The sequence below is a fragment of the Gordonia sp. NPDC003424 genome (assembly GCF_053588655.1).
Genome location: NZ_JBSFQJ010000003.1, coordinates 1 through 115,343 on the forward strand (window position 1 = coordinate 1; position 115,343 = coordinate 115,343).

The window sequence follows — 115,343 nt, forward strand, 5'->3', positions numbered from 1 at the left end:
GCACCCCCGAAGGGGCCTTTCCGTTCGACTTGCATGTGTTAAGCACGCCGCCAGCGTTCGTCCTGAGCCAGGATCAAACTCTCCATGAAAACTTACTGAAACTTTGAAGTTTCAACACAATCAGGAAAGCAAAACCTGACAAAAAAACAATCCAAAAAACTGGCAAAAAACTCGAGACACCAACCGCTTGGGCCGGCGTCTCTAAACTCAATGCCATATAAATATGGCACCAAACAATCCACCAATACACTATCGAGTTCTCAAAGAACACACACCCACCGATACCTCCTCAATTAAGAGGCGTTCATCAGCAAGCTGTTCTGTAGAAGTTGTTGCGACCTTGTCCGGCGCAACTCTTCCAGGCTACCAGACCCGATTCCCGTTCGCAACTCGCGTTGTTTCTCGTGATTCGGATGTGGTGACCGCAGTCCCGCTCGAGACTCAAGGTCTCAGGCAGTTCGCTTCACCCTGGTTCCTGTCGGCCCCCGGGCTTGCTCTCTGCGGTGCGACGATTAAGTTACACAGGCGCGAACAACGCGTCAAATCGCCTGGTCAGAGCGCTACTTCGGCTCCCGCAAAGCTCTTCTTGCCGCGGCGCACCACCAGCCATCGGCCGTGCAGCAGGTCGGCGTCCGCCGGCTGCCATTCCGGATCGCTGATTTTCATGTTGTTGACGTACGCGCCGCCGTCGCCGATCGCCCGACGTGCGGCCTTGTTGCTCTCCGACAGACCGGTGTCGACAAGGAGCTGCACCATCGTCGGTCGCGCCTCCGTGTAGTGCGCCACCGTCGTCTCGCCGACGGCCGCGGCCAGCGTCTGCTCGTCGAGGCCGGCTAGCTCGGCACGACCGAAGAGGGCCTGGCTGGCGAGTTCGGCAGCGGCGGTGTGGTCGGCGCCGTGGATGAGCGTGGTCATCTCGGCTGCCAGCCGCTTCTGCGCAACCCGCAGGTGCGGGGTCTCCTCGGTGGCCCGCTCGAGTTCGGCGATCTCGTCGCGCCCGAGGAAGGTGAACCACCGCAGGTAGCGCACGACGTCGGCGTCGGCGGTGTTCACGAAGTACTGGTACCAGGCGTACGGGCTGGTCAGGGTGGGATCGAGCCAGAGGCTTCCGCCACCGGTGGACTTGCCGAACTTCTTGCCGTCCGACGATGTCACCAGCGGAACGGTCATCGCGTGCAGTGTCGTGCCGTCCACGCGTCGTGCCAGGTCGACGCCGCCGACGATGTTGCCCCACTGATCCGAGCCACCGATCTGCAGCACGCAGCCATAGCGGCGATTGAGCTGCACGAAGTCGTTGGACTGCAGCAGCAGATAGCTGAACTCGGTGTAGCTGATGCCGTCGGACTCGAGACGTCGTCGAACGGTCTCTCGCGCCAGCATCACGTTCACCGAGAAGTGTTTGCCGATGTCGCGCAGGAATTCGATGGCCGAGAGGCCACGCGTCCACTCCATGTTGTCGACCATCACGGCACCGTTGGCCGAGTCGTCGATGGTGACGAACCGTCGGAGCTGGTCGATGATGCCGTCGGCCCACTCGGCGACGGTGTCCACCGAGTTCATCGTCCGCTCACCGACCTCGCGCGGGTCCCCGATCAGCCCGGTGGCACCGCCGGCGAGCACGACCGGCCGGTGCCCGGCCAGCTGGAACCGGCGCAAGGTCAGCAGCGGGACGAGGTGTCCGGCATGCAGGCTCGAGGCGGTCGGATCGAAGCCGGCGTAGAGGGTGATCGGCCCGCGACCGAGCTCGGCGCGGAGTTCGTCGAGGTCGGTGGACTGGGCGATGAGCCCGCGCCACTCGAGTTCGGCGAGGATGTCGGTGCCCGCGGTATCAGACGTCTCGGTGCTCACGATCCGATCTTGTCATCCCCGGTTCCGCCGGTGAGCTTCGCATGCTCGGCGTCGTCGACGGATCGGGCCTCGTCGGCGAGCATGACCGGGATGCCGTCCTCGTCGATGCGGTAGGCAACCCGCAGACGCGGGTTGTAGAGCTCGTCGCCCGCGTCGAGCAACGGTCCGTGATCCTGCGGGCAGACCAGCCGCTCCCGGGTGATCGGATCGATGGCTTCGGCCCGTGATGTCACGTCGTCTCCTTGTCGCGCTGCGGCCCGGTGGCCCCACCGGTGTCTGTTGCCACAGTAGTGCTCAGGCCGGGTATCGCTCAGGCCGGCTCAACCATTCGACAGCCTGGGCGGAATCTCGGAGCCCACATCCCAATTCACTTCTGCCGCAGCTGTTCTCGTAAACCGTCGGTAACGCCCGTCGGCATCGAGGAACCACACCCGGGGCCCGGGCCGCGGCAGACCGCGCCGTTTGAGGGGTCCCACCAGCGGCCGGCAGGAGTCGGAGACCGGGATCTCGTCGACGACCCAGACGAGATTCGGCCGAAGCTCGGCCGGTAGCAGACCGAGTCCGATGCGTAGCGCCGACACGGTCAGCGATTCGGCGCGGCCGCCGGTACTGCGGACGGTGACCGCGGCGACCGCGACCTGATGGCCGGGCTCGCCGACGGCGTATGCGACCACCTGGTCGATGCCCTTGACCTGCGACAACGCGTACTCGATCGGAGCTGTGTACACCGGACCGGCCGCGCTGCGGACCACGGTGTCGAGGGATCCGAAGAACCAGAGGTCACCCACATGGTCACGTCGGAACAGGTGGCGCGTCACCTCCCACCGGTCGTGGGGCGCGAAGACGTCGCGCAGCACCGTGGCCGGCGTCTCCGACCGATGCCGGGCCTTGGTCAGCAGGATTCCGACCTCGTCGACGCCGACCTTGCGGACGAATCCCGACTCGTCGACGATCAGGCGATCGTTGTCGATGTCGTAGCCGGCGACCTCCACGGCGTTTGTCTCCGGTAGCGACCGGCCCATCGAACCGATCCGGTCGCCGGCGACGTTGGCGAGAATGGCCGACCCGTCGGCGGTCGCGAAGAACTCGAGCACCCGCGCTCGCGGGAAGGCCTCCTGGACCTCTTTCCAGAGTCCGGCCGGCATCCCGGAGCCCATGAACAACCGGATCGGGTTGTACTGACTGATGCTGAAGGCCTCGTCACGGACCACCTCGCGCATCATCGTCCAGGTGTAGGAGACGACGGTGACGCCGTACCGGTGCACCTCGGTGGCGAAGGTGGCCGCGTCGATCCGATCGGACAAGGCGATCCGGGAACGGCCGACAACGGTGGCACCCAAGGTCGTGAGCAGGCCCGATGCGTGATGCAGCGGGGGCAGGCAGTAAACGGTGTCGCGGCTGGTGAGGCCGGCGGCCGATGCGGCACCGAACGCCGACATCGCGAATCGGTGATTGGTGATCGGCCACGGCGCCAGGTTGGTGCCGGAGACCGTGAACAGGATGAACGCGAGGTCACCCGCCAGTCCTGGATCGCGGCGATACCACGACGGGAACTCAACCGCGTCGGGGTCGATCTGTTCCATGTCGACGACGGAGGCGCCGTCGGCCGAGTCGATGGCCCGGGACTGCCCGCTACCACCGCCGAGCACCAGCACCCGGTCGGAGTGTTTGGCCGCGACATCGAGATGCGTGGGATCGGCGATCACCACCGACGCGTCGGACAGCCGCAGCATCTCGGCGATGTCGCCGTCGGGACCCATCAGTACGCCGACTGCGCCGAGCCGCGACAACGCAGCAACGGCCACCAGCGCGCTGGGGCGCGTGTCCATGATGACACCGACGTGTACGCCGGGGCGGATTCCGCACTCGATGAGTCCGGCGACGACGTTGTCGATACGCGTGTTCACCTGTGCGTGCGTCAGGACGCGGTTCTCGAACAGGAACAATTCGCTGTTCGGCGCGCGTTTGCTGTTCTCCGACATCAGCTTGCCCAGCGACACGCGTGTACCGGACTGCATCTGGCCGAGCCGGAACAGCCGCGGGACCGTCCGGAACGATTCCTGGGCGACCGCCCGCGACGTGAGTTGCAGGGAGTTCGCGGCGCCGAGGATCTCGCGCGAGACCCCGGCTCCGGCGTCGGCGACCGAGCCGAGGCCATGGGTGATGCGCGAGGACAGACTCACCCCGGTGCCGTTCGGGGCGTGCGCCTCCTGCATCTTCTCGATGCCGGCGGGACGATCGCCACGTCCTTCCTGCCACAGCACCCATTCGGCGGTGGTGGGCCAGGTCTGCGCACCCGACGTGCTCCCGACGACGAGCCCGAAGTGACCCACCGGCACGCGGGATTCGTAGGTGTCGGCCGAAGGCGCGGCGCGCATGATGCCGCGCACCGCCACAGGCTGTCCGATGTCGTCGGCCTCACCGATGAAAGCCAGTACGGGACAAGTGATCTCGGCGAGCGAGACGAGGTCGCCGTTGATCACGAAGCCGCCCGACATCATGCGGTTGTGTACGACGAACTGGCGCAGCAGTTCGGCGACGGCTGGCCCGGACCACGCGACCCAGCCTTCCGCCTCGATGAACCGGCGCTGGTCCTCCCGCGGGAGCAGGGCGTCGCGGTCGTGCAGTTTGCGCAGGAAGTCGATACGGCTGCGGGCGGTCTTGACCGGGTCGACGAGTTGGAAACCCGCCCGCGCCATCCACCCGGGCACCCAGAGACGGTTGAACACCTTGTCGGCGAGCAGTTCGGCGCTCGGCACCACCAGGCCTGCGGGGAGACCGAGGGGCAGCGCGGCGAGAACGTCGACGGGGCTGCCGAAGGTGACCAGGCTGGCGATGCCCTTCGAGTGCCGGTAGGCCGCGGTCTGGTAGGCGAACATGCCGCCTTGGGAGTAGCCGCCGAGGTGGACGTCCCTGCCGGTCTGCTCGATGATCAGGTCGATCGCCCGGCTGATGGCGACGACGTGATCGGCCAGATCCCGTTCCATGCCGCCCTCTTCGGTATCCGGGGATCCGAAGTCGATGACCCAGGGCGTGATGCCGTGCCGGTGCAGCGCCGACACGGCGCCGTTGTGTTCGGTCACGTCGTAGACGTTCGCCGACACCATCATCGGCGGGACGAGGACGATTTGTGGGCCGTCGACGGGGCTGTCCGGGAAATACCGCCGCAAACGGAACATCTTCTCGTTCTCGACGATGGTGAACGCCGCGGGTTTGGTACCGGTGTCGAAGCCGCCGAACCGCAGGACCTCGAGCCCGTTCTGCGCGGTCGCGACTACTCGCTCGACCGCTCCGCCGATATCGGGCAGGCCTGGGAGACCGACCATGACGTGCTGAACCCTCCGCTCGATCCGATTGGCACTTCGCCCCCCCGCGATGGAGACACTGTACCGATTCCACGCCCGCCGGAGCGGTGGAGTGGGTCACATGTTCATGACCAGTGTGCCCGGCGCTGCGTGACCTCCTCGCGGAGTACCTCCAGCTGACGCTCGACCTGGACCGAGGCGGTACCACCATGGGCGTTGCGCGACTCGATCGATCCGCGCACGCTGAGCACCTCCCGCACCTCGGGGGTGAGGTTCGGGTTGATCCGGGCCAGGGTCTCGTCGTCGAGGTCGGCCAGACCGATCCCCCGCTCCTCGGCCGCACGCACGCTCGCGCCGGCCACCTCGTGCGCGACACGGAACGGAACCCCCTGCCGGACAAGCCATTCGGCGATGTCGGTGGCGAGGGTGAAGCCGGCCGGGGCGAGTTCGGCCATCCGGTCCTCGTGGAACTCGAGGGTGCCGACGAGTCCGGTCACCGCCGGCAGCAGCATCTCGAGTTGCGCCACCGAGTCGAAGACGGGTTCCTTGTCCTCCTGCAGGTCACGGTTGTAGGCCAGCGGTTGCGCCTTGAGGGTGGCCAGCAGTCCGGTGAGGTTGCCGATGAGCCGCCCGGATTTGCCTCGCGCCAATTCGGCCACGTCGGGGTTCTTCTTCTGCGGCATGATCGAGCTGCCCGTCGACCACGCGTCGGCCAGTGTGACGTACCCGAACTCCGGGGTGCTCCAGAGGATGATCTCCTCGGACAGGCGTGACAGATCGACGCCGATCATCGCCAGCACGAAGGCACCCTCGGCGGCGAAGTCGCGCGCGGAGGTCGCATCGATCGAGTTCTCGGCGGGCCGATCGAAACCGAGGTCGGCGGCGATCGCGGCCGGATCGAGGCCGAGCGAGGACCCGGCCAGCGCGCCGGAACCGTACGGCGACACCGCGGTTCGGCGATCCGCGTCAGCGAGCCGATCGATGTCGCGGATCAGCGGCTGCGCATGGGCGAGCAGGTGGTGGGCCAGCAGGACGGGCTGGGCCGCCTGCAGATGGGTCTTGCCCGGCATCACCGCGTCGGGGTGGGCCTGCGCCTGGGCGATCAGGGCGTCGACGACGTCGAGCACCCCGGCCGCCACCCGTCGCATGGCGGCGCGCAACCACATCCGGAACAAGGTCGCGACCTGGTCGTTGCGCGAGCGCCCGGCACGCAGCCGGCCGCCGAGCTCGGGGCCGACACGCTCGATCAGGCCGCGTTCGAGTGCCCCGTGCACGTCCTCGTCGGTCTCGGCCGGGCCGAACGACCCGTCGGCGACGTCGGCGGCCAGGCGGGCCAGTCCGTCGAGCATCGCGGTGAGGTCGTCGTCGGTGAGCAGGCCGGCGCGGTTGAGGACCCGCGCGTGCGCCATCGACGCCTCGATGTCGTAGGGCGCGAGTACCCAGTCGAAGTGGGTGGACTTGCTCAGCGCCGCCATGGCGGCGGCCGGGCCGCTGGCGAACCGGCCGCCCCACAGGGAGCCTTCGTTGGTGCCTTGTGAGGTCACAGGTCGAGATCTCGCTTCGCCGCGATCTTGGACGACAGGCCGTGCAGTTCGACGAATCCACGGGCCATCGACTGGTCGAAGCTGTCTCCCTCGTCGTAGGTGGCGAGATTGAAGTCGTAGAGCGATTCGGCACTGCGCCGGCCGTTGACGGAGATGTGGCCGCCGTGCAGCACGAGCCGGATGTCGCCGCTGACGTGCTCCTGGGTGGAGGCGACGAAGGCGTCGAGGGACCGCTTGAGCGGGGAGAACCAGAGGCCGTCGTAGACCTGCTCGGCCCACGTCTGGTCGGTGTGCCGTTTGAAGCGGCCCAGTTCGCGCTCGAGGGTCACGTGCTCGAGTTCTTCGTGCGCGGCGATCAGCACCATGGCGCCCGGGGCCTCGTACACCTCGCGGCTCTTGATACCCACGAGCCGGTCCTCGACCACGTCGAGCCGGCCGACGCCCTGTGCGCCCGCGCGGCGGTTGAGTTCCTGGATCGCTTCGAGCACGCTGACCGGGCGTCCGTCGATGGCGATCGGGCGGCCCTTGTCGAAGGAGATGATCACCTCGTCGGGCGAGTTCCAGTTGATCGTCGGGTCCTCGGTGTAGGAGTAGACGTCCTTGGTCGGCGCGTTCCACAGATCCTCGAGGAAGCCGGTCTCCACCGCGCGGCCCCACACGTTCTGGTCGATGGAGAACGGCGACTTCTTGGTCACGTTGATCGGGATGTCGTTCTCCTCGGCGAACGCGATGGCCTTCTCCCGGGTCCAGGCGTAGTCGCGGACCGGCGCGATCACCTCGAGATCGGGTGCGAGAGAGGCGAATCCGACCTCGAAGCGCACCTGGTCGTTACCCTTGCCGGTGCAGCCGTGGGCGACGACGGTACCGCCGTGGTCGCGGGCCGCGGTCACCAGGTGCTTGGCGATCAGCGGTCGCGACAGCGCCGACACCAGCGGGTAGCGGTCCATGTAGAGCGCGTTCGAGGTGATGGCCGGGAGGCAGTACTCGTCGGCGAACTCGTCGCGGGCGTCGACGACGACGGACTCCACGGCGCCGCACTCGAGGGCGCGCTGGCGCACCACATCCATGTCCTCGCCGCCCTGGCCGAGGTCGAGCGCCACGGCGACGACCTCCTTGCCGGTCTCCTTGCCTATCCAGCTGATCGCGACCGAGGTGTCGAGTCCGCCCGAGTACGCGAGTACGACGCGTTCCGCCATGTCTGTTCTTCTCCTGTGTGTTGCCGGCCGCGCAGGCCGGACTTGTGACGATTGTGTCGTGTTGAGTGGGGTTTGGGGCCGCGTTTACACGAGGCCCTCGATTCGTCGGGAGAGCTCGGCGCCGTCGGCGGGCTCGCGTGCGACGACGAAGATGGTGTCGTCGCCGGCGATGGTGCCGACCACATCCGGCAGGTTGGCCCGATCGATCGCGCTGGCGAGGTAGTGCGCCGCGCCGGGTGGGGTGCGCAGCACCGCCAGGTTGCCGCTGCTGTCCGAGGAGACCAGCAGCTCCGACAGCAACCGGGCGAGGCGGTCGGTGCCGCCGAACACGCCGCGCACCGGGGACCCGTCTTCCGGCACGACGTAGACGCCGGCACCGCCGTCGGCCGCCCGCAGCTTGACCGCCCCGAGTTCGTCGAGGTCCCTCGACAGCGTGGCCTGGGTCGCGTCGATCCCCTGGGCGGCCAGCAGGTGCTGCAACTCCGATTGACTGCGCACCTGATGGGCCGAGAGCAGTTCGATGATGCGGGCGTGGCGGCCGGCCTTGGTGGCGGCCAGCCGGGTTTCCGGGTGTTCGGGCGAGGTGGTCATGGCTGCCTCAGGAGCCAGACGAGCAGGGCCTTCTGCGCATGGAGTCGGTTCTCGGCCTCCTGGATGACCACGCTGGCCGGACCGTCGATGACCGAATCGGTGATCTCCTCGTTGCGATGTGCCGGAAGGCAGTGCAGCACAATTGCTTCCGGATCGGCCAGGGCAAGGAGTGCGTCATTGATCTGGTAGGGCCGGAACGGGGCGTGGCGATCCTTGCCGTCGCTCTCCTGCCCCATCGACACCCACGTGTCGGTGACCAGGACGTCGGCGTTCGTCGCCGCCGCGACCGGGTCCGACACGATGCGCAGCGAGCCGGCGGTGAGTTCCGCGCGTTTCTCGGCTGCCGCCACGACTGCCGGTTCGGGTTCGAAACCGCTTGGCGCACTGATGGTGACGTGCATGCCGGCGGTGACACCACCGAGCGCCAGGGAGTGCGCCATGTTGTTCGCCCCGTCACCGAGGTAGGTCAGGGACAACCCCGTGGTGCGTCCCTTGCGTTCGATGATCGTCTGCAGATCGGCGAGCACCTGGCAGGGATGGAAGGAATCGGACAGTGCATTGACGATAGGGATCGTCGCGGTCGACGCCATGGCCTCGAGCCGCTCCTGCCCGTAGGTGCGCCACACGACGGCGTCGACGAAGCGCGAGAGCACACGGCCGGTGTCCTCGATGGTCTCGTCACGGCCGAGTTGCGTGTGGACACCGTCGACCACGACGGCGTGCCCGCCCATCTGCGCGATGCCCATCTCGAAGGAAAACCGTGTGCGGGTGGAGTTCTTGTCGAAGATGACCCCGACGCCGCGGGGCCCCTCGAGCGGCCGATGCATGAACGGGGCGGACTTGACCTCGGCGGCCAGCGCCAGGACCTCGGCCTGCTCGTCGGGCGTGAGGTCGTCGTCGCGCAGGAAGTGGCGGGTCATGCGTCGGCCTCCTGGGTGGCGATTGCGGTGTCGAGGATGCCGGGCAGTGCGCTGACGAATCCGCCGGCCTGTTCCTCGGTGAGGATCAGCGGTGGCGCCAGACGCACCACGTCCGGTGCCGGTGCGTTGATCAGGAATCCCGAATCACGTGCCGCGGCTTCGGCTTTGGCCGCGATCGGACTGTTGAGCACGATACCGAGCAACAGCCCCGAGCCGCGGACGTGGGAGATCTGTGGATGATTCAGGTCCTCGATACCGGTGGTGATCGACTTGCCCAGCGCGGCAACGTGATCGACGAGGCCGTCGTCGTCGATGACGCGCAGGACGGCGAGTGCCGCCGCGGCGCAGGTCGGGTTGCCGCCGAAGGTGGTGCCGTGCTGGCCGGGCAGGAACAGGTCGGCGGCCGGGCCGGTCGCGATGCAGGCCCCGATCGGCAGTCCGCCGGCCAGCCCTTTGGCCAAGGTCATCACGTCGGGTACCACCCCGGCCTGCTGATGCGCGAAAAATGTTCCGGTGCGGGCGATCCCGGTCTGCACCTCGTCGAAGATCAGGAGCGCGCCGCGGTCGGCGGTGATCCGGCGGGCGGCGGCGAGGTATCCCTCGGGTGGCACCACGACGCCGCTCTCGCCGAGGATGGGTTCGAGGATGACGGCGGCGGTGTTCTCGGTGACCGCCTTCTCGAGCGCCTCGGCGTCGCCGTAGGGCACGAAGGTCACCCCCGGCGGCATCGGTTCGAACGGTTCACGTTTGGCCGGCTGACCGGTCATCGCGAGCGATCCCATGGTGCGTCCGTGGAATGCACGCTCGGCGGCGATGATCTCGGGCCGGCCGGTGCGGCGGGCCAGCTTGAAGGCGGCTTCGTTGGCCTCGGCGCCGGAGTTGCAGAAGAACACCCGGCCCGGATGTCCGAACTTGTCGAGGAGATTCTCCGCGAGTTCGACGCCGGGTGGGCTGATGTACAGGTTGGAGACGTGCCCGAGGGTCTGGAGTTGGGTGGACACGGCCTCGACGATCGCCGGATGCGCGTGGCCGAGCGCGTTGACGGCGATGCCGCCGAGCAGGTCGAGGTACTGCTTGCCGTCGGCGTCGGTGACCATCGCACCGTTGCCCTCGACGAGAGCGAGGGCCGGCGTGCCGTAGTTGTTCATCATGGCGGCCGACCACCGTTGCTGTAATGGCTGAGTCATGCTGTGACACTTTCTTCAGTCGTGGACGACGGTGGTACCGGTCGAGGCGCTGGTCAAGAGTTGGGCGAGCACGGAGTGCGGGATGCGGCCGTCGATCACGTCGGCCTGTGCGACGCCGCCGGTGACCGCGCGCAGGCAGGCCTCCATCTTGGGGACCATGCCGGCGTCGAGTGAACCGAGCAGGTCGGTCAACTCGGTGGTGCCGATCCGCGGCACCAGTGAGGTCTTGTCGGGCCAGTCGGTGTAGAGACCTTCGACGTCGGTGAGCATGACGAGTCGGGTGGCGCCGAGCGCTTCGGCCAGCGCCCCGGCGGCGGTGTCGGCATTGATGTTGTGCACCACGCCATCTCGATCGGGTGCGATCGTGGAGACGACGGGGATGCGGCCGGCACCGACGAGGTCGAGGACCGCGGACGTGTTGACCGACGTGATGTCGCCGACGAGGCCGATGTCGGTGGCGACGCCGTCGACGAGCACGGTGCGCCGCGTCGCGGTGAACAGATGGGCGTCCTCGCCGGTGATGCCGACCGCATACGGTCCGTGGACATTGATCAGTCCGACGAGTTCGCGGCCGACCTGACCGAAGAGCACCATGCGCGCGACGTCCATCACCTCGGGGGTGGTGACGCGGAAACCGCCGCGGAACTCCCCCTGCAGGCCAAGCTTTTTCAGCATCGCCGAGATCTGCGGGCCGCCGCCGTGCACGACGACCGGGCGGATGCCGCACGCTCGCAGGAACACCATGTCCGCGGCGAATGCGCGTTTGAGGTCGTCGTCGACCATCGCGTTGCCGCCGTACTTGACGACGATCGTCGCACCGTGCAGCGCCTGCAGCGCGGGCAGGGATTCCGCGAGGACGGCTGCCTTCTCCAGTGCGCCAAGCGCTTCGTCTCCCCCGCTGATTGAGTTGTCTTCCCCGCTGATTGAGCTTGTCGAAATCATGACGAGTACGCCGAGTTCTCTTCGACATACGCGTGCGAGAGATCCGTGGTGCGGATGCTCGCCGACGCGTCACCCAGGCCGAGGTCGATGTCGACGGCGATGTCGGCCCCGGACAGGTCCACGTCGCGGGCACCGGGTGCTCCGCATCCGTCGACGCAGACCGGGCTTCCGTTGAACGAGACGGAGATCCGATCGGGGTCGACGGTCACCGGGGCGATCCCGACGGCGGCGAGCACGCGTCCCCAGTTGGGATCGGAACCGAACAGTGCGGTCTTGACCAGCGAGTCACGCGCCACCACCCGCGCCACGGTCACCGCGTCGTCCTCGGTGCGGGCGCCGGAGACGGTGATCACCACGCGCTTGGTCACACCTTCGGCGTCGGCCATGAGCTGCGCGGCGAGGTCGTCGCACACCGCGAAGACGGCGGCGTCGAGGTCGGCCTGTTCGACCGGGATCTGGCTCGCACCCGAACTCAGCAGGAGCACGGTGTCGTTGGTGGAACTCGATCCGTCGACGTCGAGCCGGTCGAACGTGGTGGCGGTGGCCTTTCGCAGCGCCGCGTCTAGTTGCTCGGCGCTCGCCCGCGCGTCGGTGGTGAGCACGACGAGCATGGTGGCCAGCGACGGCGCCAGCATGCCGGCGCCCTTGGCCATCCCGCCGACGTTCCAGCCCTGGGGATGGTGCAGCGCAGCCTGTTTCGGCACGGTGTCGGTGGTCATGATCGCGTACGCAGCGTCGGTGCCGCCGGAGAGGCCACCGCCCATCTCGTGCACGATCTCGGTCACACCGGCGAGCAGGACATCCATCGGCAGCCGGTCACCGATCAGCCCGGTGGAGCAGACCGCCACCTCGACGGCGCCGGTCTCGGTGCCCCAGTTACTGAGCTCGTCGGCGACCTTCTCCGCGGTGGCGTGGGTGTCCTGGAAACCGCCCGGCCCGGTGCATGCATTGGCGCCGCCGGAGTTGAGGATCACCGCGCGCAGCCGCCCGGTGGTGAGCACCTGCTGAGTCCACAGCACCGGGGCCGCCTTGACCTGATTGCGGGTGAACACGCCGGCGGCGGAGTAGTCGGGGCCCTCGTTGAACACCAGCGCGAGGTCCTCCTTGCCGGAGGCCTTGATGCCCGCCGCGATACCGGCCGCCCGGAAGCCGAGCGGTGCGGTGACACCCTGTTCCCGGAGGAGGCGGGGCGCGTCGAGCGGGGCGCCCGGGGTGATCCGGTCGTCGCCCGCCGAGTCCTGCGAAGTCGTCGGATCCTGTGACCTCGTCACGGTGCCACCCCCACGGTGCTCAGTCCTTCCGCCTCGTCCCAGCCGAGGGCCAGGTTCATCGATTGCACGGCGGCTCCGCCGGTGCCCTTGGTGAGATTGTCGATCGCCCCGACCGCGACCATGGTGCCGGCCCGCTCGTCGACGGTGACGGCGATCTGCACGGCGTTGCTGCCCATCACCGAGCCGGTGGTCGGCAACGTTCCCTCGGGTAGCAGATGCACGAAAGTCTCATCGCCGTAAGCCTTTTCATAGGCGGCACGGATCTCGGCGGATGTCGCGGTGGTGCGGGCGGTACAGGTGGCGAGGATGCCGCGCGACATCGGCGCCAGCACTGGGGTGAACGACACGGCCACCGGCGCGCCCGCCGCTGCCGACAGCGCCTGGGAGATCTCCGGGGTGTGCCGGTGGACGCCGCCGACACCGTACGCGCGGGCCGATCCGATGACCTCGGATGCCAGCAGGTCGACCTTGGGCGCCCGCCCGGCACCCGACGTGCCGCTGACCGCGACCACGGTCACGTGCGGCTCGATGAGTCCGGCGGCCATGGCCGGCCGCAGCGACAGGATCGAGACGGTCGGATAGCAGCCGGGCACCGCGATCCGGCTGGCGTCACGCAGGACGTCGCGGTTTCCCGGCAGTTCGGGCAGGCCGTACGGCCAGGTGCCGGCGTGTTCGCTGCCGTAGTAGTCGACCCAGTCCCGGGCATCCTGCAGCCGGTGGTCGGCGCCGCAGTCGATGATGAGCGTGGCCGGCGGCAGGGCGTCGGCGATCGCGCCCGACGTGCCGTGCGGCAGACCGAGGAAGACCACGTCGTGGCCGGCAAGGGTCTCCGGGGTGGTGTCGTCGAGGACCCGGTCCGCCAGCGGCAGCAGGTGCGGATGCAGGGAGCCGAGTGTGCTGCCCGCATTGCCGCCGGCGGTCAACGCGCCGATCTCGAGCTCGCCCGATCGCAGGCGTGGGTGGCCGCACAGGAGTCGCAGAATCTCTCCACCCGCGTAGCCGCTCGCGCCGGCCACCGCCACTCTGATCGTCATGCAATCATTATGCATGGCGATGCAAATAGATTCATCGGCCGGGTGACCGTCCGGCCCGTCAGCGCAGCCGCGCTCCGGTGACCGCGCCGGCCTGCGCCACCGCAGCCATCTTCGCCTCGTTGGCCTCGTCCTCGGTCAACGTCCGATCACCGGCCCGGAACCGCAGGGCGAACGTGAGCGATTTGCTCCCCTCGCCGACCTGCGCGCCGGTGAACACGTCGAAGAGCTCGATCGACTCGAGAAGGTCTCCGGCTCCCGCACGCAGCGCCGCGGCGACGTCGGCAGCGGGCACCGACTCGGCGACCACCACCGCGACGTCCTGCAGCACCGCGGGGAACACCGACACACGCGGCGCCGGAAGATGCTCGGTCAACGGCAGCGCGTCGATCTCGATTTCCACCGCGCACAGACGCTTCGGCAGCCCCGCCCGCTCGAGCACCGCCGGGTGCAACTCGCCCGCATAGCCGACGGTCACCCCGTCGACCGTGACCTCGGCGCAGCGACCCGGATGCCACGGCCGATGCTCGGCTGCGCTGAGCGTGACCTCCACACCGGCCGCACGACCGATGCTGCGGGCCGCCTCGAACGCGTCGAGATGGTCGGCGGCGCGGCCCGGGCCCCAGGGGCCGGCCGGGTCGTAGAGACCGGTGAGCACCACCGCGACATGCAGCGGTTGCCGCGGCAGCGACGCGTCGAGCGCGGCGATCTCCTCGGCGGTGGGCCGCCGGGTGACGTCGAGGGCGCCCATCGCGGTGACGTTGTCGCCCGCGAACTCCACCTGTCCGATGGTGTACAGCGACAGATCCCGTTGTCCGCGAGCGATATTGCGTGACGCCATCTCGAAGAGCCCGGGCAGCAACGTGGTGTTGAGTTCGGGGCGGTCGGCGTCGAGCGGGTTGAGGACCTTCACCGTGCGGCGCCGTGGGTCGTCGGACGGCAGGTCCCACTGGTCGAAGACCCCGGCCGGCATGAACGGGTACGGCAGTACCTCGACGAATCCGTCGAGCGCCAGCGTCCGGCCGATGCTGCGGCGACGACGCTGGGCGGCGGTCAGTCCGGTGCCCGCGGGCGCGCTGGGCACGACGGCGGGGATGCCCTCGAGACCTTCGAGGCGCAGGACCTCTTCGACGAGATCGGCGCGCTGCTGGAGGTCGGGTCGCCACGACGGCGGTGTCACGGCCAGCGGGTCGGTGCCGCTCACCGCGCAGCCGACCTCTGCGAGCCGGGCCGCGGTGGTGCCGGCGGGATAGCCGATGCCCGCGGTGCGGTCGGGTTCGTCGGCGGCGATCTCGATGACCGGGGTCGGCGGAGTGACGACGCGGGCCTCGCTGAGTGGCGACGCGATGGTGCCGCCGGCGATCTCCACGATCAGCTGCGCCGCGCGATCCGACGCGACGGCGGTGATCTCGGGGTCGACGATCCGCTCGAATCGCTTGCTCGCCTCCGACGTCAACCGGTGGCGTTTCCCGGTGCGGAAGACGCGGACCTGGTTGAACGTCGCGGACTCGAGCAAGACCGTGGTGGTGTCGTCACCGACCTCGGTCGCGCCGCCGCCCATGACACCGGCGAGTGCGATCGGGCCGCTGTCGTCGGCGATCACGACGTCCTCGGGGTCGAGGATTCGGTCGGCGCCGTCGAGGGTGGTGAGCTTCTCCCCCGATTTCGCCGAGCGCACGACGACGGTGCCCGACAGTTTGTCGGCGTCGAAGGCGTGCAGCGGTTGGCCGAGTTCGATCATGACGTAGTTGGTGATGTCGACGATCGCCGAGATCGGACGGATACCGGCCACCATGAGGCGCTTCTGCATCCACCAGGGTGACACCGCGGCGGCATCCACCCCGGTGATCACGCGGGCGGTGTACCGGGTGGCCTGCGAGTCGTCGTCGATCGCGACCGGCCACGGATCGCCTGTTGCCGCCTCGGCGGGCTCGGTGGGCACGGCGGTCGCCAGGCCCGGGTCGACGAACGGTACCCCGAAGCTGCCGGCCAGCTCCCGCCCGAGACCGCGCACGGAGAAGGCGTATCCGCGGTCGGGGGTGACGTTGACGTCGATGGCGGCGTCGTCGAGGCCCAGGGCGTCGCGGGCGTCGGCACCGGGTTCGGCGGTCCCGGGCGCGAGCACGAGGATGCCGCTGTGGTCGTGGCCGATGCCGAGTTCGGACACCGAGCAGATCATGCCGTCGGAGACGCGGCCGTAGGTCTTGCGAGACGCGATCTCGAACGGGCCGGGCAGCACGACCCCGGGCAGCGCGGCGACGATGAGGTCGCCCTCAGCGAAGTTCCGTGCGCCGCACACGATCCCGCGCGGTTCCGCCTCACCGACGTCGACCGTGCAGAACCGGATCGGCTTCTTGAACTCGGTGAGTTCCTCGATGGTGGCGACCCGCCCGATGACGAGCGGCCCGGTGATCGTGGGGAACGGTTCGATGTCCTCGATCTCGAAGCCGACCCGGACGAATCCCGCGTCGATCTCCTCAGTGGTCGCCGACCACTGCGGATCTCCACCGCGGAGCACCTCGGTGTACCAGGACTGTGGGGCACGCACGTCAACCAACTACTTTCATCGGATCGGGTTCGCGGGGCTTGGGAGTGGTTCCTGCGGTCAGACCGCCGGGCCGAAGGGCAGCGTGAATCGGATGTCGCCCTCGACCATGTCGCGCATGTCGGAGATGTCGTTACGGAACATGAGGGTGCGCTCGAGACCCATGCCGAACGCGAAGCCCGAGTACTCGTCGGGGTCGATTCCGCTGGCGCGCAACACATTCGGGTTCACCATGCCGCAGCCGCCCCATTCCACCCAGCCGGGTCCGCCCTTCTTGCCGGGGAACCAGACGTCGACCTCGGCGGACGGTTCGGTGAAGGGGAAGTAGCTCGCGCGCATGCGGGTGGTGGTCTCGGGACCGAAGAGCGCGCGGGCGAACACCTCCAGCGTGCCGCGCAGATTGGCCAGGGTCAGGCCCTTGTCGACGGCAATACCCTCGATCTGGTGGAACACCGGGGTGTGGGTGGCGTCGAGTTCGTCGGTGCGGAAGGTGCGGCCCGGGCAGGCGACGTAGATCGGCAGATCGCGCGACAGCATCGAGCGCACCTGGACCGGCGAGGTGTGGGTGCGCAGCACCTGCCGCGAGCCCTCGGGTGCGATATAGAAGGTGTCCTGCATGGAGCGCGCCGGGTGGTCGGGCAGGAAGTTGAGCGCGTCGAAGTTGTGGTGCTCGGTCTCGACCTCGGGACCCTCGGCGATCTCCCAGCCCATGCCGACGAAGACGTCGGCGACCTGCTCGGCGATCACCGTGATGGGATGCCGGGCGCCGATGCGACGACGACCGCTCGGCAGGGTGACGTCGACGGCCTCGGCGACCAGCACGGCCGCATCCCGCTCGGCGTGCAATGTCGTGGTGCGTAGTTCGAGGGCGGCGCTGACCCGACCCCGGACCTCGTTGACGAGCTTGCCCGCGGCCGAACGCTGATCCTTCGGCAGGCTCCCGAGCGCGCGGCGTGCCAGCGCGACCGCTGAGCGGTCACCGAGGTGGGCGGTCTTGGCGACGGCGAGCGCGTCGAGGTCGGGGGCTGCGTCGAAGGCCGCGATGGCAGCCGCGGCGGCGGCGTCGAGTTCCGATGGTTCGGGGAACGTGGGCGGCGTCGCGGGGGCGTCATCGGCTGAGTTGGCCATCCTCGGCGGTCTCCTCGGTCAGGTCGGCGGTCAATCCAGCCGCACGGACACGGTGGACACTCGACGTATCAGGGTAGTCGACCTGCCTGACGTGCCCGATTGCGCCTCGGTTGGGCGCCGTGCGGCATGCATCGCAACCCCTGAGGGGTCCTCGCGTGCACTGTGCACGCGCGACCCGGCCACGCGTGTGGCCGGTGTCAGGTCGATTGCGTCAACCGGCGATTCCGCGAGAGCTCCTCGGATGGTCGAGCTACCCGGGCCGCTGCGCCAACGCACTCTGATACAGACAAATCGAAGCTGCCGCACCAAGATTCAGACTCTCCGCGCGCCCGTGGATGGGGATCGACACACGATGGTCGGCAGCGGCGAGGACATCGCCGGACAGGCCGTGGGCCTCGTTGCCGAACAGCCAGGCAGTCGGCCGGGCCAGGAGGTCGCCCGCGGCGTCCAGCGTGACCTCGCCGTCGGCGGCGGTGGCCAGGACCGTGACGCCGGCAGATCTCAGGGCGCCGAGTCCATCGTCGATCGAGCGTTCCCGAACGAGTGGGAGGTGGAAAACACTGCCGGCACTCGAGCGCACACATTTCCCGTTGTGCGGGTCCACCGAATCACCCAGCAGTAGAACGGCATCGGCGCCCATGGCATCGGCGGTGCGGATGAGGGTCCCGGCGTTTCCGGGTTCCCGCGGTTCGACGGCGACGGCGAGCAGACGCGGACCTGCCGCCAGCACCGCGTCCAACGAGGCGTCCAACAGCGAACAGATCGCGAAAATCCCCGGCGCCGTGGTGGTTTCGGAGAGCTTGTCGGCGGCGCGATCCGACAGCCCGACGAGGTCGACCCCTGCGCTGACCGCACGGCCGACCACATCGGCATGCCGTTCGGCATCCGACTCGCGCACCAGCACGACCTGCGCATGATCCGTGTCGAGCGCGGCGACAACCGAATTGGCACCTTCGACGAGAAAGCGCCCCTCGGCACGGCGCACCGATGCCCGATGCAGCTTCGCATACGACACGACCCGCGAGGAACGTTCGGTCAGAACGTCCACCGCGGGTCGTCTCGCAGGTCGGGTCGTCGTCAGGCCGCGGGGGCGTTGACGTCGGCCGGCAGAGCCTTGCGGGCCACCTCGACCAGGCCGGTGAAGGCCTCGGGGTCGGTGACGGCGATGTCGGCGAGCACCTTGCGGTCCACCTCGACACCAGCGGCCTTGAGGCCCTGGATGAAGCGGTTGTAGGTGATGTCGTTGGCGCGGGCCGCGGCGTTGATACGCGCGATCCACAGCTTGCGGAACTCACCCTTGCGGGCGCGACGGTCCCGGTAGGCGTAGGTCATCGAGTGGAGCTGCTGCTCCTTGGCCTTGCGGTACAGACGCGAACGCTGTCCGCGGTACCCCTTGGAGGCCTCCAGCGTCGAACGACGCTTCTTCTGGGCGTTGACAGCCCTTTTCACGCGTGCCATGTTTCAGTCCTTCTTCGTCAGATGTCGGGTGCTCGTCAGCGGTTGAGCAGTCGCTTGATGCGCGGGGCGTCGTTCTCGCTGACCACGGTGACGCCGTCGAGACGACGGGTCCGGCGCGACGACTTGTGCTCCAACAGGTGGCGGCGGTTGGCCTTCTGGCGAACGATCTTGCCGCTGCCGGTCACCTTGAATCGCTTCGCGGTGCCCTTGTGGGTCTTGCTCTTCGGCATGTTTTTCCTTCATTCGAGCGAGCGTGACCCACCCGCCGTTCACGGGTATGTCTCGCACGCTGGTGGTCGGTGCAATGCCAGTGGGTTTACTGGCTGGTCTCTTCGGTCTGCGCGGGCGCCTTGGGACCACGGTCGCGGCTCTGCTGAGCCTTCTGTCGCGTCTTCGCACCCTTGTGCGGCGCGAGCACCATGGTCATGTTGCGGCCGTCCTGCTTTGCCGAGGTCTCGATGAAGCCGTAGTCGGCGACGTCGTTGCCCAGACGCTGCAGCAGCCGGTAACCGAGTTCCGGGCGCGACTGCTCGCGGCCGCGGAACATGATGGTGACCTTCACCTTCGACCCGGCCTCGAGGAACCGGATGACGTGACCCTTCTTGGTCTCGTAATCGTGGTCGTCGATCTTCGGGCGGAGCTTCTGCTCCTTGATGACGGTCATCTGCTGGTTGCGACGCGATTCGCGCTGCTTCTGGGCGGCTTCGTACTTGAACTTGCCGTAGTCCATGATCTTGCACACGGGTGGCCGCGCGTCGGGCGCGACCTCGACCAGGTCGAGATCGGCCTCGTAGGCCAGGCGAAGCGCATCTTCAACACGCACGATGCCCACCTGCTCCGAGTTCGGTCCGACGAGTCGGACCTCAGGGACGCGGATGCGCTCGTTGATGCGGGTCTCAGTGCTGATGGGGCCTCCTTGATCAATTCTTCTGTTCGGACCGCCGGATGTGTCGCGGGCGGCGAGCAGAGTGCCCTCAGCAGAAGAGCCCCGGGACGATGATGCGTCCACAGGGCTCCGATACCGACCGGCTCACCGACACACGTGTCGACCGACGAAATCGCAACCGGCCGACACAGCATGTGCCGGTGATGCGACCGTCGGTGTGAACCGGACCGTACAACTACGATCACCGTTGGATGATCGCGTCGCGACGGTGGGAGCGGAACTCCACTTGCTACCCCGGCGCAAACCGGGGCGGTCGTGCTATGGAAGTCTAACAGCCATGACCGAGAACTCCTATTCGTCACCTGCGCAGATGCCCTCTGGGAGCGCCGGAGCCGGGGACGACGGAGCAGCCGGCGGCCAACAGACCGACGATGACAACGTGCGCGACCTGGCCGATATTCCGGCGATCGAGATCGTCACCAAGGCGATCGTCATGCTGATGAGCGCCGCCGCGGAGAAGCTCGGCCTGGCCGAGGACGCACCACCGGAATCGGTCGATCTGGATGAGGCCCGCCGTCTCATCACCTCGCTCGCCGGCCTGGTCACGGCGTCGAACGAATACCTCGGCATTCACGCGGCGCCGATCCGGGACGGCCTCAAGAGCCTGCAGCTGGCGTTCCGCGAGGCGAGCGCTCATCCGGATGCGCCCGGCGAGGGACCGGGCGAGAAGTACACGGGTCCGGTACGGGGGTAATCGCCCCCGCGGCGACGTACCGTGGACACGTGAGCACCGACAACCCTGCAGATCCGACACCGGACGTCATCGAAGGGGAGATCGTCGGCGATTCGACGCCTCCCCCGCCACCGGGCTACACGCCGCCCCTGCCCGACCCCGACTACACCGACTCCGGCGTACCGACCTTCGACTTCGTGCGGGACAAGATCGAGAACCGGATCGCGACATCGATCGGTTCGCAGGAACTCGCCGAGGAGAGCCCCGAAGGTCAGCGGGTCGACGAGATGATGCGTAAGCGCGACGAGGCGGCGAAGAAAAAGCTCGACGAGATCCGGAAGTCGATGGGCAAGTAGGGACGGCACTCGATCTACGTGTCAGCGAACCTGCCGAGCAGTTCGACGGGCACGATCCGTACGGGGAACGGACGGACGGCGTCGTAGGGCTCTGCGTCGACGACCGACGTGATCTCCTCGTACCGGCCATCGTCGTCGCGTTCGAAGACCGTCAGCCGGGGCTCGTGCGGATCGATGATCCAGTAACTCGGAACTCCGAGCCGTTCGTAGACCGCCTTCTTGGTGTTCAGGTCCATGAGTGCGGTGCTGGGTGACAGGACTTCGACGGCCAGCACCGGCGGCTTGGGCAGATCCTTCGCGGTGAAATCCACATACCGGCCGACGAGCACATCGGGCTGCAGCTCCACATCCTCGCCGGAATGGACGGCGTACGGGGCAGCCATCACCTCCAACTGTTCCGGGCACGCCGCCAAGAGCTGCGCCGTCAGCCTGACGACGATGGCCTGGTGTCGAGTGCCGGGCGCCGGACTCACGACAAGCATCCCGTCGATGAGTTCGTATCGACGGCCGTCATCGGGCATCGACTCCAGATCACGCACGGTCAACGGACCTGATCCGGGCGCCGGAAAGCCGGTCGCTGTCATACCAGTAATGGTGCACCCCCGATGCGATCAGTAGCCACAGGAAAGCACCCCCCACCGACAGGATTCACCCCGCCGACGCGACCGCCTGATCGACGTCGAGGATGTCCGCGAGGAACTTGCCGGTGTGACTCGCGGGCTCGAGTGCGATGTCCTCGGGCGTGCCCTCGACGACCACCGTTCCCCCGCCGGTACCCCCCTCGGGACCCATGTCGACGATCCAGTCGGCCGTCTTGATGACGTCGAGGTTGTGCTCGATGACGATCACGGTGTTGCCCTTGTCGACCAACCCGTTGATGACACCGAGCAGCTTCTTGATGTCCTCGAAGTGCAGGCCGGTCGTCGGCTCGTCGAGGATGTAGACCGTCCGCCCGGTCGACCGCTTCTGCAGTTCGGCGGCCAGCTTCACTCGCTGGGCCTCGCCGCCGGACAACGTGGGCGCGGGCTGACCGAGCCGCACGTAGCCGAGTCCGACGTCCACGAGGGTCTTCAGGTAGCGGTGGATGGAGGTGACCGGCTCGAAGAAGTCGGCGGCCTCCTCGATCGGCATGTCGAGGACCTCCGAGATGGTCTTGCCCTTGTAGTGCACTTCCAGGGTCTCCCGGTTGTACCGGGCGCCGTGGCAGACCTCGCACGGCACGTAGACGTCCGGCAGGAAGTTCATCTCGATCTTGATCGTGCCCTCGCCCGTGCACGCCTCGCAGCGGCCACCCTTGACGTTGAACGAGAACCGGCCGGGCTGATAGCCGCGGACCTTCGCCTCGGTGGTCGCCGCGAACAGGGTGCGGATCTTGTCGAACACGCCGGTGTAGGTGGCCGGGTTGGACCGCGGTGTCCGGCCGATCGGCGATTGGTCGACCTGCACGAGCTTGTCGAGGTTGTCGAGCCCCTTCACCCGAGTGTGCCGCCCCGGCACCTGCCGTGCGCCGTTGAGCTTGTTGGCGAGCACGGTGGCGAGGATGTCGTTGACCAGCGTCGACTTTCCCGACCCGGACACGCCGGTGACCGCGGTCAGCACACCGAGCGGGAACGACACGTCGATGCCCTGCAGGTTGTGTTCACGCGCGCCGACGACGGTCAGCAACTTCTTGCGGGAGATCGGCCGGCGGATGGCCGGGATCGGCAACTCGTCGCGCCCCGACAGGTATGCACCCGTCAGCGACTTCCGGTTCTTCAGCAGATCCTTGTAGCTGCCGCTGTGCACCACCTGGCCGCCGTGCTCACCGGCGCGCGGCCCGATGTCGACGATCCAGTCCGCCGAGCGGATGGTGTCCTCGTCGTGCTCGACGACGATCAGCGTGTTACCGAGGTCGCGCAGGCGCGTGAGGGTCTCGATGAGACGACGGTTGTCGCGCTGGTGCAGCCCGATCGACGGCTCGTCGAGGACATAGAGCACGCCCGCGAGCCCGGAACCGATCTGGGTCGCGAGACGGATCCGCTGCGCCTCGCCACCGGACAGGGAGCCGGCGGCCCGCGACAGCGACAGGTACTCGAGCCCGACGTCGAGCAGGAACCGGATACGCGCCTGCACCTCCTTGAGCACACGACCGGCGATGGCCCGCTGCCGGTCGTCGAGCTCGAGTCCGTCGAGGTAATCGGCGCATTCGGCCACCGACAACGCGCAGACGTCGGCGATGGACATCGCGCCGACGGTCGGATGGTCGAGGGTGACCGACAGGATCTCCGGCCGCAACCGCGCACCGTGGCAGGCCGGGCACGGCACGTCGCGCATGTAGCCCTCGTACCGCTCCTTCATCTGCTCGGACTCGGTCTGGTCCATCCGTCGGGCCAGGAACGACAGCACACCCTCGAACTCGGTGTAGTACGACCGGGTCCGTCCGTAGCGGTTGCGGAACTTCACGTGCACCTGGTGGTCGCTGCCGTTGAGGATCGCGTTGCGCGCCTTGGCCGGCAACTTGCGCCAAGGGGTGTCGACGTCGAATCCCATCTGGTCGGCGAGACCGCCCATGAGCCGCAGGAAGTAATCGGCGTTGTGGCCGCCCGACCAGGGCGCGATGGCCCCCTCGGACAACGAGAGGTCCGGGTCGGGGACGACGAGGTCCTCGTCGACCTCCTTGCGGACGCCGAGCCCGTCGCAGTCGGGGCAGGCCCCGTACGGCGAGTTGAAGGAGAACGACCGCGGTTCGAGGTCGTCGATCGCGATGGGATGCCCGTTGGGGCAGGCCATCCGCTCGGAGAACCGGCGCTCCCGGTTCGGGTCGTCCTCCTCGAGGTCGACGAAATCGAGGACGACGATGCCGTCGGCGAGACGCAGTGCTGTCTCGATCGAGTCGGTCAGCCGCTGCTTGGCGGCGGCCTTCACCGAGAGCCGGTCGACGACGACCTCGATGTCGTGCTTCTCCTGCTTCTTCAGCTTCGGCGGATCGGTCAGCTGGTACACGACGCCGTCGATCCGGGCACGCGAATAGCCCTGGGTCTGCAGCTCGCCGAACAGGTCGACGAACTCCCCCTTACGGGTGCGCACCACCGGCGCGAGCACCTGGAAGCGAATCCCCTGCTCCATGTCGAGGACCTGGTCGACGATCTGCTGCGGTGTCTGTTTGGCGATCAACTCCCCGCACTCGGGGCAGTGCGCCTTGCCGGCCCGGGCGTAGAGCAGACGCAGGTAGTCGTAGACCTCGGTGATGGTGCCGACCGTCGACCGCGGGTTGCGGTTGGTGGATTTCTGGTCGATCGACACCGCCGGCGACAATCCCTCGATGAAGTCGACGTCGGGCTTGTCCATCTGACCGAGGAACTGACGGGCGTACGCCGACAACGACTCGACGTAGCGGCGCTGCCCCTCGGCGAAGATCGTGTCGAACGCCAGCGACGACTTACCCGATCCCGACAGCCCGGTGAACACGATGAGACTGTCCCTCGGCAGATCCACATCGATGCCCCGCAGATTGTGTTCGCGGGCGCCGCGGACGATCAGACGATCAACCACTTGAGTCCTCATTCGTTACTGACTAGGTGTGCTGCTTGGCGGGCCGTTGGGTGGAGCTGCTGGGCGGGATTCGGTACCCGGCACCGCTGCCCCACTGGGCGGACCGCACCCGCGATCACCCTACTGTCGGCCACCGACAAGACCAGTCATCAACGATACCCGCGCCCGATCCAGTGCGACCGAGGCAACCGGCGGTGCCGAACCCGATAGCGTGAACACATGACCTCCTCGGATGTTTCCATCAGCGACACCTACACCGGCGATCTCTCGGAATCCCCGCAGCCGCAGCGCCGCACGCTCGATTCGGCGAGCATCGTGAAAGTCTCCGTCGGCCCGATGGACAACAACGTCTACGTGATCACGTCGACGGCGACCGGCGATCAGCTGATCATCGACGCGGCCAACGACGCCGATCGCATCCTCGACGTCGTGCGGTCGATCCCCGGTACCCCACGGCTCATCTTCACCACCCACCAGCACTTCGATCATTGGCAGGCGCTCGAACAGGTGGCGCGCGAGCTCGGGGTGCCCACCGCCGCCGGACGGCTCGACGCCGGGGAACTGCCGGTCGCACCCGACCGCCTGGTGGACGACGGCGACACCGTCGAGGTGGGTGATCTCACCTTCGACGCGATTCACCTCGTGGGCCATACGCCGGGCTCGATCGCGCTGGCGTTGACCGACGGCGACGTCGTGCACCTGTTCACCGGCGACTGTCTGTTCCCGGGCGGTGTCGGCAAGACGTGGCACGAGGGTGACTTCGAGACACTGCTCGGCGACGTCGAGACGAAGCTGTTTGCGCGGTACCCGGATTCGACCGTCGTCTATCCGGGCCACGGGAAGGACACGACGCTGGGCACCGAACGGCCGTCCCTGTCGGAGTGGCACGACCGCGGCTGGTGATCGCATCGAACGGCCGTGACCGCATCTGCGCTCGGCCTCGCTGACCGGTAGCCTCGATAAGGTTCACCTCCAGACAACGGGGGTGTTGCATCCGAGCCACGTACGAGGAGGCCGTCAGTGTTGATCCGCCGAATTGCCCGACCCATGCTCGCCAGTGTTTTCGTCTATGCGGGTATCGACTCGCTCCGCAATCCGCAGAAGCGGGCCGAGATGGCGGCCCCCTTCATCGACAAATCGGTGGAGGTCCTCCCCGATTCCGTGACCGACAAGGTTCCGACCGACGCGGTGACGCTGGTCCGGGTCAACGGCGCCGTCCAGGTCGGCGCCGGAGTCCTGCTGGCCACCGGCAAGTTCCCCCGAATCGCCTCGCTGGGTCTGGCAAGCTCCGTCGTCCCGACGACCATCGCCGGGCACGCCTTCTGGAATGAGACCGATCCGGTCAAGCGGTCGATGCAGCGCACCCAGTTCCTCAAGAACACCAGCCTTCTCGGCGGTCTGTTGATCGCCGCCGTCGACACCGAGGGGAAGCCATCCCTCGCGTGGCGTGGCAAGCGCAAGGCCGCCGCGGCGACCGAGGCGATCTCGTCGGCACTGCCGCTCGGCTCGACGGATTCCGCGTGGGACTCGATCCGCGAGAAGTCGCTCGACAGTGCGCACACTCTGGGTGCGTTGTCGGCGGATGCCGCCGACAGCATCCGCCACCGCGCGCCCGAACTCGCGGAGACCGCCCGGGAACGCTCGGTCGACGTGGCCGAGGTCGTCCGGCAGCGTGCCCCCGAACTCGCCGAAGCCGCCCGCGACCGGTCGGCAGACATCGCCGAAGTCGTCCGCCACCGCGCACCCGAAATCGCCGAAGCCGCCCGGGAACGGTCCGCGGACATCGCCGAGATCATCCGGCAACGCGCGCCGGAGCTCGCCGACGAGGTGACCGCACTCGCGGCGACCGCCAAGGAGAAGGCGGCCGAGGGCGCCGAAGAAGGGCGTCGGCGCTGGCGGAAGGCGCTCTCATAGTTTCGATCCACCACGTCGACAAGCGTGCGTCGGGTCGCGGATCCGACGCACGCGGTACCTCCGCCTTCCCGCCGCACGACTATCCGTGGACCTTGCCGGGCGTGCCCTTGCCCGACACGACGGCGCTCCCCGATGACCTGGCCGGCCGCCGGCTGGTGGTCGGCGTCGGTTCGAACACGTCGCCCGCCGTTCTGCGGTCCAAACTGTCCGGGCTCGGCGAGACCATCTCACCACCGCTGATCCGCGTCCGAGTGCGGGGCATCGCCGTCGGACACTCGGCTCACGTCTCGGCGCGCGGATACATCCCCGCCGCGCCCTACCGGTCACCCGGCGCGGTCCTCGACACCGTGGCCGCCCTGTTGACCGACGACGAGGTGGCCGCACTCGATCGCACCGAACCCAATTACCGACGCATGACACTGACTCCCGAGCATTACCCGATTGACGCAACTCCCGTTGTCGGACAGCCATTCTCGCTGTACGCGTCCAACCACGGGGTCCTCGTGGACCCGAACTCGGGCGGGCCTCTGCCGCTCGGCACGCAGGCGCGGGTCATCTCGTGGCTCGGCGACCGGCTCACCGACGACTCACTGAGTGGCCCGGCGGCCGAGGTGTGCCGACGGCTCGGCGAGCCCGCAGTGGCCGCGCGGCTCACCGCGGCATTCAGGACTTCCGGGCTGAGCGCCGACGCCGACCTGGTGGCCACACCTCATGAGGTGGGTGTCGGTCGATGAGTTCCACCCACATGGATTCCGCCCACGCGGAGCCGACCGACACCGAGGACGCCCGGATCGCCGAGGAGCAGGCCCACCTCGATCACGTGTACGCGCGGCTCGACCGCATGCGCGCCAATACCGAGCGGCGCCTGGCATCGACGCTGCGGGAGAGCGGCGGAACGCCGCAAGCGCGGTCCGAACGCGAGTCCTATGAGCGCATGTACACCGACGACCTCACCAAATTCGATGCAGCCGAACACAATCTGTATTTCGGTCGGCTTGATCTCGAGGACGGCGAGACCCGACGGATCGGTCGTATCGGCATCCTGGACGACGACGCCACCGACAGCACGCTGCTACTCGACTGGCGCGCTCCGCTGTCCCGGCCGTTCTACCTGGCCACGCCGGCCTCGCCCGAGGACGTGGACCGGCGACGGCACATCCGGACGCGCAGTCGCCGCGTTCGCGCGGTGAACGACGAGTACCTCACGCTCGGCGAGGCGTCGCCCGACGACGTCGGGCACGGCGACGTCGTCAACGAGAACGCGCTGGTGGCAGCGTTGAACGCCGCACGCACCGGCGAGATGACCGACATCGTCGAAACCATTCAGCGCGAACAGGATCTGATCATCCGCTCCACGCACCGGGGCGTCACGGTGATCCAGGGCGGGCCGGGCACCGGCAAGACCGCGGTCGCGTTGCACCGCGCCGCCTACCTGCTCTACACGCACCGAGACATCCTGTCTCGCAGCGGAATCCTGATCATCGGGCCCAACGACGACTTCCTCACCTACATCGGCCAGGTGCTGCCGTCGCTCGGTGAGTCCGGGGTGTTGCTGTCGACGGTCGGGGACCTGTTCCCCGGCGTGCACGCCACCGCGAGCGAGGCACGCGACGTCGCCGCGGTCAAGGGCGACCTGCGCATGGCGGATGTGTGCAAGCGTGCGATGCGGGCGAAGGAGTCGTTGCCGACCAGACCGGTGCCGGTCGATTTCGACACGTACCAGGTGACGATCGATTCCGAGTTGATCAAGACGGCCCGCGCGAAGGCCCGCAGTTCGCGCCGGGCACACAATCTCGCGCAGCAGATCTTTCTGCGCGCGGCGTTGGACGGGCTCGCCCATGCGCACGCGCGGACGATCGGCTCCAGCCTGCTCGACGGCACACAACTTCTCAGTGGCGCCGACATCGCCGACATCCGTGACGAGATGAGCCACGACCCCCACATCCGGCGCGCTCTGCTCCTGTATTGGCCGACCCTGACCCCACAGAGCCTGCTGCGCGAGTTCTATGCCGATCCGACCGCGATCCGCAAGGCCACCCCGGGCTGGACCGATGCGGATCGGGCTGCGCTGCATCGTCTTTCACCGGTCCGTGACGACGGATCCGACTTCACACCGGCGGACGTGCCGTTGCTCGACGAACTCGCGGAGCTCATCGGGTACGGCACCGACGACGCCGAACGGGCCGAACGGGCGCGCTGGCGCCGGCAGCTCGCGGACGCCCAGGATGCACTGGACATCCTGACCGGTTCGGCACCACAGGATCTCGAGGACGAACTCGATCCCGAGATCCTGATGGCCTACGACCTGATCGATGCCGAGCAGCTCGCCGCCCGGCAGACCGAAACCCAGCGCCTGACCACCGCGGAACGCGCTCACGGCGACCGCAATTGGGCGTTCGGGCATGTGATCGTCGATGAGGCGCAAGAACTCTCGGCGATGGCGTGGCGTCTGGTCATGCGGCGCATCCCGAATCGATGGATGACCATCATCGGCGACACCGCCCAGACGGGCGATCTGGCGGGGACGAGATCGTGGGGTGACGTCCTCACACCGTACGTCGCCGACCGCTGGCATCTGCGCGAGCTGACCGTGAACTATCGGACGCCCGCCGAGATCATGCGGTACGCGACCCGGGTCCTCGCCCACATCAGCACGTCCGAGTCGGCGCCAACATCATTGCGCAGCAACGGTATCGAACCGATCGCCGTCGCGACCGCCGAATCGGACCTGGTCGCCGCCGCGATCCGGACCGCGATGCGCCCGGAACTGGACGGACTGACCGCGATCATCGTGCCCGACGGTCGCCTCGAGGCGATGACCGCGCTCGCTCGGGACATCGACGGCGCCCCGCGGGTACTCACCGTCGGCAGGTGCAAAGGCCTGGAGTTCGACAACACGGTGGTCGTGGAACCAGCCGAGATCATCGACGGCTCCCCGTTCGGTCATTCCGACCTGTACGTGGCCCTGACCCGCGCAACCCAGCGCCTGCTGGTGGTGCATGCGAGCGGGTTGCCCGAGGAACTGGCCGACATGGACGGCGTTACCGCAGACGCCTGACGGGGATCAGGTCGTGTGGACGATGAGTACGTCGCACGCCGCCTTACGCGCGACGTCGGCAGGGACCGAGCCGAGCAGACGGCCGGCGATCGAGTTGAGCCCACGGTTTCCGACGACCAGCAGGTCGGCCTTCTCGTCGGTGACGAGCTGCAGCAGCGCGTCGACCGGGGCGCCTTTGACGGCGCGTGCCTCGATGTTGGTCGCACCGCCCTTGTGCGCACGCTCGCGGGCCCTGCGCAGGATCTCGTCGGTCGGCGACGATCCGGTGACCTGGTACGCCTCGTCCTTCAGCACATCGGCCGCACCCCCGGCGCCACGATCGTTCGGGAAGTACGCGCACGAGATCACCAGGCGCGCAGCCTCACCCGCCAGCGTCGCGGCCCGCTCGACCGCCTTCAACGACGACTCCGAGCCGTCCGTGCCGACGACGATCGTCTGATATCCGCTCATCCATCCTCCACGAGTCAGTCCGTCTCGAGTCTGCGAGACGGGTGTCATCCCCTGAAACAGTAGTGCCAACGCGGTCGGCGATGGTGCCGACACAAGCACGAAGAACCCCCGTGTCGGCAGGTTAGTGGGCCGTGTGCGCCTTTGTCCGGACTTCGTGTGGATCGGCACATTTCCGGCGCGGGAACCGGCGCGTCACTTGATGCCGGCGGCGTCCATGCCGCGGAGTTCCTTCTTCAGGTCGGCGATCTCATCGCGGAGTCGACCCGCGAGTTCGAACTGCAGGTCCCGTGCCGCGTTCATCATCTGCTCGGTGAGCTGGGCGACCAGATCGGCGAGCTCGGCGCGTGGCATCGACGACGTGTCACGCTTCTCGATGACCCCCGCGCTGGCAGACCCCTTGGACTTCGACACCTCCCCCTGCGCACGCCGTCCGCGACTGGAATTGCGACCGGACCCGCCGATGGCCACCGAATCGTCGTCGGCCTCGCGATACACCTGATCGAGGATGTCGGCGATCTTCTTGCGCAGCGGTTTGGGGTCGATCCCCATCTCCTCGTTGTAGGCGACCTGCTTGGCGCGGCGTCGATCGGTTTCGTCGATCGCGTTGCGCATCGAATCGGTGATCTTGTCCGCGTACATGTGGACCTCGCCCGACACGTTGCGCGCGGCTCGACCGATCGTCTGGATGAGTGACGTGGTGGACCGCAGGAAACCTTCCTTGTCGGCGTCGAGGATCGCCACCAGCGACACTTCTGGCAGGTCGAGTCCCTCACGCAGCAGGTTGATGCCGACCAGCACGTCGTACTCGCCGCTGCGCAGTTGCCGCAGGAGTTCCACACGCCGCAGAGTGTCGACCTCCGAATGCAGGTACCGCACCCGGATACCGAGTTCGAGCAGGTAGTCGGTGAGGTCCTCGGCCATCTTCTTGGTCAGTGTGGTGACCAGGACGCGTTCGTCGCGTTCGGTGCGCTCGCGGATCTCGTGCACGAGATCGTCGATCTGTCCCTTGGTGGGCTTGACCACGACCTGCGGGTCCACCAGGCCGGTCGGGCGGATCACCTGCTCCACGAACTCACCGTTGGACTGGCCGAGTTCATACGGGCCGGGTGTCGCCGACAGGTACACCGTCTGCCCGATGCGGTCGACGAACTCGTCCCAGGTCAGCGGGCGGTTGTCGACGGCCGACGGCAACCGGAACCCGTAGTCGACAAGATTCCGCTTGCGCGACATGTCGCCCTCGTACATGCCGCCGATCTGCGGCACCGTCACATGCGACTCGTCGATCACGAGCAGGAAGTCGTCCGGGAAGTAGTCGATCAGCGTCGCGGGCGCGCTGCCCGCGGGTCGGCCGTCGATGTGCCGCGAATAGTTCTCGATGCCGGAACAGAACCCGACCTGCCGCATCATCTCCAGGTCGTAGTTGGTGCGCATGCGCAGGCGCTGCGCCTCGAGCAGTTTGCTCTTGCCCTCGAGTTCGGCGAGCCGCTGCTCGAGTTCCCCCTCGATGGACTCCATCGCCCGCGCCATCCGCTCGGGACCCGCGACATAGTGGGTGGCGGGGAAGATTCGTAGCGAGTCCACTTGTCGCACAACATCTCCGGTGAGCGGATGGAGGTAGTACAAGGCCTCCACCTCGTCACCGAAGAACTCGATGCGCACGGCGAGCTCCTCGTAGGACGGGATGATCTCGACGGTGTCGCCGCGCACACGGAAGCTGCCGCGGGTGAAGGCCGTGTCGTTGCGGGTGTACTGCACGTCGACGAGCAGACGCAGCAGCGCGTCGCGGTCGATCTCCTGGCCCGTGGCGATCTCGACGGACCGATCGAGGTAGGACTGCGGTGTGCCGAGGCCGTAGATGCACGACACCGATGCGACCACGACCACGTCGCGGCGCGACAGCAGGCTCGAGGTGGCCGAGTGCCGCAGCCGTTCGACATCGTCGTTGATCGAGGAGTCCTTCTCGATGTAGGTGTCGGTCTGCGCGATGTACGCCTCGGGTTGGTAGTAGTCGTAGTACGACACGAAGTACTCGACCGCGTTGTTCGGCAACATCTCGCGCAACTCGTTGGCGAGCTGCGCGGCAAGGGTCTTGTTGGGCGCCATCACCAGTGTCGGGCGCTGCACACGCTCGATCAGCCAGGCGGTGGTCGCCGACTTGCCGGTGCCGGTGGCACCGAGCAGGACGATGTCCTTCTCCCCCGCGGCGATCCGTCGTTCCAGGTCGTCGATGGCGGCGGGCTGGTCGCCGGCGGGGTCGTATTCACTGACGACGTCGAAGCGGGCCTCGGCCCGTTCGATGTCGCCGACCGCGCGGTACTCGGAGTGCGCGAGGACCGGGTGTTCCGTTGCGAAAGCCATAGCGCCAGGGTAAACGCGCGGTATGACAAGTATGTTCCGGTGCGTATCCGTGTGCTGTGTCAGCGGTGGCGGCCAGGGCATGTCTCCCAACTCCCTTTGCGGGTCTTGGCGGAGTGGAATTGAGAGACATGCCCTAGGGTTCCGACCATGACCGACAGGCTGCATCCGCCGAAACGCGAGGTGTTCGACGTACCCGCGATGACCAACACCGACAACAAGGGTTTTCTGCGACCGGTCGAACGCTACGAGGTGACGCCCCACGGGTTGTACATGTCGCGGCCCGCGGACCACCCGCGGTTCTTCCACCTCGAATCCTGGCTGCTGCCGACACTCGGCTTGCGCGCCAACATCTTCCATTTCGTCGCCGGACACCGCTCGGGCCAGCGTCTCTACCTGGATGTCGGGCGTTTCACCGGACCCGAGGCCGACGGGAAGTGGTTCGCCGAGGACTGGTATCTCGACCTCGTCGACGTCCCCGGCCGGCCACTCGAACTCATCGACGTCGATGAGCTGTTCGAGGCGCACGCGGCGGGACTGTTGGGCACCGCCGAGTGCGAGGAGGCGATCATGATCGCGACGCGGGCGCTGGTGGGCGCGGCCGAGAACGGGCACGACGTGCAGGCCTGGATCGATGCGGAGATCGGTGCACCGATCGGGTGGCTCGAACCAGGCCACGGGACACCACGGCGCTGAGACGAGGCGTGGGCTCAGTGGTACCGCGTGACTCAGTGGTACCGCGTGGCTCAGGAGTACGGCGTGGCTCAGTAGTACGGCGGGAACACCACGCACGCGCCGTCGCGCATGTGCACCGGCAGTTGGATTCCGTAGCCGACCCGCGCCGTCGTCCGTTTGGTCACGCCGTCGAGTGAGGCGGTGATCGTGTAGACGCCCGGCTCGGCGGGCCGCCAGGTGGTGCGTACCAGCGTCGTGGTGGGCTTGCGGTCGTACAGGGTGACCCCGGTGCCGCCCTTCGACGCGGTGACCTTCAGGTGGGTCTTCGCCGCGGAGTAGTTCTTCATGATGGCGTCGACGTCGTAGGCGCAGCCCGCGCCGTAGGCGTAGTTGGACGAGCCGGTGGCCGACGACCCGTATCCGGGTGCGGTCGAGATCACGACACCCTGCAGATAGGCGGGGTCGGCCGCGGCGGGTGCCGCCAGCGCCAGGGTTGCCGCACCGACACCCGCGAGCGCGGCCACCCCCAGGCCGACCCTCTTGGACTTGCACGAACGCTGGACTGTCATCGGTCCCCCACTCCTTCGACGATTCACGAGCTGCACCCCCGGGCTGGCGGGCTTCGTCAGGCTAACAGCGGGCGTCACACGTCGGGGCGTATTTGGATACATTCGTATCCAGATTTTTGTTGACGCGGGCCGCGGCCCCTGCGACGGTGTCCGAATGGTCCGGAAAGACGGGTTGGTTCGCGTCACCATGCGGTCGGAGGTCGCGGCGTCGAGCGAGGCGGTGTGGGATCGCGTGGCGAGCATGGCCGGGATCAACGACGAACTGATGCCGTACATGCGGATGGTCCTGCCGCGTCGGCATCGGGGAAAAACGCTCGCCGACATCGAGGTTGGCGTCCCGGTCGGCCGAGTGTGGCTCCTCTACGGCGGCGTGTTGCCGATCGACTGGGACGACCTGACGATCGTCGACCTTACCCCCGGCGTCGGATTCCGGGAGGAGTCGTCGATGGCGACCATGACCACGTGGACCCACGACCGACGGCTGGCATCACGGCCGAACCGCGGCACCGAGGTCACCGACGTTCTCGAGTTCCGGCCGCGGTTGCCACTGCGACCCCTGACGCCGATTCTCGAATGGTTTGTCGGCCATCTGTTTCGACACCGGCACCGGCGTCTGGCCCGCTACTTCGGGTGACCTTCAGCGGAACGTTTCCACTCGGCCACGCGCCGATAGGCGTCGTCGAACCAGGGCTCCTTCGCCTCGACGTAGCGGTCGATGTCGCCGTCGGCCGACGCCAACGCCTCGCGCTTGATTCCCCCGTACTCGGCTCGAGCCGCCGCATCGGCGCGCAACCAGTCCCGGAAGTCGATCGCGAACCTCCCGCCGGGCGATCCCGCTGCCCGCAGGTGGACGTTGGCGGACCGTCCCGGATCGGCCGAGCCGTGAAGACGTTTGCCCCACGCGCCGTCGTCGACCGAGCCGGTCGCCGGGTCGGCCTTGGGCCGATCACCCTCGATTCCCGCGACTCGTGGGAATCCGCCGTCGGCGAGGGCGTCGGCCAGCCCGTCGGCCACGTCGAGGTCGGCGACGGTCACCTGGATGTCGATGGTCGGTTTCGCGATCAGTCCGGGAACGGCGGTCGACCCGATGTGGTCGATCGCCGATGCCTTGTCCCCGACAATCGCCCACAGCCGATTGACCAGGCGACTCCCCTGCTCGGCCCATGTCGGGTCCGGGTCCACCACCGCGAGCGGGCCGACGACCACGGTCCGTGACCGCACATTCTGTTCGAACGGCACCAGGCGCTCGTCCCACAGCGCGGCGGCTGCGGCGGCCAGCTCGTCGGGCGTACCCGAGTTGTCGAGCCACACGTCGGCAACCGCACGGCGTTGCTCGTCGTCGGCCTGCGCCTTGATCCGCGCCCGCGCATCCGCCTCGGGCATGCCACGCAAGGTGGTGAGCCGTTCGACGCGCAGCTCCTCGTCGGCGCCGACGATCACCACGATGTGGAAGAACGGTGCCATGTTGCCCTCGACGAGCAGCGGGATGTCTTGCACCACAATGGCGTCCGACGGCGCTTGGGCGAGCATCTGCTGGGTGCGGGCACCGACCAGCGGATGGGTGATGGAATTGAGCGTCTGCCGCGAGTCGTCGTCGACGAAGGCCTTCGCGGCGAGGGCGGGCCGATCGAGCGAACCGTCGTCGGCGAGGATGTCGGTCCCGAAGGCCTCGACGAGCTTCGCGAGTCCCTCGGTTCCCGGTTCCACCACCTCGCGGGCGATCTTGTCCGCGTCGATGTGGTATCCGCCGCGCTTGATGAAGGTCTCCGCCACCGTCGATTTGCCGGCGCCGATTCCGCCGGACAGGCCCAGTCTGATCACGCCCATCAGTGTCGCAAATGCCCGCGCATGCGTTGTCGCTCCCTCATTCGGTAACCGCTTCCTCGATCGATGCAGCGGTTACCGAATGAGGGAGCGCGAACGGCGACCGCTGCGAAAACACATCGCCCCGGTTCGCGTGTGCGAACCGGGGCGATGTGGTGTTGCTTGTCTATCAGGCGTTGCCCGACAGCTTCTCGCGCAGTGCGGCGAGCTGCTCGTCGCTGGCCAGCGAACCACCGGCCGACGCGTTGCTGCTGCTGGTCGAGCTCGACGACGAACCGCCACCGCGGTTCTCCGATGCCGACGAGTAATCCGACGGGGCGTTGGCGGCCTCGGCGGCGGCAGCGGCGAACTTCTCCATCTGAGCGGTGTGCATCTTGTGACGACGCTCGGCCTCCGCGTAGCGGGCCTCCCACTCCTTCTGCTGCTTCTCGAAGCCCTCGAGCCATTCGTTGGTCTCGGGATCGAAGCCCTCGGGGAAGATGTAGTTGCCCTGCTCGTCGTAGCTGTCGGCCATGCCGTACTTCGACGGATCGAACTCCTCGGTGTAGTCCTCGTTGGCCTGCTTGAGGCTCAGCGAGATCCGGCGACGCTCGAGGTCGATGTCGATGACCTTGACCATCGCGTCGTCACCGACGGCGACAACCTGATCCGGCACCTCGACGTGGCGCTCGGCCAGCTCGGAGATGTGGACCAGACCCTCGATGCCCTCGTCGACGCGGACGAACGCACCGAACGGCACCAGCTTGGTGACCTTGCCCGGCACGATCTGGCCGATCGCATGGGTGCGGGCGAACTGACGCCACGGATCTTCCTGGGTTGCCTTGAGCGACAACGAAACGCGCTCGCGGTCCAGGTCGACGTCGAGAACCTCGACGGTGACCTCGTCGCCCACGGCGACAACCTCGGAGGGATGGTCGATGTGCTTCCAGGAGAGCTCGGAGACGTGGACCAGACCGTCGACGCCGCCGAGGTCGACGAACGCACCGAAGTTGACGATCGAGGACACGACGCCCTTGCGGACCTGGCCCTTCTGCAGCTGGTGCAGGAACTCGCTGCGGACCTCGGATTGGGTCTGCTCGAGCCATGCGCGACGCGACAGGACCACGTTGTTGCGGTTCTTGTCGAGCTCGATGATCTTGGCCTCGATCTCCTTGCCGATGTAGGGCTGGAGGTCGCGGACGCGGCGCATCTCCACCAGCGACGCCGGGAGGAAGCCACGCAGGCCGATGTCCAGGATCAGGCCGCCCTTGACGACCTCGATGACGGTGCCCTTGACGGCCTCGTCCTTCTCCTTGAGCTCCTCGATGGTGCCCCACGCGCGCTCGTACTGGGCACGCTTCTTGGACAGGATCAGGCGGCCTTCCTTGTCCTCCTTGGTGAGGACCAGGGCCTCGACCTCGTCACCGACGTTGACGACCTCGCTGGGGTCAACATCGTGCTTGATCGACAGTTCGCGGGAAGGGATGACGCCTTCGGTCTTGTAACCGATGTCGAGCAGAACCTCGTCCCGATCGACCTTGACGATGGTGCCTTCGACGATGTCGCCATCGTTGAAGTACTTGATCGTGGAGTCGATGGCGGCGAGGAAGTCCTCGGCCGAGCCGATGTCATTGACGGCTACTTGCGGCGAGGTGATCGTGGGGGACGACATATGTTGAGTTGCTCCGGACAGGTGTGTAGTAGGTACAGTTTCTTCTGGTGTGGAACGGCACGGACCACCGGGAGATTCCCCACCGGTGAAGGCATGCGCGATCCGCGCGCAGTCGTGCGCACGCGCGTGAGCAAGCGTACTCCAGTGGCGTTGTGCTGGGCAAATGCGCTCCCGGCGGCACTTCTCGCCACTGGGTGACCGGAAGGCGCCCCGATGGTTCACTCACTCGAACTCCTCCTCGACGACGACGCTGACCAGCGGGTTCGTGGCCAATGGGCGCGTCTGGCCGACGCGGGGCTGCCGCACCAGGGAACGATCCGATCGGGCACCAACCGGCCCCACGCCACGCTGCTGGTGGCCGAGTTCATCGGGGACTCGGTGCACGGCGCCCTGACACCGGTGTCGATGCGCCTTCCGGTCCCTGTTCGGCTGGGGGCCCCGGTGCTGTTCGGACAGGGTTCGCGCGTCACGCTCGCGCGCCTGGTGGTCCCGTCGACCGATCTGCTGTCCGTCCACGCCCAGATCGCCCGGCTCGCGGCCGCGCACCTGGGCGACGAGCCGCACCTGATGCCGCACAGCGCACCCGGGCAGTGGACGCCGCACGTGACGCTGGCGCGACGGCTCACGCCCGGGCAACTGGCCGAGGCGCTCGCCGTCCTGGATCTGCGCGCCGAGATCACCGGCACGTTCTCCGCGCTGCGTCACTGGAACGGCGACGACAAGACCGAACACATCGTCGCGGGCCGACAGTGCTGACCCGGTGGAGAGCCGCGTGAGATCGGTCTGAGAGGACGCCGGGGCATCGTGACTCCCATGACCACGACACCATCCCCCACCGACGTCGCACCGTCTGCCGACACGTTCGCCGAGCGGGTGTTCACCTCCGCCCTGGCCACCGCCGAGTTCATGAGCATCTATGTCGGTGAGCGATTGGGGTGGTACCGCTGCCTCGCCGACGCCGGTTCCCTCACCGCCGACGACCTCGCCGCACGCACCGCGACGATGCCCCGCTACGCCCGGGAGTGGCTGGAGATGCAGGCCGCGTACGGCATCCTGCAGGTCGACGCCGGCACCGACCCCGCACGATTCTGCATCGCCCCGGGCGTCGCCGAGGTCTTGACCGACTCGTCGAGCCTCAACTACCTCGGCGAACTCCCACGGATCTTCGCCGCGCCCTTCACCCGGCTCCCGCAACTGCTCGAGGCGTTCCGCACCGGCGGCGGGGTCGGATGGGCCGAGCTCGGCGACGACGCGCGGGAGGCCCAAGCCGCGCTGAATCGTCCGTGGTTCGCCCAGCGCCTGACCCCGGCACTGGCACGCATCGAGCATCTGCACCACCGACTGGCCCGACCCGGCGCGCGGATTCTCGACGTCGGTTGCGGCGGGGGCCATTCGACGGTGGCGTTGGCCCGCGCCTATCCCGACGCGACCGTCGTCGGCGTCGACATCGATGCCGCATCGGTGGAGCTGGCACGGCAGACCGCTGCCGAATCGAGCGCTGCCGAATCGAGCGCTGCCGGATCGAGCGCTGCCGGATCGAGCGCTGCCGGATCGACCGTGGCCGACCGGATCGAGTTCCGCTGCGCCGACGCCGCCGCGATGGGAGAGGACGAGCGCTTCGACGCGGCGTTCGCATTCGAGTGCCTGCACGACATGCCCTACCCGGTGGACGTGCTCACCGCGGTCCGGGCGGCGTTGCGGCCGGGTGGTTCGGTGATCGTGATGGACGAGGCGGTATCCGACCATTTCTCCGGTGATGCCGACGACGTCGACCGACTGATGTACGGCTTCTCGGTGTTCGTCTGCCTGCCCGACTCGATGTGTGCACCGGATTCCGCGGCGACCGGAACCGTGCTGCGCCCGTCGACCCTGCGCGCCTACGCGCAGGACGCCGGTTTCGATGAAGTCCGCGTGTTGCCGATCGACGACTTCGCGTTCTTCCGGTTCTACGAACTGCTCGCCTGAGCACCTATCGGCCTGCGGCGGTTCGCAACTCACCGATAGCCAGATCGATCACCGCGGTGCGCGTCAATCCGGCACCGCGAGCGGCCAATTCGTCGACCGTACGGTCACCGAGGTGGGCGCGGAGCGCATTCTCGACCTCGGTCAGGCGTCCGGCATCCGCACCGAGGGATTCCGGACCGGCGTCCACTCCGTGCCCACGGACCGCGCCCAGGAGGATCGCCGCGGCGTCGTCGCGCCCGAGCCGGGCGAGCACGTCGATGACCGCCCGCAGCGAGACCCACTGATGAGTCCAGTTGCCGGCATCTCGCCAATGGTCGACGGTCTCCATCAGATGGCTTGCCGCGCAATCGAGAGCGCCGTGGCGGACCTCGATGGACGCCCGCGACGTGAGTGCGACACCGAGGAGGTATCGGTCGGTGTGCTGTCGTGCCGCGTCGATGGCACCGTCGAGCAGTTCGCCGGCACGGCCGGGATCGGCATCGAGGACACACTCGGCGGCGATGTAGCGGCACCAGGCGGCGACCACGGCGTGACCGGCGGCCGCGCACCGGTCGGCTAGAGTCAATGCGGCCGAGCAACATTCCACACCGGACGGATCACCCGGTCCGCCGCGATACGCACGCAGCAGCACCACCGTCGCGTCGGCCATGTGCACGGCGCCGATCATGCCGGCGCTCTGCGCCGCCGCGCGGAAGTCCGATGCCCGGCGCAGCGCGTCGTCGAGATCCCCGCGGAACTGGGCCACCTCGACCAGCATGAGCCGCAGGTACACGGTCACCGGCGGAGTCGGGTTGCGCGCCAGTCCATCCCGGGCCCACCGCTGGGCGACCGGCAGGTCACCATCGAACCGGGCACACGCTGCCGCCAGGGCCGAGGCCGCGGCGCCGGTGGTCGCGTCGCCGGTGGCCGCTTCCCCATGCTGCCGGACGTTGCGCGCCCACGCCGCGACCTCACTGCTCATCGTCGATTCGAGGTAGGGCATGACGCCGGCGAGGATCGCGTCGGCGAGCGGTGCCGTGTCGACGGCATTCGCCACCGCCTGCCGCACATCGTCGAAACGCTCGGCCACCATCTCCGCGGCTCGCGCGTGACCGGGTCCGAACAGATCGGTGGCCAGCGGCGCGATCCGGGCGGCCACGACCTCGGCGTGCGCACGCTGCGTCGCGGTCAGCATCCCGGCGGTGTCGAGTCGGGACAAGCCGTAGGCACGCACCGTCTCCAGCATCCGGTAACGGTTTCCCGACACGGACAGCAGGCTGGCATCGACGAGGTCGACGACCGCCGCGGCGACGTCACCCGGTGCGATCCGACCCGTGGCCGCGGCAAGACCCTCCGCGTCGTCGAGCGAGAAGGTCGAGGGAAAGATCGACACGATGTCGAGCACACGGGCGGCCCCGTCGTCGAGCAGGCCGGACGACCAGTCGATGAGCGCCTGCAGGCTTCGGTGCCGCGGGTCGGCGCCGTGGGCTCCGCGCAGCACCCGGAACCGCCACTGCAATCGGTCGACGAGCACCGTCGGCGGGATCGCAGCGGCGGTGGCGGCCGCGAGTTCTATCGCGAGGGGCAGACCGTCGAGCCGTCGGCAGATCTCGGCCACCGCGACGACGTCCTCGTCGTTCAGCGTGTGGCGCGGATCGCGCGTTTCGGCGCGTCTGATAAAGAGCTGCACCGATTCCGCGGACCGCAGTGCGGCGGCAGGTGCCCCGGCGGACGGTACCGGCAACGGTTCGATCGGCATGATCTGTTCGGCGGCGATCCCCAGCGGCGTCCGCGAGGTGGTGACGACGGCCAAGTCCGGACATCGTGCGAGGAGGAGACGGACCACCTGCGCGGCGGAGTCGACGACATGCTCGCAGTTGTCGAGTACGAGCACCCCGCGCCTCCCGTCGAATGCATCGACGAGCACCTCGACCGGGTCGACGTCACGGCGCGGCGCCGTGCCCGACGCCGTGATCACCGCGTGGACGACGGCTTCCGCCGTGGCGATCGCCGCGAGCTCCACGTACCACACCTGACCGTCCGAACGGGTCGCGAGATGGGCGTCGACGATCGACGTCTTGCCGACGCCGCCCGTCCCGAGCACGGTCACGCACCGGCCCGCACGGATACGGCCGGCCAGATCGGCGAGCTCGCCGTCGCGTCCGACGAGTTGGTCGGATCGACGGACCGGCCTGGTCTCGTCGACGGGCGGCGGTGCGGCGGCGAGGATCGCGGACTGCAGTTCCTGCAGGCGGGGTGTCGGGTCGGCGCCCAGGTCCGACGAGAGCCGTTGTCGCAGTTGCTGATATGCGGCAAGTGCGGCCGCCGGTCGGTCATCGCGCCACAACGCCTCGATGAGGCGGCCGTGGAGTCCCTCGCGATAGGGGTGTGCATCGGCGACCGCGGCGAGGCGGACCGCGGCCTCGGCGGGACGGTCGATCGCGAGCAGGGCGTCGGCGGTCGCCTCGACCCCGCGGACGTGATACTCGCGCAGCTCCTCGACCGCGGCACTCGCCCACTGGCGGTCGGTGAACTCCCCGTAGGCCGGTCCGCCCCAGAGCGTGCGGGCCGCGTCGAGGACATCGACGGCGGCGGCCGGGTCCGTGTCGACCAGGTCGCAGCCCGCGCGGATCCGGTCGGTGAAGAGGAGTGCGTCGATCTCGGCGCGGTCGGCCAGGAGTGTGTATCCACCGGCGCGGGTGGTGATCTGCAGGCGTTGCTCCACGCCGCGGTCGCGCAGTCGTGCGCGGAGCCGGAAGACGAGGTTGTGCAATGCCGCGTCCGGCGTCGCCGGCACGTCGTCCGGCCACAGGATCTCGGTCAGCCAGTCGGCGTCGGCGAAAGTGTTGGCGCGCAATGCCAGTGCGGCCAGGAGACACCGGAGACGGGGAGTGCCGAATTGCGCGGCGACCGAACGCACCTCGCAGCGAGCCGGTACGTCGACCGGTCCCAGGAGCACGAGGCTGACCACGGGTGAGTTTATCATCGGCAGGTGACAACGAATGAGCACGAATCCGAGGGTTCCACCGACGCGCAGCGCCCGCCCCGCGTGCTCACCGATCTCGACTCGGCCACCAGCGATCGGGCCAACCGGTGGTGGTGGGATCACGATGCCGACAATTACCACGCCGCGCACGGCGAGTTCCTCGGCACCCACACGGCCGGCGGCGACTTCGTCTGGTGTCCGGAACGGTTGCGGGAGGACGACATTCACCTCCTCGGCGATGTGACCGGACGCGACATCCTGGAGATCGGGTGCGGGTCGGCGCCCTGTGCGCGCTGGCTCACCGCGCACGGCGCGCGAGCCGTGGGCATCGACCTGTCACGTCGGATGCTGGGTATCGGCCTGGCCGCCATGGCATCCGACGAGCACGCGACACCGCTGGTGCAGGCCACCGCGGAGTCGCTGCCGTTCGCGGACGCATCCTTCGACATCGTGTGCTCGTCGTTCGGTGCCGTCCCGTTTGTCGCCGACTCGGCCAGGGTGATGGCCGAGGCGGCCCGCGTGCTGCGCCTGGGTGGACGATGGGTGTTCGCGGTGAATCACCCGATGCGGTGGATGTTCCTCGACGACCCGGGCCCCGACGGCCTGATCGTGCGCCTCTCCTACTTCGACCGCACGCCGTACAGCGAGATCGACGTCGACGGCACCGTCACCTACGTCGAGCACCACCGCACCATCGGTGACCGGGTCCGCGAAATCCGTTCGGCCGGTATGATTCTCGACGACATCGTCGAACCGGAATGGCCCGAGGGCTTCGAGCAGGAGTGGGGCCAGTGGAGTCCGCTACGCGGACAGTACTTTCCGGGGACCGCGATCTTCTGCTGCCACAAGCCGGGTTGATCCGAACACACCATTGACCATGGCTCCCCGGCGTGCTCCAATAAAAAGGAACATCCGTTCCGGTTTATTGGAGGCGCACCATGCCGACCGTCATCCATCACGTGAACGCCGCGGTGATCCGCCGACTGCGCATGCGCGGACGACACCTCGTGTGTCACATCGCGGTTCTCGAGACCGACCGCGACGGACTGATCCTCGTCGACACCGGCCTGGGGACCGCCGACTACGCGGACATCGGCTCGCGACTCGGCGCCGGCTTTGCCCGCGGATATGCGCATCCCCTGGTGAACCCCGAACTGGCGGTGGTCAATCAGCTGCGGGCATCAGGTTTTGACGCGGACGACGTGCGGCATATCGTGATGACCCACCTCGACCTCGACCACGTCGGCGGGCTGTCCGACTTCCCGCATGCCACGGTGCATGTCAGCGCCGCGGAGCTGCGAAATGCCACCATCCGTCACTCATTCCGCGACAAGCAGCGCTACCGGCCGCCGATGTGGGCGCACGGACCTCATTGGCAGACCTACACCGCCAGCGGTGAACAGTGGCTGGGGTTCGAAGCGGTGCGAGAGCTGACCTCGGTGCACGAACCCATCGCACTGATCCCGTTGGCCGGACACACGCTGGGACATTGCGGGGTGGCCGTCGAGACTTCGGCCGGCTGGACCCTGGCTGCCGGTGACGCGATCTTCGATGCGCGCCAACTCGATCCGCAACCCACGTGCGCGCCGATGGTTCGCGCGTTCCAGGCCATGGTGACCACCGACCGTCGGTTGCGCGACCACAACCAGGGCCGCCTCCGAGAGTTGCTCGTCACGCACCCTGATGTGGACATCTATGCGGCGCACGACCCGTGGTGGCATCCCGACCGCTTCGGCCTGTCATCGTCACGGCGCGGCGCAGATGCCGAAGGTCACTGAGGACTACCGGCGTCAGCGCCGCGCCGAGGTCATCGCTGCCGCACGCGAATGTGTTGCCGCCGAAGGCATTCCCGGTACCACCATCGCCGACGTGATCGACCGCTCGGGCCTGTCGGCCGGCGTGGTGTACCGGGCGTTCCCAGACCGACAGGCCATCATCGATGGCGTGGTGACCGACGTCCTCGAACGCGCCACCACCCGCATCGCAGCGGCACTGCACAACCTCCCCGCCGAACCACACGCCGCCGTGGCCCGCGTCTTCGAACTGGCAGCGGCCCCGCCACCGGCCGACGATGCCGTCGACCGCCGCATCGCCATCTCGGCATGGGCTCACGCCGCGCACGACCCTCGGCTTCGTGTCCTGATCCGAACGTTCTACGACGATGTCGAGGTCACCGTCCGGACGCATCTCCTGCCGGCGCTCACGACTGTTCTCGCACCGGAGAAACCGAACCCCGACGTGTTGACACGCAGCCTGATGGCCATCATTCCGGGCAGCTACATCGTCGACCTTATCCAGACCTGACCGCTGCCGGCCGGACACCGTCGACGAGGTCGACTCACAACAGCTTCGACAGGAAAGTCTTCGTCCGCTCGTGCTGCGGGTTGGCCAACACCTCACGGGGATCACCCTTTTCGACGACGACCCCGCCGTCCATGAAGACCAGTTGGTCGGCGACCTCGCGGGCGAAGCCCATCTCGTGCGTGACCACCACCATCGTCATGCCGCTCGCGGCGAGTTCCCGCATGACGCCGAGCACCTCACCGACGAGTTCCGGGTCGAGCGCCGAGGTCGGCTCGTCGAACAGCATCAGTTTCGGTTGCATCGCCAGCGCCCGGGCGATCGCGACGCGCTGCTGCTGCCCGCCGGACAGCTGCGCCGGATACGTGTCGGCCTTGTCCGCCAGCCCGACCCGGTCGAGCAGGCCGCGCGCCCGCTCGAGCGCCTCGCTCTTCTTCTGCTTCTTCACCTGCGTCGGCGCCTCGATGACGTTCTCCAGCGTGGTGCGGTGCGGAAACAGGTTGAAGTGCTGGAACACCATGCCGATGTCCCGGCGCTGCTTCGCGGCGTCCTTGGCGCTCATCTCGTAGAGTTTGTCGCCGCGCTCCCGATAGCCGATGAGGTCGCCGTCGACATACAGTCGCCCGGCGTTGACGACCTCGAGGTGATTCACGCACCGCAGGAACGTCGACTTGCCGGAACCCGACGGCCCGATCAGGCACATCACCTCGCCGCGTTTGACCTCGAGCGTGATGCCCTTCAACACCTGTAGCGTGCCGAAATTCTTGCAGACCCGGTCGGCGAGCACCATGGGGACGTCGGTGGTCACGGGTTCAGCGACCATCCTCGGCTCCCTCGGTTGCCGCGGGTGCGTTCTGCGCCGCGGCCATCGCCTTGAGTTGACGCGCCGTCATCTGCCGGCTGGCTCCCTTCGAGTAGTAGCGCTCCAGGTAGTACTGGCCGACCATGAGGATGCTGGTGATGATCAGATACCAGGTCGACGCCACCATGAGCAGTGGGATCGGTTGGAAGTTGACACCCGAGATGTCCCTGGCGCGGCCGTACAGTTCACCGGTGAACGGCACCGCCGCAACGAGGCTCGTCGTCTTGAGCATGCTGATCAACTCGTTGCCGGTCGGCGGGATGATCACGCGCATCGCCTGCGGCAGGACCGTACGGAGCATCGTCTGGCTCCACGACATGCCGAGCGCCACCGACGCCTCGGTCTGTCCCTCGCCCACCGACGACACGCCGGCCCGCACGATCTCCGCCATGTAGGCGGCCTCGTTGAGGGCCAGACCGATCGCCGCGAACAGGAACGCGGCATTCCATGCCTGGATGTCGAAGTGCGCGAACTGCACGGTGAACGGAATGCCCAGGTCGATGCGCTTGTAGATCGACGGGAACAGCCCCCAGAACACCAACTGCACGTACACGGGTGTGCCGCGGAAGATCCACAGGTACACCCATGCGGTGTAGCGGAGAACCGGATTGGGCGACAGGCGCATCACCGCCAACACCACGCCGAGGACGATCGCGACGACCATCGCGATGACGGTGAGCGCGAGGGTGTACCAGACACCCGACAGGATTCGGGTGTCGAACAGGTACTTGGCGTAGGTGTCCCACCGATAGGCACTGTTGGTCGCGGCGCCCCACAGGAACAGTACGACCAGGAGCATCACGATCGCGGCCGCCAGCCATTGACCGGGATGGCGTAGCGGGACCGCCTTGATCGGTGCGGGTTCGTCCGGGTCGAGCCCGATGGGCCCGGTCGAGGGAGCGCTCACGCCGTCAGCTGACCGCGCCGTTGATCACCGACGTCGGGATCGTGCCGGCCTGCACGCCCCAGTTCTCGGCGATCTGCTTGTACTGGCCGTTGTCGATCAGATACTGCACGGCCTTCTGCAGGGCCGGTGCCAGCTGCGACCCCTTGGCCACCGGATAGCCATAGGGCGCCGACTCGAAGACCCCGCCGGCCGGCTCCAGCGCGCCGTTGGACCGCTTGATCGCATAGGCGGTCACCGGCGAATCCGCCGACATCGCGTCGACCTTGCCCAACACGAGAGCGTTCGTCGCCTCGTCCTGCGAATCGAACTTCACCTTCTCGATCGCGGGCTTCCCGGCGTCGGTGCAGGCCTTGCTCTTGGTGGGGATCTCGTCGGTGTCCTCGACAGTGGTCGACTGCACCGCGACGCGCTTGCCGCACGCATTGTTGGGATCGATGCCGCCGCCCTTCTGCTGCGCCCACTGGATACCGGCGCTGTAGTAGGTGACGAAGTCGACCTGCTTCTCGCGCTCCTTCGAGTCGGTGAACGACGACATGCCGACGTCGTAGGTGCCCTGCTGGATGGCCGGGATGATCTTGTCGAAGTCGGCTTCCTTGTACACCGGCGTCACGCCGAGAACTCCGCCGATCGCGTTCATCAGGTCGACGTCGAAGCCGATGATCTTGCCGCTCGGGTCCTTGAACTCGTTGGGCGAATAGGGCACATTCACCCCGACGATCAGCTGACCGGACTGCTTGATCTTGTCGGGCAGCATCGCGGCGATCTCCGCGTTCTTCGCCACCGACACCGCGGTCGTCGACGTCGACGGGCCCGATGAATCCGACTCGTCGTTCGAGCATCCGGCCAACACCAGCACCAGAACCGCGAACAGTGCGGCCAATGCCGCCACCGGTCGGGTCGATCGCAAGAAACGCATCACACACCCCATCTAGTTCGGTTCCCTCAAGCATCCGCATCGAGGCACGCGCGACGACGGCCGGCCGTTGTCGCCCACGATGTGAACTTACTGGCTGACAACCCAATCCACACGGGGGTTACGAGAGATTAACCACGCGCGACGGCGGAGACGACCGCGTCGGTGAAACCGCCGGTGGTCGCGGTCCCGCCCAGATCGGCGGTGGCGACCGAACCCGCGAGGGTATCGGCCACACCGTGCTCGATACGAGCAGCGGTGGCAACGAGGGCAGCGTCATCGGTCTGCGTCCCGTACCGCTGAAAGGCCATCGCCACCGAGGCGATCATGGCGACGGGATTGGCCATGTCGCGGCCGGCGATGTCCGGCGCGGCACCGTGGGCGGCCTGGGCCATCACCTTTGTCTCGGAGCAGTTGACCGATCCGGCGATCCCCAGCGAGCCGGCGAGTTCGGCGGCGAGATCCGACAATACGTCGCCGAAGAGGTTCTCGGTGACGAGCACATCGAAGTCGCGGGGCCGGCGCACCAGGTGCGCAGCCATCGCGTCGACGTGTTGTTCCTCGACCACGATGTCGGGGTAGCGGGCGGCCACTTGGCGGCAGACGTCCCGGAACAGGCCGGTCGTCAGCCGCAGCACGTTCGCCTTGTGCACGATCGTGAGGTGTCCGCGCCGGTCTCGGGCGGCGTCGCACGCGACGCGCGCGATCCGTTCGGTCGCGGCCCGGGTGATGACTCCGACCGACAGCGCCACGTCCGGTGTCGGCATGAACTCACCGGTGCCCGAGAACATGTTGCGATCAGCGTAGAGGCCCTCGGTGTTCTCCCGGACGATCAGCACATCGATATCCGGCGCGACCGAATGAACACCCGGGTATGCCCGTGCTGGGCGAAGGTTCGCAAACAACCCGAAGTGCTTGCGGATCACCGCGCCGGGGGTGCGGGCGCGGTGGGCGGAGGGGTAACTCGCCGAGTCGTGCGGACCGAGCACCCACATGTCGAACGCATCGAGCGCGCGCAGCGTGGACTCCGGTATCGGGTCGCCGTGCGACTCGATCGCGGTGTGACCGAACGGGAGCTCGACCCAGTCGATCGCCACACCCTCGCAGCGGGCCGCCGCGTCGGCGACCGCGACGGCGGCCGGCACGATCTCCGGCCCTATGCCGTCGCCGAGCAGGACGCCGATGCGGTGAAACGTCGTCGTCGACTGCTGCATGGGGCGATCCTGCCAGATCCGAATTCCGAATTCACCGGACCCCTTGACACGGTCGGTGACCTGCCTCATAGTTTTACCGAATCATATTCGGTAAGAAATGACCGAGCCGAAACCACTCCTCGAAGGTCCTGCAATGAACCGTTCCATCACCTCGGCACCCCTGGCCATCGACTCGACCCCACCGGCCGGGCTCGATCTGAAACAGAACGCATTGGGGGCGCCGGCCATCGCATTCATGGTCGTCGCCGCGGCGGCACCACTGACCGTCATGGCCGGTGTGGCTCCACTCGCGCTCTCGATCGGAGGTGTCGGCGCACCAGTCGCCTACCTCGCCGCAGGTGCCGTCTTCGCGGTGTTCGCGGTGGCGTTCATGGCGATGACCCGCAGCACCGGCGGCAAGGGTGCCTTCTACTCGTACATCACCCTTGGCCTGGGCCGTACCGCCGGCCTGGCCTGCGGACTCCTCGCCGTGGTCGCGTACAACGCATTGCAGATCGGGGTCTACGGTTTGATGGCGATTCAAACCCAGGACGCGATCCACCGGCTGTTCGGTGTCACGATTGCGTGGCCGTATCTGGCGGTCGCCGCCATCGCGGCGGTCTGGTACGTGGGGCGGCGCGGCATCGACGTCGGCGCCAGATTCCTCGGTGTCCTGCTGACGCTCGAGACCGGAATCCTGCTCGTCTTGGCCTTCGCGGTGCTGTTCCAAGGCGGGGCCGACGGAATCGGCTTCGAATCCTTCACGCCTTCAGCGGTATTCGCACCGGGCATGGGCGGGATTCTCGCGTTCGCCTTCGCCGCTTTCATGGGGTTCGAGTCGACTGCGCTCTATCGCTCCGAGGCACGCGATCCTGACCGCTCCATTCCGCGGGCCACGTACTGGGCGGTGGGTTTCATGGCCATCGTCTACTGCTTCATCGTGTGGTCGATGGTCCAGGCCTACGGAGCTCAAGACGTGCAAAAGGCAGCCTCCGCCGACGTCGACGGCCTGTTCTTCTCCGCGATGACGCATTACGTCGGCACCTGGGCGACCGATGTCATGTCGGTGCTGATCGTCACCAGCGCACTCGCGTCCCAGATCGCGTTCCACAACGCCATCACGCGCTACACCTACTCGCTGGCTCGCGACGGCGTCCTGCCGTCGTTCCTGGACCGGACCCATCCCTCGTACAAGTCGCCGGCGCGCGCCGGCGCCGTGCAGACGCTGCTCGCGCTCGTCATCGTGCTGGCCTTTGCCGCGTGCGGCGCGGATCCCTACTACAAGCTCCTCCTGTTGATGAACACGCCCGGCGTCGTCGGCATCCTCGCGCTGCAGGTCATCACCGCGATCGCGGTCGTCGGATACTTCGTGCGCAAGCGACTGGTCGGCGTCGAACGGCCTGGGGTGATCGCCGGGATCGTCAGCGCGATCCTGCTCGGGGTCGCCCTTGGCGTCCTCATCGCCAACATCGACCTTCTGACCGGGGCGGGCACAGCGGTCAACACCGTACTGGTCGGGCTCGTGGGGGTCGTGCTGATCGTCGGAGCGGTTGTCGCACAGTACTTCCGACTACGCAAGCCGATGGTCTACGACCGGATCGGTGGACTGTACGACGACCCACGTGCCGCTGCCGAGCGCTGAACCCCGCGAATATCGAGTAAGTAAGGAGAACACCACGATGAGCCCGGCAGACACCGTCGTCCTGGCCCGCACCGTCCACACCATGCATCCCGGTGCACCGATCGAGGCTGTGGCGATCACCGATGGAGTGGTCACCGCGGTGGGCGATGCGCACACCGCGGTCGCCCACATCGGGCGCGGCACCGAGGTGATCGACCTTGGCGCGGCCACCCTGACCCCGGGTCTGATCGACGGGCACATCCATCCGGTGATGGGCCTCAAGCTCACGGCGGGGGTGGACCTGTCGAGGGTGAACGACATCCCCTCTTTGGTTGCGGCCCTCCGCGAGGCGCCGCGCACAGGCGAATGGGTCTTGGGCTGGGGACTGGACCCGAATGCGTTCGGTGGCCGTCCGATCACCCACGCGCCCATCGTCGAGGCAGTCGGCGACGACGTGCCCGTGCTGCTCTACCTCTTCGACGCGCACTCCGCGCTCGCGAGTCCCGCAGCCCTGCGCAGGGCCGGTATCACCGGGCCACGCGGCTTCGACGGCAACGCCGAGATCGTCTGCGCCGACGGTATTCCCACCGGTCACCTCCTCGAACTCGAGGCCACCGAACTGCTCGACGATGTGTTGCCAACCGACTCGGCTGCCTCCCGCCGCACCCGTCTACGGAGCTTGCTCGCATCGATGGCCGCTACGGGCATCACCTCCGGAAATGCCATGGACTTCGAGGCGGACAGCGGAGAACTGGTTGCTGCACTGGAGGATTCGAGCGAGTTGCCGATACGCCTGCGGTTCGCGCCATTCTGCATGCCGGGCACCGACCGCGCTCAACTCGACCACATCGTGGACCTGCAACGACGCGGCGGCCGCCGATGGCGCGTCGACGGCGTCAAGTTCATGATCGACGGAACGATCGACGGCGGTACGGCGTGGCTCGAGCACGCCGATGCTCACGGAGAGTCGACGGCGCCGTTGTGGCCCGAACCCGCCGAGTACCGCGAGGCGGTGCACTATCTCGCCGCCAAAGGCGTGCCGACCGTCACCCACGCGATCGGCGATGCGGGCATCCGCTACGCCCTCGACACACTCGCCGACGCAGCACGTCCGGCGGGTGGCGTGCGACATCGCATCGAGCACGTCGAGACCCTGCCCGACGATCTCGTCGCACGGTTCGCACGACAGCAGGTGGTCGCCAGTATGCAGCCCACGCACTGCACCCTCTACACGCGCGGGGACCAGTCCGACAACTGGTCGGTACGCCTCGGCAAGAAGCGCGCGGACCGCGCCTTTCGCACCCGCGACATTCGCGACGCCGGCGGTGTGTTGGCGCTGGGCTCGGACTGGCCGATCGCGCCCTTCGATCCTCGGGCGATCCTGGCCGATGCCCAATTGCGTCGTCGGGCACAGCATCCCGAAGATCTCCCGGTGCTCGCTGACCAAGGATTGACCGCCCGAATGGCGTTGGAGGGCTACACGTCGCATGCCGCGTGCGCCGAGGGATCGACCACTGCGGGATGGATCGGTGTCGGCAGCCGGGCCGACCTCACCGCGTTCGCCGTCGACCCGATGGCCGCCCCACCCGACGAACTGGTCGATGCTCCGATCACCATGACGATGGTTGACGGCCAGGTGGTTCATCGGTCCTGATCGCTAAGCTGACACCGTGCCGCGCCCGCCCTCACCGCTCCTGGACCGCCAGACGATCGCCGATGCTGCGCTCGCCGAACTCGACGCCAAGGAAACCTTCACGATGCCGAGCCTGGCGAAGCGGCTCGGCGTGGCGGTGTCGTCGTTATATCACCATGTCAGCGGCCGCGAGGAGGTCATCGAACTCGTCCGGGGAACGATCGCGGCGGCGATGGGACACGAGGTCGACTGGTCGGCCGACTGGCGTACGTCGGTGACGCAGTGGGTGCACTCCTATCGCGACGCATTCAGCGCGCATCCCGTACTGGTGCGCGCGCTGACCGGGCAAACCGTCGAGGCACCGGCGATCCTGGCGGCATACGACAATCTCGCCGGTGCGCTGTCCGACGGCGGTTTTGCCGAAGCCGAGATCCTCCACGTGATCACCGCGCTCGACACATTCGCCCTCGGTTCCGCCCTCGACGCCGCAGCGCCGGAGAGTGTGTGGTCAACGGAAAACCTCAGGGCCGATAGCCCGCTGGCGCGGGCGGTCGCTGCCGCACCTACCGGCCGGCAGCGCGCCGACGACGCCTTCGAGTACGGACTGTCGATTCTGCTCGACGGACTCGACCGTCGCCGAGCGGGCACCGCTCGCTGACGGGCGCATGCCCGCGTCGCCTGCCCGTCAGTGCGCCGCGTCGTCCCAGGACTGACCGAATCCCACCGACACCTCCAGCGGCACCGACAGTTCGATGGCGCTGCCCATCTCCTCCCGGACGACGGCCTCGATGGCATCGCGCTCCCCCGCGGCGACCTCGACGACCAGTTCGTCATGCACCTGCAGCAGCATCCGGGACCGGAGTTGTTCGGCGACAAGCCGTTTCTGCACGTTGATCATCGCGACCTTGATGATGTCGGCAGCGGTGCCCTGGATCGGAGCGTTGAGCGCCATCCGCTCGGCGGACTGCCGGCGCTGCCAGTTGTCGCTGTTGAGGTCGGGCAGGTAGCGACGCCGGCCGTACAGCGTCGCCGTGTACTCGTTGCGGCGGGCCTCCTCGACCACGTTGTGCAGATAGTCGCGGACGCCGCCGAACCGCGCGAAGTAGGCCTCCATCTGTTCCTTGGCCTCGTCGCGGCTGATCTTGAGCTGCGCGGCGAGACCGAAGGCACTCAATCCGTAGGCGAGTCCGTACGACATGGCCTTCACACGGTGCCGCATCTCGACGGTCACCTCGTCGATGGGTACCCCGAACGCCCGCGACCCGACGAAATTGTGCAGGTCCTCACCGGTGTTGAAGGCCTCGATGAGCCCCGCGTCCTCCGACAGGTGCGCCATGATCCGCATCTCGATCTGGCTGTAGTCGGCCGTCATCAGGCACTCGTACGCAGTGCCGCCGGCTTCGGCGCCCACCACGAACCCCTTCCGGATCTGCCGTCCCGCCTCGGTGCGCACCGGGATGTTCTGCAGATTGGGGTCGGTCGACGACAGTCGTCCGGTCGCGGCGATGGTCTGGTTGAAGGTGGTGTGCACGCGGCCGTCGTCGGCGACCGCTTTGAGCAGTCCGTCGACGGTGACCTTCAACCGGGTGGCGTCACGGTGGTCGAGCAGATGCGCGAGGAAGGGATGCTCGGTCTTCTCGTACAGGCTCTGCAGCGCGTCGGCGTCGGTGGTGTAACCGGTCTTGGTCTTCTTGGTCTTCGGCATGTCGAGCTTGTCGAACAGCACCGTCTGCAGCTGCTTGGGTGAGCCGAGGTTGATCTGTTCGCCGATGACCTCGTACGCGGCATCGGCGGCGGCGCGAATCCGTTGCGCGAACTGACTTTCCAGCTCACCGAAATGGTCGACGTCGACGGCGATGCCGGCCGACTCGAGCTCGGCGAGAACGAACGCGAGCGGCAACTCCATGTCGGTGAGCAGCGGTTTGGAATCGATCCGGTCGAGTTCGGTGTCGAGGACCTCGGCGAGTTCGGCCACCGCCCGCGCCTCGAGCATATGCTGCTCGGCCGCCTTGGCCTCCCCGCCGTCCTCGTCGAGCAGCGACATCTGCCCGTCGGCGGGGGCGTCGTCGGCGCGCAGTTCGCGCCGCAGATAGCGCAGCGCGAGGTCGTCGAGGTTGAAGCTGCGCTGTCCGGGCCGGACCAGGTAGGCGGCCAGCGACGTGTCGCTGGTGACCCCCGCGAGGGTCCATCCACGCGCCCGGAGCGCGTGGATCGCCCACTTGACCTCGTGCAGGGCCTTCGGCCGCTCGGGGTCGGCCAGCCACGCCGCGAGGGCCTGCTCGTCGTCGGGATCGAGGCCGGTGACATCGACGAACGCCGACGATCCGTCCGCGGCGGCGACCGCGAGACCCGTCGTATCGGCATCGACGACGACGTGCGGGGAGGTGACCGCGACACCACTGCGGCCGGTGGCGGTGTGCTCGTCGAGCCACGCCCGCACCTGCCCCGGGCCGAGGGTGGTGCCGTCGAGATCGAACCCCGACTCGGCCTCCGGTTCGGCCGAGGTCAGGGTCGAGAACAGCCGGTCACGCAGGACACGGAACTCGAGGTCGTCGAACAGTCGGTGGATGCGGTCACGATCCCACCCGACCATGGCGAGATCGTCGGGACCCGACGGCAGTTGCATGTCGCGGACGAGTTCGGTGAGCTGCCGATTGGTCAGCACCGACGCGAGATTGTCACGCAGCGCGTCGCCGACCTTGCCCTTGACCTCGTCGACGTGGTCGACCAGCGCGGTCAGCGAGCCGTACTCGCGGATCCACTTCGACGCGGTCTTCTCCCCTACACCGGGAATGCCGGGCAGGTTGTCGCTCGGGTCGCCGCGCAACGCCGCGTAGTCGGGATACTGGGCCGGGGTCAGGTTGTACTTCTTCTCCACCTCGTCCGGGGTGAACCGGGTCAGATCCGAGACACCCTTGCGGGGATAGAGGACGGTCACCGAGTCGTCGACGAGTTGCAGCGAGTCCCGGTCGCCGGTGACGACGAGGACGCGGTAGCCCTGCGCCTCGGCCTGCGTGGCGAGGGTGGCGATGATGTCGTCGGCCTCGTATCCCTCGATCGCGAAGACCGGGATGCCGAGTGCGTCGAGGACCTCCTTGGTCAGATCGACCTGACCGTTGAACTCGTCGGGCGACTTGGAGCGTTGCGCCTTGTACTCGGGGTACATGTCCGAGCGAAATGTCTTGCGGGACACGTCGAAGGCGGCGGCGATGTGCGTCGGTTCCTCGTCGCGCAGCAGGTTGATCAGCATCGACGTGAAGCCGTAGACGGCGTTGGTGGTCTGTCCGGTGGCCGTCTTGAAGTTCTCGGCAGGCAAGGCGAAGAAGGCCCGATACGCGAGCGAGTGCCCGTCGAGCAGCATCAGGGTTTTGGTCTTGGTCGCCGAAGCGTTGGTCGCAGGACTCACCTGTGTGAGTCTAGTGATCGCCTCCGACAGCCCGTTCAGCCCTTGCGATACATGGGCCACACCGTCGGGCCGTCGTCCCCCAGGGTGATCTCGTCGACGACGTCGAAGCCGAATCGCTCATAGAGAGGGATGTTGGCCCGATTCGAACTCTCCAGGTAGGCCGGCCCGTCGACCCGATCGAGGCCGGCATGTAACAACGCGGTGCCAACCCCGAGCCCGGGCACCGCCGCGCCCACGGTGCCGAGATACCAGTGCGGCTCCTTGGGCCGCAGCTTCAGGAAGGTCTCCTCGAGGAGCAGTCCCCGACGCAACCGCCCGCGCATGGCCTTGATGAATCCGGGCATCGCCCGTACCTGCATCGTCGGCGTGATCTTGTGTCCGGGCGGATCCCACATCGCGGCGCCGATCGGTGCCCCGTCGCGCAGTGCGAGGTCCACCGACGCGGCGGGGCCGTGCGCCCACCGCGCCAGCGTCAGGAACATCGTCTTGTCGCGGCGCGCGTCGTCGCTGAGCCATCGCACCACGGGATCATCGGCAAACGATTGCGCCAGTAGCGAACTCACGAGGTCGAGGTCACCCGTGCCGGTGACGGTTATGTCCACCATGCCATCCAGGCTAGTCATGCCACGCCGAGATACGCCTCCCGCACCGCGTCGTCGACGAGCAGATCCTTGCCGGCCCCCTCCTTGGTGATCGTACCGGTCTCCAGGATGTAGCCGCGATCCGAGCGGCTCAGCGCCTGCTGCGCGTTCTGCTCGACCAGCAGGATGGTGGTGCCATCGGCGTTGATCTGCGCGATGATGCGGAAGATCTGCTGAATCACCATGGGCGCCAAGCCCATCGATGGCTCGTCGAGCAGCAGCAGTTTCGGCCGGGCCATCAGCGCACGTCCGATCGCGAGCATCTGCTGCTCACCGCCGGACATCGTGCCGCCGTACTGCTTGCGCCGCTCACCGAGTCGGGGAAACAGCTCGAAAACGTGCTCGAGGGCCTCGTCGTAGGCCGATTTGGAGTCGAATCTCCTTCCATAGCAACCCATGTCGAGGTTCTCGAGCACGGTCATGCCGGGAAAGATACGACGGCCCTCCGGCACCTGGATGATGCCGCGATGCACCCGCTCGTGCGGCGCGAGGTGCTTGATCGATTCGCCCTCGAACAGGATGTCGCCGTGGCTGAGCTTGTTTAGGCCGGAGATGCCGCGCATCGTCGTGGACTTGCCCGCGCCGTTGGCGCCGAGGAGGGTGACCAGCTCACCGCCGCCGACCTGGAGCGAGATGCCGTGCAGCGCGCGGATGCGGCCGTAGTGGATGACGACGTCGTGCAGTTCGAGAACGGGGTCAAGCGGATTCGTCATCGGGAACTCCCAGGTAGGCGGCGATGACCGCCGGGTTGTCGCGGACGTCCTTGGGGGCGCCCTCGGCGATCTTGCGGCCGAACTCGAGCACCACGATCCGGTCGGTCACCCCCATCACCAGCCGCATGTCGTGCTCGATCAGCAGCACCGTGTAGCCGTCGTCGCGGATCTTCTTGATCAGACCCATCAGCGCGGTCTTCTCGCTCGGGTTGAAGCCGGCGGCCGGCTCGTCGAGGCACAGCAGTTTCGGTTCGGTGGCCAGCGCCCGCGCGATCTCCAGCCGACGCTGGTCACCGTAGGGCAGATTCGACGCCTTCTCGGCCGCGCGCGGGCCGATGCCGACGAACTCGAGCAGCGCCATGCCGCGGTCGACGGCGTCGTGTTCCTCCCGGTAGTGCCGCGGGGTACGGAAGATGCCGCCGAACACCGAGGTCTTGTGCCGGGCATCGGTGCCGACGCAGACGTTCTCCAGGGCGGTCATCTCACCCCAGAGCCGGACGTTCTGGAACGTGCGCGCGATGCCGAGACGAGTGATCTTGTGGCGCTTGATCTTTCCGAGCGGGTTGCCGTCGAAGGTGACGGTGCCGCGGGTGGGCGGGTAGACACCGGTGATGGCGTTGAAGCAGGTCGTCTTCCCGGCGCCGTTGGGTCCGATCAGCCCGAGGATCTCGCCGCGTTTGATGTCGAACGTGACGTCGTCGAGCGCGGCGAGGCCACCGAACTCGACCGTCAGACCGTTGACCTCCAGGAGTTTCTCGCCCTCGGCGGTGGCGATGTCACGCTGCGGGGCAACGACTTCGGCAACCGCCTCCGGATCGGCGAGATCCGGGTCGATGGCGGCCAGGTCGACGATGGTCCTCGCCTCGGGATCCTCGGTGACCTCCTCGATCTGTTCGGAGAGATCGGGACCGGCCTCGTCGGGGCCGGCCTCGTCGGAGTGGACCTCGTCGTTGCCGTCGGGACCGCGGTGCGTCATGCGTTCACCTCCTCGCTGTGGGCAGTGGGCGTTCGGTGCCGCACCGCCGAGTACACCTGCCGGCCGAAGGTCACGAGTCTCGCGCGCGCCGGGAAGAGTCCCTGCGGACGGAAGATCATCAACACCACCAGTGTGATACCGAAGAACAGATATTTGAACTCGCTCAGTGACTGTCCGCCGACCTCGACACCCTGCAACCGGGCCGGCAGGTAGACGATCACGAACGCTCCGACGATGACGCCGAGTTTGTTGCCCTGCCCGCCGAGGACCACCGCGCACAGGAACAGCATCGAGTTGATGACGGTGAATGCCTTGGGGTCGACGTACTGGACCTGACCGGCGTACACCGCACCGGAGAGGCCGCCGATGCCGGCGCCGATCACGAAGGCCCACAGCTTGTACTTGAACGTGGGCACGCCCATGATCTCGGCGGCGTCCTCGTCCTCGCGGATGGCCACCCAGGATCGGCCGACCCGGCTGCGTTCCAGGTTGCCGATGACGATCAGCACGATGATCACCAACACCATGCAGAGCCAGAACCACCACACGCCGTAGTTGAACGGTGGGCTGTTGTTGGCGTTGGAGAACACCCCGTCGGGATGCTTGTCGTTGGTGCCGATTTCCGGGAACAACACGTTCTGCAGGCCCGAGGCACCGTTGGTGACCTCGGTGAGGTTGTCGGCGAGCAGTCGTACGATCTCGCCGAATCCGAGGGTCACGATGGCGAGGTAGTCGCCGCGCACACGAAGGGTGGGGGTGCCCAGGATGAGGCCGGTGATCCCGGTGATCACGATCGCCAGCGGCACGCACGCCAGCCATGCCCACGGCCCGGAGAAGATGCCGTGATCGGTACTGCCCCAGAGCGGGCTCGCCGGTGAGGTCATCAACGCCACCACGTAGGCCCCGACGGCATAGAAGCCGACGTAGCCGAGGTCGAGCAGACCGGTCTGGCCGACGACCACATTCAGACCGATGGCGATCAGCGCGGTCATCGCGAACGTCGCCATCACCACGCCGAAATCGGTTGCCGTGGTGGTGATCAACGGCGGCTTGATGACCGGCAGGAACGCGATGAGCAGGATCGCGGGGAGTCCGACGGCCCACTGACCGAAACGCGGCAGGCTGTCCCACCAGAGACGGATACGGTCGCCGAGGCCGTGCGGTTCGGCGTCGGCCATCTCGCTCGGCGTCGCGGGATGTTGTGTCGTCATACCCTCGCCTTCCCCAGCTTCTCGCCCAGGATTCCGGTCGGGCGGAACATCAGCACCAGGATCAGCAGGACGAATGCGACGACGTCCTTCCACTGATTGCCGAAGACCACCGACCCATAGTTTTCCATGACTCCGAGCAACAGGCCGCCGAGCACCGCACCGCGCACGTTGCCGATGCCGCCGAGCACCGCGGCGCAGAAGGCCTTGATGCCCAAGACGAATCCGCCGTAGTACACGATGTTCGTCGGCACCCTCAGGGTGTAGAGCAGCGCGGCGGCACCGGCCAGCAGACCGCCGATCAGGAAGGTGACCGTGATGATCCGGTCCCGGGACACACCCATCAGGAGCGCCGCGTCGGGGTCCTGGGCCACCGATCGGATGCCGCGGCCGAGTCGGGTCTGGTTGATCATGAAGTCGGTCCCGAGGCCGAGGATGAGTGCCGAGAAGATGATGATCATCGTCAGGTTGGTGACCGGCGCGCCGAAGATGCTGAACTCCGTCACCGGCTCGACAAGGCGGATCGACGGCTGCCCGCTGGACCCGCCGAGCTGCGGTTCGATCGGGAACTTCGGCAGGATGTAGTGCACGAACTCCTGCAGCACGAAGGACATGCCGATCGCGGTGATGAGGAAGGCGAGTGGTTTGGCGCCGCGCCGTCGCAGTGGCCGGTAGGCGATGAACTCGAGCCCCACCGCCGCACCGCCCGAGACGGCCATACCGCACAACCCGGCGATGACCAGGTACACGACGGTCAACACCGTGCCCTCGTTGTAGGCGTTGCCCGAGGGCGTGAAGCCCAGCAGCAACAAGCCGATGTAAGTGCCGAACATGCCGAGCATGAACACTTCGGAGTGAGCAAAGTTGATCAGCCGGAGCACGCCGTAGACGAGCGTATAGCCAACTGCCACAAGGGCATAGATGGCACCGTAGGTGAGGCCCTCGATGGTCAGGCCCCAGAAGCCTTCTTTCAGGGAGCCGAGGTCGAAGCTGATGGTGCTCGCCACCGTCATCGACGACTCGGCCAAGGAATACGCGATCATGCGTGCCTTTCAGCCATGTGTCCCCCCGCAGACCACGGTGCGCCCGGGCACGACGGCCCGGGCGCACCGTGGGGAGACGTCCTACTGGACTTCGTACACCCAGATGAGTGACGAGGTCAGCTCACCGGTCGGGGTCCACTCGTAGGTGCGGGCCAGGCCCGGTCCCTTGTAGGTGCGGACGTAGTTGAGCAGCTGCGGACGGGTGCGCTGACCCTCGGCGATGCCCTTCATCAGAATGCTGGCGAGGTCGTAGGCCTCGACCGAGTACACGCCGGGCGGCTGCTTGAACGCGGCCTCGTACTCGTTCTTGAACTTGTCCGGCGCAGGACCGCACGGGCAGGACAGAATCGCACCCTTCGATGCGTCACCGGCCTGTGCGACGAACTCCGGGTCGTTGGTGCCGTCACCGGAGACGAAGGCGGCGGTGGAACCGGACGACTTCAGCTGCTGCGCGAACGGCGCGGCCTCCGCGTAGTAACCGGAGTAGAAGATCGCGTCCGGGCTGGCGGCGTTGATCTTGGAGATGATCGCGGAGAACTCGCGGTCGCCGGTCTTGACGTCGCCGGAGCAGGCGGCGTCGGCCGCCGACCCGAGCGTGGCGGTCATCGACTTGGCCAGGCCCGCACCGTAGTCGCTGTCGTCCTTGATGACGCAGACCTTCTTCTTGCCCATGGAGCCGGTCAGGTACTTGGCGACCGCGGGGCCCTGCACGTCGTCGTTGGCCAGGCCGCGGAAGAAGGTCTTCCAGCCGTTGTCGGTCAGGGTGGGGTTGGTTGCCGACGCGGTCACCGACACCAGACCGGCCTGGTTGAAGATGCCGCCGGTGGCCTTGGTCTCGCCGGAGAACGCCGGACCGATGAGTCCGACGATCGACTGGTCGTTGGCGATCTGCGGGGCGACCTGCGTCGCCTTCTGCGGGTCACCCTCGGTGTCGAAGGTCTTCAGCGTGATCTGGCAGTTCGGGTTCGCCTTGTTGTGCTGATCGACGGCGAGTTGGGCGCCGTTGCGGATGTTGATGCCGAGGGCGGCATTGGCGCCGGTGAGTGCTCCGGCCATCGCGATGGTGGTCTCCGGGCACTGGGCATTACCGTCGCCGGCCGGATTGAGCGCTGCGGACTCCTCGGTGGCCTGCACCTTGTTGCCCTGGGTGTCGATCTGCGCCAGAGGTGCGATCGTAAGACCTGAACTCGCAGCGGCAGAACCGCTTTCCCCTCCGCTGGCCGAACCCGAGTCACTGGATTTGCTGCTACACGCGGAGACGGCCAGCACACTTGCCATGGCCACCGCGAGAGCACCGGTCGTCACGCGACGATGCATTCTCATTACCTCTCACTTCACCCCACCCGGCACGTCGCGCCGGGAGATCTGCTGAGGAGACCTTCGCAAAACATAGTCCCAAACCCACGCCCCCGCGATGGATTGACACCAAACAATCGGGAGCGACCAGAGCGTGTTTTCACAAAATTAACGACAGCTCGGTGGTCATCAACGTCAGCTGAAGGTGCCGGTCAGGTCGGGGACCCGAGCGTTTCGACGACGACCGCGGCGACAGCTTTCATGGTGGTGCGCCGATCCATCGCGGCCCGCTGGATCCACTTGAAGGCCTCGGGTTCGGTAAGCGACTGCTTCTCCATCAGCAGACCCTTGGCCCGTTCGACGAGCTTGCGCGTCTCGAGCCGGTCCGCCATCGTGGCGACTTCCTTCTCGAGCGCGCTCACCTCGTTGTAGCGACTGACCGCCACCTCGATGGCCGGGACCAGATCGGCCTTCGTGAACGGCTTCACCAGATAGGCCATCGCCCCGGCATCCCGGGCCTTCTCGATGAACTCTCGCTGGCTGAACGCGGTCAGCATCACCACCGGGGCGAGCTTCTTCTGTGCGATCTCGGTCGCCGCGTCGATACCGTCGCGCACCGGCATCTTGACGTCCATGATCACCAGGTCCGGGTGCAGGTCCTCGGTCAACTCGACCGCCACCTGACCGTTGGGGGCCTCCCCCACGACGTCATATCCCTCTTCGCGGAGCATCTCGATGAGATCCATCCGGATCAGCGAGTCGTCCTCGGCCACCAGCACCCGATGTGTCGTCGCCTGCCCATCGGACTGTGCCGCCACGCTGTCTGTCACCGTCACCATCCCCTCCTCCGCCGTTGACCTGCTCCGGGCTGATGCGAGCAGAGTACCGGTTGGCTCGCCGTTCGGCCGATCATCTACAGTGGACAGTCGCAGCCGCCACAGCCTCGTGCGCGACCGCAATGCCCTCGTAGCCCAATTGGCAGAGGCAACGGATTCAAAACCCGTCCAGTGTGAGTTCGAGTCTCACCGAGGGCACCATGAAACCCCTGTTCAGCGGGGTTTTTCGTTTTTGGCGGTATGCAATACGAGGCGTTGTGCGCAGCAGGCGCGTGACGGCCGTCGCGGACTGTCCGCTTTGTCGGTGGTGCTCGATACAGTGCACATATGTTCGAACTGGGTCCCGACGCAACGCTCGCCGCGCTGGCGAGCGCGTCGACGGACGAGCTGGTCGCCAGCGGCGGCGAGTGGACGCTGATCGAGCGTCGCGCGGCTGCCCGCAAGATCATGGCCGCCCACCGGGTCGGGCAGCTGATGTTCGAACGGGTCCTCGCCGACTGCGGACACCGCAGCATCAACAACCTGCCCGACAAGGCCGCCGTCCGCGAGGTCGCCTACCGCTTCCACGCCCACACCATCACCGCCGGGCGCTGGATCGGCCTGGGCGACCTGCTCCACCTCGTGCCGAAAGTCTTGCGCGCCTTCCTCGACGGCACCCTCACCGAGACCCGCGCCCGCCTGATCGCCGAACGGCTGGCCGGACTGGACCCCGCCAAGCGCGATGCCGCCGCCGACACCGCCCTGGACTACGCCGCCCGGCCGATCTCCGGGGCGCGGCTGGCCGACCTGCTCGACGAACTGATCATCGACCTCGACCCGGCCCTGGCCGCCGAGCAACGCGACGACTTCACCGCCACCCAACAAGGCGTCCGGTTCCGCAAGGAAGCCCACGGCCACATCACCATCGACGCCACCGTCCCGCTCGCCGACGGCCGATTCCTGCAAGCCCGCATCGACGAGGTCATCTAACACTCGGTGTGCCACGATGATCCCCGCTCACCCGGGCAGTTGCAGGTCGCCGCCCTGGCCGCCATCAGCCGCCGGCAGGACACCTTCGCCTGCCAGTGCGGCACCGACCACCCCACCACCGACATGGACTCCGGCGCCGACGCACCGGCCCCGTCCACCGAACTCGTGCCCGCCACGACCACGCTCGTCAGCATCGTCACCGACGCGCAGACCCTGGCCGGGATCACCGGCGGCGCACTGGTGCCCCGGGTCGAAGGCTACGGTGTCATCGACCCCGACCTGGCCCGCGCGCTCGCCGCCGACGCCACCTGGCAGGGTCTCTACCGCGAGGCCGCCGGCACCGACCCACACGCCCAAGGGCTGCGTAAGGGTCGGCCGCGGCGGGCGGGCACCATCGCCCCCAACCATCTGATCGCGCCCGGGCCGGTTCTCACCCGCTCCCGCCCACCCAACACGGCCGACCTGATCCCGGTCGATGCGACCGGGCACGGCGGGTACACCACGCCACCCGCCGGGGCGCTCACCTACCAGCCGACCGACGCCATCCGCCGCGCAATCCTGCTCACCGACCACACCTGCCGCGGCCCCTGGTGCGACGTCCCCGCCGAGCACTGCCAACTCGATCATCTCGTCCCGTTCGACCACCACAACCCGGTGGCCGGAGGCTGGACCGTACCCGACGACCTCGCACCCCTGTGCATCCCCTGTCACCAGTTCAAGCACCTCGGCATCTGGACACCCACCATGTGCCACAACCGAATCATCCGCTGGCACAACACCACCACCGGCGACGTGATCGTCACCCACCCGTGACGGAAGCCGGAGCCGCCGACGTCGCGATGTGCTCGATCCGCTGGTCGATGTCGGATCACCCGCTAACCGTGATCGCTCCGGTGGCTGCGCGACCCTCGTCGATGAGCGCCTACGACGACTGAGTCACGCGCCGGAGGATCACGCGCTGGAGGATTATCCGCCCGTCCTAGGCGCGTCCCTTGAGCATCAGGTTCCAGTACAGGAACGGCAGACCGTAGCGCTTCACGTACCACATGTCACGGCGCGGCCTCGTCACGTCGATCAACGGGAACGACGGGGTGTGGTTGAGGTCGTAGTCGAACTCGGCGAGCAGCATCGTCTTCCGCGATGTGGTCAGCGGGCACGATCCGTAGCCGTCGTAGCGGGCGGTCAGCGGTCGGCCGTCCAGGGTCGCCATCAGGTTCTCCACCACGACCGGTACCTGTTTGCGCACGGCTGCGCCGGTCTTGGAATTCGGGGTCGAGCCGACGTCGCCGAGGGCGAAGATGTCCTCGAAACGGTTGTGCTGCAACGTGTATTTGTCGACGTCAACCCAGCCGGCAGGACTGCCGGGATCGGAGATCTGGGACTTCTTGATCCAGTCCGGCGCGGATTGCGGCGGCACGATGTGGAGCATGTCGTAGGACACCGTGTCGCGCGCCGCCGATGCGTTGTCGGTGATCGTCACCGTTCTGAGGTCGGGATCGACATCGGTGATCTCGCTGTTGGTGCGGACCTCGATCCCGTAGTCGCGGGCCACTTCGTCGAGGGCGTCGGCGAATGCCGGGATGCCGAACGTGCGCGGCGTAGGCAACACCAGGACGACCCGGATGTCGTCGAGAACGCCCTGCTCGCGCCAGTAGTCGCACGCGAGGTACGCGATCTTCTGCGGCGCGCCCGCACACTTGATCGGTCCCGCCGGCATCGTGAAGACAGCGGTGCCCGACCGCATGTTCCGGATCAGCTCCCATGTCTTGGGAGCCATTTCCGGCGCGTAGTTACTCGAGGCGTGTGCGCTTGCGAGGGCGGCGCGCGCGCCCGGGATCGCGTCCCAGTCGATCTGGATGCCCGGACAGACCACGAGGCGGTCATAGGTGACCGTCGAGCCGTCGTCGAGGCGGACCTCTTTGGCCACCGGGTCGATCTCCTCGGCGGCGTGTCGAATCCACTCCGCGTTCTTGGGCATGACGTCGGCTTCCGGGCGGCCGGTCTCGTCCATATGTGCCCGTCCGCCGCCCACGAGGGTCCAGAGCGGTTGGTAGTAGTGCGTCACCGCCGGATCGATGACCGCCACTTTCTTGTGTTTGCGGCCGAGGCGTGCCGCGACGCTGATCCCGGCGGTGCCGCCGCCGACGATGACGATCTCGTGGTGTGTGGATGGTGCGGGAATATTCATCGCTCCCTGGTCCTTCCCTTCTGTAGATAATGTACGTACATTGATTTTCAAGATGTCCGTACATTAACTTCGAGCGTGACAGAGATCAAGAGCAGAGGCGGGAAGTGATGGCAGCAACACAGGGCGCGGCCCAGCGGCAGCTGCAGAGGGTCGCGGGGAAATCGCTGTGGCAGCAGCTCCGCGAGGACCTGCTGAACCGCGTGGCCGATGGCGAGTTCGCCGATGCATTCCCCGGCGAGTGGGAACTTCGTTCCGAGTACGGCGTGAGCCGCCACACCGTCAGGGAGGCGTTACGCGCGCTGCGTCAGGAGGGCGTGGTCACCGCCGAACGCGGTCGGCGCCCCCGGCTGGCCGGTCAGACCGAGATCACCCAACCCGTCGGCGCGCTGTACAGCCTGTTCGAGTCGGTCGAATCCCAGCACCTGCACCAGCGCAGCGTCGTGCGGCGGCTCGACCAGCGACGCGATGCGCACGCCGCGGTCCGCCTGGGCCTCGAGGAGTCGACCCCTCTGATCTATTTGGAGCGCCTGCGACTCGCCGGCGACAGCCCACTGGCGCTCGACTGCGCCTGGCTGCCTGCCGAGATCGCACGCCCCCTGCTCGACGTCGACTTCACCCACACCTCGCTCTACGAGGAACTGTCCACTCGGTGCGACGTGCGACTGACCGGCGGTCACGAGAACATCCGCGCGATCATCCCGACCACCGCCCAGCGCCGCCTCCTCGACATCGACGCGAACACCGCGGTCATGCGTGTCGAGCGCACCGGACAACTCGACGGCACCCCGGTCGAATGGCGCATCACCGCCATCCGCGGCGACCGGTTCAGCGTCCAGGCCGATTTCTCGGCACGGACCGGGTACACGGCCCAGTTCGCGGCGGCCAGCAGCGGCCCGGCGGCGTAGGAGCACCAATGACAATGATCGCCATCGCAATCGCGCTCGGTTTGCTCATCGGGCTCTCGCTGGGCGCGCTGGGTGGCGGCGGCTCGATCCTCACCGTGCCCGCCCTGGTCTATCTCCTCGACCAGCCGCTGTCGACGGCGATCACCCAGAGTCTCATCATCGTCGGGATCTCGTCGGCCAGCGGAGTGCTGGCACACGCTCGGGAAGGCCGCGTGCAGTGGCCGACGGGCATCGCCCTCGGCGTGGTGGGAGGTGTCGCGGCCTGGGGCGGAACGGCGATCGGCCGCCACGTCCCCTCCGATGTCACCTTGATGGCCTTCTCGGTGCTGATGGTCGTGGTCGCGGTGTCGCTGTTGCTGCGCACCCGGTCGCATGCCAAGGCCGAACCCACAACGGTGCCGTCGCTGGTGCCGGCGGTCGGCGAACCGGGCCCGACGTCAAGCGAGGATGCGTCGGGTGGGGATACACAGCCCGACAGCGACGACCCCGCCCTCCACCCGGCCAAGGCTGCCCTGCGGATCGTGGTCGCCGGCATCGGCATCGGACTCCTCACCGGCTTCTTCGGTGTCGGAGGAGGTTTCGTCATCGTCCCGGCCCTGGTGCTGTTCCTCGGCTACTCGATGCCGACCGCCGTCGGAACGTCCCTGCTGGTCATCACCATCAACTCGGCGGTGGCACTGGGCTCGCGCATCGGCCACGCCCCACTCGACTGGGCGATCATCGCGCCGGTCGCCATCAGCGCAATCGCCGGGTCCTACCTCGGAAAGCGTGTGGCACAGCGCTTCTCGGACAACTCGATGACCCGCGCTTTCGCCGTGATGCTCATCGCGGTGGCCGCATACGTCGCCGCCCGCAGCCTCGGAATCCTGCCCGGCTGACCTCCCACTTCAGAACCGAAGCACGACAGCAAACAGCAAGACACACAACAAGAATGGAGAATCCGATGATCCTGAAGCAGTACTACATCAGTTGCCTGTCCCACGCCTCCTACCTGGTGGGCGACGAGAAGACCAAGCGCGCGATCGTCGTCGATCCGCGTCGCGACATCACCGATTACCTCGATGATGCCAAGGCCCTCGGGCTGACCATCGAAGGCGTGGTCAACACGCACTTCCACGCCGACTTCGTGTCCGGTCACCTCGAGTTCGCCGCGGCCACCGGGGCGTGGATCGGATTCGGCGAAGCAGCCGTGACCGACTACCCCATCCGGCGACTCCCCCACGGCACGCACATCTCGCTGGGTGACGTCGACGTCGAGATCCTCTCGACCCCCGGCCACACCTGGGAATCGATCAGCCTCCTGGTCCGCGAGACCCCCGATGCGCAACCCACCGCGGTGCTGACCGGCGACTCGCTGTTCATCGGCGACGTCGGCCGGCCCGACCTCGCGAATCTCGGCGACACCACGAACACCGATCTGGCCCGCGCCATGTACAAGACCATTCACGAGGTGCTGCTCACGCTGCCCGACGACGTGAAGGTCATGCCGGCCCACGGGGCGGGCTCGTCGTGCGGGAAGAACATGTCCAGCGAACTCGTCTCGACGATCGGCGCACAACGCATGACCAACCCGTCGGTGCAGCCCATGAGCGAGGACGACTTCGTCAAGCTCATCACCACGGGTCAGCCCGCGATCCCCGGGTACTTCCGTGCCGACGCCGACCTGAACCGTCGGGTGCACGACGTGCTCGGCGAGTCCCGGCCCATCCGGGAGCTCACCCTCGGGGAGGCCCGCGAACGGCTCACCGACGACAAGACGGTGGTCATCGACACCCGAACTCCGGAGGAGTTCTCCGAGGCCCATCTCGAGGGATCGGTCAACGTCGGTCTCGGCGGGCGCTACGCCGAGACCTGCGGCATGGTGGCGTCGCTGACCGACCCGATCGTCCTGGTCACCCCACCCGGGACCGAAGAGGAAGCAGCGCTGCGGCTCGCCCGGATCGGGTACGACACCGTCGTGGGCTTCATCGCCACCGCCGACGACGCCGAGGTCGGACCGTTCCCGGACGGCCTCGCCGATCTGGTCCGAACCGGTGAGCGGGTGACCGTGCGGGAGCTCGCGGATCTGATGGCGCAGGATGCCGTCACCGTGCTCGACGTCCGCAATCCGGGGGAACGCGAGGCGGGGGCGATCGCCGGCTCCCTCCACATCCCGCTGCCCCAACTCGGTGATCGCCTCGACGAGATCCCGCGCGACAAGCCGATCGTCATCCACTGCCGCAGCGGGTGGCGGTCCTGTGTCGCGGCGAGTCTCGTGCGGTCGCAGGGGCACAACGAGATCAGTGACCTGATCGGCGGATACGAGGCATGGGAACTGGAAGGCCCCGTGGTCACACGCTGAGGTTGTCTCGCCAAGGGAGCGGACCCGTCGTCGGCCAGCATGTCGGCGAACCGTACCGGGTCGACTAACTCCGCGACCGTATCGGCGACCAGCCGGCCGTCGTGTTCGGCGATCAGCACGTGCTCGGGCGCCGGTGGCGCGGGAGATGTCGATGCGGTGCATCCACGATCTCAGGTCAGGAGCCTCGGGCAGGGTGATGTCAATGGGCAACGCGACGACCGGACTCCGCCGGATCGCTCACATCACGGTGATGCCGCGGGCGGCGAACTGGGCCTGCACTCGGGCGACGAGTTCCTTGTCCGGCGGGTGCGTGTCGGCCAGCAGATAAGGTTCGCCGGTCGCGGCCCATTTGTCGCGACCCAACTGGTGAAACGGCAACACCTCGACACGTTCGACGGTGTCGAGGCCTTCCACCACATCGGCGACGGCTTCTACGTTGTCGACCGCGTCGGTCAGCCCGGGAACCAGCACGAACCGGATCCACATCGGCTTGCCCAGGTCGGACAGTCGCTCGGCGAACGCCAGCGTCGGTGCCAGTTCACGTCCGGTCACCCGTCGATAGGTCTCCGGGAGCCCCGACTTGATGTCGAGCAGCACGAGGTCGACGGTGTCGAGGTCCTCGTCATCGAGTCGCGCGCCCAGCATGCCGTTGGTGTCGAGCGCGGTGTGGATGCCGAGATCGTGACAGCGGCGGAACACGTTGACGACGAACCTGGCCTGCAGCAGTGGTTCTCCACCGGAGATGGTCAGCCCGCCCCCGGTGACGTCCATGATGGTGGCGTAGCGGCCGACCCGCTCCATGACCTCGTCGACACTGTGCCGCACACCGTCGGCCATCCGCCAGGTGTCCGGGTTCTGACAGTATTGGCAGCGCATCCCGCAGCCGGCGAGGAACAGGGTCATCCGGGTGCCCGGACCGTCGGCGGCGGTCACCAGATCCCACGAGTGCACCGACCCGATCTGATGGTCGCCGAGGTGTTCACTCAGCTCGACCTCGTGGTCGGCGATGTGCATCGGCGGGATCTGCGGAGCCGGCGCGTGATCGGGCACCGTGTGCCGCCTACAGGCCGGCGTGGAAGGTGCGCGAGAGCACGTCGAGCTGTTGTTCGCGGGTGAGCCGGACGAAGTTGACGGCGTAACCGGACACCCGGATCGTCAGCTGCGGGTACTTATCCGGATGCTCCATCGCATCCTCGAGGATCTCCCGGTTGAGCACGTTGATGTTGACGTGGAATCCGCGCGACACCATGTAGGCGTCGAGAATCCCGACGAGGTTGCGCACCTGCTCGTCGCGGGTTCGGCCGAGACCCGACGGCAGGATCGAGGTCGTCAGCGAAATGCCGTCCTGCGCATGCTCATAGGGGATCTTGGCGACCGACAGCGCCGACGCCATCACCCCGTGGACATCGCGCCCGTTCATCGGGTTGGCACCGGGCGCGAACGGTTCACCGCGCCGGCGTCCGTCGGGCGTGTTGCCGGTGTGCTTGCCGTACACGACATTCGAGGTGATCGTCAGCACCGACTGGGTGTGGCGCGCGTTGCGGTAGGCCGGCTGTGCGCGCACCTTCTCCATGAACCGCTCGACGATGTCGACGGCGATCGCATCGACACGGTCGTCGTCGTTGCCGAAGCACCCGAACTCCCCCGTGACGTCGTAGTCCACGATCAGGCCGGTGTCGTCGCGCACCGGCCGCACCGTCGCGTACTTGATCGCGGAGAGCGAGTCGGCGGCCACCGACAACCCGGCGATACCGCATGCCAAGGTGCGCAACACAACTCGATCATGCAATGCCATCTCGATGCGTTCGTACGCGTACTTGTCGTGCATGTAGTGGATACAGTTGAGTGCGTCGACGTAGGTCTCGGCGAGCCAGTCCAGCAAAGCGTCGTAGGCGGTCATGACCGCGTCGAAGTCGAGCACCTCGTCGGTCTGCGGAGAGCTCACCGGCGCGACCTGGTCGCCCGTGATCTCGTCGCGCCCACCGTTGATCGCGTACAGCAACGCCTTGGCGACATTGACGCGCGCCCCGAAGAACTGCATCTGTTTGCCGACGGCCATCGCCGACACGCAACAGGCGATCGCGGTGTCGTCACCCCAGAACTCGCGCAGCAAGTCGTCGGACTCGTACTGGACGGCGGAGGTGTCGATCGACACCTGGGCGCAGAAGTCCTTGAAGCCCTGCGGAAGTCGCGGCGACCACAGCACGGTCATGTTGGGTTCCGGTGCGGGCCCGAGGTTGTTGAGCGACTGCAGGTATCGGAACGAGGTACGGGTGACCAGGGTCCGCCCGTCCTCACCGATCCCGCCGATCGTCTCGGTCACCCAGGTGGGGTCACCGGAGAACAGTGCGTCGTACTCCGGGGTGCGCAGGAACCGGACGATCCGCAGTTTGATCACGAAGTCGTCGATGATCTCCTGTGCGGCCTCCTCGGTGAGTACACCGTCGGCGAGGTCACGCTCGAGATAGACGTCGAGGAACGTCGACGTGCGACCCAGCGACATCGCGGCGCCGTTCTGCTCCTTGACCGCGGCGAGATAGCCGAAGTAGAGCCACTGCACGGCGTCGCGCGCATTGGTCGCCGGGCCGGAGATGTCGAAGCCGTAGGACGCGGCCATCTGCTTGAGTTCGCCGAGCGCCCGGATCTGCTCGGCGTTCTCCTCGCGGTCGCGGATCACGTCCTCGGTGGATCGCTCCATGTCGAGGTCGATGCGGTCGAGTTTCTTGGCCTCGACGAGCGCGTCCACCCCGTACAGCGCCACCCGGCGGTAGTCGCCGATGATCCGTCCGCGGCCGTAGGCGTCGGGCAGCCCGGTCACGATGTGCGACGCGCGGGCCGCCCGCACGCCGGGCGGGTAGACGTCGAAGACGGCATCGTTGTGGGTCTTGCGGTACTTGGTGAAGATCTCCTCGAGTTCGGGTTTGACCGGGTAGCCATAGGTTTCGAGTTCCTTGACCACCATCCGCCAGCCGCCGAACGGCATGATCGCCCGCTTCAGCGGAGCGTCCGTCTGCAGTCCGACGATGACCTCGTTGCCGGCGTCGATGTAGCCGGGGCCGTGGGCGGTGATCGCGGCGGGCGTCTCGTAGTCGACGTCGTAGACGCCCTTGCGTCGCTCCTCCGGGAACATCTCGGTGAGTTTCGCCCAGATCGCGGTGGTGCGGGCGGTGGGACCGGCCAGGAAGGAACTGTCGCCGTCATACGGCGTGTAATTGTCCTGGATGAACCCTCGCACATCGATCCGGTCGCACCAGTGCCCCGGCCGGAAGCCACGCCACGCGCGCGGACGTGGCTCGGCGAGATCCTCGTGTGCCGTCTGGCCGGTGGCGTGTTCGGTGCTCATGGTTCGTACCGCCTCGGGTGTGGGGTCCAACGCTGTGTCAACGGTACGGGATGACGCCGATCGCGACGACCCGGCCGCCATGCGGCCTACCGGCGACCACCGCGCCGCGGACTCCCCACTTTCCGTCGTCGACACGTGGCCCTGAAACCGGTCACCTATCGGCGAAACAGCTTGTTACCCAACCACACCAACGGATCGTAGTGCCGGTCCACCACCCGTTCCTTCATCGGGATCAGGGCGTTGTCGGTGATCTTGATGTGCTCGGGGCACACTTCGGTGCAGCACTTGGTGATGTTGCACAGCCCGAGGCCGTGTTCGGATCGCGCCGAATCGCGCCGCTCCGCCACATCCAGCGGGTGCATGTCGAGCTCGGCCACCCGCATCAGGAACCGGGGTCCGGCAAAGTTCTGCTTGTTCTCCTCGTGATCACGGACCACGTGACAGGTGTCCTGGCAGAGGAAGCACTCGATGCACTTGCGGAACTCCTGCGACCGTTGCACGTCGACCTGTTTCATCCGGTACTCCCCCGCCTTCAGGCCTTCGGGCGGCGTGAACGACTGGATTTCACGGGCTTTCGCATAGTTGAACGAGACATCGGTGACCAGATCGCGGATCACCGGGAACGTCCGCATCGGGGTCACCGTGATCACCTCGTCCTCGGTGAAGGTCGACATCCGCGTCATGCAGAGCAGTCGTGGCCGGCCGTTCACCTCAGCCGAGCAGGATCCGCACTTGCCGGCCTTGCAGTTCCAGCGCACCGCCAGATCGGGTGCCTGGGTCTGCTGCAGCCGGTGGATGATGTCGAGCACCACCTCACCGTCGTTGACCAGCACGGTGTAGTCGTGGAGGTCGCCGTCGTCGGTGTCACCACGCCACACCCGGAACTTCGCGTCGTAGCCCATGTCAGCTCTCCTTGTCGCCTCCGGCGTCCGGGTGGCCGGCGATTTCGCCGGCGGTGTAGTACTTTTCGATCTCGGAGAAGTCGAACAGTGCCATGAGGTCCGGGCGCATGGGGATCTGCTCCTCCGAGACCACCGTGACCTCCGGGACCGCTGAATCGTCGCCGGAATCGGCGGTGCAGACCAGCAGCGTGCTGCGCCAGTTCGGGTCCATCGCGGGATGGTCGTCGCGGGTGTGACCGCCTCGGCTCTCGGTGCGCAGGAGCGCCGCCTTGGCGACACATTCACAGACCAGCAACATGTTTCGCATGTCGACCGCCAGGTGCCAACCCGGATTGAACTGGCGGTGTCCCTCCACCTGCATGTGGCCCAACCGGTTTCGCATCGTCTCCAGAGCGGTGATCGCCTCCGCCACCTCCCCCTCTTTCCGGATGATGCCCACCAGGTCGTTCATGAACTGCTGCAGTTCGGAGTGGAGGGTGTAGGGATTCTCCGACGTGCCGTCGGCGGGTGGATCGAAGGCCGCCAACGCGAACGCCGCGGCACGGTCGATGTCGGCGGCGGAGATCTCGGGCCGATTATGCAGCGACTCGACGTAGGACGCGGCGCCCAGTCCGGCGCGCCGCCCGAACACCAGCAGATCGGACAATGAGTTGCCACCCAACCGATTCGAGCCGTGCATCCCGCCCGAGCACTCACCGGCGGCGAACAGTCCGGGCACACGCGATGCCCCGGTATCGGGATCGACCTCGATCCCACCCATCACGTAGTGACAGGTGGGGCCCACCTCCATGGGCTCGGCCGTGATGTCGACGTCGGCGAGCTCTTTGAACTGGTGATGCATCGACGGCAACCGGCGGATGATCTCGTCGGCCGGCATGCGGGAGGCGATGTCGAGGTAGACACCGCCGTGATCGGTGCCGCGGCCGGACTTGACCTCTTCGTTGATCGCCCGGGCGACCTCGTCACGCGGCAGCAGATCGGGTGTGCGGCGGGCACTGTCGTTGTCGGCCAGCCATTTGTCGGCCTCTTCTTCGGTCTCGGCGTACTGCCCCTGGAACACCGGCGGAATGTAGTCGAACATGAATCGCTTGCCGTCGGTGTTCTTCAGCACCCCACCGTCACCGCGGACGCCCTCGGTCACCAGGATCCCCTTGACGCTGGGCGGCCACACCATTCCGGTCGGATGGAACTGGATGAACTCCATGTTGATCAGGCTGGCACCGGCGCGCAGCGCGAGGGCGTGACCGTCGCCGGTGTACTCCCAGGAGTTCGACGTCACCTTGAACGACTTGCCGATACCGCCGGTCGCGAGCACCACCGCCGGTGCCTCGAACACGACGAAACGGCCTGACTCGCGCCAGTATCCGAACGCACCCGAGATCGCATCACCGTCCTTGAGGAGTTCGGTGATGGTGCATTCGGCGAACACCTTGATGCGCGACTCGTAGTCGCCGGTGGCCGCATGATCTTCCTGCTGCAGCGAGACGATCTTCTGCTGCATGGTCCGGATCAGCTCCAGACCGGTCCGGTCGCCGACATGAGCGAGCCTCGGGTAGGTGTGTCCACCGAAGTTGCGCTGGGCGATTCGCCCGTCGGGGGTTCGATCGAACAGCGCCCCATAGGTTTCCAGCTCCCAGACCCGGTCCGGCGCCTCCTTGGCGTGCAGCTCCGCCATCCGCCAGTTGTTGAGGAACTTGCCGCCACGCATCGTGTCCTTGAAGTGCGTCTGCCAGTTGTCCTTGGAGTTGGCGTTCCCCATCGACGCGGCACAACCGCCCTCGGCCATCACGGTGTGGGCCTTGCCGAACAGCGACTTGCACACCACCGCAACCGAATAGCCCTTCTCGCGGGCCTCGATGACCGCCCGCAGCCCGGCGCCGCCGGCACCGATGACGACGACGTCGTATTTGTGGCGTTCCGGTTCCGTCATTTAGCTCAAGACCCCCAGCGTGAAATCGATTGCGCAACAAGCGTTGCGTACGGGAAAGTCATCAACCCACGAAACGCAGGTCGGAAATCGTGTTGCTGGCCACCAGCATGACGTAGAAATCGGTGAGCACCAGCGTGCCGAGCGTGATCCAGGCGAACTGCATGTGCCGGGTGTTGAGCTTGGAGACCTGGGTCCAGATCCAGTACCGCACCGGATGTGCCGAGAAATGCTTGAGGCGGCCACCGGTGACATGCCGGCACGAATGACACGACAACGTGTAGGTCCACAACAGGATCACGTTCACCAGCAGGATCACGTTGCCGAGACCGAATCCGAAACCGCCGTCCTTGCCGTGGAACGCCATGATGGCGTCGTAGGTGTTGATCAACGAGACGATCAGCGCGACATAGAAGAAGTAGCGGTGCGCGTTCTGGATGATCAGCGGAAGCCTGGTCTCCCCCGTGTACCGGCCGTGCGGTTCGGCCACGGCGCACGCCGGCGGCGAGAACCAGAACGAACGGTAGTAGGCCCGACGGTAGTAGTAGCAGGTCACGCGGAAGCCCAGGAGGAAGGGCAGCACGACGAAACCGAGTGGGATCCACATCGGGAGTTCGGGGAACGGCGTCCCGAAATGGCTCGATCCCGGCACACACGAGTCACTCAGACACGGTGAGTAGAACGGCGTCAGATAGTGATAGTCCGCAACCCAGTAGGCGCTGCGGACGAACGAACGCACCGTCGCATAGATGATGAACGCCGACAGACCGAGCGCCGTCAGCAGTGGCGACAGCCACCATCTGTCCACCCGAAGGGTGCGCGCCGCGATGCGCGCCCGTCCCGGAGAAAAGACCCCGGTAGCCTCCCGCTCAGTCGCGGGGGAACTCACTTCGTTCGCTCACGCGAGTGGAAACCCAGCCCTTCGTCTTGCGCACCGAGCCACGCGGCCTCGTCTGACTTGCTGTCGGGTACATAGACCACGTCCGCCTTGGCCTTCGGCCGGAGCAGCGGCGGTGGCGTGGTCTCGAAATCGTGCAGGTCGATCTCGAGCCGGTCGAGGTCGTTGGTCATGCGGCGGACCGCGTCGACATCCCCGTACTGCGCCTTCAGCGTGAGGATGTGATGACGCAGCACCCCGATGCTGCGATGCAGTTCATTCATCTCGGCCGTCATGGCGCTCCCTCCAAGACCTCTGTGATACGCACCACAGTACTGGCAGGACACGTCCAGTCAACGTCTTTGACCGAACGTGTCGGGGCCGGGCTACTGCAGTGTGCCGCGAGGCAGACCGAGCTCGTTCTCCATCGCGCGACACACGAGTCGTCCGCGGTCCGGCGGCCCGCCGCCGTAGTGCACGAGCGCGTGGGAGTTGACGCCGTCGATCATGCCGAGGAACTGCCAGGCGACGTCGGCGGAGTCGTCGGTGGTGAACTCCCCGGCCGCGACCCCGTGGTCGATGACGCCGACCACCAGCGCCTGCCACGTGTCCATCACCCCACGGACGGCCGCGGCGAGGGGTTCGTTGATACGCCCCAGACTGTAGGCATCCGCCCACACCGAGGTCACGTCGTCGCGGCTCGGCTCCATGAGCGTCGCGATGAGCCGCCGCAGCTTGGTCGTGGCCGACGACTCGGCCCCGATGAGCTCGCCTATCTCGTCGAGTTCGGCGGTCGTGATGGCCGTGAAGGTGCTCGCGACAAGCGCGTCCATGCTCGGCTCGTAGTGCGCCACCAGCGCGGGCGCCACGTCGATGCGGGCGGCGACCGAGCGCAGCGTCAACGCCGGCAGCCCCTCGGTGCGTGCGAGTTCTCGCGCCGCTGATCGGATTTCCTCGGCCCGCTCGGTGGCCGACTTGCGTGCCGCGCGCGTCCGCGAAGACGTCATGAGGTCATTCTGGATTCGCTTGATCACTCAGTCAACAGCTGTTGATCGATTGCCCAATAAGTGCGCGGAAAGTCTTGACGGCCGCCCCGCCCGGCTCTAGTCTCTGTTTATTGATTACTCGATCAATAACGAGAGGCTCGCAGATGTCCTGGAGAATGCCCGCCGAGACCGCACGCCAGGAACGCGTGTGGATGGCCTTCCCGCGCAAGAACACCACCCTCGCCGAGAGCGCGGCGGACGCCGAGACCGCATACGCGGCATGGAGTCAGGTGGCCAACACCGTCGTCGAGTTCGAACCGGTCACCGTCGTCGTCGATCCGAGCGAATCCGTCCGCGCCCGCCGGATGCTCTCGAGCGCCGTCGAGATCGTCGAGGCCGATCTCGACGATGCGTGGATGCGCGACATCGGCCCGAGCTTCGTCACCGACGACGCGGGCCACATCGCCGCGGTGGCATGGACATTCAACGGGTGGGGCGCACAGGACTGGGCCGAGTGGGACAACGACCGTCGCATCGGCCGGTTCGTCGCCGGGCGCGCGGGCGTGCCGGTGATCAGCTCGATGCTCGTCCAGGAGGGCGGGGCCATCCACGTCGACGGCGAGGGCACCGTGCTCGTGACCGAGACCGTGCAGCTCGACCCCCACCGCAACCCGTATGCCACCCGCGAGACTGTCGAAGCCGAACTCGAGCGCACCATCGGTGCCCGAAAGGTCATCTGGCTCCCCCGCGGCCTGACCCGTGACTACGAGCGCTTCGGCACCCGAGGCCACGTCGACATGGTCGCGACCATCCCGTCGCCCGGCACCCTCCTCGTGCACCAGCAGCCCAACCCCGAACACCCCGACCACCTCGTGACGCGCGAGTTGCGGGAGTTCCTCGCGGGGACCACCGACGCCGCCGGCCGCAACTGGACCATCGTCGACCTGCCCGCACCGGAGGTCATCCGCGATTCCGAGGGCTTCGTGGACTACAGCTACATCAACCACCTCGTGGTCAACGACGGCGTCATCGCCTGCGGATACGGCGAGGAGGCGGCCGACGCCCGCGCGGCCGAGATCCTGGCGTCGGCCTATCCGGGCCGGCGGGTCGTGACGATCGACGCGCGTGAGATCCTCGCGCGCGGCGGCGGCATCCACTGCATCACCCAGCAGCAGCCGGCGGCCGGGAACCCGGCATGACGAATCCGACGCCGACCCCATCGCTGGTCGAAACCCCACCGCTCGTCGAGACATCCGTCGCCGAACTGAGTGCGGCACTCGCCGACGGCACTGTCACGAGCGTCGAACTCGTTGCCGCATACCTGAACCGGATCGCCCACTACGACCGGCACGGCATCACCCTCAACGCGATCCCTGTGCTGAATCCGGCGATGTTCGACGAGGCCCGCGCCTCCGACGAACGCCGAGCCCGCGGCGAAGCACTCGGACCGTTCGACGGCATCCCCTACACCGCCAAGGACAGCTACCGCGTCAAGGGACTGACCGTGGCGTCCGGTTCGCCGGCCTTCGAGCACCTCGTGGCCGGCTCGGATGCCTTCGCGATCGAGCGTCTGCGCGCGGCCGGGGCGATCTGCCTGGGTCTGACCAACATGCCGCCGATGGCCAACGGTGGCATGCAGCGCGGCGTCTACGGCCGGGCCGAAAGTCCTTACAACCGTGACTATCTCGCCGCCGCCTACCTGTCGGGGTCGTCCAACGGATCGGGTGTCTCGACGGCGGCGAGCATGGCGGCCTTCGGACTCGGCGAGGAGACGTGGTCGAGTGGCCGATCGCCGGCGTCGAACAACGCGCTGGCCGCGTACACGCCGTCGCGCGGCGTGATCTCGGTGCGCGGCAACTGGCCACTGACCCCCACCATGGACGTCGTCGTACCGCAGACCCGAACCGTCGACGACCTGCTGGCACTGCTCGACGTCCTCGTGGCCGACGACGCCGACACCCGGGGTGACTTCTGGCGCACCCAGCCGTGGGTGACGCTGCCCGCGGCGTCGGCCGTGCGCCCGGGTTCCTACCTCGACCTCCGCGACCCGGAGTCGTTGCGCGGCAAACGCTTCGGTGTCCCCCGCATCATCCTCGGCGAGGATGACGAGGCGGGCTGGCCGATCACGCCGCGACCGTCGGTCATCGACCTGTGGGAGCGGGCCAGGGCCGACCTGGAGGCCGCGGGTGCCACCGTGATCGACGTCGACTTCCCCGCGCTCACCAACTACGAGCTCGACCGACCGGGAGCGCGCGACGGCTACGCCCGCGGCATCCTGCCCGCCGGCTTCTTCGACGCCGAGATGTGGGATCTGACCACCTGGTCGTGGGACGACTACCTCCAGGCCACCGGCGACCCGTCGCTCAACCGCCTCGCGGACGTGAACGGCGAGAAGATCTTTCCCCTCCCCGACGGCGCGATCCCCGACGAACTGCACGGTTACTACGCGCGCTACAACCTGGACATCGGCAAGTACCCCGACCGTGCGGCACAACCGATCACGCCGCTCGAGGAGATCGGTGACCTCGAGGCCGGTGTCCGGGGACTCGAGGAACTGCGTCGCGTCGACTTCGAGGAGTGGCTCGACGATCTCGGCCTCGACGCCCTGGTGTTCCCGTCGGCGCTCGACGTCGGCGCGGCCGACGCCGACACGAATCCCGCCTCGCACGAGCGGGCCATGGCCAACGGTGTCTGGGTGTCGACGGGCAACACGATGATCCGGCACTACGGCATTCCGACGGTGAACGTCACGATGGGCACCATGAGCGACATCGGCATGCCGGTGAACCTGACCTTCGCCGGTCGCGCCTACGACGACAACGCGCTGCTGGCGTATGGCTGGGCGTACGAACATGTTTCGCGACGGCGGACACCCCCGGCGGCGACGCCGGAGCTGCCGGGGCTCGCCCGGCCGGCCGGTCGCGCGGACGGCATTGCTCCCGCACTGACCGTGGCGGCGTCCACGCGCGCCGACGGTGATATCGCGACGATCGAGGTGTCCGGGACGACGGAGGCCGACGTGGTGCAGGTGTTCGTCAACGGTGTCGCCGCGCCGGTCCACCGCGATCCGTCGGCCTTCACCGCGGTGGTGGAGATCCCGGCGGCCGAACTCGAGCGCGTGCACTCGCAGTGGCGCACACCGTACGGCGCCGTGGTGATGGTCGTGGCGACGTCGGCGCAGGGAGCGGCCGCGGGTCGCTATCTGGTCGTCGGCGGCACGGAGTGAGCACCGGCGGCTGACCGCGTGGCTAGAGTCGATGGGTAGCCCAGGCATCGACTCGTGCGACCACCGGAGGTCTGAATGCTTTTCACCAAGCACACCCATGCGACCGTGACGTTGTCCAAGGACGGCGCGACCCTGCTCATCGACCCGGGTGCCTTCACCCCGAACGCCGACACACTGCTGGCAGAGGCCGATGCCGTCTTGATCACGCACGAGCATTTCGATCATTTCGACGTCGAGAAGATCGTGGCGGCGATGCAGGCCCGGGAGACTCTGCACCTGTACGGGCCGTCGTCGATCGGGCCGGCGCTCGCCGAGGTCGGCGACCGCGTGCATGCGGTGACGACCGACGAGTCGTTCGACATCGCCGGCTTCACGGTGGAGACCTTCGTCGCCGACCACGCGATCATCCACCCGGAGATTCCCTCCGTGGACAACGTCGGATTTCTCATCGACCAGACCGTGTTCCACCCGGGAGACGCGTATCTGAATCCGGGACGAGCTGTCGAGACGCTCCTGCTGCCGATCAGCGGACCGTGGATCTCCACCGAGCAGGCGATCGACTACGTGCGTGCCCTCGCTCCCGCGCGCTGTCTCGCGATCCACGACCTCATGCTCAGCGATACCGGAAAGACCGTCGCCGACATGTTCCTCGGCGCCGATTCCTTGACCGGAACCCAACTCGACATCCTCGAGTTGGGTGACAGTCGCGAACTCGGCGACTAGACGCGGCTACACGTCTCCGGTCGGGGCGGTCACCGCGGCACCCGAATGTTTCGCGATGGCGCTCGCCCAGTTCGCGACGTCATCCCAGTCACGGTGGTCCCCGGGGCTCGCGCCCATGACCCACATGATCATCCGGATCTTGCGCTCGGGTGGACGCCCGAACCTGCCCGCGAACGGGTGATACTCGACCGCGCCCAACCGATCTCGCAGCGCGGCGATCGCCGGCGGGACCTTGTTGCGGAAGATCGAGCCGATGGGCCCGTGCAAGATGGGGCCCATGCCCAGCGAGAACAGCCACACCGGGCGTCGGTGAAGATCGTTCAGATTGTCGTCGACATAGGTCGCGAACTCCGGCAGCAGCTCACCGTTGTGGATCGCGCTGCCCGCCACGACCACGTCGAAGCCGGCCGGATCAGGCCGCTCGGCGACCGGGACGACGCTTACCTCCATCGCGGAGTCGCGCAGCAACTGCCCGAGGCGTTCGGCGACCTCGGCGGTCGATCCGTCGGCGCTGGCGTAGACGACGAGAACTGATGTGCTCACCCCTCCATCGTCGCGCGGCCCGGTCTGCTTCGGTAGGGGCCAATGTCCTCGTGGTAGAACCGCAGGCATGCGACGATCCCGGGTGTTCTTGAGACGCGGCGTGATGTCGGTGATGGCGGCGGTGATCGCCGGTGCTGCGGTGGCCGCTCCGGTCTCCGATTCCGTGACGGGCGAGGCGGCCGCGGCACCGGCCGTCAGGCCGGTCGACCAATCGGCCCGCGCGGCCGGATTCGTCGATATCCACGACGTCGTGGCGGACGCGATCGTGGACCTCCGCTACGCCACCCGCGACAACTTCGTCGGGGTCCGGCTCTACCCGCAGACGGCCCGCTGCCTTGTCCACCGATCGATGGAGCCCGGCCTGCGCACGGCGGCGCGCATCCTCCGCGGACACGGCGAGGTGCTGGTCATGTGGGATTGTTACCGCCCACATTCGGTGCAGCAGAGGATGTTCGAGCACACGCCGAACCCCGCATGGGTCGCCGAACCGGGTCCGTATTCGCGCAGCCACGAGTCGGGAAGGTCGGTCGATGTGACGCTGGCATCCCGGGCGCCGAACTGTCCGGCGGCCCGCCGCATCGCCGACCGCTGTCTGGTGGACATGGGCACCGACTTCGACTCGTTCACCGCTGCGGCGACCGCGTACGCCACGGCCGGCGTGTCACCGACGGCGCAGGCGTCGCGGGCACGGTTGCGCTCGGCCATGGCCGCAGGTGGACTCCGGGTCTATTCCGGGGAGTGGTGGCATTTCGACGGCCCGGGCGCCGGCGTGCGACGGCCGATCATCGATGTGCCGTTGACGTGACCTGCGCACGCTCGTCGACCGGCGCGCCGAATCGGGCGTTGCCGATGAAGAACAGGCCGCGTTGGGGCAGCCAGAAATCGCCCAGGTGGCTTTGCGTCGGCAACGCGGCCGGACGACCGGCGTCGACACCGCCGACCGTGGCCGCGCTGTCGGCCACCCGCCACACGGCGAGCGGCGCGGCCTTGAACCCGTTGCCGTTGGGCGTGCGCCCGTGCAGCCGAATCCGGCCCGCCCCGAGCATCATTCGTGCCATGGGACCCATCGCGGCGAGAACCGGGTCGCTGGTCCATGCCCCGGTGGGCATCGACGCACCGACGGCCGACATCATCGCCGTCGCGGGTGACGCGGTGAGTGCGATGTGCCAACGGATCTCGTCGCCGAGGGAAACGTCGAACTCCCGGTCACCCACCCAGGTCACGTCGATCCGCTCGACCCGACGCACCGAGGTCGCCGCTCCGAAATAGCGCGGACAACTCCGCCCCGGTTCGGTGGTCGTGTGAATCGTCCAGCGGCCCTCGGGATCTCGATGCCAGATGGTGCGGTACGGCGGGCCCACCGAACTGGCCACCATGTCGCGCATCGCAAGGAGGTGACCCGACGAGAAGGGCAAGCCCATGACGCCGTAGCCGGTGAATCTCTCGTCGGACCCACCCGGCAGGGACGGATGTGCCCGCAGGGCGGTGACCGCATCGCGCGGTGTGTGAGTGTTCATGCGTTCAGTCTCGGCGCCCGCGGGGGCCGGCGCGTGGGGCAACGGCCTCAAATCCGACGCACGCCCTAGCCCGTCAGACCGCAGTCACGGGCCACCACCACCGCCTGCGCGCGACTGGCGAGATCGAGCTTCGCGAACACATGGCGGACATGGGTTTTCACCGTCGCCATGCTGATGAACAGCTCGTCGGCGATCTCCGCGTTGGAGCGTCCGGCACCGACGAGCGCCAGGATCTCCCGTTCCCGCTCACTGAGATCCGCGAAGCCCGCCGGCGGCTTGCGCGGAAACGGTGGCCGCGTCGCGTAGTGGTCCATCATCCGGCCGAGCACCGCCGTCGAGACCACGGGTTCACCCGCCGCGACCCGGGTCACCGCGTCGATGAGGCCGGCGGAAGTGACGTCCTTCAACAGAAATCCCGCAGCACCCGCGCGCAGCGCGTCGACGACGTGTTGATCGACGTCGAACGTGGTCAGGGCCAGAACCCGGATGTCGGCGTCGAGTGCGGTGATCCGCCGCGTCGCCTCGACACCGTCGAGTCCGGGCATCCGCAGATCCATCAGGACGACGTCGGGCGCGAGTCGCTCCGCCATCTCGACCGCGACGAGCCCGTCGCCGGCCTCCCCGACGACGTCGATGTCGCCGAGTTCGAGGATCATCCGGAGTCCCTGCCGCACCATCTCCTGGTCGTCGACCACCAGCACTCGGATCATCGCGCGGGCTCGCCCACCGGGATCACCACCCGCACCGCAAAACGTCCGTCGGCGTCGTCGACATCGCAGGTGCCGCCGAGCAATTCGGCGCGGTGGCGCACCCCGGCGATCCCGCGTCCGGGCCGCACCGAATCCATCCGGTCGTCGTCACTCCTCCGGCGGTTCACCGCGCACACAGTCACCTCGTCAGGGTGCCAGTCCACCTCGATGTCCACGTGCTCACCTGCGGCGTGTCGTCCCGCATTGGTCAGGCATTCGCGGACGATGCGCGCCACCGCCAACGTCACAGACGGTTGTGTCGCGGGAGTTCCGTTGACCGACAACGTGTTCGGCACACCGGCCGCCCGTGCCCGGGAGGCCAGGTCGCCGATGTGGTCGCCGTCGATCACCGGCGCCTCGTCGGCGGGAGACAACACGTCGAGCACCGCCCGCATCTCGTCGAGCGTGCGGTGTGCGGTGGTCCGGATGGCCTCGACCGGCGCGGCCGCCTTGTCCGGAGACAGCGTGAGCGCGGCCGCGGCGGCCTCGGCCTGGATGGCGATGAGGGTGACCTCGTGGCCGACGACGTCGTGCAGTTCGCGGGCGATCCGGGCGCGTTCGGCCTCCACCGCCGAGCGCTCGGCCCGTTCACGTTCGGCACGCAGTTCCCGTGTCAGCGTGTCGAGCCGCCGCGTCTGCTGCTGCTGGTAACCGACCAGTCGCCCGGCGACGACCGGGGCGACCACGGCGAGCACCGCGCCGATCGCCGCCACCGGCTGTTCCGGCCCGAGCAGGGTTCCGATGACCGCTGCCGACGCCGCGACCGCCGTGACGGTGACGACGGCCGCGGTCGGATGACCGTACAGACCGACCGCGTAGAACAGCAGGACGACCGCGACGAACCCGAAGACCGGGAAGCCCTCGAGCGGGATCAGCCAGAACAGCGATGTCACCGCCGCGGCCGGAATCGGGTGGGTGCGCCGGTAGGCCAGCGGCAGCGCCGAACCGAGGACGTAGACCACCCCGAGCACGCCCGGCGTCGAGATCGGCGCGATGGCGATCTGCACCAGGCCGGCGACCGCGAACGCCACGGCCAGCCCTGCGTCGAGGGGCGTGGTGCGCCAACGGGCGAAGCTCATCTGAGAAAGCGTAGGCATCTGACGCGGCCACGTCATCAGCCCGTGGGATGACTCCGTCCGCACTCCGGGCGCACCCGAGATCGGCATCGCGGTCGATGTGCGACACGACGCCGCGCCCATAGCGTTCGGAGTCGACATCGAACGCACCGACGACGCACGACCCGGTGCTCGGCAAAAGGAAAGAACAATGGTCACAACAGAACTCACCAACCGGGCGCACCCCGACAGCGGGACGCGCCCGGACACCCCCGTGCGGATCAGCGCGGCGTGCGGACTGCTCTTCAGCGTCTGCCAGATCGTCGTGATGGCCGTCATGGCCACGGTGGTCCTGCCGCACGGCGGCGGACCGGGCACGCCGGCCGGCGAGCGCGGTGCGGCCGTCCTCGACGCGATCACCTCCTATCGCGTCGGTAACTACGTGTTCATCGTCTCCGGCATGCTGATCCTCGGATTCCTCGGTGCCGTCGGCGCCCGACTCGAGGCGGTCGACCGCTCGCACGTTCTCGCCCGCGTCGGGGTCGCCTCGGGCACACTGCTGGCGCTGATCTGGCCGCTGGGTGGGGTGCTGCACGACATCGCCCTGGAAGTGGCCGCGGGCGGGACCGACGTGCGGATCCTCGGTGGCTGGGATGCCGCGGCACCCTTCTCACTGGCATTCGCTGCGCTGCCCCGGGCGGCCTTCGTGGCCACGATCGTCGTCGGGTTGTGGCGGGCCCGGTCGCCCCGGTGGCTGGTGTGGACCGGGGCCGCCATCATCGTGCCGACGCTGATCGGCAGCGCAACACTCGTTTCCGCCTCGGTCTTCGGAATCCTCGCGGTGAGCACGTTGTGCTTCGACCTGTGGATCGGTGCGGTCGCCTGGCACTGGGCCTTCTCTTCGATGCCGGAAATGTTCGTTGCGTCGGATACCATGCCGGTTCGGGGGGATTGACGTTCATGGCAGTGACCATTCCGGCACAACCGGGGCCGACCGTCGAGGTCAATGGCAGCCCGGCGAGCGCGGAATCGATGGCGACTCGCCTGGTCAACGCCGCGAACTCGGTCGAAAGCCAGCAGGACTTCGCAACCGGCGAGGCGATCCGCGGGGTCGGCGCCGGTGGTGGCACGTGGTCGGGTAAGGCCGCGACCGCCTATCTGGGTGCGATCGCACCGTTCTCGTCGGAGACCTCGACCGCCTACACGGGGCTGTCCCGCGGCGCCCGGGCCCTCCGGAGCTACGGTGACCGGCTCACCGAATTGCAGCGAACCCACCATGAACTCTGGTCGCAGCGGGGCGAGCTGTCGACGGCGATCACCAACTTCGCCGCCGAGGTGGGCAGCTGGGACGGCAAAGAGATCCCCGCCGACACTCTCAGCGATCTGCAGGCACGCTCGACCGCGCTCGCCGAGCAGGTCCGCCTTTTCGACGAGGCCAACGCGCGACTGGCGGCGGCCACCGCGGCCAACGAGCGGGCGCTGGTCTCCGAGCTCGCCAAGTACGGCGACATCACCGCATCCGAGAGGTCGTTGAAGGACCAGGGTTACGATCCGGCGCAGCAGATCCGGACGGCTCTGGACAAGGCGCACCGCGGCGCCCACCCGCAGGATCTGGCGCATCTGTCCGCCGAGGACCGCGCCCGTTGGTGGGCGAGCCTGACACCGGCCGAGCGAGAGGCGGTCGAGCAGGAGTTCCCCGAGTACCTGGGCAACGGGCAGGGATTGCCGGCGTCGGTCCGCGATGTGGCGAACCGGCAGAATCTGGACCGCGACATCGCCCAATCGCAGGCCATCGTCACGCTGGGCGACCTCAACGGCGGACGCTACCGCGACGCCCAGAAAACCCTGCGGAACGCGCGCTACGTGAAGGCCGGCCTCGACCACGCCGAGCAGGTCGCACCCGGGTCCGTCGTCCAGCTCTACGCCTACGACCCCCGCGCCTTCGGCGGGGACGGCAAGGCCGTCGTCTCCATCGGCGACCTCGACACCGCCCGGAACGTGGCGTGGAACGTCCCCGGCATGACCACCGACATCTCCAAGACCGACGGCAACGTCCGTAGCGCCGCCGACCTCTACAACCAGGCGGGCGGAAAGCGCAACAGCGTCGCCTCCGTCGCGTGGATCGGCTACGACGCACCCAGCGGCGCCGACGTCGGGTCGGTCGCCGGTCCCGGTGCCGCTCAAGAGGGTGGCCGCCTCCTCGCCGAGGACATCCAGGGCTTCACCGCGGCCCGCGATCAGCTCGGACTCGGCCAGGGCGAGGGCGCCGGCGACCATCTCGACCTCAACCTCATCGGCCACAGCTACGGCTCGACGACGGTCGGCTGGGCGGGCGACGCCGGCCGCCTCGCCGACGACCTCGACACCGTGACCCTGCTCGGCTCCCCCGGCGCGGGCGGGGTGGCGACGGCCGGCGAGTTCGGTGTCGGCCAGCAGAATGTCTACGTCGGCGCCGCCTCCAACGATCTCGTGGGACACCTCGGCGCGACCTCGGTGCCCATCACCGGAGCCAGCGGACTCGGCATCGACCCCGCGACCACCGCATTCGGCGGCGAACGCTTCCGCGCCGAAGGTGGCGACGCCACGTTGGTCATCGGCAACCACAACAGCTACTACCAAACCGGTACGGAATCGCTGGACAATCTGGGCAAGATCGTGTCCGGGAACGGCGAGGACATCACACACGAGAATCGACGAAGCGTTCACGACGTCATCGACGGCTGGCTGTCCGCCGGACACAGTGATCCCGCGGTCGACTCACGAAGGGCAGGAAAATGAGGCTCCCTCGACCAGATCGAGCACTGGCGACACTCGCCGTCGTCACCCTCACCGGCGTGTTGGCGGCGTGCGGATCCAGCGTGCACGCGCCGCTGCCGGACTCGTCGGCCACCGTCGACAAGGACGCGCCGCTCACGCACGAACAGGCCGCGCAGGTCCGTGAACAGGGTCGTGCGGTCACCCAGTCGATCATCGATCTGCTCGGTGCGGCCGAGCACGTGACACCCGCCGACGACGCGTCGAGCGAGTCGTGGGCGGGCTGCACCGCCACCTCGGGTCCGCTCACCTTCGGCGTCCACTACGACGGCGTGCTGTACTCCACCGACGTCTGGTTCGAACCGAGCACAACCGTCGATGCCGACACGATGCATCAGATCCTCGCGCCGGCACAGATCACCTGGGAGAAGGACAACCCCGACGTCGGCACCTCGGGGATCTACCGCGTCTCGATCCAGCGGTCGCCGGACCTGCGGGTCGGGGTGACCAGCCCGTGCTACTTCGTCCGGGAACTCACCGGCGCCGACGGCGGCACCCTGCCGCCCGACGACATCGCCAAGGTGACCGGCTTCGTCCGCCAGGGCTGGAACCAGTGACCGCCAGCGTCCCCGATCCCGACGCCGCGTTCGTCGATGAGTTGTTGCGCACGGCCGCGGCCGAACTCGACGACCCGCGCATCCGCATCGCCCACGTTCATCACGCCGGACCGCCGCCCGCTGCCGCGGAACCCGACGAGGCGGTCGGGCAGGCCACCTCCGCCACCGCATGGCGCGACGTGCGGGAGCTGGCCGAGGAGTTCACCTCCCTGTGGCGGCACGCCTGGCTGTCCGACACGACACCGACACACGCCGAACTGCGCTTCACCGCACCGGGATCCGGCCCGGCACGCCCGGTTCTGCGGGCCCGCGCACCGCGGTCGGGCACGGTGTCCGCCGAACAGATCACCGACCGTCTCCTCGTCCGCGGATGGATCACCGACGAGCACAGCACCGAGCCGGGACCGATCCGGGCGAGCCGGGGCGCTTGCACACTTCTCGTCACGCTGGGCCGCGACGACATCCACGTGGAACTGACCGGACCGGCGTTCCCCGACGGCACGCTCACGCCCCACGCCCCCTTGACCGTCGAACTCACCACTGATTGAGAGGCCACGACCATGGATCTACAGCCGTCCGAGGTGTCGCTCATCGCCCGGCATTGGAACGAGGCCGACACCGTGCTCACCGGCGCCGCGACAACCGCCGGTGACTCCTCCGGCACCTGGGCCCCCGCGGTGCACGGCGCGGTCACCGCCTTCGCCGACGCCTGGCGCGACGACATCACCCAGCTGGCCGCCGAGGCCAAGACCACCAGCGAGGTACTCCACCAGGCCGTCGCCCACTACCGGGACGCCGACGACGCGACCGCCGAATCCATGAAGCGGATTCAGCGGTCGGTGGCACCCCCGCGCTGATCCACGCGGCGCCGAATCCTTCCGGCTTCCGCCGCATCGTGCAACACTCGTCGTCAGATATCCACGCGGCCCGGAGGAGTGAGCGCATGCGCGAGGACAAGCCGACCTACTGCCGGATCTGCGAACCGCTGTGCGGCATGATCGCGACGGTCGACGGCGACCGCCTCATCTCGCTGCATCCCGACAAGGAACATCCGCTGTCCGCGGGGTTCGCCTGTCCCAAGGGAATCGCGTTCGCCGAGATCGTCAACGATCCCGACCGGGTCCGCCACCCGCTGCGCCGCACCCCGGCCGGCGATTTCGAGGAGGTGTCGTGGGACGCGGCACTGGCCGACATCGGTGACCGGCTGCGCGGCGTGGCCGACCGTGACGGAACCGGATCGATCGGCTGGTATTTCGGCAACCCGGCCACCTTCTCCACGGGCCACACGATCTGGGCCGCGATGTTCATGAGCCTGCTCGGGTCGCCGCACGTCTACTCGGCCGGCTCGCAGGACGTCAACAACCGATTCGTGGCCAGCCACTTCCTGTACGGCAACCCGCTGACCGCCCCGATCCCGGACATCAACCGGGTCTCCTACCTGCTGGTGATCGGCGCCAATCCCCTTGTCTCCCATGGCAGCGTGATGAGCTCGCCACGCATCCGCGAGGGTCTGCACGCGATCACACAACGAGGCGGCAAGGTCCTCGTGATCGATCCGCGCCGCACCGAGACCGCGCGGGAGTTCGACTGGCTGCCCATCACCCCGGACACCGACGCCTTGTTCCTGCTGTCCCTGCTGAACGTCATGTTCGACGAAGGTCTCGCCGACGAGGACGCATTGCGGCGGAGCACCCGCGGGTTGGACACGGTGAGAGCGGTGGCCGCGGGTTTCTCGCCGGAGGCCACCACCCACCGCACCGACATCGATCCGACGACGGTGCGCGAGATCGCCCGCCGGCTCGTCCACACCCCGCGGGCCGCGGTGTACGGACGAGTGGGTACCTCCCTGGGACGCACCGGAACGCTCACCACCGCGCTGCTCGACATGGTCAACCTGGTCGCCGGAAACCTGGACGTGGTGGGCGGCAGCATGTTCGGCGACCTCGGCATCCCGGGCCAGCGATGGGGTGTGGCGGCGTTGCAGCGGGTGTCCCGATTCTCGTGGGCCGGCCGCCGCAGCCGGATCGGGAACCTGCCGCAGGTCCTCGGCACCGCGCCGGCGTCGGTGATGGCCAAGGAGATCACCACCCCTGGCCGTGGTCGCCTGCGGGCACTGTTCGTCAGTGCCGGCAACCCGGTGCTGTCGGTCCCCAACGGCGACGAATTGCGTTCCGCGCTCGACGATCTCGACCTGATGGTGTCTCTCGACATCTACCGGAACGAGACCAATGCGCACGCCGACTACATCCTGCCCGCGACCACGATGTACGAGCGCGCGGATTTCCTGCTGCCGTTCCAGGCCCTGTTCACCACGCCGTTCAAACAGGCCACCGAGGCGGTCATCCCGCCACAGGGCGCGGCGCGCGAGGAATGGACGGTGATCAACGATCTGATCGGCATGCTCGCCGCCCGGAGTCTGTCGCTGCGCCTCGCCCATGTCGCCGACCGGGCGGCCCGTCGAGTGGGCCTCGCGATGACGCCACGACGACTGTCGGACATGGTGATCCGCATCGGTGTCGGCGGAGACCGATTCGGCCTGCGACGCGGCGGGCTCACCTACCAGAGGCTCGTCGACCAGCATCCCCACGGGGTCGTCGTCGCCGACGACCTTGCGCCGGCACGACTCTCGACCATCGTCACCTATCGCGACCGCAAGATCCGGTTGGACGCCCCGGAACTGCTGACCGAGATCGACCGTCTCGAGGTCGCCGACGACGGCCGATATCCGTTGCGCCTCATCGGGATGCGCGAGATCCGGTCGGAGAACAGTTGGCAGCACAATGCACCGCTGCTGCTGCGCGGCGGTCGCATCCACGCCGCGCGCATGCACACGCAGGACGCGACCGACCGCGGCATCGGCGAAGGTGATCTCGTCACCGTCGCGTCGCGGCACGGGTCGATCTCACTCCCGGTGACGGTGACCGACGACATCAAGCCCGGCGTCGTCGCGATCCCACATGGCTGGGGCCACAACGGTTCCGGCGGGTGGACGCGGGCCAACGCGGCCGCCCCCACCGACCTCGGTTCCGGTGGCGCGAACGTCAACGCACTGATCTCGTCCGACCCGGCCGACCTCGAACGGCTCGCCGGCATGGCCAACATGACGGGCCTGGCGATCGAGGTGACACCGGTGCGGGAGTCGACGCCGGCCGTCAGCGGGTCGCGACCCCACCGGCCGCGGCGACCCGAGATGTGATGCCACGCAACATGTCCCGTGACATCACGAAATCCGCGGGCACCACCACCAGCCAGCTCGCCAGGCTCAACGGCCGTGGTGCGGTGGACCATCTCGACCGGAAATGACACCGGGTGTGCCGCCCACCGTCGAGCGGCTCGAGGACGAATGTCCAGGTCCAGTCGACCGAGGCGTGGGCGCGCCAGCTGCGCGGAAGATGACTCGTCGAGTGCAGCACCAGCGCACGGCCGGGGTCGAGGACGTCGACGATGAAGCCGCACTTCGTCTCCGGTGGGCCGTCGGGGATGAAATCACCCACCTGTAGACCCTGGAGTTCGGGGATGACCCGGTCGGCGCTCGGCCCGTTCGCCGGGAACAGCAGGCGATCCACCCAGCGCGCCGTGTACCACCCGGCACGGCCCCAACCCATCTGCACCAGCCACGGCCAGACGTCCTCGGGTGCGGCGGCGATCGTCGCGGCGTGATCGGTGATCGCCGTCGGATTGCGGATGGCATCGTCGCCCGGCAGACGCAGCGCACGCTCGGTCGCCGATGCGCCGTACGTCCGGCCGAGGTGGATCAGCAGGGCCTCCGCGGCGGCCAGGGCACCGATGACGGCCACCGCCCGTTTCATGGCGGTGAGTGTAGTCATCCGCGCTCGGGATCGCCGAGATATGTGCGCAGGTCGTCTTCGTGACCGCGAACCCAGCGCAGCGCGAACCGGTGTGCGAACCACCAGCAGACGAAGCTGATCACCGAGGCCGCAAGCAGGCACAGCGCGAAGCCGGAGGTGGGAATCCGGTGACCACCGTCGAAGTCGTTGACAAGCCACCAGATCCCGAGTGGGACGGCCATGATCAGGAGGGCGGACGCGGGGTAGACGAGGAACGGGGTCACCGACAGCACCGTCCATCGGACGATCACCGGGCGGAACCGGTGACGCTCCTGCCACCGCCACCGCAGCGGACGCTGGTGGTACGGAAACAGGACACCGACAAGCCCGGTGACGGCGAGTGCGCCGACCGGGATCACGACGACGGCGAGCACCACGAGACCGGTGTAGGGCCAGTCGTCCTCGACGAATCCGCAGGCGATGGCCACCGCCGCACAGATCGGCGCGATGATCAGCCACAGCGCCGTCTGCTTGGCGCGCAACACCGTACGCAACGATTCGGGGTCGTCGAACAGTTCGAGGACGCGGTCGCGGTCGGCGGCGAGGATGTTGGTCGCGGTGACGTCGGCGTACATCCACGTCGCGAGCGCCAGTGCGTATCCCGACGGTCCGGTGAAGGTGAAGAACCAGCTGCGCGGCAGGGTGAACCACACGATCGTCATCATGACCCCGTTGACGGTGACGATCGCGACGGTGTCGCCCGGATTCCGTCGCATCCGGGCGAATTCGGCGCGAAGCGCCGAGCCGAAGCCGTCGGATCGTTCAGCCATGGGCGGCGACTAGGTCTGATCGGGCCGCTCCGGCGCCGTGAACAAGGCACCCTGGGCCGCACCGGAACCCGCGCGTCCACCGCCCGACCCGCGCAGGACGTAGGCCGCCAGCACGGCTATCGCGGCGCCCAGCAACGGCCCGGCCAGGTACACCCAGTAGGACGTGTAGTCGTTGCCGACGATGTCCGGCGCCAGCGTGCGGATCGGGTTCATCGAGGCGCCGGACAGCGGACTGGCCCACAGCCCGGCGAGCGCGATGTAGGAGCCCACCCCGAAAGCGCCCATGATGCCGATGTTCTGGGCACCGGACGCGGTCCCGAGGATCACGCTGACCAACCCGAAGGTGAGCACGGTCTCCATCAGGAATGCCGACAACCCGGATGCCGAAGCGGCGGGATAGTTGGACCCGTTGGTCGCCGAGACACCCAACACCTCTTGCAGGAACCACGCAGCGAGCAGGGCTCCGCCGAGTTGCGCGGCAACGTATCCCGGCACTCGGATCCACGGGAAGTCACCGCGCAGCGCGAAGGCGAAGCTCACCGCCGGATTGAAGTGCGCACCGGACACCTTGCCCATGAACAGGATCATCGCGAGCACCATCAAACCGGGCGCGACGACGGCGGCTCCGCGTCCGATGGCGCCGTCGAAGGCGGTCCCCATCATGCCGCCGCCGGCCGCGACAAGCACCAGCATGAAGGTGCCCATGACTTCGGAAAACAGTCGCCTCCACTCCTGGGACGGGTTGTCGAAGTCGGTGATGCGGGCGACGACCTCTCGGGGAAGGCCCGAGAAGCCGATGTGCGGCACATATATCGGCTCGGTCATGCGGACCTCCGTCGGATCGGTCGGCAGCGTGTGGCTCACGCTAGCGGCGTTCCGATCGACGCGACTCCTGCGGAAAGTATGAGGCCGGGCGGGGTCAGGGAGTGGCGGCCGATTCGGCGGACTCGCTGCCGAGTTCGGCGCCGGGAATCGTGGGTAGTCGGCGCGCGATGACCAATCCCAGCGCGGCGAGGAACAGGGCGAGCAGAATCGCCGCCTTGATCGAGGTGATCTGTGCGTTGAGGTAGTGGTCGACAAGCGAATTGACCTCGGACGCGGGAACGTTGTGCTCCTGGGCGACGCGGTCGAGCTGATCGCGTGCCACGATCTCGACGCCGTCGGACGACGCCTCGGCAACCTGCTGCTTGGTCTGCGCGGAGATGTTCGGATCCGCTTGTGCCGCAGTGTTGAATCCGGCACTGAGCGAACCGATCAGCAGTGCGCCGAGCATCGCGACGCCCACCGACGTGCCGATGTTCTGCGCGGTGCCCTGCAGCCCGCCGGCCTCGCCGCGGTCGCGGTCGCCGACCGACGACATGATCACATTGCCCAGCTGCGAGGCGATGAGGCCGAATCCGGCGCCGAACACCGCCATGCCCACCGCGAACAGCGCACCGTTCAACTCGGGTTCGATCGTCGTCACCAGCAGACCGCAACCGATGATCACCAGGCTCAGCCCGACGGACACCACACGCCGCGGGGACTGTGTCGCCGCCAGTTTCGGGCTCGAGAACGCCGCGATCAGCATCGCCACCGACATCGGCGCCAGCTTGAGCCCCGTCTCGAACGCATCCTTCAGCAGGACGTACTGCAGGTAGATCGGGATCACGAAGAACATCCCGCCGATGATCGTCTGCTGCGCGATCAGCATCACCAGGCCGTTCCGCAGATGCAGCACCCGAAGGAGTTCGGGGTGCATCAGCGGCCGGCCACCCCGCGCGATCACCCGGCGCTCCCAGTCGAAGAATCCGATCAACACGAAGATGCCGATGCCGATCATGAACGGCACCACGGAGAAACCGAACGGGGTGATCTCCTTACCGGCGATCGTCAGCGCTCCCGACGGCCGGATGAATCCCCACGTTCCCGCCTGCAGAAGGGCGACCACGATGAAGCCCAGCCCGAGTGCCGAGAGCAGCGTGCCGATCCAGTCCATGCGCCCGCGTTCGGTGTCTCCGCTGTCGGAGATGACCCGGACACACGCCACGATGAACACACAGACGACGGTCTCGGCGGCGAACACGACCCGCCAAGTCAGCGCCTCGGTGACCCAACCGCCGATCAACGGTCCCGCCGCCGCACCGGCCGCCGCGATGCCGCCGAGCGCACTGTATGCGGTGGCCCGGTCCCGTCCCTCGTAGTTGGCCGCCGTCAGCGAGATGATCGCCGGCATCACCAGAACCGCGCCCGCACCCTCGACGAACGACCAGCCGAACAGCAGGACGCCGATGTTCGGGCTGAATGCGGTGATGAGCGATCCGAGACCGTACACCGCGAGTCCCACCCCGAACACCCTGCGACGACCGAACATGTCGCCGAGGCGCCCGCCGAAGAGCATGAAGGACCCCATCACCAGGGTGTAGAGCGTGATCGCGAGCTGCACCTGGGTGAGCGTGGTGTTCAGGTCGACGACGACATTCGACACCGACACGTTCATCACGGTGGTGTCGAGAACCATGATGAATTGCGCCGCGCACAAGATGACCAGGACACCCCAACGTCTCACGGGCGGAAGGCTACCGGACACCCGGACCGCCGCGCCCAACTGGCGCACGCCGACGTGGCGACGCGGGTAGCATCCCCCGCATGAATGTGATGTGGATCATGCCCCTGGTGGCCTTCATCTCCTGTGTGATCATCGGCATCGGATTTGCCCTGGGCCTGCCCGGGTGACACCGAATCCGGCACGAGCGCATGACCTTTGACGGCTTTCCCGAGGCTGCGCTCGACTTCTACGACGACCTGGAGATCGACAACTCCAAGGTGTTCTGGGAGGCGCACAAGGACGTCTACCGCACCGCCGTCGCCGAACCGATGACCGAGCTCACCGCGGCCTTGGCCGACGAGTTCGGTGCGGCGAAGATCTTCCGCCCGTATCGGGATGTGCGGTTCTCCAAGGACAAAACGCCCTACAAGACCCACCAGGGTGCCTATCTGGCCGTCGCCCCGGCGACCGGCTACTACATCCAGATCGGGGCGCCCGGCGTCCGCGTCGGAGCCGGCTTCTACGATGCGACCGCCGAACGGCTCGCGGCCATCCGGGCGGCGATCGTGCACGACAAACACGGCCCTGAGTTGCAGCGCATCCTCCGGAAGCTGTCGCGATCCGGATGGGAGGTCGGCGGCAATCAGCTGAAAACGGCGCCGCGGGGATTCGACGTCGACCACCCGCGAATCGAGTTGCTGCGGCATAAATCGCTCACGGTGATGCGGGATTACGGATTCGACGAGGTCATCCACTCCCGTGCACTGATCGACCGGGTCCGCACCGACTGGCGTGCGACGAAGCCGTTGGTCGGCTGGATCGTCCGGCACGGCTAGCAACGCCAGGTACTACGCTGACTCCGATGAGCGAGCACCCCGACGACGATCGCTGCCCGTGCGGCTCGGGCCTGGACTTCGCCGAGTGCTGCGGTCCGATACTGCGCGGCGACCGCAAGGCCGGCACTGCCGAGGCGCTGATGCGATCCCGCTTCACGGCATTCGCCGTCGACAACCGCGACCACCTACTCGCGAGTTGGCATCCACGTACCCGGCCGCGCAACCTCGTTCTCGACCACGCCATGCAATGGATCGATCTGGACATCGAATCCACGACCGGCGGAACACCTTTCGACTCCACCGGGGAAGTCACGTTCGCCGCGAACTACCGCATCAACGAGGTCCGCGGCACGCTGCACGAGCGCAGTCGCTTCGAGAAGTACGAGGGCAGCTGGGTGTACGTCGACGGCGTGGTGGTCCCCTGAGATCCGTCGCGGGCCCGATCACGACGTGAGCAACATGTATCTCGGCCAAACTGAGACCAAATGGTTTCCGTACAGGGTTGCCCAAGTGACCACACCGCGATCTAACAGGGACTAGCATCCGAAGAGCTGGGCATGTGTCGAGCGACTATCGAGGCACGCGCCCGGTGAGTGATCCAAAGCGTCGTCACTCACAGAGGAGAGCTATGTCGTCCCAGTCAGCAGCCGAGATCGTCAGAGCGGTCGGCGGTCCCGGCAATATCCAGAGCCTCACCCACTGCGCCACGCGCCTGCGGTTCCAGCTCAATGACAACTCGGCCATCGACCAAGGACAGGTCGAGGCCATCGATGGGGTCTTGGGAGCGGTTTCGCAGGCGGGCAACCGTTATCAGGTCATCTGCGGCGGTGGTGTGCAGACCGTCTACAACGACATCATGGCGCTGCCAGAGATGTCGACCGTCGGGCAGCCCTCAGACGCGGAGGTCAAGGCGGCCGCTCGAGCCGGCGGTCCACGCGGCAACAGGGCCTGGCTCGATTCCCTGTTCGAGTACCTCTCGGACTCGTTCCGCCCGATCCTCGGCGCCCTGCTCGGAGCGTCTCTGTTCATCACGTTCATGTCGCTGATGGCGACCCTGGACGTGATCCCGTCGTGGAACGCGCCCGGCGTCACACTCGAGCCGTCGTGGGCCTTCATCAACCTGTGCTGGCAGTGTGTGTTCACCTTCCTTCCGTTGATGATCGCCTACAACGCGTCGAAGAAGCTCGATGCGGACCCGTGGGTCGGCTTCGCCATCATGGCGGTGCTGATGTTGCCCGGCTACACGGCACTGGGTGAGGAAGCGACCTCGCACACCATCTTCGGGTTCACCATCAAGACGGTCGACATCTTCGGTATCCCGCTGACGATCAACGACTACAGCTCGCAGGTCTTCCCGCCGCTGCTGATGGCCGCGGTGCTCGGACCGTTGTACAAGCTGCTGAAGAAACTGATCTCCGAGAACATCCAGCTGATCTTCGTGCCCTTCTTCGCGATGTTGATCATGATCCCGTTGACCGCGTTCATCATCGGCCCGATCGGCGTGTACGTCGGTGCCGGCCTGGGTGATCTGCTCAAGTCGATCAACGACTTCTCCCCGTTCATCTTCGCGATCATCATTCCGCTGGCATATCCGTTCATGGTGCCGCTGGGCCTGCACTGGCCGATCAACGCGATCATGTTGATCAACATCCAGACCCTGGGCTACGACTTCATCCAGGGCCCGATGGGCGCTTGGAACTTCGCGTGCTTCGGCGCCACCGCCGGTGTGCTCGTCCTGGCGCTGCGGGAGCGTGATGGACAGATGAGACAGACGGCGACCGGCGCGCTCGCGGCCGGTCTGCTCGGCGGTATCTCCGAACCGTCCCTGTACGGCATCCACCTGCGGTTCAAACGAATATATCCGCGAATGTTGGTGGGCTGTTTCATCGGCGGTCTGATCATCGGTATCGGTGGCGGTGTGCACACGAATGCCTTCGTCTTCACCTCGCTGCTGACGATCCCGGCCTTCGATCCGCTGCTGCTCTACGGCATCGCGGTCGCCGCGGCGTTCTTCGTGGCGATGGCGCTGGTGATGATGTCCGGCTACCGGACACCCGAGCAGCAAGCACAGTTCGAGGCCGCCCGCGCCGCGGGTCTGGAACGTTCGGGTGCGATCCCGATCGACGACAGCGCCGAAGGAGTGGCCGCGGCGGCCGCTTCCGCGGCAACCGTCGCACCGCCGTCGTCGGTGTCGAGTGGCGCCGGAGCGGCCGCGGCCGGCGGTGCTGCGGCTGTGGGCGGTGCAGCGGCGGCCACCGCAGCTGCGTCGACGAACGGTTCGGCGGGCGCCAATGGTGCGGTCACCCAGATCGGGGCTCCGCTCGAGGGCGAAGTCGTTCCCCTCAGCGATGTCCCCGACCCCGTGTTCGCCAAGGGCACGATGGGCGGTGGCGCGGCGATCCTGCCGTCCGGTGACACGGTGTACGCACCGGCCAAGGCGACAGTGGTGGCGGCACAGCCGACCGGACATGCCTTCGGGCTCGTCCTCGACGGTGGAATCGAACTCCTCATCCACGTCGGTATCGACACCGTCCAGATGAACGGTGACGGATTCGACGTCAAGGTCAAGGCGGGCCAGAAGGTCGAGGCGGGCACTCCGCTCGTGACGTTCGACCGCGCCAAGATCGAGGCCGCCGGTTATCCGATCATCACCCCGGTGGTGATCATGAACACCAAGAAGTTCGCCTCCGTCGAGAAGATCGCGGACGGGCAGGTATCGGTGGGAACGCCGATCCTCGCGGTCGAGGCGAAGGCACCCGCCACGGCCTAGACCGGCACCGTCTGATCGGCACGAGATTCCCCGGACCGCGCCAGCGGTTCGGGGAATCGTCGTCTGTGAGCGCTTCAGGCGCCCATCGACACGAGCACGAACTGCCGCACCTTCCCGGCGACCCCGGCGGTGCAGGTGGAGCGCAACGGCTCGGAGAAACGTTCGGCGAGCACGACTTCGATCGGTCCGTCGTCGCCGGTGAGCCGAACGTGGATGCGGTGATCGACGTGGGCGACCTCGATCGGGGTGAGCGCGTCGATCCGGTCGTCCCCGGTCTCCCGGCGCACGAAATACTGTGCGGCCTGCACGGCGTGCGGCACCGACGTCCTGCCCCGAAGCAACGAATTCTCCAGTCGCCCATCGACGTATCGGCGGACGAGATCGGCCGCATCGACGGCAGTGTCGACGCGGCCGTAGCAGAGACCGTGCGGGAGGACGAGCATCGTCGCGGCGAATCGGTCACCGCCGAGATGTGAACACTCCCAGGTCCAGTCGGGGTAGGCGGCGGCGATGGCGGCAGTCGCCGCCCGTCCGCGCACCGCGCAGCACTGGTCGTGCTTGCCGTGCGCGCAGACTGCCACCACGGGATCGGTCGTCGGTTCACCGTCCGAACCATCCAGCGCGAGATCCAGGTAGCCCTCGGGACCGGAGACCTCACCACGGTGCATCGTCTCCGCGCCCGGAGTGGAGTGTGCGACGAACCAGCGCCACCGCCGCGTGGCGGCCCGTCGACCGTGCCGGCGGATCGCGACGATGCGCATCCCCGCGGTCTCGAAGCGGCGCACGATCGACCGGCCGAGGTCGGGGTCGATGGTGCCGGGCGATTTGAGGAACGCGGAGTGTCCCCACGGCCCGGCCAGTTCGAGGAGCAACCACGAGGCGCCGGCGGACGCGGTGCCGTACATCGGGTCGTCGCGGTCGATGGACTGATCGCTGCACGGACGGCGATCGGTCATGCGGTGGTCTCCGGCGCGGAGATCGGCTCCTGCGCCACGATCACGGCCTCTCGCATCAGCCGGCGGATCACCACCAGCGAGTCCGGCGTGTCCAGTCCGGGGAGGGCACGCGCGTCGGTCACCACCCCGGCATGCAGCGCGTCCACGGCGGGTGCACAGACCCCCGGGAACGTGACGGTGCGATCGGGCAGCCGCAGTTCGACGCGGTCGCCGTTGCGACGGATCGTCGAGACGAGTCCGTGCCGCCATCGCACCGGAGTGGTCTCGTCGAGGTCGGTGATGGCGGTCAGGGTGGCCAGCGGCCGGACCGCGACCGGCCGCGTCCGGTCGGCGAACTGTGCGGTGAGGTGCGTCGCCGCGGACTCCCCGACGGCGGCGGTGTCGTCGCGCAGCGCATCGATCAGGCCGGCCACGGTCTTGGACACGATCGCGGCGGTCTCGTCGGGGTCGGTGAGGTCGACGCCCAGCGGCAGCGATGCGCGGAGATCGGCCAGCCCCGCGAGCTCGTCGACGACGGCCCGCACGACGTCGTACGCGGTGACCGGACTGACGCCGACCGTGAGATGAATCGATGTGTCCCCCAACGCCTTTGCCGAGTGCACCCATCCGCGTGGGAGGTAGAGCGCATCGCCGGGCTCGAGCACGGCGTCGATGACCGGATCGTCGAGCACTCGTGATTCGATCGCCGCGCGACGGTCGGTCCAGGGTTGGGATACCAGCGGATCGGCGTGGACCGGCGCGTGCACCGTCCAGTGTTTGCGCCCGGCGGTCTGCAGCACGAAGACGTCGTGCACGTCGTAGTGCGGATCGAACCCGCGGTGCGCGGGCGGCGTGATGTAGGCGTTGGTCTGCACCGGGTGACCGAGGTCGTCGACCATCGCACGCGCGAAATCGATGACCGGCGGCCACAACCGGTGCAGTCCCTGCAGCACGATCGTCGCGCCCGCCGCGAACTGCTTGAGCACCTTCGCCGAGTCGATCTGATCCGGCATCTCCGCGCCGAAACCGGCCGGGCCGACGTAGCAGTCCCGGGCGACGAGGTCGCCGTCGCGGGCCATGCGGATGAACGGTGTACGCACCCCGCGTTCGCTGATCAGTTCGTCGACGTCGTCCGACGAGAGCAGATCGTCGAAGCCGCGAGGGAGCGTCGTCGCACGACTGTGCAGCGGCCGTCGTCCCCAGAACTGTGTCGCGAAGCTGTCCGCGTCGACGGCGATGCAGCGACTCAGCATCGTCTTCGGGGCGTTATCACGGTGGAGCTCAAGCAGTTCCGTCCGCACCGCCGTCATGACCCGCGGGGTTGGAGCCACCGTCGGCGGGTCCTTCACCGGCGTCTGCGCTACCGTCCGCACCGCCGTCGTGTCCGTCCGGGTTGGAGCCGCCGTCGGCCGGACCCTCGCCCGCATCCGCGGTGCCGTCTGCTCCGCCGTCGTGTCCGCCCGGGTTGGAGCCGCCGTCGGCCACGCCCTCACCGCCGGCGCTGGAGGTGGTGATGTCGTCGTCGTCGAGTGCCATCTTCAAAGTCCTCTCCTCGTCCGGAGCCGCTGGGGTGCGGGACTCCTGATCTCCACTATGGCGAGAACCTCCGACAAGTTCGCTGAATTGGCGAGATCCCTGCGCCTTTCGTGATCTGCGTTCCCCGATAGGCTGGCCGACGTGAGTTCGTGGGCAGTTCGCGGTTGGGCCGCGGCGGTACTCGTGGCGGTGGCCGGGATCTGCTATTCGTCGTGGGTTCTGGAGTTCTTCTGGGCGACCCCGCTGGACCCGTTGCGAAGTTTCCTCAGCGAACTCGACGCGGTCAATCGGCCCCATCGGGGGGTCTACGTCGCCGGCGACGTGACGACCGCCTGCACCTCACTGGCCGCTGGTCTCCTGCTGCTCATTCCGCGGCCGCTGTTCGGCGGCTGGAAGGCGATCACCGCGGTGGCCGCACTCGCCGCGTTCGGCGCCTCGACGCTGGCCGACGCGCTGCTGCCCATCGAGTGCATCCCGGGTATCGACCCGGGCTGCCCGGTGGAGCCGAGTGGCCTGTTCCCGCAGCTGCACCACATCCATGCGCTGACCAGCACGCTGGCGGTGTTCTCGATCTTCACCGCGATGGTCGCGGCCACGATCGTGAGCTATCGCGACCGGATCTGGCCGTTGATGCGCACTGCCGGACTGGCAATGCTGGTGATCGTCGTCGTCTCGACCGTGTGGATGCTCGCCGCCGACAACGCGCACGGCGACTACCGTCTGGGGCTGGCCCAGCGTATTCAGGTCGGCGGCATGACCGTGTGGCTCGTGCTGTGGGGCGTGGCGATCGCGCTCGCGGTCCGCGCGGCCACCTCTCAGCGCAGGTCGACGACGCTCTCGCCGGCCGCCGACTCGTAGAGCTCACCGATCTGCGGCGCGTACTTGTCGGCGATCGGCTTGCGCCGCAACTTCATCGTCGGGGTCAGCTCGTCGCCGCCGGGATCCCAGGCGGCCGGGACGATGGTGAACCGTTTGATCTGTTCCACCCGCGACAGGGTGCCGTTCCCGACGGTGATGGCGGTGGTCACCTCCTCGAGAACCTCTCGCCTCGACGACAACGTCGCGATGTCGGCGTCGGGGATGTTGAGCATCTTCGCCCGGGCCGCGGCGGCGTCCGGATCGAGGACCACGAGGGCGGCGATATACGGTTTGCCGTCGCCGATCGCGACGACCTGGCCGATCAGCGAGGAGGCCGCCTTCATCGCGTTCTCGATGTTGGTCGGCGACATGTTCTTGCCGGCCTCGTTGATGATCAGTTCCTTCTTGCGGTCGACGATGGTCACGTTGCCGTCGTCGTCGATGGTGGCGATGTCACCGGTGGCCAGCCAGCCGTCGTCGTCGATGGTTTCGGCCGTCTTGTCGGGCTGCTTGCGGTAGCCGCGCATGACGACCGGGCCGCGGATGAGGAGTTCGCCGTCCTCGGCGAGTTTGGCCTCGACCCCGGTGATCGGGGCCCCGACCGTACCGATCTTCATGTTCTCCGGCAGGGTCATCGTGGAGACGCCGGTGGTCTCCGACATCCCCCACACCTCGAGCACCGGAACGCCGAGGCCGAGGAAGAACTGCAGCACCTCGGGCGGGATGGCTGCCGCACCCGAGCCGGCCCACTTGATCTCGTCCATGCCGATGGCGGCGCGGACCTTGTGCAGCACCAGTTTGTCGGCCAGTCCGTGCTGGACGCCGCCGAGCAGGCCGGCGCCGTGGCCGTCGAGTTGGGCTTTCGCCGCCGCCGCCCCGGCACCGAGCGCCCACGAGGCGAGGTTCTTCTTGACCGGGCTGTGCTCTTCGGACAGCTTGGCCTCGATGCCGGCGCGGATCTTCTGCCACACCCGCGGGACACCGAAGAAGAAGGTCGGACGCACCTCGGGCAGTGCGGCGGCGATCTCCCGCGGGTCGGGCACCGTGGTGACCTGGATGCCGCGCACCATGTTCGCGGCGTGCGAGGAGACGCGGTCGGCGATGTGCGCGGCGGGCAGGTATGAGATCACCCGGTCGTCGAACCCGACGTCGACGTGCTCGGCGAGTGCCGCGAGCTCGGCGATCATGTTGCGGTGGGTGATCTCCACGCCCTTGGGTGGACCGGTGGTGCCCGAGGTGTAGATGAGCGTCGCGAGATCCTCGGGCTGCACCGCCCGCCACGAGGCCTCGAAGTCGAACCCTTCCGGCGCGGCGGTGTCCTCGAGTTCGGCGAGCGTCATCGCCTGATCCGCGGTCCCGTCGACGACGACCGTCGTGGCCACTCCCGTGTTCGCCGCCCGCAGCGCGGGGAGGAACACCTGCTCGGTGATCACGATGGTGTTCTCGGCGTTGCCGAACAGGTACTCGATCTGGTCCGGGGAACTGGTGTTGTAGATCGAGAACGGGATCGCCCCGAGATGCAGCGCGGCCGTGTCGACGAGATGGAACTCGGGCCGGTTGGTCAGCATGATGCCGACGGTGTCCCCGTGCTTGACCCCGAGGGCCGCCAGGCCACCCGCGATCGCCCGGACCCGGCGGGCGTACTCGCTCCAGGTGACCTGCTGGATACCGCCGACGGTCCGCAGCGCGACCGAGTCCGGCCGGAGTCGCACGGTTTCCTGGAATCCCTCCGGCAGCGTGGCGACCGCGGCGCCACTCTGGTGCGGAAAAGTGATCGTTTCTGACTGCGCCATGACCGATATCCTCGCTTCACCCGACTGTGTGGTCACGCTCACAGTACTGGCCGGTGATCAGTCGGGAGTGCGATCTGCCGAATTGGTAATGCAATGGTAAAGAAGCGACGTCAGCAGGCTGATTCAGGACCCGCTCGGCGGCGCTCCGGCGGTGACCGGGCTGAGTTCCCATCCGCCCTCGCCGGTCAGTTCGAGCATTTCGGTGTGGTGCTGATCGGTGGTGCTGCGGTGGCTGACCGACACGATGATCGTCTCCGGCAGCTCGCTGCGGATGAGCGAGTACAGCGCATACTCCAGCCCCTCGTCGACCGCAGAGGTCGCCTCGTCCATGAAGACGACCTGCGGACGCGTGAGGAGGATGCGCGCGAAGGCGACGCGTTGCTGCTCGCCCGGCGAGAGAACCTTGGCCCAGTCCTCCTCCTCGTCGAGGCGCTCGGTCAGGTGTGGCAGGAAGACCTGCTGCAGGGCCCGCTTGATGGCGTCGTCGCCGACGTCGTCGGGCAGGGCCGGGTACGCGACGGCGGTGCGCAGGTCGCCCAGCGGAATGTAGGGAATCTGCGAGAGGAACAGGGTGCCGTTGCCGCCGGGCCGATCGAACTCACCGCCGACGAAGGGCCACAGTCCGGCGAGGCCTCGCAACAGCGTCGTCTTCCCGGATCCCGACCGGCCCTTGATGACCAGGGCGTCGCCGGGTGAGAGCGACAGATTCAGATCGTGGATGAGCTGGTTGCCGTCGGGAGTGCTGATGTCGACGTCGGAGAGGCGGACCATCCGATCGCGGTCCTCGGTACGGATCGTGGGGAGTTCCCGCGACTTGCTGTTGGCGTCCTCGAGTCCGTCGAGCCGATAGAGCGATGCGCGCAAGTCGGCGAACGAGTCGTAGGACTCCCGGAAGAACGACAGCGAGTCGTGCACGTTGCCGAAGGCGCTCGCGGTCTGGTTCATGTCACCGAGCTTGATCTCACCGGCAAAGAACCGTGGGGCCTGGATGATGTAGGCGAACACCACCGACAGCTGGTTGATGACGAAGTTCCACCCGCTGAATTTGAGCGTCCGGTAGATGACCTGCCAGAAGTTCGCGACCACCGCGCCGAACCGCTCGAGCAGCCCGGCCTGTTCGCTGCCCTGGCCCCGGTAGAGCGCAACGTTCTCCGCGCCGTCGCGGACCCGGACGAGCGCATAGCGGAAGTTCGCGGTGAGACGTTCGCGGAGGAAGTAGAGGCGGATGAGCGGCCGGCCCAGCCGGAAGGCGACCACGGTGGACACCAGCACGAAGAGGTAGACGAACCACACCATCGCACGCGGGATCTCGGTACCGAAAATCGTCATCGGACCGGACAGATCCCACAGGATCTTGGTGAACGAGACGATCGTGATGATCGCCGGGACGACACCGTTGGTCGACGATCCGCCATAGCCGAACACGAGCTGCCGACTCGAGGTCGCCACGTTCGTGATGTCGGACTCGATGCGCTGATCCGGGTTGTCCACGCCCGGCTGGATGTGCGCGTCCTCACCCTTGATGCCCAGATCGACGAATCGGTTGCGGTAGAACGCCATTCCACCCAGCCAGTCGCTGGTGTTCCGCGTCGTCATGTACTGCCGCAGCCGGATCTCGAACATGCTGCCGAGGTAGAGCTCGACCAGGGTGCGGACGACGTGGATGGTGGCCAGGATGCCGAAGATCCCCATCGCACCCCAGAAGGTGCTCTTCCCGGCGTCGAGCGCCTCCGCGTTGCCCGACGAGAATCCCTCGGCGGCGGTCTGCAACGCCGTGAACATGTCGTTGCCCTGGTAGGAGAAGAGCACCGAGAGTCGAACGCCCGAGACGGTGAGCGCGAGCAAGACCGCCACCAGGACCCAGGCGCCGACGCGCGTCGACGGGTCCGTGAAGAAGCCGCCGGTGATCCGCCAGTACTGCCGGCCCCACAGCGTGAACCGGGCCAGCAGATACCCGATGAGGAGCAGCCCGACCGATGCGATGACGAAGACGATGCCGATCCATTTGAGCGAGGCCCAGATCTCGTGCGCCCAGTCGATGCTGTACGTCGTCACACTTCCCCCATCTTCTGCGGCATGCGGCGGAGCCCGCGACAGATCGCCGAAGTCTAACCCGGCGCCGGGGTCACCACCGGGTGACGCACCGCGATCAGCCCAGCGGCCGCAATACGACGCCGGACTGCAATGCCGGTCCCGACACCGTCTCCTGTAGGACGTCGCCGATGCGTACGACATAGCCGCTCTTGCCGGCCTCGACCGATCGGGCGGAGAACGGCAGCTCGCACTGTCCGTCCTCACCGTTGCGCCGCTGGCCCAGCGAGGTCGACGCGAGTTCCGCGCCGGACTCGTCGAAGATCACGACGGGGGCTCCGGTGGTGATCTGCCGCGCTTGGATCGGCAGCGTCGAGCAGAGCACGACGCCCCGCGCGGTGAAGAACGAGCGGGACACCGAACCGATGACCAGGGCGACCACGGCCACGGTGATCAACGCGGCGACGCCGATGACGCTGACGATGATGACCGGGACACGACTGGTGCGCTGCCACGTGCGTTGTTTCAGCATCGGTCCGGGCGTCAGCCAGTACTCGGGTTGCGGTGCGCTGGTCGGATGCGTCGGCCGGCCGGGGTCCATACCGGACAGTGTGCCACCGCCGGACGGTCAGTCCTTGGGTGGGAAGTACTTGATGAGCGCTTCCTGTACGACCGAGGTCGCCAGGGTGCCGTCACGCTTCCAGAACCGCCCGGACCCCATGCCGCGCGATCCGGTCGCGACGGGCGACCGGGTGGCGTACAGCATCCAGTCGTCGAAGCGGAACTCGCGATGGAACCACATCGAGTGGTTGACCGTCGCCGCGAACAACCGGTCGATGCCCCAGGACAATCCGTGGGTGGTGATGATCGAGTCGAGCACCGTCGTGTCCGACGCGTAACACATGGCGGCGACATGCAGGATCGGGTCGTCGGGGATGACGCCGTCCGCCTTCATCCAGACCCGGTTGTCCTTGAGGGTCTCCCCCGCTTCACGGACCTTCCAGGTCGGGTCGTTGGCGAAGCGGATGTCGATCGGGTGCAGCGCGTTCACGAAAGTCGCGATCTGCTCCTCGTAGCCCTTGAAATGCTCGCCGAGCGGCGGGAGTTCCTCGGGATAGGGCACCTGCGGGATCTCCACCGCGTGTTCGAGACCGGCCGTGTTGTCCTGGAACGCGACGAGCATGGTGAAGATCTCGGCGCCGTCCTGGATGGCGGTGACCTGCCGGTTGGCGAAGGACTTGCCGTCGCGGAATCGGGCGACGTGATACTCCATCGGCTTGTCGACGTCGCCACCCCGGATGAAGTGCGCGTGCAACGCGTGCACCGGCGGGTTGCCCCTCGTGAGGGTGCGCGCCGCGGCGACGACGCCCTGCCCCAGCAGCTGACCACCGAAAGTGCGCGCGGTCTTCTGCTCGGAGTGCTGCCCGATGAAGAGGTCGTCGCCCTGCCGCTCGACGTCGAGGAGAGCGAGGAGTTTGCCGAGATCGTCGGATTGGTCGGTCATGGGTGAAAGCCTATGCGGTGCTCAAGACCGTCCCGCAAGGGTGGCACGGTGATCTCGATGCGCGGCCGCGCAAGCTCGGGGCCTGGCTCGAAGAGCCGCCACACCCCGCTGACCGAGTAAGGCTCCGAGCTTGCGAGGTGCCGCATCGAGATCACTTGCCGTCAAAGGTAAGTGGCCTCGATGCGCGGCCTCGCAAGCTCGGTCGCTTACTCGACCAGCGAGGGTTGCGACTCTTCCTGCTCTCACGCTGGCCCCGGCCGGACGCCCGGCCTCGGTCTGGACCGACAAGGAGCGAGGGAGCGCAGCGACCAACGCGACATCCCCGGCCGGACGCCCGGCCTCGGTCTGGACTGACGAGGAGCGAGGGAGCGTAGCGACCGATGCGATGAGGAGGGAAGACCGAGGACTGAGGGCGTCAGGCCACGCCGACGGAGTCGGCCAATGTCTTCTGCCGGACGCCCGGCCTCGGTCTGGACTGACGAAGAGCGAGGGAGCGCAGCGACCGATGCGATGAGGAGGGAAGACCGAGGACTGAGGGCGTCAGGCCCGGCCGACGGAGTCGGCCAATTGGACACGGCCGGACGCCCGGCCTCGGTCTGGACCGACGAAGAGCGAGGGAGCGTAGCGACCGATGCGATGAGGAGGGAAGACCGAGGACTGAGGGCGTCAGGCCCGGCCGACGGAGTCGGCCCAATACTTCAGTGGTCCTGTTCGCCGATGCGGTGCACGTGGATCAGGTTGGTGGAACCGACGGTGCCGGGCGGGGCACCGGCGACGATGACGACCACGTCCCCTCGCTCGAGACGACCGATACGCATGAGCTGATGATCGACCTGGTCGATCATGTTGTCGGTTGTGTCGACCTTGTCGACGATGAAGGTCTCGGTTCCCCAGCTCAGCGCCAGCTGCGAGCGCACCGCCTGGGTGGGGGTGAACGCCAGCAGCGGCAGACGGGAATGCAGCCGCGCGAGACGACGCACGGTGTCACCGGACTGGGTGAACGCGACCAGGGCCTTGACCTCGAGTCGTTCGCCGATGTCGCGGGCGGCGTAGGAGAGCACGCCACGCTTGGTGCGCGGGACGTGCGAGAGCGGCGGCACGTCGCGCGGGCCCTCCTCGACGGCGCGGGCGATCCGGTCCATCGTGCGGACGGCCTCCATCGGGAACTTGCCCACCGATGTCTCGCCGGAGAGCATCACCGCGTCGGCGCCGTCGAGCACGGCATTCGCGACGTCGGACGCCTCGGCGCGGGTGGGCCGCGAGTTCTCGATCATCGAATCCAGCATCTGCGTGGCCACGATCACCGGCTTGGCGTTCTCCCGCGCCATCTGGATGGCACGCTTCTGCACCAGCGGCACCTGCTCGAGCGGCAACTCGACACCGAGGTCGCCGCGGGCGACCATGATCGCGTCGAACGCCAGCACGATCGCCTCGAGGTTGTCGATCACCTCGGGCTTCTCGAGCTTCGCGATCACCGGAACCCGCCGGCCCTTGCGGTCCATCACCTCGTGGACCAGGTCGACGTCGGCCGGGCTGCGCACGAACGACAACGCGATCATGTCGACACCGAGGTCGAGCGCGAACTCGAGGTCGGCGATGTCCTTTTCCGACAGTGCCGGCACCGACACGTTGACGCCCGGCAACGACAGGCCCTTGTTGTTGCTGACGGGACCGCCCTCGGTCACCGCGCACACGACGTCGTCGCCGTCGATGCCGGTGGCCACCAATCCGACCTTGCCGTCGTCGACCAACAGGCGGTCGCCCGGTTTGACGTCCTCGGAAAGGTGCTTGTAGGTGGTCGATACCCGGTCGTGCGTGCCGACCATGTCCTTGACGGTGATCCGTACCTCGTCGCCGGTCGCCCACATGACCTCGCCGTTCGGCGCACCGGTGTCCTCGAACTTCCCGAGGCGGATCTTCGGTCCCTGCAGGTCGGCGAGGACGCCCACCGCCTTTCCGGCGTTGTCGCCGGCCTTGCGTACCCGCCCGTACACCTCGCGGTGCACGTCGTGGGTACCGTGGCTCATATTCATGCGGGCCACATCCATACCCGCCTCGACGAGCTCTTTGAGCTTTTCGTCGCTGCTGGTGGCCGGACCCAAAGTGCAAACGATCTTCGTTCGACGTGTCACTGTGATCACCTTAGTCGGGTTGAGGTGGCATCTCTATTGAACATACGTGGCAATCCGCCGCGTCCGCCGATATTCCAGCAGGTCATCCGGTCGACGCCACCATTGGTGAACATATTGCAAACAGCTCCGGGGCGGCGAAAAGCGGTGTGCGACCCGGCTGCCCGAGAGGTCGGCCCGTGCCTACCGCACCGACAGCGGAAGCGCTGCGGGCCGCACGGGCGACGGCAGGTCGGACGCCCCCACCAGGAACTCGTCGACGGCCCGCGCCGTCGAGCGGCCCTCGGCGATCGCCCACACCACCAGCGAGGCGCCGCGGTGCGCGTCACCGCAGACGAACACGCCCGGGGCATCGGTCTGCCAGTCGCTGCCGCAGTAGAGGTCGCCGCGCCGGGTGGGCTCGAGTCCGAGGTCGTCGAGCAGCGGGCCACGCCGCACACCGGCGAAGCCGATCGCGAACAGGGCCAGCTCGCAAGGGATTTCGAACTCCTCGGACACCGGGGTGATGACACGCCGGCCGTCGGGCTCACGCTGGACCTCGACCTCGGCGAGCACCATCGTCGTGACGTTGCCGTCGTCGTCGCCGACGAAGCGCTGCACGGCCACCTGGTATTTGCGTTCGCCGCCCTCGACATGTGCCGACGACGTGCGCATGATCAGCGGCCATGTCGGCCACGGCGAGCGGGTGTCGTCGCGGTCGTCGGGCAGCGCCGGGTTGTAGTCGAGCTGGACGACGGATGCGGCGCCCTGGCGGTGCGCGGTTCCCAGGCAGTCGGCGCCGGTGTCGCCGCCGCCGATGATCACCACGTGCTTGCCCTCTGCGGTGATCGGCGAGGGCCCGTCGCCCTCGCATTCCTTGTTGGCGGGCACCAGGTGTTCCATCGCCAGGTGCACACCGCCCAGGTCACGTCCCGGGACGGGGTTGTCGCGTGCCTCCATCGCGCCGATGGCCAGGACGACCGCTTCGTGGCGGGCGCGCAGCTCCGCCACCGTCAGGTCGGTGCCGACGTCACAGTTGACGACGAATTCCGTTCCCTCCGCACGCATCTGGGCAATGCGGCGGTCGATGTCGGATTTCTGCAGCTTGTACTCGGGGATGCCGTAGCGCAGCAGACCACCGAGCCGGTCGTCGCGCTCGTAGACCGTCACGTCGTGTCCGGCGCGCGTGAGTTGCTGCGCCGCAGCCAGTCCCGCGGGCCCGGAGCCGACGATGGCCACCGATTTGCCGGTTTTCGAGGCCGGCGGCTCCGGACCGATGATGCCCTCCGCCCACGATTCGTGGGCGATGGTCTTCTCGATCCGTTTGATGGTGACGCTGCCGCCGGTGGTGGAGTCGGAGATGGCCAGCACGCAGGCGGCCTCGCACGGCGCCGGGCACACCATGCCGGTGAACTCGGGGAAATTGTTGGTGGCGTGCAGCCGGCTGCTCGCCGCATCCCACCGGCCGCGCCGGACGAGGTCGTTCCATTCCGGGATCAGGTTGCCCAGCGGGCAACCCGCGGTTCCGGAGTGGCAGAACGGGATTCCGCAGTCCATGCACCGGCGGCCCTGCTCGGACACCTCGGCGAGTTCGCCCAGCGGGTTCTCCGAATGTGCGTACACGTCCTCCCAGTCCTGCACACGTTCGGCCACCGGACGGTACTTCGATTCCTTCTTCCGGATTTCCAGGAATCCGCGTGGGTCAGCCACGTGCCGCCTCCATGATCGCTGAATCGACGTCGCGTCCTTCGGCTTCGGCCATCCGGGCCGCGTCGAGTACTCGTTTGTAATCGGTGGGCATCACCTTGGTGAAGCCCAGGCAACGCCGCGGCCAGTCGGCCAGCATGGACGCGCCGATCGCCGAGCCGGTGAGTTCGGTGTGTTTGGCGATGGTGTCGCGCAGGAAACCGAGGTCGTCGGGGTCGGGTCGCAGCAACTCCACCATCGCCATGTTCACCTTGGCCGGGTCGAGGTCGTAGACGTAGGCGATACCACCCGACATGCCGGCCGCCAGGTTGCGACCGGTGGGTCCGAGGATCACCACCCGCCCGCCGGTCATGTATTCGCAGGCGTGGTCGCCGACACCTTCGACGACGGCCGTGGCGCCGGAGTTGCGCACCGAGAACCGCTCGCCGACCCGCCCGCGCAGGAACACCTCACCGGAGGTCGCGCCGTACAGGATGGTGTTGCCGGCGATCACCTGATCCTCGGCGATGAACCAGGCGTCCGGGTCGGGTGCGACGACGATCTTCCCGCCGCACAAGCCTTTTCCGACGTAGTCGTTGGTGTCGCCGGACAGCTTGATGGTCACGCCCGGCGGCAGGAATGCCCCGAGCGACTGACCGGCCGACCCGGTGAGGTTCACCACGATGGAGTCCTCGGCGAGTCCGTCGGCGCCGTAGCGGCGGGTCACCTCCGACCCGAGCAGCGTGCCGACGGTGCGGTTGACGTTGCGGACCGGCAGCTCGAGGCTGACCGGATGCGCGTCCTCGAGCGCCCCCTCGGCGAGCTGGATCATCGTCTGGTCCAGCGCATGTTCGAGACCGTGTTCCTGCCCGCGCATGCGGCGGGTCGGACCCTTGTCCTCGTAGGTGCGGAAGATCGGCGACAGATCGAGTCCCTTGCTCTTCCAGTGCGCCACCGCGGTGTCGGTGTGCAGCCGCTGCGACTGCCCGATCGCCTCGTCGAGGGTCCGATATCCCAGCTGCGCCAGGTACTTCCGGACGTCCTCGGCGATGAACCGGAAGAAGTTGACCAGATGTTCGGCCTGGCCGGTGAACCGCGAGCGCAGCACCGGGTTCTGGGTGGCGACACCGACCGGGCACGTGTCGAGATGGCAGACGCGCATCATGATGCACCCGGTGACGATGAGCGGCGCGGTGGAGAAGCCGTACTCCTCGGCGCCGAGCAGCGCGGCCATGATGACGTCGCGGCCGGTGCGCAACGCGCCGTCGCACTGCACGGTGATGCGGTCGCGGAGACCGTTGAGCATCAACGTCTGCTGGGCGTCGGCGAGGCCGATCTCCCACGGGGTGCCGGCGTGCTTGAGCGAGGTGAGCGGCGAGGCTCCGGTCCCGCCGTCGTGCCCGGAGATGAGGACGACGTCGGCGTGCGCCTTGGACACACCGGTCGCCACCGTCCCGACGCCGACGGCGCTGACCAGCTTGACGTGGATGCGGGCGTCGGAGTTGGCGTTCTTCAGGTCGTGGATCAGCTGAGCGAGATCCTCGATCGAGTAGATGTCGTGGTGCGGCGGCGGCGAGATCAACGCGACGCCGGGCGTCGAGTGCCGGGTCTTGGCGATCCACGGATACACCTTGTAGGCCGGGAGTTGGCCGCCCTCACCGGGTTTCGCGCCCTGAGCCATCTTGATCTGGATGTCGGTGGCGTTGATCAGGTAGTCGCTGGTGACGCCGAAGCGCCCGGACGCGACCTGTTTGACCGCACTGCGCCGCTCCGGGTCGTAGAGGCGGTCCACGTCCTCGCCGCCCTCACCCGAGTTGGATCGGCCACCGATCCGATTCATCGCGATGGCGATGGTCTCGTGCGCTTCCGCGGAGATCGATCCGTAGCTCATGGCGCCGGTGTTGAAGCGCTTCATGATGTCCTCGACCGGCTCGACCTCGTCGAGCGGCACCGGATCCCGTCCGGACAGATCGAGTTCGAACAGGCCGCGCAGCGTGCCGCCCTCGCGGGATAACTCGTTGACCTCGTCGGAGTATTTCTGGAAGACGGCCTCTTTGCCCGACTTGGTGGCGTGCTGCAGCAGGAAGATCGTCTCCGGGGTGAACACGTGCAGCTCGCCCTCGCGGCGGTACTGGTATTCGCCGCCGACCTCGAGCCGCCGGTAGACCTGTTCGGTCGGGTTCTCGGCGAACGCGCGATGGTGGCGGATGCGGACCTCTTCGGCGAGTTCGTCGAGTCCGACGCCCTCGATCCGCGACACCGTGCGGGTGAAGTACTCCTTGACGACCGCCGACGAGAGCCCCACGGCCTCGAAGGCCTGCGATGCCGTGTAGGAGCTGATGGTGGAGATGCCCATCTTGCTCATCACCTTGAGCACGCCCTTGCCGAGCGCCTCGATGTAGTTGCGCTTGGCCTTGGACGGCCGCACGCCGGTGAGCTCGCCCTCGGCGATGAGGTCCTCGATGGACTCGAGCGCGAGGTGCGGATTGACCGCTGCCGCGCCGAATCCGATGAGCAGTGCGATGTGGTGCACCTCGCGGGCGTCGCCCGATTCGACGACAAGCGCCACCTTGGTCCGCTCCTTGGTGCGCACCAGGTGATGGTGGACCGCGGAGATGGCCAGCAGCGACGGGATCGGAGCGTGCTCCCGATCGGTGTGGCGGTCGGAGATGACGAGCGTGGTGTGCCCTTCGGCGATGGCCTGGCTGGCGCGGTTGCGCAGGTCCTCCAGCGCCGCCGCGAGTCCGGCGCCGCCCTCGGCGACCGGGTACAGGCCGCGCAGGACCGTGGCCGAGAGTCCGGGGTTGTCGCCGTCGTCGTTGATGTGGATGAGCTTGGCGAGGTCCTCGTTGTCGATGACCGGCCAGTGCAGCTGGATCTGACGGCACGACGCCGCGGTCGGGTCCAGGAGGTTCTGTTCGGGTCCCATCACACGCGCCATCGACGTGACGATCTCCTCGCGGATGGCGTCTAACGGCGGGTTCGTCACCTGCGCGAAGAGTTCGACGAAGTAGTCGTAGAGCAGCCGGGATCGCTTGGACAGCACCGCGATCGGGGTGTCGGTGCCCATCGAGCCGAGTGGTTCGTACCCCGACGCGGCCATCGGGGTGAGCAGCACGCGCAGGTCTTCCTCGGTGTAACCGAACGACACCTGGCGGCGCACGACGGTGTCGTGGTTGGGCTTGTAGACGGGGCGGGTGGGCAGTGTGGCGATGTCGAGGAGGCCGGCGTGCAGCCATTCGTCGTATGCCTCGGCGCCGATCAGATCTCCCTTGACCTCTTCGTCGGGGATGATCCGGCCCTGCGCGGTGTCGACGAGGAACATCTTTCCGGGCTCGAGGCGGCCCTTGGAGATGACGTCGTCGGTGGGCACCGCGAGGACCCCGGCCTCCGAGGCGAGGATCACGCGGCCGTCGCGGGTCTGCCACCACCGTCCGGGCCGCAGCCCGTTACGGTCGAGGACCGCACCGACGACGGTGCCGTCGGTGAACGTGACGCAGGCCGGGCCATCCCACGCTTCCATCAGGGACCCGTTGAACTGCAGGAACGCCCGGCGTTTGGGGTCCATGTCGGCCACGTTCTCCCACGCCTCGGGCACCATCAGCATCACCGCGTGCGGGACGCTGCGGCCACCGAGGTGCAGCAGTTCGAGGACTTCGTCGAGCGAGGCGGAGTCCGAGGCCTCCGGCGTGCAGATGGGGAATGCGCGCTTGAGGTCGCCGGGGATGAGGTCGGTCTCGAGCAGCGCTTCCCGGGCGCGCATGCGGTTGCGGTTGCCGCGCACGGTGTTGATCTCACCGTTGTGTGCGACGAAGCGGAACGGGTGCGCGAGCGGCCACGACGGGAAGGTGTTGGTGGAGAACCGGGAGTGCACGATGGCGATCGCGCTCATGCAGCGGTCGTCGCGCAGGTCGTCGTAGTAGAGCGGCAACTGCATCGTCGTGAGCATGCCCTTGTAGACGATGGTGCGGCTCGACAGCGACGGGAAGTACAGTCCGATGCCGGCTTCGTCGATGGCCGGGGTGACGCGTTCGGCCTGCTTGCGGAACGGATAGATGTAGCGGTCGAGATCGATGCCGCCGATGCGCGGCTGCCCGGCGGGCGGGTCGACGGTGACGAACAGCTGCATCATGAACGGCATGCAGCCGAGCGCGGTTTCGCCGATGTCGGCGCGGACGGCGTCGACGGGCAGTTCACGCCAGCCCAGGATGGTGACGCCCTCGGCGTCGGCGAGCGCGGAGACCCGGTCGATGGCCCGTTCCCGCAGGGTCGGATCGGCGGGCAGGAAGCAGGTGCCCGCGGCGTAGGTGTTCTCCCCTTCCGCAGTCGGTGCGGGCAGATCGAAATCGACCACCGCGCGGAGCAATTCGTCGGGAAGCTGGATCAAGATGCCGGCGCCGTCGCCGCTGTTGGCCTCGGCGCCCGCGGCGCCTCGGTGTTCGAGGTTCTCCAGGGCGAGCAGCCCGTCGGAGACGATCGAATGCGACCGTCGGCCGTGGATGTCGGCGACCATGGCGACACCGCACGAATCGACTTCGGCCTCGGGGTCGTACAGACCCTGCTTGGCCGGCAGCGCAGAAAACAGCATTTCGAACCTCCACTCGACTCGATGACGAATCGCAATGCTCGAATGTCCGGTGGGACAACGCTGGCCCGTGGAGCACTATGTCAGCGCACGAGACTCAGGCTGTGTTCGTGCACCGTTGGGTGAATCTTCACTCTATCCGACGGGGTGCGCCGGTGCGGTGTTGTCGGGGTGCGGCCGGGCCGTGGTGGCACCCGGGCTTGGGTAAACGCCCAGGGTGCAACGTCGTTCCCTGGTTGTGCAGTCCGGGAACGAGGTAGGGACCTGGGAGGTTGGCCGATCAGGAGTCGGTGGGTGTCCAGGGCTTGCCGTCGGCGGTTTCGTCGGTGCCCTCGATGATCTCGCCGTCGAGGTCGGGGTCGTCGTCGACGATCTCGGCGGGGCCGCCGGCGTCGGTCGACTGCCCGTCGGCGAGGGCGGGTTCGTCCTCGTCGGTTCCGGCGGCATCGCGGTCGCCCTCGTCGTCGGCCCGGTCCTCGGCCGCCTC

100 protein-coding genes, 1 tRNA gene and 1 rRNA gene (1 of these 102 running past the window's edge) are annotated in these 115,343 nt (G+C 67.5%); 37 read left to right on the plus strand and 65 right to left on the minus strand.

Annotated elements, in window-relative coordinates:
* The 18 genes from ACWDTI_RS05105 to infC all read right to left on the minus strand — a co-directional run.
* Nucleotides 1-89 (minus strand): 16S ribosomal RNA (locus ACWDTI_RS05105); the annotation flags it as partial.
* Between the two features lie 463 nt (nt 90-552).
* Entirely contained in the window at nt 553-1,848 is a 1,296-nt protein-coding gene (tyrS, locus tag ACWDTI_RS05110) for a tyrosine--tRNA ligase (protein ID WP_449736969.1), read from the minus strand.
* Nucleotides 1,845-2,081, minus strand: a complete 237-nt coding sequence (locus ACWDTI_RS05115; protein WP_449736970.1) for a Trm112 family protein — start codon at nt 2,079-2,081, stop codon at nt 1,845-1,847. The genes tyrS and ACWDTI_RS05115 overlap by 4 nt, the downstream gene beginning before the upstream one ends.
* Nucleotides 2,082-2,168: 87 nt before the next feature.
* The gene (locus ACWDTI_RS05120; protein WP_449736971.1) at nt 2,169-5,174 is read right to left on the minus strand and encodes an AMP-binding protein; all 3,006 of its coding nucleotides are present in this window, start codon (nt 5,172-5,174) and stop codon (nt 2,169-2,171) included.
* 104 nt (nt 5,175-5,278) lie between these two features.
* Complete coding sequence (argH, locus tag ACWDTI_RS05125) at nt 5,279-6,697, minus strand: argininosuccinate lyase (protein WP_449736972.1); 1,419 nt, start codon at nt 6,695-6,697, stop codon at nt 5,279-5,281.
* A complete protein-coding gene (locus ACWDTI_RS05130; RefSeq protein WP_449736973.1) occupies nt 6,694-7,893 on the minus strand; it encodes an argininosuccinate synthase in 1,200 nt (399 codons plus the stop codon). Before ACWDTI_RS05130 ends, argH begins: the two co-directional genes overlap by 4 nt.
* Nucleotides 7,894-7,977: 84 nt before the next feature.
* Nucleotides 7,978-8,484, minus strand: a complete 507-nt coding sequence (locus tag ACWDTI_RS05135) for an arginine repressor (RefSeq protein WP_449736974.1) — start codon at nt 8,482-8,484, stop codon at nt 7,978-7,980.
* A complete protein-coding gene (argF, locus tag ACWDTI_RS05140; protein ID WP_449736975.1) occupies nt 8,481-9,404 on the minus strand; it encodes an ornithine carbamoyltransferase in 924 nt (307 codons plus the stop codon). Before argF ends, ACWDTI_RS05135 begins: the two co-directional genes overlap by 4 nt.
* Entirely contained in the window at nt 9,401-10,591 is a 1,191-nt protein-coding gene (locus tag ACWDTI_RS05145) for an acetylornithine transaminase (RefSeq protein ID WP_449736976.1), read from the minus strand. Before ACWDTI_RS05145 ends, argF begins: the two co-directional genes overlap by 4 nt.
* Nucleotides 10,592-10,606: 15 nt before the next feature.
* Nucleotides 10,607-11,533 (minus strand): acetylglutamate kinase, encoded by a 927-nt coding sequence (gene argB, locus ACWDTI_RS05150; RefSeq protein WP_449736977.1) that lies wholly within the window; start codon nt 11,531-11,533, stop codon nt 10,607-10,609.
* Nucleotides 11,530-12,804 carry a bifunctional glutamate N-acetyltransferase/amino-acid acetyltransferase ArgJ gene (gene argJ, locus ACWDTI_RS05155; protein WP_449736978.1) on the minus strand — a complete coding sequence of 425 codons (1,275 nt, stop codon included), beginning with the start codon at nt 12,802-12,804 and terminating at the stop codon, nt 11,530-11,532. Before argJ ends, argB begins: the two co-directional genes overlap by 4 nt.
* Nucleotides 12,801-13,838 (minus strand): N-acetyl-gamma-glutamyl-phosphate reductase, encoded by a 1,038-nt coding sequence (argC, locus tag ACWDTI_RS05160; RefSeq protein WP_449736979.1) that lies wholly within the window; start codon nt 13,836-13,838, stop codon nt 12,801-12,803. Before argC ends, argJ begins: the two co-directional genes overlap by 4 nt.
* A gap of 58 nt (nt 13,839-13,896) precedes the next feature.
* Nucleotides 13,897-16,383 carry a phenylalanine--tRNA ligase subunit beta gene (pheT, locus tag ACWDTI_RS05165; protein ID WP_449736980.1) on the minus strand — a complete coding sequence of 829 codons (2,487 nt, stop codon included), beginning with the start codon at nt 16,381-16,383 and terminating at the stop codon, nt 13,897-13,899.
* Between the two features lie 57 nt (nt 16,384-16,440).
* Entirely contained in the window at nt 16,441-17,508 is a 1,068-nt protein-coding gene (gene pheS, locus ACWDTI_RS05170) for a phenylalanine--tRNA ligase subunit alpha (protein ID WP_449736981.1), read from the minus strand.
* Between the two features lie 250 nt (nt 17,509-17,758).
* Nucleotides 17,759-18,556 carry a TrmH family RNA methyltransferase gene (locus ACWDTI_RS05175; RefSeq protein ID WP_449736982.1) on the minus strand — a complete coding sequence of 266 codons (798 nt, stop codon included), beginning with the start codon at nt 18,554-18,556 and terminating at the stop codon, nt 17,759-17,761.
* A 29-nt stretch (nt 18,557-18,585) separates the two neighbouring features.
* Nucleotides 18,586-18,966 (minus strand): 50S ribosomal protein L20, encoded by a 381-nt coding sequence (gene rplT, locus ACWDTI_RS05180; RefSeq protein ID WP_005178731.1) that lies wholly within the window; start codon nt 18,964-18,966, stop codon nt 18,586-18,588.
* 35 nt (nt 18,967-19,001) lie between these two features.
* Complete coding sequence (gene rpmI / locus ACWDTI_RS05185; RefSeq protein ID WP_449736983.1) at nt 19,002-19,196, minus strand: 50S ribosomal protein L35; 195 nt, start codon at nt 19,194-19,196, stop codon at nt 19,002-19,004.
* 86 nt (nt 19,197-19,282) lie between these two features.
* Complete coding sequence (gene infC / locus ACWDTI_RS05190; RefSeq protein WP_449737399.1) at nt 19,283-19,933, minus strand: translation initiation factor IF-3; 651 nt, start codon at nt 19,931-19,933, stop codon at nt 19,283-19,285.
* A 256-nt stretch (nt 19,934-20,189) separates the two neighbouring features.
* Here infC and ACWDTI_RS05195 point away from each other — a divergent pair, with 256 nt between their 5' ends.
* Both ACWDTI_RS05195 and ACWDTI_RS05200 read left to right on the plus strand, forming a co-directional pair.
* Nucleotides 20,190-20,606, plus strand: a complete 417-nt coding sequence (locus ACWDTI_RS05195; RefSeq protein ID WP_449736984.1) for a DUF1844 domain-containing protein — start codon at nt 20,190-20,192, stop codon at nt 20,604-20,606.
* A 29-nt stretch (nt 20,607-20,635) separates the two neighbouring features.
* Entirely contained in the window at nt 20,636-20,941 is a 306-nt protein-coding gene (locus ACWDTI_RS05200; protein ID WP_449736985.1) for a PspA domain-containing protein, read from the plus strand.
* A 14-nt stretch (nt 20,942-20,955) separates the two neighbouring features.
* Here ACWDTI_RS05200 and ACWDTI_RS05205 read toward each other — a convergent pair whose 3' ends face one another.
* Both ACWDTI_RS05205 and uvrA read right to left on the minus strand, forming a co-directional pair.
* Complete coding sequence (locus ACWDTI_RS05205) at nt 20,956-21,525, minus strand: Uma2 family endonuclease (RefSeq protein WP_449736986.1); 570 nt, start codon at nt 21,523-21,525, stop codon at nt 20,956-20,958.
* Nucleotides 21,526-21,589: 64 nt separating this feature from the next.
* A complete protein-coding gene (gene uvrA / locus ACWDTI_RS05210) occupies nt 21,590-24,472 on the minus strand; it encodes an excinuclease ABC subunit UvrA (RefSeq protein WP_449736987.1) in 2,883 nt (960 codons plus the stop codon).
* Between the two features lie 219 nt (nt 24,473-24,691).
* Between uvrA and ACWDTI_RS05215 the strand changes: the two genes are divergently transcribed.
* From ACWDTI_RS05215 to ACWDTI_RS05230, 4 genes are all read left to right on the plus strand, one after another.
* Nucleotides 24,692-25,375: an MBL fold metallo-hydrolase gene (locus tag ACWDTI_RS05215; RefSeq protein ID WP_449736988.1), complete on the plus strand. Its 684-nt coding sequence runs from the start codon at nt 24,692-24,694 to the stop codon at nt 25,373-25,375.
* A 117-nt stretch (nt 25,376-25,492) separates the two neighbouring features.
* Nucleotides 25,493-26,386: a DoxX family protein gene (locus tag ACWDTI_RS05220; RefSeq protein WP_449736989.1), complete on the plus strand. Its 894-nt coding sequence runs from the start codon at nt 25,493-25,495 to the stop codon at nt 26,384-26,386.
* Nucleotides 26,387-26,487: 101 nt separating this feature from the next.
* A complete protein-coding gene (locus tag ACWDTI_RS05225) occupies nt 26,488-27,120 on the plus strand; it encodes a hypothetical protein (RefSeq protein WP_449736990.1) in 633 nt (210 codons plus the stop codon).
* Nucleotides 27,117-29,444: a HelD family protein gene (locus ACWDTI_RS05230; protein ID WP_449736991.1), complete on the plus strand. Its 2,328-nt coding sequence runs from the start codon at nt 27,117-27,119 to the stop codon at nt 29,442-29,444. The genes ACWDTI_RS05225 and ACWDTI_RS05230 overlap by 4 nt, the downstream gene beginning before the upstream one ends.
* Nucleotides 29,445-29,450: 6 nt before the next feature.
* Here the strand turns inward: ACWDTI_RS05230 and ACWDTI_RS05235 are convergent, their stop codons facing one another.
* Nucleotides 29,451-29,894, minus strand: coding sequence for a universal stress protein (locus ACWDTI_RS05235; protein ID WP_449736992.1), 444 nt, complete (start codon nt 29,892-29,894; stop codon nt 29,451-29,453).
* A 192-nt stretch (nt 29,895-30,086) separates the two neighbouring features.
* On the minus strand, nt 30,087-32,252 hold the full coding sequence (uvrB, locus tag ACWDTI_RS05240) for an excinuclease ABC subunit UvrB (RefSeq protein ID WP_449736993.1): 2,166 nt from the start codon (nt 32,250-32,252) through the stop codon (nt 30,087-30,089).
* A gap of 147 nt (nt 32,253-32,399) precedes the next feature.
* On the opposite strand from uvrB, the gene ACWDTI_RS05245 reads away from it, so the two are divergent.
* On the plus strand, nt 32,400-32,945 hold the full coding sequence (locus ACWDTI_RS05245; RefSeq protein ID WP_449736994.1) for a DUF402 domain-containing protein: 546 nt from the start codon (nt 32,400-32,402) through the stop codon (nt 32,943-32,945).
* Nucleotides 32,946-33,013: 68 nt separating this feature from the next.
* On the opposite strand, the gene ACWDTI_RS05250 is transcribed toward ACWDTI_RS05245, so the two are convergent.
* Nucleotides 33,014-33,493 (minus strand): hypothetical protein, encoded by a 480-nt coding sequence (locus tag ACWDTI_RS05250; protein ID WP_449736995.1) that lies wholly within the window; start codon nt 33,491-33,493, stop codon nt 33,014-33,016.
* 154 nt (nt 33,494-33,647) lie between these two features.
* Between ACWDTI_RS05250 and ACWDTI_RS05255 the strand changes: the two genes are divergently transcribed.
* Nucleotides 33,648-34,127, plus strand: a complete 480-nt coding sequence (locus ACWDTI_RS05255; RefSeq protein ID WP_449736996.1) for a hypothetical protein — start codon at nt 33,648-33,650, stop codon at nt 34,125-34,127.
* On the opposite strand, the gene coaE is transcribed toward ACWDTI_RS05255, so the two are convergent.
* Nucleotides 34,115-35,314: a dephospho-CoA kinase gene (gene coaE / locus ACWDTI_RS05260; protein ID WP_449736997.1), complete on the minus strand. Its 1,200-nt coding sequence runs from the start codon at nt 35,312-35,314 to the stop codon at nt 34,115-34,117. The genes ACWDTI_RS05255 and coaE overlap by 13 nt on opposite strands.
* Before the next feature lie 172 nt (nt 35,315-35,486).
* Entirely contained in the window at nt 35,487-36,968 is a 1,482-nt protein-coding gene (rpsA, locus tag ACWDTI_RS05265; RefSeq protein ID WP_449736998.1) for a 30S ribosomal protein S1, read from the minus strand.
* A 213-nt stretch (nt 36,969-37,181) separates the two neighbouring features.
* Between rpsA and ACWDTI_RS05270 the strand changes: the two genes are divergently transcribed.
* Together ACWDTI_RS05270 and ACWDTI_RS05275 are read left to right on the plus strand one after the other, a co-directional pair.
* Nucleotides 37,182-37,724, plus strand: coding sequence for a 2'-5' RNA ligase family protein (locus ACWDTI_RS05270; RefSeq protein WP_449736999.1), 543 nt, complete (start codon nt 37,182-37,184; stop codon nt 37,722-37,724).
* A gap of 57 nt (nt 37,725-37,781) precedes the next feature.
* Nucleotides 37,782-38,933 (plus strand): class I SAM-dependent methyltransferase, encoded by a 1,152-nt coding sequence (locus ACWDTI_RS05275; protein ID WP_449737000.1) that lies wholly within the window; start codon nt 37,782-37,784, stop codon nt 38,931-38,933.
* Nucleotides 38,934-38,937: 4 nt separating this feature from the next.
* On the opposite strand, the gene ACWDTI_RS05280 is transcribed toward ACWDTI_RS05275, so the two are convergent.
* The gene (locus tag ACWDTI_RS05280; RefSeq protein WP_449737001.1) at nt 38,938-41,883 is read right to left on the minus strand and encodes a BTAD domain-containing putative transcriptional regulator; all 2,946 of its coding nucleotides are present in this window, start codon (nt 41,881-41,883) and stop codon (nt 38,938-38,940) included.
* Nucleotides 41,884-41,904: 21 nt separating this feature from the next.
* Here ACWDTI_RS05280 and ACWDTI_RS05285 point away from each other — a divergent pair, with 21 nt between their 5' ends.
* The 3 genes from ACWDTI_RS05285 (at nt 41,905) to ACWDTI_RS05295 (ending at nt 44,202) form a co-directional block, all read left to right on the plus strand.
* On the plus strand, nt 41,905-42,756 hold the full coding sequence (locus ACWDTI_RS05285; RefSeq protein ID WP_449737002.1) for a class I SAM-dependent methyltransferase: 852 nt from the start codon (nt 41,905-41,907) through the stop codon (nt 42,754-42,756).
* Between the two features lie 80 nt (nt 42,757-42,836).
* On the plus strand, nt 42,837-43,676 hold the full coding sequence (locus tag ACWDTI_RS05290; RefSeq protein ID WP_449737003.1) for an MBL fold metallo-hydrolase: 840 nt from the start codon (nt 42,837-42,839) through the stop codon (nt 43,674-43,676).
* Complete coding sequence (locus tag ACWDTI_RS05295; RefSeq protein ID WP_449737004.1) at nt 43,660-44,202, plus strand: TetR/AcrR family transcriptional regulator; 543 nt, start codon at nt 43,660-43,662, stop codon at nt 44,200-44,202. Before ACWDTI_RS05290 ends, ACWDTI_RS05295 begins: the two co-directional genes overlap by 17 nt.
* Before the next feature lie 34 nt (nt 44,203-44,236).
* Here the strand turns inward: ACWDTI_RS05295 and ACWDTI_RS05300 are convergent, their stop codons facing one another.
* The 4 genes from ACWDTI_RS05300 to ACWDTI_RS05315 all read right to left on the minus strand — a co-directional run bounded on the left by ACWDTI_RS05300 (nt 44,237) and on the right by ACWDTI_RS05315 (nt 48,095).
* On the minus strand, nt 44,237-44,989 hold the full coding sequence (locus ACWDTI_RS05300) for an amino acid ABC transporter ATP-binding protein (protein ID WP_449737400.1): 753 nt from the start codon (nt 44,987-44,989) through the stop codon (nt 44,237-44,239).
* Between the two features lie 22 nt (nt 44,990-45,011).
* On the minus strand, nt 45,012-45,968 hold the full coding sequence (locus ACWDTI_RS05305) for an amino acid ABC transporter permease (protein ID WP_449737005.1): 957 nt from the start codon (nt 45,966-45,968) through the stop codon (nt 45,012-45,014).
* Nucleotides 45,969-45,972: 4 nt separating this feature from the next.
* The gene (locus ACWDTI_RS05310; RefSeq protein ID WP_449737006.1) at nt 45,973-46,884 is read right to left on the minus strand and encodes an ABC transporter substrate-binding protein; all 912 of its coding nucleotides are present in this window, start codon (nt 46,882-46,884) and stop codon (nt 45,973-45,975) included.
* Nucleotides 46,885-47,012: 128 nt separating this feature from the next.
* Nucleotides 47,013-48,095 (minus strand): isocitrate/isopropylmalate dehydrogenase family protein, encoded by a 1,083-nt coding sequence (locus ACWDTI_RS05315; RefSeq protein ID WP_449737007.1) that lies wholly within the window; start codon nt 48,093-48,095, stop codon nt 47,013-47,015.
* Nucleotides 48,096-48,228: 133 nt separating this feature from the next.
* On the opposite strand from ACWDTI_RS05315, the gene ACWDTI_RS05320 reads away from it, so the two are divergent.
* The 3 genes from ACWDTI_RS05320 to ACWDTI_RS05330 are packed head-to-tail and all read left to right on the plus strand — an operon-like array spanning nt 48,229 to nt 51,986.
* Entirely contained in the window at nt 48,229-49,716 is a 1,488-nt protein-coding gene (locus ACWDTI_RS05320; protein WP_449737008.1) for an APC family permease, read from the plus strand.
* Between the two features lie 37 nt (nt 49,717-49,753).
* Nucleotides 49,754-51,349: an amidohydrolase gene (locus tag ACWDTI_RS05325; RefSeq protein WP_449737009.1), complete on the plus strand. Its 1,596-nt coding sequence runs from the start codon at nt 49,754-49,756 to the stop codon at nt 51,347-51,349.
* A 16-nt stretch (nt 51,350-51,365) separates the two neighbouring features.
* Nucleotides 51,366-51,986, plus strand: a complete 621-nt coding sequence (locus ACWDTI_RS05330; protein WP_449737010.1) for a TetR/AcrR family transcriptional regulator C-terminal domain-containing protein — start codon at nt 51,366-51,368, stop codon at nt 51,984-51,986.
* Between the two features lie 27 nt (nt 51,987-52,013).
* Here ACWDTI_RS05330 and polA read toward each other — a convergent pair whose 3' ends face one another.
* From polA to ACWDTI_RS05370, 8 genes are all read right to left on the minus strand, one after another.
* Complete coding sequence (gene polA / locus ACWDTI_RS05335; protein WP_449737401.1) at nt 52,014-54,689, minus strand: DNA polymerase I; 2,676 nt, start codon at nt 54,687-54,689, stop codon at nt 52,014-52,016.
* Nucleotides 54,690-54,769: 80 nt separating this feature from the next.
* Complete coding sequence (locus ACWDTI_RS05340; protein ID WP_449737011.1) at nt 54,770-55,339, minus strand: GNAT family N-acetyltransferase; 570 nt, start codon at nt 55,337-55,339, stop codon at nt 54,770-54,772.
* Between the two features lie 14 nt (nt 55,340-55,353).
* Nucleotides 55,354-56,088 carry an ABC transporter ATP-binding protein gene (locus ACWDTI_RS05345; protein ID WP_449737012.1) on the minus strand — a complete coding sequence of 245 codons (735 nt, stop codon included), beginning with the start codon at nt 56,086-56,088 and terminating at the stop codon, nt 55,354-55,356.
* Entirely contained in the window at nt 56,072-57,064 is a 993-nt protein-coding gene (locus ACWDTI_RS05350; RefSeq protein WP_449737013.1) for an ABC transporter ATP-binding protein, read from the minus strand. The genes ACWDTI_RS05345 and ACWDTI_RS05350 overlap by 17 nt, the downstream gene beginning before the upstream one ends.
* Entirely contained in the window at nt 57,061-58,242 is a 1,182-nt protein-coding gene (locus ACWDTI_RS05355; RefSeq protein WP_449737402.1) for a branched-chain amino acid ABC transporter permease, read from the minus strand. Before ACWDTI_RS05355 ends, ACWDTI_RS05350 begins: the two co-directional genes overlap by 4 nt.
* Nucleotides 58,243-58,271: 29 nt before the next feature.
* Nucleotides 58,272-59,315, minus strand: coding sequence for a branched-chain amino acid ABC transporter permease (locus ACWDTI_RS05360; protein WP_449737014.1), 1,044 nt, complete (start codon nt 59,313-59,315; stop codon nt 58,272-58,274).
* Between the two features lie 81 nt (nt 59,316-59,396).
* Nucleotides 59,397-60,632, minus strand: a complete 1,236-nt coding sequence (locus ACWDTI_RS05365; protein WP_449737015.1) for a branched-chain amino acid ABC transporter substrate-binding protein — start codon at nt 60,630-60,632, stop codon at nt 59,397-59,399.
* A gap of 191 nt (nt 60,633-60,823) precedes the next feature.
* Entirely contained in the window at nt 60,824-61,450 is a 627-nt protein-coding gene (locus ACWDTI_RS05370) for an ANTAR domain-containing response regulator (RefSeq protein WP_449737016.1), read from the minus strand.
* Nucleotides 61,451-61,571: 121 nt separating this feature from the next.
* On the opposite strand from ACWDTI_RS05370, the gene ACWDTI_RS05375 reads away from it, so the two are divergent.
* The 4 genes from ACWDTI_RS05375 (at nt 61,572) to ACWDTI_RS05390 (ending at nt 63,351) form a co-directional block, all read left to right on the plus strand.
* Nucleotides 61,572-61,648, plus strand: a tRNA-Leu gene (locus ACWDTI_RS05375).
* Nucleotides 61,649-61,774: 126 nt separating this feature from the next.
* On the plus strand, nt 61,775-62,416 hold the full coding sequence (locus ACWDTI_RS05380; RefSeq protein ID WP_449737017.1) for a hypothetical protein: 642 nt from the start codon (nt 61,775-61,777) through the stop codon (nt 62,414-62,416).
* Nucleotides 62,417-62,422: 6 nt separating this feature from the next.
* On the plus strand, nt 62,423-63,229 hold the full coding sequence (locus tag ACWDTI_RS05385) for an HNH endonuclease signature motif containing protein (protein WP_449737018.1): 807 nt from the start codon (nt 62,423-62,425) through the stop codon (nt 63,227-63,229).
* Nucleotides 63,226-63,351: a hypothetical protein gene (locus ACWDTI_RS05390; RefSeq protein ID WP_449737019.1), complete on the plus strand. Its 126-nt coding sequence runs from the start codon at nt 63,226-63,228 to the stop codon at nt 63,349-63,351. The genes ACWDTI_RS05385 and ACWDTI_RS05390 overlap by 4 nt, the downstream gene beginning before the upstream one ends.
* Nucleotides 63,352-63,395: 44 nt before the next feature.
* Here ACWDTI_RS05390 and ACWDTI_RS05395 read toward each other — a convergent pair whose 3' ends face one another.
* Nucleotides 63,396-64,604 carry an FAD-dependent oxidoreductase gene (locus ACWDTI_RS05395; protein ID WP_449737020.1) on the minus strand — a complete coding sequence of 403 codons (1,209 nt, stop codon included), beginning with the start codon at nt 64,602-64,604 and terminating at the stop codon, nt 63,396-63,398.
* Nucleotides 64,605-64,711: 107 nt separating this feature from the next.
* Here ACWDTI_RS05395 and ACWDTI_RS05400 point away from each other — a divergent pair, with 107 nt between their 5' ends.
* The 3 genes from ACWDTI_RS05400 (at nt 64,712) to ACWDTI_RS05410 (ending at nt 67,850) form a co-directional block, all read left to right on the plus strand.
* Nucleotides 64,712-65,509 carry a GntR family transcriptional regulator gene (locus ACWDTI_RS05400; protein WP_449737021.1) on the plus strand — a complete coding sequence of 266 codons (798 nt, stop codon included), beginning with the start codon at nt 64,712-64,714 and terminating at the stop codon, nt 65,507-65,509.
* 14 nt (nt 65,510-65,523) lie between these two features.
* Entirely contained in the window at nt 65,524-66,387 is an 864-nt protein-coding gene (locus ACWDTI_RS05405) for a sulfite exporter TauE/SafE family protein (protein ID WP_449737022.1), read from the plus strand.
* Between the two features lie 65 nt (nt 66,388-66,452).
* The gene (locus ACWDTI_RS05410; RefSeq protein ID WP_449737023.1) at nt 66,453-67,850 is read left to right on the plus strand and encodes a rhodanese-like domain-containing protein; all 1,398 of its coding nucleotides are present in this window, start codon (nt 66,453-66,455) and stop codon (nt 67,848-67,850) included.
* A gap of 237 nt (nt 67,851-68,087) precedes the next feature.
* Here the strand turns inward: ACWDTI_RS05410 and pflA are convergent, their stop codons facing one another.
* From pflA to ACWDTI_RS05445, 7 genes are all read right to left on the minus strand, one after another.
* Nucleotides 68,088-68,900, minus strand: a complete 813-nt coding sequence (pflA, locus tag ACWDTI_RS05415; protein WP_449737024.1) for a pyruvate formate-lyase-activating protein — start codon at nt 68,898-68,900, stop codon at nt 68,088-68,090.
* 10 nt (nt 68,901-68,910) lie between these two features.
* On the minus strand, nt 68,911-71,274 hold the full coding sequence (gene pflB / locus ACWDTI_RS05420) for a formate C-acetyltransferase (RefSeq protein WP_449737403.1): 2,364 nt from the start codon (nt 71,272-71,274) through the stop codon (nt 68,911-68,913).
* A gap of 74 nt (nt 71,275-71,348) precedes the next feature.
* The gene (locus tag ACWDTI_RS05425; protein ID WP_449737025.1) at nt 71,349-72,095 is read right to left on the minus strand and encodes a succinate dehydrogenase/fumarate reductase iron-sulfur subunit; all 747 of its coding nucleotides are present in this window, start codon (nt 72,093-72,095) and stop codon (nt 71,349-71,351) included.
* A 1-nt stretch (nt 72,096) separates the two neighbouring features.
* Nucleotides 72,097-74,025 (minus strand): fumarate reductase/succinate dehydrogenase flavoprotein subunit, encoded by a 1,929-nt coding sequence (locus ACWDTI_RS05430; protein WP_449737026.1) that lies wholly within the window; start codon nt 74,023-74,025, stop codon nt 72,097-72,099.
* A 61-nt stretch (nt 74,026-74,086) separates the two neighbouring features.
* Nucleotides 74,087-74,911 carry a hypothetical protein gene (locus tag ACWDTI_RS05435; RefSeq protein WP_449737027.1) on the minus strand — a complete coding sequence of 275 codons (825 nt, stop codon included), beginning with the start codon at nt 74,909-74,911 and terminating at the stop codon, nt 74,087-74,089.
* Nucleotides 74,908-75,195: a hypothetical protein gene (locus ACWDTI_RS05440; protein WP_449737028.1), complete on the minus strand. Its 288-nt coding sequence runs from the start codon at nt 75,193-75,195 to the stop codon at nt 74,908-74,910. Before ACWDTI_RS05440 ends, ACWDTI_RS05435 begins: the two co-directional genes overlap by 4 nt.
* Before the next feature lie 90 nt (nt 75,196-75,285).
* Complete coding sequence (locus ACWDTI_RS05445) at nt 75,286-75,906, minus strand: TetR/AcrR family transcriptional regulator (RefSeq protein ID WP_449737029.1); 621 nt, start codon at nt 75,904-75,906, stop codon at nt 75,286-75,288.
* 143 nt (nt 75,907-76,049) lie between these two features.
* On the opposite strand from ACWDTI_RS05445, the gene ACWDTI_RS05450 reads away from it, so the two are divergent.
* The 3 genes from ACWDTI_RS05450 to ACWDTI_RS05460 all read left to right on the plus strand — a co-directional run bounded on the left by ACWDTI_RS05450 (nt 76,050) and on the right by ACWDTI_RS05460 (nt 79,834).
* Nucleotides 76,050-77,084 carry an agmatine deiminase family protein gene (locus ACWDTI_RS05450; protein WP_449737030.1) on the plus strand — a complete coding sequence of 345 codons (1,035 nt, stop codon included), beginning with the start codon at nt 76,050-76,052 and terminating at the stop codon, nt 77,082-77,084.
* On the plus strand, nt 77,081-79,111 hold the full coding sequence (locus ACWDTI_RS05455; RefSeq protein ID WP_449737031.1) for an amidase: 2,031 nt from the start codon (nt 77,081-77,083) through the stop codon (nt 79,109-79,111). The genes ACWDTI_RS05450 and ACWDTI_RS05455 overlap by 4 nt, the downstream gene beginning before the upstream one ends.
* Nucleotides 79,112-79,186: 75 nt before the next feature.
* Nucleotides 79,187-79,834 carry an MBL fold metallo-hydrolase gene (locus ACWDTI_RS05460; RefSeq protein ID WP_449737032.1) on the plus strand — a complete coding sequence of 216 codons (648 nt, stop codon included), beginning with the start codon at nt 79,187-79,189 and terminating at the stop codon, nt 79,832-79,834.
* Nucleotides 79,835-79,840: 6 nt separating this feature from the next.
* On the opposite strand, the gene ACWDTI_RS05465 is transcribed toward ACWDTI_RS05460, so the two are convergent.
* Nucleotides 79,841-80,377 (minus strand): flavodoxin domain-containing protein, encoded by a 537-nt coding sequence (locus ACWDTI_RS05465; protein ID WP_449737033.1) that lies wholly within the window; start codon nt 80,375-80,377, stop codon nt 79,841-79,843.
* A 67-nt stretch (nt 80,378-80,444) separates the two neighbouring features.
* On the opposite strand from ACWDTI_RS05465, the gene ACWDTI_RS05470 reads away from it, so the two are divergent.
* Nucleotides 80,445-81,182, plus strand: a complete 738-nt coding sequence (locus tag ACWDTI_RS05470; protein WP_449737034.1) for a M15 family metallopeptidase — start codon at nt 80,445-80,447, stop codon at nt 81,180-81,182.
* On the opposite strand, the gene ACWDTI_RS05475 is transcribed toward ACWDTI_RS05470, so the two are convergent.
* From ACWDTI_RS05475 to ACWDTI_RS05485, 3 genes are all read right to left on the minus strand, one after another.
* A complete protein-coding gene (locus ACWDTI_RS05475) occupies nt 81,160-81,894 on the minus strand; it encodes a hypothetical protein (RefSeq protein WP_449737035.1) in 735 nt (244 codons plus the stop codon). The genes ACWDTI_RS05470 and ACWDTI_RS05475 overlap by 23 nt on opposite strands.
* Before the next feature lie 65 nt (nt 81,895-81,959).
* The gene (locus ACWDTI_RS05480) at nt 81,960-82,604 is read right to left on the minus strand and encodes a response regulator (RefSeq protein WP_449737036.1); all 645 of its coding nucleotides are present in this window, start codon (nt 82,602-82,604) and stop codon (nt 81,960-81,962) included.
* Entirely contained in the window at nt 82,601-83,722 is a 1,122-nt protein-coding gene (locus ACWDTI_RS05485) for a sensor histidine kinase (RefSeq protein WP_449737037.1), read from the minus strand. Before ACWDTI_RS05485 ends, ACWDTI_RS05480 begins: the two co-directional genes overlap by 4 nt.
* Before the next feature lie 187 nt (nt 83,723-83,909).
* Here ACWDTI_RS05485 and ACWDTI_RS05490 point away from each other — a divergent pair, with 187 nt between their 5' ends.
* From ACWDTI_RS05490 to ACWDTI_RS05515, 6 genes are all read left to right on the plus strand, one after another.
* Nucleotides 83,910-84,653 carry a hypothetical protein gene (locus tag ACWDTI_RS05490; protein ID WP_449737038.1) on the plus strand — a complete coding sequence of 248 codons (744 nt, stop codon included), beginning with the start codon at nt 83,910-83,912 and terminating at the stop codon, nt 84,651-84,653.
* 5 nt (nt 84,654-84,658) lie between these two features.
* Nucleotides 84,659-86,476, plus strand: a complete 1,818-nt coding sequence (locus ACWDTI_RS05495) for an alpha/beta hydrolase (RefSeq protein ID WP_449737039.1) — start codon at nt 84,659-84,661, stop codon at nt 86,474-86,476.
* Nucleotides 86,473-87,069: a hypothetical protein gene (locus ACWDTI_RS05500; protein ID WP_449737040.1), complete on the plus strand. Its 597-nt coding sequence runs from the start codon at nt 86,473-86,475 to the stop codon at nt 87,067-87,069. The genes ACWDTI_RS05495 and ACWDTI_RS05500 overlap by 4 nt, the downstream gene beginning before the upstream one ends.
* Nucleotides 87,066-87,617 carry a hypothetical protein gene (locus ACWDTI_RS05505; protein WP_449737041.1) on the plus strand — a complete coding sequence of 184 codons (552 nt, stop codon included), beginning with the start codon at nt 87,066-87,068 and terminating at the stop codon, nt 87,615-87,617. Before ACWDTI_RS05500 ends, ACWDTI_RS05505 begins: the two co-directional genes overlap by 4 nt.
* Nucleotides 87,618-87,629: 12 nt before the next feature.
* Nucleotides 87,630-87,926, plus strand: coding sequence for a DUF6507 family protein (locus tag ACWDTI_RS05510; RefSeq protein ID WP_449737042.1), 297 nt, complete (start codon nt 87,630-87,632; stop codon nt 87,924-87,926).
* 86 nt (nt 87,927-88,012) lie between these two features.
* The gene (locus ACWDTI_RS05515) at nt 88,013-90,265 is read left to right on the plus strand and encodes a molybdopterin-containing oxidoreductase family protein (RefSeq protein ID WP_449737043.1); all 2,253 of its coding nucleotides are present in this window, start codon (nt 88,013-88,015) and stop codon (nt 90,263-90,265) included.
* Here ACWDTI_RS05515 and ACWDTI_RS05520 read toward each other — a convergent pair.
* From ACWDTI_RS05520 to ACWDTI_RS05535, 4 genes are all read right to left on the minus strand, one after another.
* On the minus strand, nt 90,222-90,878 hold the full coding sequence (locus tag ACWDTI_RS05520) for a hypothetical protein (RefSeq protein ID WP_449737044.1): 657 nt from the start codon (nt 90,876-90,878) through the stop codon (nt 90,222-90,224). The genes ACWDTI_RS05515 and ACWDTI_RS05520 overlap by 44 nt on opposite strands.
* 14 nt (nt 90,879-90,892) lie before the next feature.
* The gene (locus tag ACWDTI_RS05525) at nt 90,893-91,687 is read right to left on the minus strand and encodes a hypothetical protein (RefSeq protein ID WP_449737045.1); all 795 of its coding nucleotides are present in this window, start codon (nt 91,685-91,687) and stop codon (nt 90,893-90,895) included.
* Nucleotides 91,688-91,696: 9 nt separating this feature from the next.
* Nucleotides 91,697-92,512 (minus strand): MIP/aquaporin family protein, encoded by an 816-nt coding sequence (locus tag ACWDTI_RS05530; RefSeq protein ID WP_449737046.1) that lies wholly within the window; start codon nt 92,510-92,512, stop codon nt 91,697-91,699.
* A gap of 94 nt (nt 92,513-92,606) precedes the next feature.
* Nucleotides 92,607-94,235: an MFS transporter gene (locus ACWDTI_RS05535; protein WP_449737047.1), complete on the minus strand. Its 1,629-nt coding sequence runs from the start codon at nt 94,233-94,235 to the stop codon at nt 92,607-92,609.
* Nucleotides 94,236-94,423: 188 nt separating this feature from the next.
* Here ACWDTI_RS05535 and ACWDTI_RS05540 point away from each other — a divergent pair, with 188 nt between their 5' ends.
* The 3 genes from ACWDTI_RS05540 (at nt 94,424) to ACWDTI_RS05550 (ending at nt 97,820) form a co-directional block, all read left to right on the plus strand.
* Complete coding sequence (locus tag ACWDTI_RS05540) at nt 94,424-95,050, plus strand: DUF2461 domain-containing protein (protein WP_449737048.1); 627 nt, start codon at nt 94,424-94,426, stop codon at nt 95,048-95,050.
* 26 nt (nt 95,051-95,076) lie between these two features.
* Complete coding sequence (locus ACWDTI_RS05545) at nt 95,077-95,475, plus strand: YchJ family protein (protein ID WP_449737049.1); 399 nt, start codon at nt 95,077-95,079, stop codon at nt 95,473-95,475.
* Nucleotides 95,476-95,678: 203 nt separating this feature from the next.
* Entirely contained in the window at nt 95,679-97,820 is a 2,142-nt protein-coding gene (locus tag ACWDTI_RS05550; RefSeq protein ID WP_449737050.1) for a glucose PTS transporter subunit IIA, read from the plus strand.
* 74 nt (nt 97,821-97,894) lie between these two features.
* Here the strand turns inward: ACWDTI_RS05550 and ACWDTI_RS05555 are convergent, their stop codons facing one another.
* The 3 genes from ACWDTI_RS05555 to ACWDTI_RS05565 are packed head-to-tail and all read right to left on the minus strand — an operon-like array spanning nt 97,895 to nt 100,291.
* Nucleotides 97,895-98,776 carry a sucrase ferredoxin gene (locus tag ACWDTI_RS05555; protein ID WP_449737051.1) on the minus strand — a complete coding sequence of 294 codons (882 nt, stop codon included), beginning with the start codon at nt 98,774-98,776 and terminating at the stop codon, nt 97,895-97,897.
* On the minus strand, nt 98,773-100,008 hold the full coding sequence (locus ACWDTI_RS05560; protein ID WP_449737404.1) for a cupin domain-containing protein: 1,236 nt from the start codon (nt 100,006-100,008) through the stop codon (nt 98,773-98,775). Before ACWDTI_RS05560 ends, ACWDTI_RS05555 begins: the two co-directional genes overlap by 4 nt.
* Nucleotides 100,009-100,036: 28 nt before the next feature.
* On the minus strand, nt 100,037-100,291 hold the full coding sequence (locus tag ACWDTI_RS05565; protein WP_449737052.1) for a BatC protein: 255 nt from the start codon (nt 100,289-100,291) through the stop codon (nt 100,037-100,039).
* A 132-nt stretch (nt 100,292-100,423) separates the two neighbouring features.
* Between ACWDTI_RS05565 and ACWDTI_RS05570 the strand changes: the two genes are divergently transcribed.
* Nucleotides 100,424-101,149, plus strand: a complete 726-nt coding sequence (locus ACWDTI_RS05570; protein ID WP_449737405.1) for a DUF998 domain-containing protein — start codon at nt 100,424-100,426, stop codon at nt 101,147-101,149.
* On the opposite strand, the gene ACWDTI_RS05575 is transcribed toward ACWDTI_RS05570, so the two are convergent.
* The 8 genes from ACWDTI_RS05575 to lgt form a co-directional block, all read right to left on the minus strand.
* Nucleotides 101,107-102,942, minus strand: a complete 1,836-nt coding sequence (locus ACWDTI_RS05575) for an AMP-dependent synthetase/ligase (RefSeq protein WP_449737053.1) — start codon at nt 102,940-102,942, stop codon at nt 101,107-101,109. The two genes, ACWDTI_RS05570 and ACWDTI_RS05575, sit on opposite strands and share 43 nt — an antisense overlap.
* A gap of 123 nt (nt 102,943-103,065) precedes the next feature.
* Entirely contained in the window at nt 103,066-104,997 is a 1,932-nt protein-coding gene (locus ACWDTI_RS05580) for an ABC transporter ATP-binding protein/permease (RefSeq protein WP_449737054.1), read from the minus strand.
* Between the two features lie 94 nt (nt 104,998-105,091).
* Nucleotides 105,092-105,574, minus strand: a complete 483-nt coding sequence (locus ACWDTI_RS05585) for a hypothetical protein (protein WP_449737055.1) — start codon at nt 105,572-105,574, stop codon at nt 105,092-105,094.
* A gap of 27 nt (nt 105,575-105,601) precedes the next feature.
* Nucleotides 105,602-106,477, minus strand: coding sequence for an acyl-CoA thioesterase (locus ACWDTI_RS05590; protein WP_449737056.1), 876 nt, complete (start codon nt 106,475-106,477; stop codon nt 105,602-105,604).
* 698 nt (nt 106,478-107,175) lie between these two features.
* On the minus strand, nt 107,176-108,609 hold the full coding sequence (gene pyk, locus ACWDTI_RS05595) for a pyruvate kinase (RefSeq protein WP_449737057.1): 1,434 nt from the start codon (nt 108,607-108,609) through the stop codon (nt 107,176-107,178).
* Between the two features lie 180 nt (nt 108,610-108,789).
* Entirely contained in the window at nt 108,790-110,295 is a 1,506-nt protein-coding gene (locus ACWDTI_RS05600) for a glutamate synthase subunit beta (protein ID WP_449737058.1), read from the minus strand.
* A complete protein-coding gene (gene gltB, locus ACWDTI_RS05605; protein ID WP_449737059.1) occupies nt 110,288-114,859 on the minus strand; it encodes a glutamate synthase large subunit in 4,572 nt (1,523 codons plus the stop codon). Before gltB ends, ACWDTI_RS05600 begins: the two co-directional genes overlap by 8 nt.
* A 277-nt stretch (nt 114,860-115,136) precedes the next feature.
* A protein-coding gene (lgt, locus tag ACWDTI_RS05610) for a prolipoprotein diacylglyceryl transferase (protein WP_449737406.1) crosses the window boundary here: on the minus strand, nt 115,137-115,343 show its 3' end. The gene runs 1,521 nt beyond the window's last position; the window shows 207 of its 1,728 coding nt (coding positions 1,522-1,728); its start codon lies off the right edge, out of view; its stop codon occupies nt 115,137-115,139.

What these genes read in the sequence shown, in the direction of transcription:
- ACWDTI_RS05120 (WP_449736971.1), bottom strand. Translation starts at nt 5,174, where the DNA reads ATGGTCGGTCTCCCAGGCCTGCCCGATATCGGCGGAGCGGTCGAGCGA.
- ACWDTI_RS05130 (WP_449736973.1), bottom strand. Translation starts at nt 7,893, where the DNA reads ATGGCGGAACGCGTCGTACTCGCGTACTCGGGCGGACTCGACACCTCG.
- ACWDTI_RS05135 (WP_449736974.1), bottom strand. Translation starts at nt 8,484, where the DNA reads ATGACCACCTCGCCCGAACACCCGGAAACCCGGCTGGCCGCCACCAAG.
- argF (WP_449736975.1), bottom strand. Translation starts at nt 9,404, where the DNA reads ATGACCCGCCACTTCCTGCGCGACGACGACCTCACGCCCGACGAGCAG.
- ACWDTI_RS05145 (WP_449736976.1), bottom strand. Translation starts at nt 10,591, where the DNA reads ATGACTCAGCCATTACAGCAACGGTGGTCGGCCGCCATGATGAACAAC.
- argB (WP_449736977.1), bottom strand. Translation starts at nt 11,533, where the DNA reads ATGATTTCGACAAGCTCAATCAGCGGGGAAGACAACTCAATCAGCGGG.
- argC (WP_449736979.1), bottom strand. Translation starts at nt 13,838, where the DNA reads ATGACGATCAGAGTGGCGGTGGCCGGCGCGAGCGGCTACGCGGGTGGA.
- pheS (WP_449736981.1), bottom strand. Translation starts at nt 17,508, where the DNA reads ATGGCCAACTCAGCCGATGACGCCCCCGCGACGCCGCCCACGTTCCCC.
- rplT (WP_005178731.1), bottom strand. Translation starts at nt 18,966, where the DNA reads ATGGCACGCGTGAAAAGGGCTGTCAACGCCCAGAAGAAGCGTCGTTCG.
- rpmI (WP_449736983.1), bottom strand. Translation starts at nt 19,196, where the DNA reads ATGCCGAAGAGCAAGACCCACAAGGGCACCGCGAAGCGATTCAAGGTG.
- ACWDTI_RS05195 (WP_449736984.1), top strand. Translation starts at nt 20,190, where the DNA reads ATGACCGAGAACTCCTATTCGTCACCTGCGCAGATGCCCTCTGGGAGC.
- ACWDTI_RS05205 (WP_449736986.1), bottom strand. Translation starts at nt 21,525, where the DNA reads ATGACAGCGACCGGCTTTCCGGCGCCCGGATCAGGTCCGTTGACCGTG.
- ACWDTI_RS05215 (WP_449736988.1), top strand. Translation starts at nt 24,692, where the DNA reads ATGACCTCCTCGGATGTTTCCATCAGCGACACCTACACCGGCGATCTC.
- ACWDTI_RS05230 (WP_449736991.1), top strand. Translation starts at nt 27,117, where the DNA reads ATGAGTTCCACCCACATGGATTCCGCCCACGCGGAGCCGACCGACACC.
- ACWDTI_RS05235 (WP_449736992.1), bottom strand. Translation starts at nt 29,894, where the DNA reads ATGAGCGGATATCAGACGATCGTCGTCGGCACGGACGGCTCGGAGTCG.
- uvrB (WP_449736993.1), bottom strand. Translation starts at nt 32,252, where the DNA reads ATGGCTTTCGCAACGGAACACCCGGTCCTCGCGCACTCCGAGTACCGC.
- ACWDTI_RS05245 (WP_449736994.1), top strand. Translation starts at nt 32,400, where the DNA reads ATGACCGACAGGCTGCATCCGCCGAAACGCGAGGTGTTCGACGTACCC.
- ACWDTI_RS05250 (WP_449736995.1), bottom strand. Translation starts at nt 33,493, where the DNA reads ATGACAGTCCAGCGTTCGTGCAAGTCCAAGAGGGTCGGCCTGGGGGTG.
- ACWDTI_RS05255 (WP_449736996.1), top strand. Translation starts at nt 33,648, where the DNA reads ATGGTCCGGAAAGACGGGTTGGTTCGCGTCACCATGCGGTCGGAGGTC.
- rpsA (WP_449736998.1), bottom strand. Translation starts at nt 36,968, where the DNA reads ATGTCGTCCCCCACGATCACCTCGCCGCAAGTAGCCGTCAATGACATC.
- ACWDTI_RS05270 (WP_449736999.1), top strand. Translation starts at nt 37,182, where the DNA reads ATGGTTCACTCACTCGAACTCCTCCTCGACGACGACGCTGACCAGCGG.
- ACWDTI_RS05275 (WP_449737000.1), top strand. Translation starts at nt 37,782, where the DNA reads ATGACCACGACACCATCCCCCACCGACGTCGCACCGTCTGCCGACACG.
- ACWDTI_RS05290 (WP_449737003.1), top strand. Translation starts at nt 42,837, where the DNA reads ATGCCGACCGTCATCCATCACGTGAACGCCGCGGTGATCCGCCGACTG.
- ACWDTI_RS05295 (WP_449737004.1), top strand. Translation starts at nt 43,660, where the DNA reads ATGCCGAAGGTCACTGAGGACTACCGGCGTCAGCGCCGCGCCGAGGTC.
- ACWDTI_RS05300 (WP_449737400.1), bottom strand. Translation starts at nt 44,989, where the DNA reads ATGGTGCTCGCCGACCGGGTCTGCAAGAATTTCGGCACGCTACAGGTG.
- ACWDTI_RS05310 (WP_449737006.1), bottom strand. Translation starts at nt 46,884, where the DNA reads ATGCGTTTCTTGCGATCGACCCGACCGGTGGCGGCATTGGCCGCACTG.
- ACWDTI_RS05315 (WP_449737007.1), bottom strand. Translation starts at nt 48,095, where the DNA reads ATGCAGCAGTCGACGACGACGTTTCACCGCATCGGCGTCCTGCTCGGC.
- ACWDTI_RS05320 (WP_449737008.1), top strand. Translation starts at nt 48,229, where the DNA reads ATGAACCGTTCCATCACCTCGGCACCCCTGGCCATCGACTCGACCCCA.
- ACWDTI_RS05325 (WP_449737009.1), top strand. Translation starts at nt 49,754, where the DNA reads ATGAGCCCGGCAGACACCGTCGTCCTGGCCCGCACCGTCCACACCATG.
- polA (WP_449737401.1), bottom strand. Translation starts at nt 54,689, where the DNA reads ATGCTGCTCGACGGGCACTCGCTCGCGTATCGGGCCTTCTTCGCCTTG.
- ACWDTI_RS05340 (WP_449737011.1), bottom strand. Translation starts at nt 55,339, where the DNA reads ATGGTGGACATAACCGTCACCGGCACGGGTGACCTCGACCTCGTGAGT.
- ACWDTI_RS05345 (WP_449737012.1), bottom strand. Translation starts at nt 56,088, where the DNA reads ATGACGAATCCGCTTGACCCCGTTCTCGAACTGCACGACGTCGTCATC.
- ACWDTI_RS05350 (WP_449737013.1), bottom strand. Translation starts at nt 57,064, where the DNA reads ATGACGCACCGCGGTCCCGACGGCAACGACGAGGTCCACTCCGACGAG.
- ACWDTI_RS05355 (WP_449737402.1), bottom strand. Translation starts at nt 58,242, where the DNA reads ATGGCCGACGCCGAACCGCACGGCCTCGGCGACCGTATCCGTCTCTGG.
- ACWDTI_RS05360 (WP_449737014.1), bottom strand. Translation starts at nt 59,315, where the DNA reads ATGATCGCGTATTCCTTGGCCGAGTCGTCGATGACGGTGGCGAGCACC.
- ACWDTI_RS05365 (WP_449737015.1), bottom strand. Translation starts at nt 60,632, where the DNA reads ATGCATCGTCGCGTGACGACCGGTGCTCTCGCGGTGGCCATGGCAAGT.
- ACWDTI_RS05370 (WP_449737016.1), bottom strand. Translation starts at nt 61,450, where the DNA reads ATGGTGACGGTGACAGACAGCGTGGCGGCACAGTCCGATGGGCAGGCG.
- ACWDTI_RS05380 (WP_449737017.1), top strand. Translation starts at nt 61,775, where the DNA reads ATGTTCGAACTGGGTCCCGACGCAACGCTCGCCGCGCTGGCGAGCGCG.
- ACWDTI_RS05395 (WP_449737020.1), bottom strand. Translation starts at nt 64,604, where the DNA reads ATGAATATTCCCGCACCATCCACACACCACGAGATCGTCATCGTCGGC.
- ACWDTI_RS05400 (WP_449737021.1), top strand. Translation starts at nt 64,712, where the DNA reads ATGGCAGCAACACAGGGCGCGGCCCAGCGGCAGCTGCAGAGGGTCGCG.
- ACWDTI_RS05405 (WP_449737022.1), top strand. Translation starts at nt 65,524, where the DNA reads ATGATCGCCATCGCAATCGCGCTCGGTTTGCTCATCGGGCTCTCGCTG.
- ACWDTI_RS05410 (WP_449737023.1), top strand. Translation starts at nt 66,453, where the DNA reads ATGATCCTGAAGCAGTACTACATCAGTTGCCTGTCCCACGCCTCCTAC.
- pflB (WP_449737403.1), bottom strand. Translation starts at nt 71,274, where the DNA reads ATGGCGGCCGGGTCGTCGCGATCGGCGTCATCCCGTACCGTTGACACA.
- ACWDTI_RS05425 (WP_449737025.1), bottom strand. Translation starts at nt 72,095, where the DNA reads ATGGGCTACGACGCGAAGTTCCGGGTGTGGCGTGGTGACACCGACGAC.
- ACWDTI_RS05430 (WP_449737026.1), bottom strand. Translation starts at nt 74,025, where the DNA reads ATGACGGAACCGGAACGCCACAAATACGACGTCGTCGTCATCGGTGCC.
- ACWDTI_RS05440 (WP_449737028.1), bottom strand. Translation starts at nt 75,195, where the DNA reads ATGACGGCCGAGATGAATGAACTGCATCGCAGCATCGGGGTGCTGCGT.
- ACWDTI_RS05445 (WP_449737029.1), bottom strand. Translation starts at nt 75,906, where the DNA reads ATGACGTCTTCGCGGACGCGCGCGGCACGCAAGTCGGCCACCGAGCGG.
- ACWDTI_RS05450 (WP_449737030.1), top strand. Translation starts at nt 76,050, where the DNA reads ATGTCCTGGAGAATGCCCGCCGAGACCGCACGCCAGGAACGCGTGTGG.
- ACWDTI_RS05455 (WP_449737031.1), top strand. Translation starts at nt 77,081, where the DNA reads ATGACGAATCCGACGCCGACCCCATCGCTGGTCGAAACCCCACCGCTC.
- ACWDTI_RS05460 (WP_449737032.1), top strand. Translation starts at nt 79,187, where the DNA reads ATGCTTTTCACCAAGCACACCCATGCGACCGTGACGTTGTCCAAGGAC.
- ACWDTI_RS05470 (WP_449737034.1), top strand. Translation starts at nt 80,445, where the DNA reads ATGCGACGATCCCGGGTGTTCTTGAGACGCGGCGTGATGTCGGTGATG.
- ACWDTI_RS05475 (WP_449737035.1), bottom strand. Translation starts at nt 81,894, where the DNA reads ATGAACACTCACACACCGCGCGATGCGGTCACCGCCCTGCGGGCACAT.
- ACWDTI_RS05480 (WP_449737036.1), bottom strand. Translation starts at nt 82,604, where the DNA reads ATGATCCGAGTGCTGGTGGTCGACGACCAGGAGATGGTGCGGCAGGGA.
- ACWDTI_RS05485 (WP_449737037.1), bottom strand. Translation starts at nt 83,722, where the DNA reads ATGAGCTTCGCCCGTTGGCGCACCACGCCCCTCGACGCAGGGCTGGCC.
- ACWDTI_RS05490 (WP_449737038.1), top strand. Translation starts at nt 83,910, where the DNA reads ATGGTCACAACAGAACTCACCAACCGGGCGCACCCCGACAGCGGGACG.
- ACWDTI_RS05495 (WP_449737039.1), top strand. Translation starts at nt 84,659, where the DNA reads ATGGCAGTGACCATTCCGGCACAACCGGGGCCGACCGTCGAGGTCAAT.
- ACWDTI_RS05500 (WP_449737040.1), top strand. Translation starts at nt 86,473, where the DNA reads ATGAGGCTCCCTCGACCAGATCGAGCACTGGCGACACTCGCCGTCGTC.
- ACWDTI_RS05510 (WP_449737042.1), top strand. Translation starts at nt 87,630, where the DNA reads ATGGATCTACAGCCGTCCGAGGTGTCGCTCATCGCCCGGCATTGGAAC.
- ACWDTI_RS05515 (WP_449737043.1), top strand. Translation starts at nt 88,013, where the DNA reads ATGCGCGAGGACAAGCCGACCTACTGCCGGATCTGCGAACCGCTGTGC.
- ACWDTI_RS05520 (WP_449737044.1), bottom strand. Translation starts at nt 90,878, where the DNA reads ATGAAACGGGCGGTGGCCGTCATCGGTGCCCTGGCCGCCGCGGAGGCC.
- ACWDTI_RS05525 (WP_449737045.1), bottom strand. Translation starts at nt 91,687, where the DNA reads ATGGCTGAACGATCCGACGGCTTCGGCTCGGCGCTTCGCGCCGAATTC.
- ACWDTI_RS05530 (WP_449737046.1), bottom strand. Translation starts at nt 92,512, where the DNA reads ATGACCGAGCCGATATATGTGCCGCACATCGGCTTCTCGGGCCTTCCC.
- ACWDTI_RS05540 (WP_449737048.1), top strand. Translation starts at nt 94,424, where the DNA reads ATGACCTTTGACGGCTTTCCCGAGGCTGCGCTCGACTTCTACGACGAC.
- ACWDTI_RS05545 (WP_449737049.1), top strand. Translation starts at nt 95,077, where the DNA reads ATGAGCGAGCACCCCGACGACGATCGCTGCCCGTGCGGCTCGGGCCTG.
- ACWDTI_RS05550 (WP_449737050.1), top strand. Translation starts at nt 95,679, where the DNA reads ATGTCGTCCCAGTCAGCAGCCGAGATCGTCAGAGCGGTCGGCGGTCCC.
- ACWDTI_RS05555 (WP_449737051.1), bottom strand. Translation starts at nt 98,776, where the DNA reads ATGACCGATCGCCGTCCGTGCAGCGATCAGTCCATCGACCGCGACGAC.
- ACWDTI_RS05560 (WP_449737404.1), bottom strand. Translation starts at nt 100,008, where the DNA reads ATGCTGAGTCGCTGCATCGCCGTCGACGCGGACAGCTTCGCGACACAG.
- ACWDTI_RS05565 (WP_449737052.1), bottom strand. Translation starts at nt 100,291, where the DNA reads ATGGCACTCGACGACGACGACATCACCACCTCCAGCGCCGGCGGTGAG.
- ACWDTI_RS05575 (WP_449737053.1), bottom strand. Translation starts at nt 102,942, where the DNA reads ATGGCGCAGTCAGAAACGATCACTTTTCCGCACCAGAGTGGCGCCGCG.
- ACWDTI_RS05585 (WP_449737055.1), bottom strand. Translation starts at nt 105,574, where the DNA reads ATGGACCCCGGCCGGCCGACGCATCCGACCAGCGCACCGCAACCCGAG.
- ACWDTI_RS05590 (WP_449737056.1), bottom strand. Translation starts at nt 106,477, where the DNA reads ATGACCGACCAATCCGACGATCTCGGCAAACTCCTCGCTCTCCTCGAC.
- gltB (WP_449737059.1), bottom strand. Translation starts at nt 114,859, where the DNA reads ATGCTGTTTTCTGCGCTGCCGGCCAAGCAGGGTCTGTACGACCCCGAG.